The organism is Gluconacetobacter sacchari (assembly GCF_014174255.1).
Classification (GTDB): Bacteria; Pseudomonadota; Alphaproteobacteria; order Acetobacterales; family Acetobacteraceae; genus Gluconacetobacter; species Gluconacetobacter sacchari.
In genome coordinates this window covers 57,672-169,617 of sequence record NZ_JABEQJ010000004.1, presented here as the reverse complement: position 1 = coordinate 169,617, position 111,946 = coordinate 57,672, and the positions used below count along the sequence as shown (strand labels likewise).

Genomic DNA, 111,946 nt, shown 5'->3' with positions numbered 1-111,946 from the left:
CGCGGCGCCGGTGTGCAGGACGACACCCATCTGACCGACCAGGACTGGCAGGACGTGGTGGCGGGCTACAAGGAGATCGTGCAGCGCGAGACCGGCGCGCCGTTCCCCATGGACCCGCACGAGCAGCTCTGGGGCGCGATCGGCGCGGTGTTCGGATCGTGGATGAACCCGCGCGCCAATACCTATCGCCGGCTGCATGACATTCCCGCGAGCTGGGGCACCGCCGTCAACGTGCAGGCGATGGTATTCGGCAACATGGGCCAGGACTGTGCCACCGGCGTCTGCTTTACCCGCGATCCCTCGACCGGCGAGAACGTCTTCTACGGCGAATACCTGATCAACGCGCAGGGCGAGGACGTGGTGGCGGGCATCCGTACGCCGCAGCCGATGTCCCAGCAGCGGGCCCGCGAGGGCGAGCTGTCGATGGAGCGCGCGCTGCCCGAGGCCTATGCCGAGCTGCTGTCGGTGCGCGATATCCTGGAGCGGCACTATCGCGACATGCAGGACATCGAATTCACCGTCCAGAATAACCGCCTGTACATGCTTCAGACCCGTACGGGCAAGCGTACGGCGGCGGCGGCCCTGCGCATCGCCATCGCGATGGCGGAGGAAGGCCTGATCTCGCACGAGGAGGCGATCCGCCGGGTTCCGCCCTCGTCGCTGGACCAGTTGCTGCACCCGACGCTGGACCCGAACGCGCCGCGCACGATGCTCAGCCGTGGCCTGCCGGCCTCGCCGGGGGCGGCGGGTGGCGTGATCGTCTTCAGTGCCGAGGATGTCGAGATTCGCGCGGCGCGGGGCGAGGACGTGATCCTGGTCCGGATCGAGACCTCGCCGGAGGACGTGCATGGCATGCACGCCGCCCGGGGCGTGCTGACTACCCGTGGCGGCATGACCTCGCACGCCGCCGTGGTGGCGCGTGGCATGGGGCGCGTCTGCGTGGCCGGTGCCGGTGGCATCCATGTCGACTATAAGGCCAAGACGCTGTCGGTTGGCGCGACAGTGCTGCGGGAAGGCGACTGGATCACCCTGGATGGCGGTACGGGCGAGGTCTTCGCCGGCCGGGTGGCGACCATCGAGCCGACCCTGTCGGGCGATTTCTCCACCCTGATGGGATGGGCCGACAGCGTGCGCCGGATGAAGGTCCGCGCCAATGCCGAGACGCCCGACGACGCGCAGACCGCGCGCCATTTCGGGGCCGAGGGCATCGGCCTGTGCCGCACCGAGCACATGTTCTTCGCTCCGGACCGGATCGGTTTCGTGCGGCAGATGATCATGGCCGGCGACGCGGCGACGCGCATCCGGGCGATCGACGCGCTGCTGCCGTTCCAGCGCCGGGATTTCCAGGACCTGTTCCGCATCATGGCGGGGCTGCCGGTGACGGTGCGCCTGCTGGACCCGCCGTTGCACGAGTTCCTGCCGCATGGCGAGGCGGAACTGGCCGACGTCGCGGCGGCCATGGGCGAAAGTGTGGAAGCGGTGGCGGCGCGGAAGGCGGCGCTGTCGGAATCCAATCCGATGTTGGGGCATCGCGGGTGCCGGCTGGGCCTGACCTATCCGGAACTCTATGCCATGCAGGCCCGGGCGATCATCGAGGCGGCGGTCGCCGTGTCGGCCGAAACCGGCCAGGCGGTGGTGCCGGAGATCATGATCCCGCTGGTGGGCATGGAAAGCGAGCTGCGCCGGACCCGGACCATCGTCGAACAGGCGGCCACCGAGGCGCTGGCCGCGGCCGGCGTCTCGCTGGAATACAGCATCGGCACCATGATCGAGCTGCCCCGCGCGGCGCTGACGGCCGACCGGATCGCGCAGCAGGCCGATTTCTTCTCGTTCGGGACGAATGACCTGACGCAGACGACCTTCGGCTTTTCGCGCGACGATGTGGGGACGTTCCTGCCGTTCTATCTGGAGCATGACCTGATTCCGCGCGATCCGTTCATTTCGATCGATCAGGAAGGCGTAGGGCAGCTTGTCTCGCTGGGCGCGGAAAAGGGGCGCAGCGTCAAGCCGGGCCTGAAGCTGGGTGTATGCGGCGAGCATGGCGGCGATCCGGCGTCGATCGGGTTCTTTGAATCCGTGGGGCTGGATTACGTGTCCTGCTCGCCGTTCCGGGTGCCGATCGCCCGTCTGGCGGCGGCCCAGGCCGCGCTGGCCGCGCGCGACGCGCTGGCGCCGGCAGCACAGGTGCGCTGACCGGGGTACACCCCCCGCCCGCGTCATGCGCGGGTGGGGGCTGACTTTTCCTGTTCCTGATGACGGAGCCCGGTTGTTCTCATGTCGCCTCACATCGTGTTGCATCTGGTGTCGGATGCGACGGGACAGACGCTGGATTCGGTCGTCCGGGCGTCGATCGCCCAGTTCAGCCATGCCGAAGTCACCTGCCATCGCTGGAACCTGATCCGCACCCGGTCGCAGTTGCGGCGGGTGCTGGAAGCCATCGAGCGCGATCGCGGGCCGGTCCTGTCCTCGGTCGTCGACCAGCGGCTACAGCATGAGCTGACGATCGGCTGCGCGCATATGAAGGTGCGGCTGGTCAATGTCCTGGACCCGGTGACCGCCGTGTTGCAGGACGAACTGGGCGAGAAGGCGATCGGCCGGCCGGGCGGCCAGTACGTGATGGATGACGCCTATTTCCGCCGCATCGACGCCATGCATTTCGTGCTGGCGCATGACGATGGGCAGGAGATCGGCGGCCTGTCGCAGGCGGATGTCGTGCTGGTCGGCATTTCGCGCGCGTCGAAGACGCCGACATCCTTCTATCTGGCCAATTGCGGGGTCAAGGCGGCGAACGTGCCGCTGATTCCCGACCTGCCGCTGGCGGACGAATTGCTGCATGTGACACGCCCCATCGTGGGGCTGACCATCGATCCCGACGTGTTGATCAGCATCCGGCGGCATCGGTTGGACGTCATGGGCGACCGCCGGTCCGAAATGCTGCTGCGGGTGGGCAACCCTTATATCGATCCGGAACAGGTCGAGGAGGAGGTGCGTTGGGCCCGGCGCCTGTGCGCCCGCCACGGCTGGCCCCTGGTCGATGTCAGCCGGCGTTCGATCGAGGAAACTTCGGCCGCGATCATGGGCCTGATGGCCGATTGGGAAGAGCGCCGCGCCGTTTCTCACCCGGCATGATGCTGGGCCCCGCCCTGTGTGAACGCCGTTCTCGCGTCAGGGCGTTACATATGGATACCTGGCCCTCCTGAAAAAAACCGCCCTTCATGCCTATATCGGCCGAAGACGCGGGAGAATTCGGCACATGCGACGATTTCTGATGGTAGGCAGCGCCATGATCCTGATGGGAGTGGCGATGGTGCCGGTCGGGGCCCTCGCCCAGCGTGGGGGCGGCGGCTGGCACGGTGGCGGCGGCTGGCATGGTGGCGGCGGTGGTTGGCACGGCGGTGGCGGCGGCTGGCATGGTGGTGGCGGTGGCTGGCACGGCGGTGGTGGCTGGCATGGTGGAGGCTGGCACGGCGGTGGTTGGCATGGTGGCGGCTATTACCGCGGGGGCGGCTGGGGTGGCTGGGGCTACCCCGGTTGGGGCGGCTACTATGGCGGCTGGGGATGGCCGCTGGCGTTCGGCATGGTCGGCATGGCGGCCGGGGCCGCAGCCTATGGTGCGTATGACGACGGATATGGTGCCGATTACGATGACGGGCCGCCGGTCGCTTACGGTGGGTATCCGCCTCCTGGCTACGGTACCGCCTATCCGGTGCAACCCTACCCGACGCAGGCTTATCCCGCGCAACCCTATGCACCGCAGGCTGGCCCCCAGCAGGCGCCCTCGCCCGTCGCGACCTGCACCGGCGGCCGGTTTTTCAACGTGCTGACCGAAAGCTGCGACAGTCCGTGACGTGCCGGAGGGCCGCGATTTCGTCCCGGGTTTGGCAACGACAATGCTGACGTCATTCTAATGACATAGTATGTCTTAGACTGATGTCGGCGGGGGTGGATGGAGGTGTTTCCATCCATGGCCCGAGATTGGAGCATGGGCAAAATTATGAGGAAGATCCAGACGCGCGGCATGGTGATGCTGTTGAGTGCCGGCCTGCTGTCGGGCGGGCTGGTTGCCGGGGCGCATGCCGAACCGGGCGGATGCCTGAAATATGGCGCGGTCGGCGCGGTGGGCGGCCATCTGGCCAACCATGGCGTGCTGGGAGCGGCCGGCGGCTGCGTCGCCGGCATGTATACCCGCCACGAATATCGCAAAGGCTTGCGGGAGAAGGCGGCCCTGTACGACAAGGAACATCCGGTCGATCCGAATCTGAGCATGCTGGAGCGCTATCGCCAGCGCAAGACGGACGAGCAGAAAGCCACGTTGTGGGATGCGGAACATCCGCAGGCGACCGCCGCCGGGCATTGACCTTCGCGCGGCACGGGACCGTCGGATGACGGTCCCGTGCGATCATGCCGGCAGCCAGCCCGCGAGTTCCTGCCGTGCCAGGGATTCAAGCAGGTCGATGGCGGACGGGGCGGCGTTCAGGCAGGGGATCAGGGCAAAATCCGTCCCGCCGGCGGCCAGGAATTCCGACCGGACCTCGTTGCCGATTTCATCCAGCGTCTCGATACAGTCGGCCAGGAAGCCGGGCATGATCACCGCCACGCGGGTGATGCCCTGTGCCGGCAGGCCGGCGATCAGCGGCGCGGTATAGGGTTCCAGCCAGCGCGCGGGGCCGAAGCGTGACTGGTAGGTGAGCGGCATGGCCGTCTCGTCCATATCCAAGGCGGAGCGGAGCGCCGTCATCGTGCGGGTGCAATCGTCGGGGTAGGTGTCGCCGCGCGTGACATAGGCGCGCGGCAGGCCGTGGAAGGAGGCAATGATCCGCTGGGGTGCGAAGGGCAGGCCGGCCAGCGTCTCGCGCACCGAACGGGCCAGCGCGGCGATGTAGAGCGGATGATCTGGGAAGGGCGGTACGGTGCGCACCGCCGGCTGGTTGCGCAGGCGCATCAGTGCGCGGAAGGCCTGATCGTTGGCGGTCGCGGTGGTGGTGGCGCTGTATTGCGGATAAAGCGGCAACAGCAGCACCCGCTCGCACCCCTGGCGCAGCAGCGCGGCGATGCCGGATGCGATCGAGGGGGTGCCGTAGCGCATCGCCCATTCGACGGCCACGCCATCGGGCGCCAGGCGCGCGGCCAGGGCCTCGCCCTGTGCCCTGGTGTGGGTGCGCAGGGGGCTTTCGTCGTGTTCCTGATTCCAGATACGGCGATAGGCGCTGCCGGTGCGGCGGGGACGCAGGGTCAGGATCGGGCCGCGCAGGATCGGCTGCCAGAACGCCGGATGCGCCTCGATGATGCGGCGGTCCGACAGGAATTCGGCCAGATAACGCCGCACCGCGCCGTAGCCGGTGTCGTCGGGCGTGCCGAGATTGGTCAGCAGCACGCCGATGCGGGATGGGGCGACGGAGTCGGCGGGGCGGATCGTCAGGAAGGTCATCGGCCCGGCATGTTACAGAACGCGCCGGGTCCTGGCAAAACCGGGCACGACGCGACGTCGCGCTCAGCGACGGCGTGCGCGGACGCGAACGGGAACCGGCTGGGGAAGCGGGGTGTTGCGCCATGCGAGCAGCGCGGCGCAGCCTGTCGCGAGGCACAGGCCCAGAACCGGCAGGGATGACGACAGAAACGCGGTAATGACGGTCATCATGCTCTCCATCCCGTCGGCAAACGGCGTGCCGCCGGGGAATCCTGGCGGTTTTCGCTTGTCGGACGGCATTCGCGGCGGGATCGGACCATGGAAGCAGGCCGTCCGGACCACGCGGCCAGTCAAGCTTGCCGCTTCATGGATCGTCAAGAAAAAATGACGGTCGGATGACGGAAGAGTGGCGACCCAACCCTGCGCTGGCGTCAGGCCTCGGTCGCGGGCCAGCCGGCCGCCACGCATTTGCGCATCAATGATGGCAGGGCCGACATGTCCAGATCGGCATGGGCCACGGCCATGCCGCCGGTCCGGGCCATGGTATTGGGGAAATGCCCGACCCGGGCGGCGTAGATATCCACATGCAGGGTGAAGTGGGTGAAGACGTGGCTGACGCGCCCCGCCGCGCGCCAGTCCGCATCGGCCGGGGCGAAGGCCAGGGCCTCGGACCCGGTCCACGGGGTGTCGCGCCAGTCGGTGCCCGGCAGTTCCAGCATGCCGCCCAGCAGGCCTTTTTCCGGCCGGCGGCGCAGCAGGACGTGGCCGCTCGCGTCGGTCAGCAGGAAATGGACGCCATGGCGCACCGGCCGGGCGGCGCGCGGCGCCTTGGCCGGCAGGCTGGCGGCGATGCCCTGGCGAAGGCCGGCGCACGAATCCCGCCACGGGCAGAGCGCGCAGGCCGGCTGGCGCGGCGTGCAGAGGCCCGCGCCGAGGTCGAACAGCGCCTGGGCGAAATCGGAGGCGCGCGCGCGGGCGGCGGCGGAGGCGTTGAGGGTGGCGGCATGCCGGGCGATGGTCTTGCGCGATCCCGGCAGTGGGTCGGCCAGGGCGAACAGGCGGCTGGTCACGCGCTCTACATTGCCATCGACCGGCACCACCGGCTGGCCGAAGGCGATGGCGGCGATGGCGGCGGCGGTATAGGCCCCGACCCCCGGCAACGCCAGCAGGCCCGCCATGTCGCGCGGAAAGCCGCCTGCCGCCGCCACCGCCCGCGAGCAGGCATGCAGGTTGCGGGCCCGCGCGTAATAGCCGAGGCCGGCCCAGGCGGCCATCACGGTGTCGGGTTCGGCCCGTGCCAGGTCCTCGACGGTCGGGAACAGGTCGAGAAAGCGGCGATAATAGGGGATGACCGCCGCCACCGTCGTCTGTTGCAGCATGATTTCGCTGAGCCAGACATGATAGGGATCGGCGGTCCGGCCGGGCAGGGCCCGCCAGGGCAGGGTCCGGCGGTGACGGTCGTACCAGCGTAGCAGGGCGGCGGAAGAGGGGAGCACGGAGCGCTTATGACGAAGGACCGGACCGATCGCAAGCGCACGGGCGTGGCCGCCCCCCCGCCCGAGCCGCGGCGCGCGCTGACGATGCGCAGCCTGGGGGCGCTGATCCCGGCGGTCTCCCGCCCGGCCTTTCGCCGGTATCCGGCCGCGCTGGCGCAGGTGATGGCCGACTGGGCGGAGATTGTCGGGCCCGACCTGGCACGCTGCACCGTGCCGCGCCGCCTGTCGGCGGGGGTGCTGACGCTGGGCTGCGCCGGGCCGGTGGCGATGGAATTGCAGCATCTGGCGCCGGAACTGATCGCCCGGGTCAATCGCTCCTGCGGGGCGGGCACGGTGCGGTCGCTGAAACTGGTGCAGGACATGGTTGCGGGCATGGCCCCACCGCCCCGCCCCGTGCCGCGCGAGCCGCCGGCGCCGGTGCCGATTCCCGACATGGAGGATGGTCCGCTGAAGGACGCGCTGGCGGCACTGGGCGCGCGGATCCGCCAGCGTGCGGGCCGGGACTGACGGCTGGTCAGCCGATCGGTCGATCAGCCGGGCAGAAACCGTTCGGCATGCAGGGCGACGCGATGCTGGATGACGGGGTGGCGACCCGTCTTCGAGAAACCAGAGTGCCGACAGGCCGCACCAGGCATGAACCCATCTGGCCAGCCGGATGCGATCGATGCCCGCCGTTTCCGCAACCAGATCGACCCGCCGGGCGAAGACGTCCGGCAGGTCCGCGTGGCGGCGGGGCCGCCCGGCGAGATCGGGGTTGAGGAACAGCGCGGCGAAATCGAAGCCGCGCTCGCCGAACAGGCCCTTGGGATCGATGGCGAGCCAGCCTTTCGCGCGGAAGTCCAGCACGTTTCCATAATGGAGGTCGCCATGGAGCGTGACCTGTTCGCGGGGCCGGGCCAACAGCGCGCGCGCCGAGGCGGCACAGCGGCCCAGCCAGTCGCCGCGTTCGGGGAGGACGGCCAGAAGGTCGCGAAACCAGTCATCCAGCGGACGAAGGGCCAGGCGGCGTGGTGCCTGCTGGCCATGCAGGCGGCCCGCGACGCGGCAGAGCTGGCGTGTGGCTGCGATGTCGTCTCCGTCATCGACAAGATCGGCCAGCGAGCGGCCACCGGGGGCGCGGGATAGTTTCAGCATGGTCGGGATCCCGTCGCGCAGAACCGGCAGCAGGATGGATGTCGCGGTCTGGACGGGTTCGCCCGCCTGGGTCAGATGCCATCGTGCCATGCGGGTCGCCAGGCCGGGCGGCAGGATGGTCGTCTCGCGGTCGTCCGTCATGCGACTGTCCGTTCGGATGGCCGGCTGTGGCGCCGCCACAAAAAGGCCGGGATCGGGGCGCCTGATATCCTGCGTAAAGAGCAGGAAGGCGGACCGCGATCCCGTGATCGTGCTTGGCGCATGGGTTTAACATGCCGCCTGTCCCGCCAACATGGTGGCGTGGCGAGAATCCTGCTGGAAGGGAGAATTTCAATGCGCAAGATCGCTTTCCTGCTGGTGGCGCTGCTGGCCGCGGCAGGGCCGCTGTCCTCGACGTCGGCGATGGCATGGGGCCATGGCGGCTGGGGCTGGCATGGCGGCGGTGGCTGGGGACGCGGGCCCGGCTGGGGCGGCGGCTGGCACAGGGGGGGCTGGGGGCCGCGCTGGGGCTGGGGCCTGGGTGGCTTCGGCGTCGGCGTGCTGGCTGGCTCGGCGCTGGCTTCGCCCTATTACGGGTACGGTTACCGGTACCGTTATTATCCGCCGGCCTATCCGGCGTATGCCTACCCCGCCTATCCGGTGTATCCGGCCTATCCGCCTTATCCTTACCCCGTCTATGGCTATCCGTACGGCTATGGACGCTGGTGAGCGTCCTGTCGGGCGTTCTGGATGAAGCGGGCGATCAGGCGTGCGTCCTTGCGGCCGGGGGCGCTTTCCACGCCTGATGAGACGTCGACCGCCGGGGCGCCGCTCAGTGCGATCGCGCGGGCGACGGTTTCCGGCGTCAGGCCCCCCGCCAGCATCCACGGGACCGGCGCCGTCCAGCCTCGCGTGACGGCCCAGTCGATCGGTCGGGCGTTGCCGCCGGGGCGATCGGCCCCGGGCGGCGGGCGGGATTCGATGACCAGCCCGTCCAGCTTGCTGGCGGCCGGCAGGTCCTCGGCCGCGCTGACGCCGTGGGCGTGCCAGACCGGCAGGTGGAAGGTCTCGCGGATGGCCAGGGCGCGCGCCTGCGGCGCGTAGATCTGCAATCCGTCCAGCGCGACCATGTCCAGGGTTGCCGCGATCGCGTCGTCATCGGGGGCGACGAACAGGCCGATGCGACGCGGGCCGCCGGGCGGCACGCGCGCCGCCAGCGGCGCGGCCTGGGCCGGCGTGACGGCCCGCGGCGACCGCGCGAAAAAGACGAACCCCACCCAATCGGCGCCATGGGCGATCGCGGCGTCCAGCCCTTCGGGCTCGGTCAGGCCGCAGATCTTGACGCGGACCGGCTGGGTCATCGGTTCAGCCGGCCAGTTCCGCCGCCACAGCGGCGGCGGCGGCGGCGGGGTCGGCGGCGGTGGTGATCGGGCGGCCGACCACGATCCAGTCGGCGCCGGCCTGCCGGGCCTGGGCCGGGGTCATGACCCGCTTCTGGTCGCCGGTGGCGGTGCCGGTGGGGCGGATGCCCGGCACCACCAGCACCGGCGTGTCGCCGAGCCGGTCGCGCAGGGGGGTGATCTCGTGCGGCGAGCAGATCAGCCCGTCGGCGCCGGCCATCATGGCCAGGGCGCCCAGGCGCAGCACCTGTTGGCACGGGTCATCATGGACGCCGATTTCGTGCAGTGCGGCGGCATCCATGCTGGTCAGCACCGTCACCGCCAGCAGCAGGGGGCGCGCATCGGTCGGAAAGGCGCGGTCCACGGCGGCGCGGGCGGCCGCGATCATGGCGCTGCCGCCATGGGCGTGGATCGTCAGCATCGCGGGCCGGGTCCCGGCCAGGCTGCCGATGGCCGCGCCGACGGTATTGGGGATGTCGTGCAGCTTCAGGTCCAGGAACAGGGGGCGATTGTCCGCCACGCGGCGCACCGCGTCCAGCCCCCGCGCATAGGTGAATTCCAGCCCCAGCTTGATTGCGTCGGCGCTGCCGGCGGTCTGGTCGCGCCAGCGCGCGGCCTGGGCTTCGTCCCGCGTGTCCAGCGCCACGATCAGGCGCGTGCGGCGGGTGGTCATGGCAGCGGCGTCTCGTGCGGTGCCGGCAGGGTGGCGGGGGCCATGACGGACGGGTTGTAGGTTTCCGCCTGCTGGCGGCGCAGTTCGGCCACCTGCTCCTCCAGCGCGCGGACCTGCTGTTCCGCCCGGCGGGCGCGGCCGCGCTGGCGCAGTTCGGCGAACCAGACCGCGATCGCGCCGAGGATGAAGAAGGCGGCGGCGACGATCAGCGTCAGCACGCCGACCGAGGATTTCCAGCCCCAGTCGAGGAACCACAATTGGATCGGGTCCTGGTTGCAGGCGCTGAAGACGATCAGCCCCAGCAGGAAGGGCAGGGTGACGAGTAGACGCAGCATGGGCAGCCTCCTACCGTTTCGCGCGGTGTCCGGCAAGGATGCGGGACAGGGCCGTGCGGTGCGCCGATGCCCGCAGATCGGCCTTGATTTCCACCGCGCGGGCGTGATGTCGTTGCCGGGTCGGGGCGGAGCAGGCTCTTGAGTGAAATCATCGCGTTTCAGCGCGGCGGACGCAAGGATGACATGGTGTGGGCCGTCGTGGCGACCGTCGGGCGGGCCCTGCGTATCGCGGAGATCTATCCCGCCCGCCCGGCCGCGATGGCCGACCGCGACTGGCGGGAACAGCAGGTGCGGGCCTATGCGGCCTTCCTGCGCCAGACCCGCCAGCCGGTGCCGCGCTACAGCGTGCAGCCGATCCGCCGGGCCGACCTGCCGCGCGCCTGGCGGCCGCTGCCGGCGCTGGGCTTTCTGCGCGGGCAGTTCGTCTAGAAATCACAGCGGGATAAACGCCTCGTTCACCTTGCCTGCCGCACAGTCGTGATGTCACGATCCGGAGTACCCGACCAAGATGCATGATGGAGATGCCACCGCCACGATCGCCGGGGCGGCGGAGGCCATGGGCGCGCCGCGCGCCGAGATCGTCAGCCAGTATGTCAAGTCGGTGCGCCTCGTGGTTCCCGGTGCGCCGGGGATTCACGCCGCGCCGAAGGATCTGCCGCGCCTGAACCTGGACCTGGATGTCGATGCCCGGCAGGTCGCCGATGGGTCGGCGCTGTTCGAGGTCGCGCTGGTGCTGCGTTGCCAGGGGAGGGCGCCGGGCGGACAGGCGCTGTTCGAGGCCGACCTGGCCTATGCCGGGCTGGTCAGCGTGCGCGTGGCGGGCGGGGTCGCGGCGCCGGACGTGCTGGAGCCGATGCTGCTGATCGATATCCCGGCCCTCCTGTTTCCGGGGGCGCGGAATCTGCTGGCCGACCTGACCCGGGATGCGGGGTTTCCGCCGGTGCTGATGCAGGCGGTGGATTTCGCGGCGCTCCAGAGGGCCCGGCGGGCGGCCTGATGGTCTTTTTATTTATGAAAAGAGGAACCACAGGACTTCGCCGGATCGGGAGCGGAACGAATTAAAGCCTTAGAATAAAAGAGGATCCTGTTCCATCCGGCCCCTGTGCATTGCATTTCCGCCGTCCTGTTCGCACATTCCCGACTGACGCGCGGCGCCTGCCGCGTCCCGGATCGAGGATGGATGACGATGACGAACGGACGTGACCTGGCACCGGTGCTGGACGAGGTGGACCGCACGCTGGACGCCAGCCTGGAGCGGCTGTTCGCATTCCTGCGCATACCCAGCATTTCCGCCCAGCCCGCCCATGTGGACGATTGCCGCCGCGCGGCGGCGTGGCTGCGTGACGAGCTGGCGGCGATCGGGCTGGAGGCCTCGTTGCGCGAGACGCCGGGCCACCCCATGGTGGTGGCGCATGACCGGACGGCGGATGAATCGTCCGGGCGGCTGCCGCATGTGCTGTTCTATGGCCATTACGACGTGCAGCCGGTCGATCCGCTGGAATTGTGGGAGAGCGCGCCGTTCGATCCGCGCCTGGTGCGTGACGAGGCGGGCGCGCGGATCGTGGCGCGCGGGGCGTCGGACGACAAGGGACAGGTGATGACCTTCGTCGAGGCCCTGCGCGCGCTGAAGGCCGAGCATGGGTCGCTGCCGCTGCGCGTGTCGTTGGTGATCGAGGGCGAGGAGGAAAGCGGCGGGGCCAATCTGCTGCCGTTCCTGCAAGCCAATCGCGAGGAGTTGCGCGCCGATGTCGCCCTGATCTGCGACACCGGCATGCTGGATGGCGGGGTGCCGGCCATCACCACCGCGCTGCGCGGCATGGTGGGCGAGGAGATCACCATCCAGTGCGCCAACCGCGACCTGCACTCCGGTATCTACGGCAATGCCGCGCGCAACCCGCTGGAACTGCTGAGCTGGATCCTGGCCTCGGTGCGCGACCATGACAGCGGGCGGGTGCTGCTGCCCGCGTTCTATGACGGCGTGCAGGACCCGCCGGCCGAGGTGCGCGCCCAGTGGCGCGCCATCGGGCCCTCCGATGCCGAATGCCTGGGGCCGGTCGGGCTGTCGGTGTCGGCGGGCGAGCGGGGCTATACCGCCGTCGAGCAGACCTGGTGCCGGCCGACATTCGAGATCAACGGCATCAGCGGCGGCTATGCCGGCGACGGATTCAAGACCGTGCTGCCGGCCCTGGCATCGGCCAAGGTGTCGTTCCGCCTGGTGTCGGGCCAGGACCCAGCGCGGATTCGCGAGGCGTTTCGTGCCCATGTGCGCGCCATGCTGCCGGCCGATTGCACCGCGACCTTCGTGGGGCATGGCGGGTCGTCGGCCAGCGTGGTGCCGGCGGACGGGCCGGGACTGGGCGCCACGCTCGCGGCCCTGGGCGAGGAATGGGGACGCCCGGCGGTGACGATCGGCAGTGGCGGCTCGATCCCCGTGGTGTCGGAGGTCGGGCAGGCGCTGGGCATGGATTCGCTGCTGGTCGGCTTCGCGCGTGATGACGACCGTATCCATTCGCCCAACGAGAAATATGACCTGGTGTCGTTCCACAAGGGGATCCGCTCCTGGGTGCGGGTGCTGGATGCCCTGTCGCGCGACCGGGCGTTAGTCGCCTGATATGGTGGAGATCCTGGCCCTGACGATGGGCGATCCGGCCGGGATCGGGCCGGAACTGACGGTGGCCGCGTGGCGCGCCCTGCGCGCGGAGGGGCCGGCGTTCGTGGTGCTGGGCGACCCGGCGCTGTATCGCGACGTGCCTGTGCGCGTGGTCGGGGAGGCCGGGCAGGCGGCGGCGGTCTTTGCCGAGGCGTTGCCGGTTCTGCCGGTCGGGCTGGCATGCGCCGCGCGGGCCGGGGAGCCGGATGGGACCAATGCGCCGGCGGTGATCGGCAGTATCGCGCGGGCGGTCGAACTGGCGCTCGGCGGGCAGGCGGGGGCGGTGGTGACCAACCCGATCAGCAAGCTGGTGCTGAAGCGGGCGGGCTTCGCCCATCCCGGGCATACCGAATATCTGGCCGGGTTGTGCGGCGTGCCGGGGCGGGAAGTGATGATGCTGGCCTGCCCGGAACTGCGCGTGGTGCCGGTGACGATCCATGTTTCGCTGCGCCGGGCGCTGGACGGCCTGACGACGGATGAGATCGTGCGCTGCGGACGCACGACCGTGGCCGCCCTTCGGCGCGATTTCGGGATTGCCGCCCCCCGGCTGGCCGTTGCCGGGTTGAATCCGCATGCGGGCGAGGGCGGGGTGATGGGGGGGGAGGAGGGAGAGATCATCGCCCCCGCCATCGCGGTGCTGAGGGGTGAAGGGATCGCGGTGACGGGGCCGTGGCCGCCGGATACGATGTTCACGCCGCCGGCGCGTGCCCGGTATGACGCGGCGCTGTGCATGTATCATGACCAGGCGCTGATTCCGTTGAAGACGATCGACATGGCGGGTGGCGTGAATGTGACGCTGGGCCTGCCGATCGTGCGGACCTCGCCGGACCACGGCACCGCTTTCGATATCGCCGGGCGGGGCGTGGCCGATCCGTCCAGCCTGATCGCCGCCCTGAAACTGGCCCGCGAGATGGCCCGCAACCGGAGTGCCGCATGACCCTTTCCCCCGTTTTTTCCGCGCCGCCCCTGCGCCTTGGGGTGAATATCGACCATGTCGCCACCGTGCGGAATGCGCGCGGCGGCGGCCATCCGGACCCGGTCGCCGCCGCCATGGCCGCTGTGGCGGCGGGGGCCGACGGGATTACCGCCCATCTGCGCGAGGACCGGCGCCATATCCGCGATGCCGACCTGGCGCGGCTGCGGGCCGGGATCGCGGTGCCGCTGAACATGGAAATGGCCGCGACGGACGAGATGGTGGCCATTGCGCTGGACCTGCGCCCGCATGCCTGCTGCATCGTGCCGGAGCGGCGGGCCGAGGTCACGACCGAGGGGGGGCTGGATGTCGCCGGGCAGGTGGCGGCGCTGGCCCCGAAGGTGCGGGCGCTGCGCGAGGCGGGGATTCGGGTCTCGCTGTTCGTCAATCCCGATCCGGCGCAGATCGCGGCCTCGGCGGCCATCGGGGCGGCGGTGGTGGAGTTGCATACCGGCGCCTATGCCGAAGGGCGGGGCGGTGAATATGAGCGGCTGCGGCTGGCGGCCGCGTCGGCCGATGAGGCGGGGCTGGAGGTTCATGCCGGGCATGGGCTGACCTATGGCAATGTCGGGCCGATCGCGGCGCTGCCGCAGGTGGTGGAGCTGAATATCGGCCATTTCCTGATCGGGCAGGCGATTTTCGACGGGCTGGCCGAGACCGTGACGCGGATGCGCCAGTGCATGGATGAGGCCAGGGGCATGGATGACGCCAGGGCGAACGGGTGACGGCGCGTCAGTCGATCGCGGGCAGGGGGGCGCTTTCGGGTTCGCCCGATCGGGTGCTGGTTCTTTTCCTTGGGAGGAAGAGCGCGGGACAGACGGCCAGGAGAATGATCGCGAACGACCACAGGAACGTGTGATCGAATGCCTGGTTGAGCGCGGGTGCCAGCCCACCGTGCGCGGAGGCGCCGGCGCGGGAAATCTCGTGGCCCAGCACCACCGCGAGCAGGGCGGTGCCGATCGAGCCGCCGACGCGCTGCACGACGTTCAGCCCGCTGGTGGTGCGGGCGATCTGGTGGCGCGGCACCGTGCTCATGGCGGCGCTCATCGACGGCATCATGGTTGCGCCCATCCCCAGGCCGATCATGAACAGCATCGGTTCGATGACCCAGAACGGCGTCGTGCTCGCGATCCGGCTGAGGGCCAGCATGCCGGCGGCCACGCAGCCGAGGCCGGTCAGCACCACCCTGCCCGCCCCGATCCTGTCGGTCATGCGGGCCGCGAGCGGCATGGAGACCATCGCGCCGATGCCCTGGGCGGCCAGGAGCAGGCCCGCGTCGAACGCGGGCTCGCCCCTGACGATCTGGAAATAGAGCGGCAGGATGAGAGACATGCCGAAGAACGCGGTGCCGAACAGGAAGGTCGTCAAGGCCGAGGCGCCGACCGTCCGGCGGCCGAACATCCGGACGTCGATCAGCGGGTCCCGATGGCGCAGCGCATGCATGACGAAGGCGACGACCAGCGCCAGCCCGGCGCCGGCCGCGCTGTCTCCGGCGCGGGTGCCGAAATTGCCGGCCGCCGCGATCCGGGCGAGGCCGAAGACGAAAATCGCCAGCCCCGGGGACAGCAGCAGCAGGCCCCGCCAGTCCAGGGCGTGATGCGGCCCGGGCCGGTCCGGGTCCAGCACCCGCCCGGCGGCATAGAGCGCGATGGCGCCGATCGGCAGGTTCACGAAGAAGATCCAGCGCCACGACACGTCGTCGACCAGCCAGCCGCCGAGGACGGGGCCGCAGATCGGCCCCAGCAGCATCGGCACGCCGATGATGCCCATCAGCCGGGCCATGCGCCGGGGGCCGGCGGCGTGGCTGAGGATCGTCATCCCGGTGGGCATGATCATCCCGCCGCCCAGCCCTTGCAGCACCCGGAACAGGATCAGCGTGGGCATCGACCATGCCGCCCCCGACAGGACCGAGCCGCCGAGGAACAGCAGGATCGCCGTCATGTACAGCCGCTTGGTGCCGTAGCGGTCGGCCGCCCATCCCGTCAGGGGGATGACGGTCGCCAGTGCGAGCATGTAGCCGGTCGCGATCCATTGCGTCGTGGCCAGCGGGGTATGGAAATCCCGCGACAGGCCCCGGACCGCCACGTTGATGATCGTCGTGTCGAGGATCGACATGAAGGTGCCCAGGACGACCACCGCGGCGACCCGCAGCAGGCGCGGGTCGAGCCTGTCTTCATCCGGAGTGGGAGCGCTCATGGGGGCGATCATATCGCCTGGAAGAAGATTGCATAGACGCGATCGAATCCGGCGCGCGCCGGATTCAGGACGGTGCGAACCCCTGGGTTTCCACTTGCAGGACATAGAGCGACTGGGCGCAGCACATGAACAGGTGGTCGCGCTTCGGGCCGCCGAACGTCAGGTTGGAGCAGCCCTGCGGCAGGCGCAGCCGCCCGATCAGCCTGCCCGCCGGATTGAACACGAACACCCCGCACAGGCCGAGCGCGCCGGAGGCGCCGCACCAGAGATTGCCGTAGATGTCGACCCTGATGCCGTCCGGATTGAGCTGCTGGCCCTCCAGCCGCATGTCGGCGAAGACACGGCCGTTGGCGAGCCCCGTGCCCCGCACGTCATAGACATGGATGGCCTGGTCGCCGCCCACGGCCTGGCCGGGCGCCCTGGGCGTGGAGACGACATAGAGCCGCTTGTAGTCCGGCGCGAAACACAGGCCGTTCGGGTCGCGCAGGTCGGATTCGCTCAGGACCGCCTCGATGCCGCCGCCGGGGGCGACGCGGAACAGATGGTCGGGCTGGCGGCGGGTGCCGCCGATCTGCCCGGTCAGTTCGCTGCCGATGTTCCAGCGGATCAGACCCTTCGGGTTGGCGGGGCCGCCCGGCGCGTCGGCATGGCCTTCGGTGATGTTGTCGCCATAGCCGGGGTCGGAGAACCAGATGCTGCCGTCCGGATGCGGCACCACGTCGTTGGGCGAATTCAGGCCCTGCCCCATGAAGCGGTCGGCGAGCACCGTGACGGTGCCGTCATGCTCCCAGCGCACGACGCGGCGGAGGAAATCCTCGCACACGATCAGCCGGCCGTCGAAATCGAAGCAATTGCCGTTGGCCGCGTAGCTGTCGGGCCGGAACCGCGTGATCTCGCCCGTCTCCCAGATATAGCGCAGGGCCTGGGAGCGGATGACGTCGCTGAGGACGAGGAAGCGCCCTTCCGTGCTCCAGGCCGGCCCTTCGAGCCAGCCATGGCCGGTCGAAACCCGGCGGATGGGGGCGGCGAAATAGGTCAGGTCGCGGAAGGAGGGATCGAGCGCGATGACGTCCGGGTCGGGCAGGTAGCCCGGCGGCGCGCCCGGACCCCATTGGCGCGGCGGCTGGGTGACGACGCTGGCCGGCGCGACCGTGCCCGTTCCGCCGGGCGCGTCGGCGCGGGCCCCGCGCCCCAGAAGCGCCACCGACGCGCCGAGCCCGGCGGTGAGGAGGCGGCGCCTGGTGCTGCCGGGGCGATGGGGCGGTGTGGTGCTGGACGACGTCATGATGGTCTTGTGGCCCTGTATGGTGGTCTGTGCCTCTCTGGCAGGGAACAGCGCGGCGATCTCGTGCCGTTGGCGTGATGGCCGATCACGCTTTCGTTGGGAGGACGCCGTGCATCAGAAGACCGTCCGGACCGTGCCGAGGACCTGACGCCTCTGGCCGTAATAGCAGCTCGTCAGGCCCGTGCAGCTTGCGACGTAGCGTTTATCGAACAGGTTGTTGATGTTCACGCCCAGCCGCCATCTCTCGCCCTTGCCGAAATCATAGTGGACCGCCGCGTCGAACAGCGTGACGGCTGGGGTGGCGAAGCTGTCGCTGTTATCGGCTTCGATATTCCCGATATAGCGCAGCCCCATGCCGACGCCGAGCCCTTGGAGGGAGCGGATGGCGTGGGGCGGAACCTGGTAGTCGGACCACAGGGACAGCGTGTTGCGTGGAATCAGCGTCGGGCGCTTGCCCGTCTGCCCGGTCGTGGAGCGCGTGATGACCGGATCGAGATAGGTATAGGCGAACACGATATCGAGCCCGTCGCCCAGGCTGACATTGGCGGAACTTTCGAAGCCGCGAACCCTGATCGCGCCCGTCTGGATCGTATTCAGCGGATTGGTGGGGTCGGTCTGGCTGACATTGGTCTGCTTCAGGTCGAACAGCGAGGCGCTCATGAAACTGCGAAAGCCTTCGGGCTGGTATTTCGCGCCGAGTTCGACCTGCTTGCCGAATGTGGGCTTGTAGGGCCGGCCGTAGAAATTGGTGCCCGATGTCGGCTGGAACGAGCGCGCATACGACGCGTAGGTCATCAGGCCGAAGGGAAAGAGATATCCCAGCCCGCCGCGATAGGTGAACACGCCGTTATTCTGGCCCGTATCCGTGACGCTGGAGCGGATGATCGAATGGGTCCGGGTATCGGTCCAGTCGTACCGGCCGCCCAGTGTGACGATCACGCGGCGGAACAGCTTCATCTGGTCCTGCCAGTAGATCCCTTTCTGCTCCATCGTCTGCGTGATGTCCTGGAACATCGGGATTTTCGCCTGCGGCGTGTAGACCGGGTGGAACAGGTCCAGCGGCGTTCCGAGCGCGTAGCCGGCATGATTGGTGAAATCGCTGCGCAGGTAATCGAATCCCAGCAGGAGCGTCTGCGCGACCGGGCCGCGGTCGATATGGCCGACGAGCCGGCTGTCCGCCGTGTAGATGGCCCCCGACGCGATCTGCGCGTAGGCCAGGCGATTGAGGTGGATGTCGTCGGCCGAGAGGCCGGTGCCGTAAACCTGGCCCCAGTTCAGCGCTTCGTGCAGGAACCTGAAATTCTGCTGGAATTTCCAGTTTCTTCCGAAACGGTGCTCGTAGAGGATCCCGACGGAATACTGGTTGCGATCCCATTTGTTCAGGTCGGGCGATCCGGCGAACAGATCGGTCGGTATCGTGCCGTGCGGGTTGGGGAGCGCGGTCCCAAGCGCCGGGAGGAATTGCAGGCCGGAGGTGTGATCATGCTGGTACGAGGAAAGAAAGGTCAGGTCGTCCGCCGCCGACGCGTGCCAGGTGAAGGATGGCGCGACATAGATGCGGTTATCCTTCACCAGCCGGACCTGGGTATCGGAATCCCTGACAAGGGCGACCAGTCGCCCGTCCACGGCGCCGCCCGTCCCGGGAACCGGGCCGGTCAGGTCGAACTGTCCCTGGTAGCGGCCGTAGGACCCCGCCATGAACTGTATTTCGTGGCGCGGCGTCGCGGACGGCATCTTGCTGACCATGTTCACCAGGCCGCCCGGTGCCGCCTGGCCGTACAGGACCGAGGCGGGGCCGTTCAGGACCTCGACCCGTTCCAGGCCATATTGCTCCTGGACCGGGCCCGTGGTGCCCGGGGTGAAGCGCATTCCGTCGAGATACATGCCGTAGGTGGTCGCGTCGAACCCACGGATGCGCAACCAGTCGAAACGGGAATCCTGGCCGTACGTGTCGGCATTGACGCCCGGGGTGTAGCGAAGCGTCTCGTTGATCGTCTGGACCATCCGCTCGTCCATGGAGGCGCGGGTGACGACCGAGACGCTCTGCGTCGTTTCGATCAGGGGGGTATCGGTCTTCGTGCCCGCGCTGGCGACGCGGGCCACGGTCTGCCGGCGGCCGGTCACGTCGATTTCCTCGCCGACGGGCGTGGCGGGGGTGGGCTTGCGGTGCTTCGGGGGGGATGCGGCGTCCGGGTGCTGTCCGGTGGCGGCGCCGGCGGCGGAGGCCAGGCAGGCCATGCCGCCCGCCAGGGCGAGGTGACGGAAGGATGGGAAAAACCGGGATGGCATGGGGGTTTTCTCTCGTTGCGCCGGGAACGGTCGCGCATGGATGGCGGGCTCTGCTCTTATTGACATTGCAAGTGATTCGCAATATTAATTTCTCCTGTCGCATCGATTGGAGAGACGTCCTGCATGACCAGCCGGGCCCTGAGACGCTGGCGATGGCTCCATAAATGGAGCAGCGTCGTCTGCACCCTGTTCCTGCTTGTGCTGTGCCTGACGGGCCTGCCGTTGATCTTTTCAGCGGAAATCGACGATCTTCTCGATCCGCCGCCCGCCGCGCCGGTCGCCGCGCGGGCGATGGCGGCCCATGTGGACGAGACGGTGCGCCAGGCGTACCATGCGTGGCCCGGACAGCGGGTGCGGCTGGCCGTGTTCGATGCCGACAGCGCCCGGGTCGTGCTGCATCTGTCGCCGCATGCCGACGATGATTTCGACAGGATGCATGAACTGGCATTCGATGCCCGGACCGGCGCCCTGCTCCGCGATGGCGCGCCGGCCGGCGATGCCGTGATGGATACGATCCTGCAATTGCATGTGCGGCTGTTCGCCGGCTTGCCCGGGGAACTGTTCCTGGGGGTGATGGGGCTGGTCTTCGTCGCCGCGATCGTATCGGGCGTCGCGCTTTACGCGCCCTTCATGCGGCGATTGCGTTTCGGCGACATCCGCTGGCGGCGGTCGGGGCGCCTGCGCTGGCTCGACCTGCATAATTTTCTTGGAATCGTCACGGCCTGCTGGGTACTGATCGTCGCGCTGACCGGATTCATGAACACGCTGGCCACGCCCCTGTTCGGCCTGTGGCAGATCCGTGACGTCGCGCCGGTTCTCAGGCCGTTCGCCCATGACGCGCCCGTCATCCCCGCCACGCCGCTTTCCGCCGCGATGCGCGCCGCCGAGGAGGCGGTGCCGGGCATGACGACGCGGTTCGTCACCTTTCCGTCCCATCGCAACGGCAGTCCGGACCATTACGTGGTCTGGACGCAGGGGCGCTCCAAGCTTCTGTCCCGCTTCATGACGCCGGTTCTGGTCGATGCGACCAGCGGGCGGATCATGTTTGTTGGAAAGATGCCGTGGTATCTGCGCTTTCTGGAAATCTGCCGGCCCCTGCATTTCGGCGATTATGGTGGATTGGGGCTGAAATGCCTGTGGGGTGTGCTCGACCTGGCGACCATGGTCGTCCTGGGGTCGGGCCTGTATCTGCTGCTGTCGCGGCCCCGCCATCCGGCCCGCCTGCCCGATGCCGGCGCGCATGGCCTGTTGGAAGAGGAGGCCGCGTGATGCGCTTTTCCCGCGCCGTCTGGTACGTGCCGCTGGTGCTTGCGCTCGTGACCGGCCTGGGGCTTGTCCTGGCGCTGCTGCTCGATGGGCCGGTCGGCGACATATGCGGTATCGTCGGGCTGGGCGTCCCGTGCGGGGTCATCTGCCGGTGTCTGCTGCGCGCGACGCGCTGAGGCCTGCCGGGACGCATTTCCGTCAACCGCGCTGGACGGGAACATCCATGTTGTACCAGGCGAGTTTCGCGAAAATGTCCTCGCACGCCAGTAGTCTGGCGCGTTCTTCCGCCGTCAGGGCGTGGGCCATGGCGTCGAGCAGCCATTCCCGTCGCCTTTCCATGTCGGCGGACAGGGCCTGCAATCCGGGCGAGGTCAGCGACAGGATGATTTCCCGCCGGTCGGCGGGATTGGGCTGGCGTGCGATGTAGCGGCGCCGCTCCAGCGCGGCGATGGTGCGGGTCAGGGACTGGGGTTGCAGGAGTTCGTGCGCCGCCAGCGTCGCGGCCGGCATCGGGCCGAGCCGGTAGAGCGTGCCCATGATGCCGATCATCGTAAGGGGAATGGACGCGTCGCGCCGCTCGCGGCGCAGGCGGCGGCCGAGCCAGAGGATGCCGCTCATCAGCCGGGCGATGTCGCGTGTGTGTATCTCTGTCATTCAGGACGTACTGCGTATCTTTTGCGCGGTCATATGCTACGCATAGCGTATGGATTGGCGTGTGCCTATGACGGGAAGGAGTCCGGTCACGTGGGTTTGAGGCGCCATATGGCCGACGTGCTGCGCCTGGAGAGGCAGGCCGGAGTGGGGTGGCTGGCGGCCGTGGTGCCCGCCGCCCTGATCGTGCTGCCCATCGGGCTCGGCCTGATGGCGGGGCAGGCGCGCGCGGGGGCGGCGATCGCCGTGGGGGCGATGCTCGCCAGCAACGTCACGCGCTACGACACGGCCCGGGCGCAGATGGAGGAGAGCGCGCTGATCGTGCTGTCGCTGCTGCTGGCGTGCCTGGCCGGCGTCGGCATCGCGCCCCTTGGCGGCGGCGCGGCCGACATGGCGCTGTGGGGGATCATGACGCTGGCCGCCCTGTGCGGGAATTTCGGCCGGATGGCCGCGATCGTGACCGGGCGGTTCATCGTGTTCGCCGTGATCCTGACCGAGATGGCGCGGCACGCGCACCATCCGCGCGCCATGGTCGGGCTGGTGATGGCCGGCGGGGTCGCGGCGGCCATCCTGGTCCCGGTGCTGTCGCGGGGTACGTCCTCCTCCGCCGCGCCGCCGTCGCCGCGCGTTGGCCTGGCGGCGCGGGTGAGGCGATGGGGGCGGTCGCTGCGCCGCCTGTCGGGCTGCCAGTTCGCGCTCCGGATCGCCATCGTGATGGCGCTGACCCTGTCGATGGATGCGCTCTGGCCGGACCGGCATGGCCTGTGGGCGGGCCTGACCGCCGCGCTGCTGTGCAGGCGCCAGTTGGAGCGAGTGCCGGTCCGGGCGTCGCAGCGCGCGCTCGGGGCCATGCTGGGCGTGCTGCTGTCGTGCCTGTTCCTGTTCCATGCGCCGTCGCGGGGCGAATTCATCCTGTTCCTGTCCGGGCTCGGGGTTGCGAGCATGATGGCCCGGGCGCGAAACTACATGCTCTACAGCATGGTCGCGACGCCGCTGATCATGATCCTGGTCGGCGGGGGAAAGGTCGTCGATGGGGCCGTGCTGATCGATCGCCTGGTCTTTACGCTGGCAGGTGCGATCGTGCTGGTATCGGTAAACGGCATCGTGGCCGGATTGATAAGGATTTATGAAACAAAACGAGATCCGGTGTCCGGAATTCCGCCACATGGAGGCGCGATGCTGTAGGGAAATCGCACGCGGGCGGGTGGTGCCGGCCTGCCGTGTCGGGAGAACGCCATGCAGCTTGCCGGTGTCATCAACAGGTTCGGGTGGGGAGAACGCGGCGGCGACCTGCCGCGCGAGGCGTCGCGCGACTGGCTGGCCGGACAGGTGCATGCACCGGATGCCGCGCGCTTCGTCGGCGTGGGCGACACGGCCGACGGGCTGATCGCCCTGCGCGCGCAACGCCAGCAGAAGATGCAGGGCGACCCGCTGGTCAAGCCGATCCTACAGGCCGAGATCGCGACCCAAATGGATACCCTGCTGCTGACGGAACAGCCGTTTCGCGAACGGCTGGCGTGGTTCTGGTTCAACCATTTCACCGTCAGCGTGCGACAGGGCGGCACGCGCAGCGTGGTGGGGGCCTATATGCGCGAGGCGATCCGGCCGAACGTGACCGGGCGTTTCGTCGACATGCTGCTGGCCGTCATGCGCCATCCGGCCATGCTGATGTATCTGGACAATAGCTCGTCCATCGGGCCGGACAGTCCTGTCGGCCGGAAAAGCCACAAGGGCCTGAACGAGAACCTGGCCCGCGAGTGCCTGGAACTGCATACGGTGTCGCCCGCCGCGGGCTACAGTCAGGCCGACGTGACGGCGTTTGCCGCCGTGCTGACCGGCTGGGGCATCGACATGCGCGCCGACAGGCCGGGCTTCGCCTTTCGTGACAGGGCGCACGAGCCCGGCACGAAGACCGTGATGGGGCAGGTGTTCCCCGAGGGCGAGGACGGGGGCGTGCAGGCGTTGCGGTTCCTGGGCACGCATCCTGCGACCTATCGCCATATCGCCACGCAACTGGTCGGGCATTTTATCTCCGACACGCCGGCGCCGCGCGACGTCGCCCGGATCGTCGCCGTCCTGCAGGCCAGCGGGGGCGATCTGGGGGCGGCCTCGCTGGCGTTGGTCGATCTGCCCGATGCCGGACGCCCCGGCGGCAAGTTCCGCTCGCCCATGGATTATGCCACCGCCGTGATGCGTGCCCTGTCGCTGGGGGGCGTGCCGAGCCAGCCGGATGACCCGCGTTCTCCCGCGCATACGCTGCATGGGGCCTTTGCCGCGCTGGGCCAGCCGCTGTGGACGGCGCCGCTACCGAACGGATGGAGCGACCGCGCGGCGGACTGGTCGGCGCCGGCCGACCTGCTGGCGCGGACCGACTGGGCGTGGCGGATGGCCGCGCATGTCCGCTCGGGCGATCCGCTGGAGATCGCCCATGCCGCGCTGGGGCCGGCCCTGCGCCATCCGACCATCCTGGCGATGCGCCAGGCGGGGTCGCGGCAGGATGCGCTGGCCCTGCTGTTTTCATCCCCTGAATTCCAGAGGCGCTGACCCATGATGATCCGTCGCCGTTCCGCCCTGCTGGGGCTTGCCGCAAGCTGGACACTGGGGCGGTCGTCGCTGGCCCTCGCCGGATCGGGGGGCGGGCCGGACGATCCGCGCTTCGTCGTGATCATCCTGCGCGGGGCGCTCGATGGTCTTGCCGCCGTCACGCCCTATGGCGACCCGGACATCGCGGGGTATCGGCGCGGGCTTTTGCTGCCGCAGCCGGGGCAGGAGGGGGGATTGCTGGATCTGGGCGGTTTCTATGGCCTGCATCCGGCGCTGGCGGGAATGCACGCGCTGTACGGCGCGGGGCAGATGCTGCCGATCCATGCCGTGGCCGGGCATTATCGCAGCCGGTCGCATTTCGAGGCCCAGGATTACCTGGAAAGCGGCGCGGACCAGCGGCTGGACAGCGGCTGGCTGAACCGCGCCGTCGCCGCCCTGCCGGGGCGGGGCCACCGGCCGGACGGCTATGGGCTGGCCATGGGCCTGTCGGTGCCGCTGCTGCTGCGCGGCTCCGCGCGTATCGGCACCTTCGCGCCCGCCGCCAGCCAGCATCCGGACGCGGCCCTGTACCACCAGATCGCCGCGCTGAACGCGGGCGATCCGCTGACCGGGCCGGGATTTCGCGACGGGTTGAAGGCGCGCGGCTTCTCCGATGCCGTCGCGGGGGAAGCCGGAGACGGTGCCGCGTCCGCTCCGGGACAGGGGGGCAGGCCGGACCCGTTTTCCGTCCTGGCCGGCGCTGCCGGGCGGATGCTGGCGGCGCCGGACGGGCCGCGCGTCGCGGCGCTGGAAATCGGCGGCTGGGACACCCATGCCGGCCAGGTGGGGCGGCTGAAGGGGCCGCTGGGCCAGCTCGACCGGGGGGTGCGGGCGTTGCGCGGGGCGCTGGGGGACGGCTGGACGCGGACGGTGGTGCTGGCGATGACCGAGTTCGGCCGGACGGTGCGCATGAACGGCACCGGCGGGACGGACCATGGCACGGCGACCGTCGCCTTCCTGCTGGGGGGGGGGCGTGGCCGGGGGGCGGGTCGGCGGCACATGGCCCGGGCTGCGGCAGGAGCAATTGTTCGAAAACCGCGACCTGGCGCCGACCACCGACCTGCGCGCGGTCGCGGCCGGCGTGCTGCGCGACCATCTGGGCGTGCCCCATGGCGCGCTGGCGCGGATCTTTCCCGGGACGACGGGCGAGACGATGCGCGGGCTGGTCCGCGTCGCCTAGACATCGGGAGCGGACCCCGCCTGAACGTGGCGGCGCGCGCCCGGGTGCGGCCGTGGAACCCGAAAGACGCATGCATGTGGCGCAATGGTATTCTGCCGATAATCGTCTTGCGTGCCGAATATCCGATTGCGGTCGGCGAGATTCGAGGGGGAATTGTTTGAGGAAACGTTAAGATAACGGGACTGATTACCATTTCGAAATATGATGGTAATCAACGATTTCTTTTGTATTTCTTGACATGTGGCCCCTGATGTGACGTGATATCCGGTCTGGGATAGGGTTGTCAGAGGCTTTTTTGATGCGCGTACGCTTCCGGCAGCCGGTCGAGATCGTGGAGCATGTGTCCGACACGGTGCTGGAACCGGCCCATGCGGCGTATTATTCCGGGCCACCGGGGAAATTCCTGCCCCTGCTGCTGCGGGCGCGGCGGGATTTCCTCTCGATCTGGCGGGTCGGCGACTATCGGGAGAAAGTGTCGCAGGTCCGGCTTTTCGGCCGCCAGATCGTCCTGGTGAACGCGCCGGAGGTGATCCGCGACATCCTGGTGAAGCGGCGCGACAATTACGAGCGCAAGAGCCCGCAGATGCGCCGCGCGCTGGAATATCTTCTGGGCGACGGGCTGTTCATTTCCGACGGTCCGACCTGGCGGCAGCGGCGGGCCCTGGTCTCCGACATCGTGCATAAGGACCGGGTGCCGGCCTTCAGTCCGATCATCGAGCGGACCGCCCTGGAAATGGCGCGACGCTGGAAGCAGATCCCCGACCGTACCACCATCGACATCCTGCCCGAGATGGCGGCGCTGACGGCGGAGATCATCTCGCGCAGCGTGTTCGGCCAGGAACTGGGCGATGCGGACACCGCCGAGGTGTCGGCCAGCTTCACGCAGTACCAGGCGTTGGTGGATTCGACCAATCCCGGATATTTCCTGGGGCTGGACGAGGGGTTGCCGATGGTGCGCACGCCCGCCCTGCGACGCGCCGTGCGGCGCATGCATACCGTGATCGACCGGATCGTCGAGGATCATCTGGCCGGCCGGGGCAGCCATCATTCGATGATGGAGCTGCTGGTCCGGCGCCAGGCGCGCAACCCCGAACTGGGGCTGAACGCGGTGGCGCTGCGCAACGAGGCCGCCACCATCTTCATGGCCGGGCACGAGACCACGGCGGCGACGCTGACCTGGGCGTGGTACCTGCTGGCCCGCGCGCCGTGGGTGGAACGCGCCGTCCATGACGAGATCGCCGCCGTGTGCGGCGACCGCGCGCCGACGCTGGACGACCTGCCGCGCCTGCACTGGTGCCAGGCGGTGATCGATGAAACGCTGCGGCTGTATCCGCCGGTGCCGATCCTGGCCCGGCAGAACGCCGAGGCGGACCGAATCGGCGATATCGATGTCCGCCCCGGATCGCTGATCCTGATCGTGCCGTGGCTGCTGCATCGTACCGAAAGCCTGTTCGAGGCGCCGCACGAATTCCGGCCCGAACGCTTCATGGACGGGCGCCGGCCCGCGCCCTACAGCTACATCCCGTTCGCCAGCGGCCCGCGCGTGTGCCCGGGCCAGCATTTCGGACTGACCGAGGCCGTTCTGTGCCTGGCGATCCTGGCCCAGCGATTCCGCTTCGTCCTGCCGCCGGGGCAGAAAGTCGTGCCGCAATGCCGGCTGACGCTGCGGCCGCGCGACGGACTGCCGGGGATGCTGGTCCATCGGCGGCGGAGGCCCGCTGGCGATGCCGTGACGTGCCCGCCCGCACGGGAGCGGGAGCATGAATCCGCCGGCTGTCCTTACTCCGCCTGACCGGTGCGCGTGACAGGATCGGGGTCAGCGACGCCGGGCCTGCCGGCATCCGGTCGATCGTCATCGACGGCGCATGGCCCAGCCGCGCGGCAGGGGAGCGTTCAAGGCGGCCTCTTAACCTGAAGTTATGACAGACGGTTGTTTTTGATCGTTGACGGACAACATTATTTGTCCGTAACGTTACGAAAATAAAATAAATAATATTCTGACAAATCGTCGACACGACGGGGCTTGTCCGGTTCCGGGCGGTCTGATCGGGCCGGAGGCGTGCCGTGTCGGTATGGATGCATGCGGCAGGAGAAAACGAAATGACTGTTCGGCGGTGGTCGACGCGGGGTCCGCGTATCAGGGCCGGGTTGCTGCGCACGACGGCGATCGCGGGCCTTGCGGTGGTGGCTTCGGCCGTTTCCTCGGCGGAAGCCGCCGAGATCGCGACGCCCGCGCATGAGCACACGAGGAAACCGCATCCGGGCGCGGCGGCACGGCCTGTCGCCGGGCAGCATCCCCGCCCTGCCGCGCCCGCCCATGAGGACCCGGAAGCGATCCGGGTCGAGGCGTCGCGTGTCCGCAGCCATGGGGCCGAGGTTGCCGTCACGCGCGTGGTGATGGATCGATTCGTTTCCGGCACGAATCCGATGCAGGTCCTCTCGATGACCACGCCGGGGGCCAATTTCGCCTCGACCGATGCCTTCGGCCTCGATACGTACGGCAATACGTTCTATGTGCGTGGCTTTACCCAGATGCAGATCGGCGCGACGCTGGACGGCATACCGCTCGGCACCCAGGGATTCGCCAATTACAATGGCGTGTCGATCACCCAGGCGATGATCCAGGACGATCTGGCGGGCATGACGATGTCGCAGGGGGCCGGCGCGCTGGATTCGTTCTCGGCGCAGAATCTCGGCGGCGCGATGACCTATACGAGTTCCGACCCCAAGGACAGGCCCGGCGGCAAGATCAGCCAGACATTCGGCAGCTACAATGCCTATCGCACCTATGGGCGGGTGGACAGCGGCCTGTTGAACCCCACCGGCACCAAATTCTATGCTTCCTTCGCCCGCACCGATACGAATATGTGGAAAGGCCAGGGCTACCAGAGCGAATTGCAGGCCGATGCCAAGGTCGTGCAGCCGGTCGGCGACCGGGGCAGGATAACCGCCTTCTTCGGCTACGGCAATTTCACGCAGGGAAATTACCTGACCCTGACGAAGAACATGTGGGAAAGGATGGGCCGCTACACGACCTATCTGAAGCCGGATTACGAAAAGGCCAAGCTGTGGGCCTATTATGCGCAATATACCAGCGACGTTCCGCCGGGGTACCAGGGTATCCTGTCCAATGACGAGATCGGCGATTATGCCTGAGACGCGTCACAGGTGCAGCGCACCTATCTCTCGGCGGTCACGGGCCATTTCGATCTGTTCAGGAATGTCGCCTCGGATATCGTCGCCTATGGCGATATCAGCAGCGCCATCCATGGCGGGACCAATAATTTCGTGACCTCGCCCAGCTATGGCGTGCCGGCGCTGCTGGCCGACGGTATGGTCTCGGGCGTGCCGATGGCCTTGCAGATGGCGCACGCCGCCATGCGCCGGAGCACCGGATCATGATCCAGATCCAGTCGATCTGGTTCCCGCTCTACGACCGCAATCCGCAGACCTATGTGGACAATATTTTCTTCGCCCCGAAGGATGCCTATCGTCCGGCCACGGTCAGCGTGGAGATCGCCCGGCGCTGGCCGGAAGTTCATGGCGGCCCTCTGAAGGGTCCCTGAGCGGTCCTTGCCCCCCGGGGCAAGGGGACGGCGCGGCGGGTTTGCCCGGTTTGCGCATCGTATCATGGATTGTATCGTCCAAGAAATGTCGAAATATATCGTGTTGCAGACGGTATGCATGGAACGTGCGCGCGCGGCCCGTCGTGACGCCGCCGATCGTGGGAGGCCTGGGCCGCAGCGCGATCATATATGGTCACGGCCACGACGCGCCGGGGTCGGGAAAACCATGTGCATCCAGCTTTCAACCGGCCAAAACGATGCAATTTTGCAACAGATTCCGGTGAAGGTCATCAGTTATGATGGTGAAGGCTATCGGTTATGACAATGGCGGTTGCCTGTGAAAGCTGGTTGCTGATACGAACTTGTCCGAGTGGTCGGTTTCCCCGAAATGATTGTGCGATGTCGATGCATTCGGGGCGTGTTGATGTTTTCTGCCCCTCTGACAAGAAAAAGGCCGTCTATACATGGTCATACGCCTTCGCCTGAGTGTTCTTCTTGCCAGCACCGCCATTGCCGGCCTGACCGGTACGGCAGCGCGCGCCCAGACGGCCAGCGTCGCCCCCGGCGCCACGGCCACGGCGCCGACGCCTACTGCCAAGGCCGCCCCGGCCCAGGAGGAACCGAAGCCGGAAGTCGTGAACGTGACCGGTCGCACCGCGCTGACCCGGTCGCCCGGCGCGGGCCTGATGCGGGTCGAGACGGCCCCCAAGGCGATTCAGACCATCACGCGCGACTTCATCTCGAAGCAGTCGCCGACCACGAACATCCAGCAGATCCTGAAGATGCTGCCCAGCGCCAACGTGATGGATCAGGATTCCTTCGGCCTGTACTCCGGATCGACGATGATCCGCGGCCTGGACCAGACGAATATCGGCTGGACGCTGGACGGCATGCCGCTGAACGATATCGGCGGCGGGCAGTTCTATTCGAACGAGGTGCTGGAGGCCGAGGATCTGGAGACGGTTTCGCTGCTGCCCGGTTCGGTCAATCTCGACAGCCCGATCGTCAGCGGTGCCGGCGGCCTGGTCGCGGCGACGATGAGCAATCCTTCGCACAAGATGGGTGGCCTGCTCGATATCTCGTTCGGTTCGTTCGACATGACGCGCCAGTTCCTGAAGCTGAATTCAGGCGATATCGGCAATAGCGGCGTGCGGTTCATGTTCGCCTTCAGCCATACCAAGGCCAACAATTATCGCGGCCCCGGCCTGTCGGAGAAATTCCATTACGACTTCAAGCTCGTGAAGGATTTCGAGAATGGAAGCCATACCGGGCTGACCGTTTCCTACAACGACCAGGTCAATGATTCGTTCCTGAACCCCAGCCTGTCGCAATATCGCACCACCGGCTACAGCACGAACTACGATGCCAATTACGGCGGCATCAAGGATACCAACTACTACCGGCTGCACGTCAATCCGTTCCGCAATGTCGTGGCCATCCTGCCGACCCATATCGTCATCAACTCGCGTCTTTCGATCGACGATTCGGCCTATTTCTGGCATGGTATCGGCAACGGCACGGGGGCCAGCACCCTGACCGAAGGCAAGACCTATTACGGTGGCCAGTATGTGCCGGTTGACCTGACCGGGGACGGGCGGGTGACGAACGGCGCCAGCTATCTGGCGCTGACGCCGTCGAACCAGGAGCAGTTCCGCCCCGGCAATACGATCAAGGTCAATTACCAGCTCGGCAGCCATCATCACCTGACGGCCGGCTGGTGGTACGAATATGCCAACCTGCTGCAATATTCGCCCGTCGGCAGGGTCGATCAGGCAACCGGCGAGCCGTACAATATCTGGGGTACCAATGCCCTGGTCAAAATGCCGAACGGCCAGCCCTATAATTATCGCGACTTCCTGAGCCTGTCGCAGGTCAACATGCTGTTCATCGGCGACAGCATGGATTATTTTGACCGCAAGCTGCATATCGACCTGGGCTTCAAGGAAGCCATGATGACGCGGCGGGTCTATAATTACGTGGCCGGTCCCGGCGGCACCTATAACCGCAACCTGCATGTGGCCGAGCCGCTGCCGCAGATCGGCATTGCGTGGAACTTCAACCGCCACCATCAGATTTTCGTGGATGGCGCGACCAACTTCAAGGTGCCTTCGAACACCTCGCTGGTCGATTATTACTCCAATACCTCGGCGGCGCGTACTCAGCGCGGCGGGGCTTCGGTGCCGCAATATTCGATCTCCGAGGAAATCGGCTATCGCTATAATGGCGATACGGTCATCGGCAGCGTGTCCTTCTTCAACTACAACATGACCAACCGCCTGCTGACGCTGACCCAGTATGATTCGGCGGGTGGGGCCAGCTACAGCCAGACCGTCAATGCCGGTGGCCAGACCTCGCGCGGCGTCGACGTGCAGGTGTCGACGCGTCCGATCCTGTATCATCTGCGCCCCTATGCCTCGTTCGAGTATCTGAGCGCGCGGATCGACAACAATATCGGGACGACGGGCGTTCGCAATGGCGTCACCATCGCCGATTACCTGCCGACCAAGGGCAAGAACCAGATCAACAGCCCGAAAGTGATGGCGGCCCTCGGCCTGGATTATGACGACGGGCGCCTGTTCATCGGCGCGCAGATCAAATATGTCGGCAAGCAGTACGCCACGCTGATGAACGACAGTTCGATCCCGAACTACATCACCGATGCCGTCAATATCGGCTATCGTTTCGGCAGCCTCGGGTTCCTGAAGTCGCCGCAGATCCAGCTCAACATGACCAACCTGACCAATGCGAAGTTCCGCAGCGGTGTCTACACGTTCCAGAACACGCTCAATGGGGTGACGGGCGTGAGAGGCAGTACCATTGCCGGTGCGCAGCCTGTCTATTACCTCCAGACGCCCTTCACGGCCGTCGTGACGGTCTCGACCGGCTTCTGATCCATGCGGCGCCCTTCGGGGCGCCGTTCAGGGAAATCGGAACTCTGCAAAAAGCCTTTCAGCGAATGGATTCGCTGAAAGGCTTTTTCATGTCGGCGAGGCGCGGAAAAGCATCGTCGGGCCGGTGATCGTGCCAGGACAGGACGATGACGGGCATCATGAAGGCCAGACATTCCGTGAAGAACAGGCCCATGATGATCCGCCGGGCGAGGTCGAGCCCGTCGACAGGGGCGGGGGCCATCGCCACATGGAACGCGGTCAGCGCCAGGCCGATGGAGGCGAGTAGCGCGATGGTGACGGCCATGGCCATCCAGCATTGCCCGACGATGCGGCGTTCGGCTTCCGTGCGTTCCTCGGCCGGTTTGCGCAGGATCGGATGGCGCGACCGGACATCGCTGAGCGATAAAAGCGAGATGAGGAAGGGAAACCAGATCGTGGCCATCGCCCAGCCGTGGTAGCGGCCCAGCACCTGCCATGCGGCCATGCCGGTCGTGAGCGTGCAGAGCGTCAGCGGTATCCACAGTTTCGGTGCCAGACGCGGCGGCCGGGGCTGGGGATCGACGGTGAAATCCACCCCGAGCCGACGCAGTGGCGCGGTCAGGACCATGGCGCCGCGATCGAGCGCGGCGGTCAGCCGGGCGTTGGTCCGGGCGAAGGACGAGGGATAGGGCATCGCGTCATCCTGCTCGTCCTGCGCCATGATGATATCGCCCTTTATTTTCCCGTGCCGCCGACCGTCAGGCCGGTCATCTTCAGGGTCGGCTGGCCGACGCCGACCGGCACGCCCTGTCCGCTTTTACCGCAGGTGCCGATGCCGGGGTCAAGCGCCATGTCGCCGCCGATCATCGACACTTTCGTCATCGCGTCGGCGCCGTTGCCGATGAGGGTGGCGCCGCGCACCGGGGTGGTCACGCGGCCGTCCTCGATCAGATAGGCTTCCGAGGCCGCGAAGACGAACTTGCCGGAGGTGATGTCCACCTGGCCGCCGCCGAAATTGACGGCGTAGAGGCCGCGCCGGGTGGAGCGGATCATCTCCTCGGTGGTGGCGGTGCCGCCCAGCATGATGGTGTTGGTCATGCGCGGCAGCGGCGCATGGGCGTAGGACTGGCGCCGCCCGTTGCCGGTGGGGCGCGCGCCCATCAGCCGCGCGTTCATCCGGTCTTGCAGGTAGCCGGTCAGGATGCCGTCCTCGATCAGCACGGTGCGGCCGGAGGGCGTGCCCTCGTCATCGACCGTCAGGCTGCCGCGCCGCTCGGGCAGGGTGCCGTCATCGACCACCGTCACGCCGGGGGCGGCGACACGCCGGCCCATCAGCCCGGCGAAGGCGGAGGTGCCCTTGCGGTTGAAATCGCCCTCCAGCCCATGGCCCACGGCCTCGTGCAGCAGGATGCCCGGCCAGCCGGCGCCCAATACCACTTCCATCTCGCCGGCTGGGGCGGGGGCGGCGTCGAGATTGACCAGGGCCATCCGCAGGGCCTCGTCCACCGCGCCCTTCCAGACAGCCTCGTCCAGCAGGCGGGTATAGGCGTAGCGGCCGCCCAGCCCGTGGCCGCCGCTTTCGCGCCGGCCGTCGCGTTCCACCACCACCGACACGTTCAGCCGCACCAGCGGGCGCAGGTCGGCGACGCGGGTGCCGTCGCCGCGCACGATCTGCACCGCCTGCCATTCCGCCGCCAGCGAGGCCGAGACCTGCACCACGCGGGCATCGCGGCCCCGGGCGTAGCTGTCCAGCGCCGACAGCAGGGCGGCGCGGGAGGCGAAATCGGTATCGCCCAGGGGATTGGCGTCGCCATACAGGCGCTGGTTGGTGGCCTGCGGGGCCGCCGCCATGGTGCCGGAGCGGCCGGCGCGCACCTGGGTCACCGTGTCGGCGGCGCGTTTGAGGGCCGATTCGCTGAGTTCGTCGGAATGGGCGAAGCCGGTTTCCTCGCCCAGGATCGCGCGCAGGCCGAAGCCGGAGGAGGTGTCGAAGGTCGCGGAGCGGATCACGCCGTCATCCAGCGAGATGAATTCGCTCTCGCGATATTCCAGGAACAGCTCGCCGTCGTCCATGCCCTCCAGCGTGCGGCGGATCAGCGCCTCGGTCCCCGAGCGGTCGAGCGTGGCGCCCGGGCGGTCGAAGAACAGCCGGTCGGTCGCCGTCAGCGGATTCAGGATCGGGTCGGTGAGGGTCATGAAAGGCGGACTCCGGACGGTGCGCGGGCGGGCAGGATGCGGGATGCTCTGCCGGGATTCGTAATCGTAATCCGATGTGGGACGAAAGCGCACGCTTGACCAGTGGCGCCGTCGCCCGTCCGGGGGATGAACTTCAGGCCATGCGGGTCGTTTTTTCATGCACCTTTGGCCTCGACGGGGCATTCTGCCCTGCCAAGGTCCTGATCGAACGAGGATTTCCCGTCTGGTGATGGTTTGTTCCCCGGTGCGCCGCGCCGCCGTGCCCCGTCCGCCTCGCCGCATGATGTCGCGCGGGACCATGCTGCTGGCCGCGTGGCTGGCGCTGCCCGGCATGCCGCCGGCGGTGGCGGAGACCGTGCCGGTCGCCGCATCGGTACCCGCACCCGCACCCGCACCCGCACCCGCACCCGCGCCCGCGCCCGCACGTGCGCCCGTCGTTGCATCGACGCCGGCCCCCGCCGCCGATCCGCTGCCGCCTTCGGTCGCGCTGGACGGGCTGTTTGCCGCCATCTCGGCCGCCCACATCTTCGCCGATGCCAAGACGGCGGCCGATGCCGTGCCCGACCGGGCGCCCGGCGACCTGCTGGCGGCGTATGAACGGGAGAGGGGGCAGCCGGGGTTCGACCTGACCAGCTTCGTGGCGCAGCATTTCTCGGTGCCGCAGCAGCGGATGGTGTCCTATCGCCGGCATCAGGACGAAGGGGTGCGCGATTATATCGACGGCATGTGGGACGTGCTGGGCCGGCCGCCGGACCGGCCGCCGCCCTTCTCGTCGCTGCTGCCGCTGCCCGAGCCCTATGTCGTGCCCGGCGGGCGGTTTCGCGAGCTTTATTACTGGGATTCCTACTTCACCCTGATCGGGCTGGCGGAAAGCGGCCGGTTCGACATGCTGCGCGGCACGGTCCGGGACATCGCGTCGCTGATCGACGGCTATGGGCACATGCCCAACGGCAGCCGGACCTATTATCTCAGCCGGTCGGAGCCGCCGTTCTTCGCGCTGATGGTCGACCTGCTGGCGCGGCATGACGGGCCGCAGACCTATGTGACCTATCTGCCGGAATTGCAGCGCGAATACGCTTACTGGATGGAGGGGGCCGAGGGCGTGGCCCCCGGCGCGGCGCATCGCCATGTCGTGCGCCTGGCGGACGGGACGGTGATGAACCGGTACTGGGACGACCGGGACACGCCGCGCGACGAGAGCTATCCGCAGGATATCGCCACCGCCGCCGCGTCGGACCGACCGGCGGCCGAGATCTATCGCAACCTGCGCGCCGGGGCGGAGAGCGGGTGGGATTATTCATCGCGCTGGCTGGCGGACGGGCATACGCTGACCACGATCCATACCACCGACCTGCTGCCGGTCGACCTGAACAGCCTGATCGCGCATCTGCTCCAGACGCTGGCCCATGCCTGCGCGGTGCGGGGCGACGCGGACCAGGCGCGGCATTACGCGCAACTGGCGACGGAGCGGATCGCCGCCATCCGCCGGGTGCTGTGGGACCCGGCGCAGGGCGCGTTCCTCGACTATGACTGGACGAAGCGGGCGCCCTCGCCGGTGCTGTCGACGGCGACGCTGGTGCCGCTGTTCCTGGAGGCCGCGACGCCCGACCAGGCGCGCATGGTGGCCGCCACCGTCCGCGCCCGGCTGTTGCGGGCGGGCGGGCTGGTCACGACCGAGCAGGCGACGGGGCAGCAATGGGACGCGCCGAACGGCTGGGCCCCGGAGGAATGGATGGCGGTCATGGGGCTGGCCCGCTACGGCCAGGACGATCTGGCGCGCGAGATCGCGGCGCGATGGATGACGCGGGTGGTCACGACCTATCGGAAATCGGGCGTGCTGCTGGAGAAATACGACGTGGTGAACCCGGCGATCAGTCCGCTGGGTGGGGCCGGCGGGGGCGAATATCCGATGCAGATCGGGTTTGGCTGGACCAACGGCACGCTGCTGGACCTGATGAACCGCTACCCGGCCGCCGTGCCGCCCTCGGTTCCGGTGCCCAATGCGCCGCCGCCCAATGTCGTGTCGTCCGACACCGCGCCAGCCGCGCCCGCCGCGCGTGACTGAAGTGGACCGGGGCGTGGGAGAGGCTGGGCGGCGAGAGTGGCGCGCGGCGGCGTGCCACCAGCGCGCGTTTCCGCCCGGCCTCTCAGGTGCGGCCGACGCCGCGTAGACGGTGCAATGCCACGATGGCGACGGTCAGCAGGATGGCGGCCCAGGTCTGATGCACGGTGCCGGCCCAGGCGGGCACGACCAGCAGCAGGGTGGTGACGCCCAGGGCGTACTGGATCAGCACCGCCCAGCCCAGCAGCATCAGCACGTCCTGCACCGGCTTGCCCAGTTGGGGCGTGCGCAGGCCGGACAGGAGCGTGGCGCCGATCACCAGCGCGGTCACGGTGGCCAGCAGCCGGTGATCGAACTGGACGGCGGGGATGTTGGCGACCCAGTTGAGCCAGAAGGGCGAGAGTTTGGCATAGCCCTGCGGGACCAGATGCCCTTCCATCAGCGGGAAGGTGTTGTAGGCGAAGCCCGCGTGCGTGCCGGCGGTGAAGCCGCCGGCGATGATGGTGAGGCCGATCAGGAGGGTGGACGCCCAGACCAGCCGCCTGGTCCGCACCACCGCGACCGTCGCGGGAATGAAGGGGGCGGCGGGCGCGCGGACCGACAGCGCCGTCCACAGGATGGCGACGTAGAGCGCGAGGGCGCAGGCCAGGTGCAGCACCAGGCGTACCGGCTCGACCGCCGTGCTGTTGGCGTCGAAGCCCGAGGCGACCATGAACCAGCCGATCGCGCCTTGCAGGCCGCCCGCCACGAAGAGCAGCAGCAGCCGCGCGGTCAGGCCGCGTGTGAGGGCGCCCGTCATGGCGAACCAGATCAGCGGCACCAGGAGCACCAGTCCGATCAGGCGGCCCCAGAACCGGTGCGTCCATTCCGCCCAGAAGATCTGCTGGAAGCCGGCGAGCCCGAACCCGTCATGCAGGATCCTGTATTGCGGGATGGTGCGGTAGAGCGCGAACTGGCGCTCCCATTCCGCGTGGGACAGCGGCGGGATGATGCCCGTCACCGGACGCCAGTCCATGATCGACAGGCCGGAGCCCGTCAGGCGGGTATAGCCGCCCAGCGCGATCATGCCGAGCAGCATGAAGCAGAGGACGAACAGCCAGGTCGAGACGCGCCGCCGGTCGCGGAGGGCAATGGACGAGGCCGTGTCGCGGCGGGCGGCGAATTGCGGGAGGGTGCGTGCGGACATGCGCTCGATTTAGACCCGCCTTGCCGCCGGTCGCAAGCCGATGCTAGTGCAGGGCCCATGTGGTGCCCCTGGGACCTGACGCCGTGCCTCCTTTCCCGCGCGGAGCCGCGCCCGGCATGACGGACCGCGAGGCCGTCCTGCCCGCCCGTGCCGGCGGGCCGGCGGCGCTGGCGCGGCCGGCGCTGATGGTGGCGGCGTGTGTGGCGGTGGGGCTGGCCCTGCGCCATGCGCCCGGCCTGCGCGGCGTGCTGGGCGATACCGCGCTGCTGCGCGGCGGCGTGGGGGGGCGGGTGGTCTTTCTGCTGGCCGGCTCGGCGATGTGCGCCGTGGGGCTGCCGCGCCAACTGGTCTGTTTCGCCGCCGGGGTGGCCTATGGCGCGGGGGAGGGCACCGTCCTTGCCAGCCTGGCGACGCTGACGGGGGCGGCCTGCGGATTCGGCTGGGCGCGGAGCGTGGGGCGGGCGGGCGTCCGGCGGCGCCTGGCCGGGCGGCTGGCCCGGCTGGACGGCGTCGTGACCGCGCATCCTTTCACCGCGATCCTGACCATGCGCCTGCTGCCCGTGGGCTCGGCCCTGATGCTGAACCTGCTGGCCGGGGTGTCGGGGGCGGGATTCGCGCCGTTCATGCTGGCGACGCTGCTGGGCAGCCTGCCGCAGACGGTCGTGTTCGTCCTGCTGGGGGGCGGGGCGCGGATCGGCCATGGTTGGCAGGTGGCGCTGGCGGCGCTGCTGTTCGCGGGGTCGGGCGCGCTGGGCCTGTGGCTGGCGCGGCGCATGGCGCGGCGGGGCGATGGAACCGGTGATGTCACTGGCCATGCCTCCGATACGCCGTGAGCGCGCCATCTTGCGGCCCTGTTCCGCCGCTCTGATCGGTCGCGGCGGGTTGCGCCGCCGGGTGTTGTTGCGCGTATGCACCGCGTCCGACGAAATGCAGCCTTACAGTATTTATATGATGAAAATCGGGGACGCGCTGAGATACTAGGTCCCGACGATCTCTAATGGAGTGCCGCCGATGGCGCCATCCGCGATAGCCGTGAGATCCGACGATGCCCCTGCCACCGCCTTCGCCTCCCGGTCCATGAACTGGATCGCTATCCTGCTGGGGTTTCTGACCGCGGTGGGGCCGGTATCGACGGATATCTATCTTCCCGCCTTTCCGGCGCTGGAAGCGTCCCTGCGCGCGCCCGCGGGCTCGGCGGAAATGACCCTGGCGATCTGGTTCGTCGGCCTCGCGGTCGGGCAGATCACGATGGGGCCGCTGTCCGACCGGTTCGGGCGGCGCATGCCCATGCTGCTGGGCACGCTGGTCTATACGCTGGCCTCGGTCGGCTGCGCCATGGCGGCCGATATCTGGACCTTTTCCAGCTTTCGCCTGCTGGCGTCGCTGGGGGCGTCGGCCAGCCTGGTGATCCCCAGCGCCTGCGTGCGCGATATCTCCTACGGCAACGAGGCGGCGCGCATGATGTCGCGGCTGGTGCTGGTCATGGGGGTGGTGCCGGTGCTGGCGCCGACGTTGGGCGGCTTCGTGCTGTCCTTTACCAGCTGGCGGTCGATCTTCTGGGCCTCGGCGGCCTATGGGCTGATCTGTACCGTCCTGGTGGCGCGGGTGCTGCCCGAGACCCTGCCGGAGCGCGAGCGCAGCATCATGCCGCCCCTCGCGCTGGCCAGCCGCTATGGGATGCTGGCGCGGGACCGGGGGTTCATCACCAATGCCATGATCGCCGGATTCGGCGCGTTCATGTCGTTTACCTATCTGTCGGCCGCGCCGTCGGTCTTCATCCATCTGTTCGGCTTCACGCCGGCGGGATTCGGCATGCTGTTCGGCGTCTTCGCCGCCTGCATGATCGGGGCGTCGCAGTTGAACGGCGTGCTGGTGGGGCGGATCGATGCCGGGCGCATTCTCGGCCTGTCGGTGAGCACCGCCGTGCTGGGCACGGTGGGGATGCTGGTGGTGTCGGTCGTCATGGCGTTCGCCATCCATGGCGGCAAGATGCCGCACGGGCTGGAATTGGTGCCGCTGGTCCTGGCGATGATGGTCGCCCTGGGCACGACCGGCATCATCGGGCCGAACGCCACCGTGGGGGCGATGGCCGACCATCCGCGCCTGGCCGGCAGCGCCTCGGCCTTCATCGGCACGCTGCAATATGTGCTGGGGGCGATCGCCGGGGCCCTGGTCGGCATGCTGCCGCGGACCACGCCCGTGCCGATGGCCGGCGTGATGCTGCTGGGCGCCGTCATCATGCTGCTGATGGTCCTGCTGCGGCCCGCGCGCCCGGCGGGGGAGGCGGACGACGCGGCGCCGGCCGCCCCGCCGGCCATCCATTGAGGTCGCCCGCCGGGCTTGCGGGCGACGGTGGCGGCGGCTAGCTACAGGCGCGACGGTTCCGACCCGGCCCGGACGGAAGGTCCGGGCCGGGTTCCGCCATGGGATCAGCTTATTACGGGATGGGTTTGGGCACCGATATGACGACCGCCACGATGGATCTGAAACAGCATATTCGCGGCATTCCGGATTTTCCGAAGCCCGGCATCCTGTTCTACGATATCTCCACCCTGATGCGGAACGCCGATGCGTGGCAGGTGGCGATGGGCCGGGTGACGCATGCGGTGGCCCCCTGGGCGCCGGACATGCTGGCCGCGATCGAGTCGCGCGGCTTCCTGACCGCTGCCCCGCTGGCCAGCCGGCTGGGCTGCGGCTTGGTGATGCTGCGCAAGCCGGGCAAGCTGCCGGGCGAGACGGTGGCCCATTCCTATGAGCTGGAATATGGCAGCGACACGCTGCACATCCAGGCCGATGCCATCGTGCCGGGCCAACGCGTGGTGGTGATGGACGACCTGCTGGCGACCGGCGGCACGCTGGCGGCGTCGATCGCGCTGCTGCGCAAGGTCGGCGCCAACGTCGTGGGCGCGTCGGTGCTGGTGGAACTGACGGCGCTGGGCGGCCGCGCGCGGCTGGACGTGCCGGTCAGGGCGCTGGTTTCCTACGACGACTGACAGCCGGCTTCCGCCCGCGCGGGCGGGCGGAGGGATACGGTTTCATGACCCCTGTTATTCGGTTCGGTGCTCTGTCGGCGGATGGCGCGGTGATTTAATAAGGGAAACGAAGCCATCGTCCGGCGCCGGGCGCGGTGCAGGAGCTTGGATGCCGGGATGAAGAGCCGCGAGCCGTCGCTGACCCCTGACCTGGCGCGGCTGCGCGATCTGTGGTCCCGGCTCTGGTCGGGATTTCCCGTCCGGCAGGACCATCTGCGCTGGCTCTATGCTCCCGACCTGATGACGTTCGGCTATGCGCTGCGGACCACGATCACCTCGCTGATCGCGCTGGGCATCGCGCTGTGGTGGGAACTGGGCAGCCCGCAATGGGCGGCCCTGACGGTGTGGATGGTCGCGCAGGGCTCGCGCGGCAAGAGCGTCGCCAAGGCGCGCTGGCATCTGTTCGGCATGGTCGTCGGCACGATCTTCGCCGTGGGGCTGGTGGCGGCCTGTCCGCAATCGCCGCTGCTGTTCATCCTGCTGCTGGCGGTCGGGATCGGGCTGTTCTGTTTCGTGGGCACGCTGCTGCCGGGCCCCGCGACCATGACCAACTATCGCATCCACGGGATGCGGGCCAGCGGCTTTACCTATGCCATCATCGCGCTGGACGGCATTGCCGACCCGCAGCATATCTTCCAGATCGCCATGGCGCGCGCCACCTATATCGTGCTGGGCATCGTGCTGGAATCGACGGTGTCGTCGCTGTTCCAGTTCCGGCTGGGCGAGCGGGCGCGCGACCGGCTGGCGCATAATTTCCTGACCGCGATTGATGGGGCCGCGCGCGCGCTGGCGGACCTGCTGGGCGGCGACGGGCAGGCGCTGACCCGGGCGCGGGGCGTGTTTTCGACCATTACCTCGCTGAGCGACCAGATCGAGTTCGCCGAGGTCGAGCTGGGCCGGCATCACGGCCATGAGGGCGACCATGCCCGCGCCGCGTTGGCACAGGTGGCGGTGCTGCTGTCACGCGGGCTGGACCTGTCGGCGCTGCTGCACATGCCCGGTCACACGGCGGGCGATCTGTTCGACCGGACGGCCGGGTCGGTGCGCGGGTTTCTGCTGGCGTTGCCCGCGCGGCTGGAAGCGGGGGACATCCAGCCCAGCCTGCTGCAACTGGCGGGCCTGCGCGCGACCTGCCGCCAGGAGATCGCGGATTCGCTGAGCGCGGAGATGGGCAGCGACGGCGTCGCCCCGGCGCCGGAGGAGCAGGCGCGCGGCCTGCAATGGCAGCGCATGCTGCATCATGCGCTGGATGCGATGCTGGAGGACCTGGAAGGGGCGATTACCCAGTTCGAGGCCAGCCTGCACCCCCTGCCGCACGATCATTTTCATTATCGTATCAAGACGTTCCGCGACTGGCGCCTGGCGGGCGCCAACAGCCTGCGGGCCTCGATCACCATTTTCGGCGCCGGGGTGATCTGGATCGCCACCGGCTGGTCGGTCGGGCTGCTGTTCCTGATGTTCGTCTCGATCGTGTGCAGCCTGTTCTCGACGCTGGAAAAGCCGGCCCTGGCGACGCAGGCCTTCCTGACCGGGGCGCTGTGGGCGGTGGGCGTGTCGGCGGTGCTGGTGCTGTGGGCGCTGGCGACGCCGTCGACCTTCGAAATCCTGGCCCTGTGCCTCAGCCTGCCGATGCTGGCGGGCGGGCTGGCCTTCGCCTATCCGACCATCATCCTCGCCGCCGTGTCCTATAATCTGTTCCTGCCCATCCTGCTGGGGCCGGACAATCAGGGGCGGCTGGATGAAATCACGTTCTTCAACACCGCCATGCCCCTGATCCTGGCGCTGTGGTATGCGATGTGGACGTTCCGGCTGGTGCTGCCCAACGATATCGGTGCCATGCGCTGGCAGATGCGCGCCGAGATCCTGAAAGGGCTGCGGCATCTGGCCCGCTCGCCCAGCCTGCCGACCACGCTTTTCGTGGTCGAACGGAATGTGGACCGCTTCGTGCGCCTGCTGACCAATGCCGGGGATACGCCCGAGCCGGTGATCGACGCCTATCTGCAAGGCACGCTGTCGGCGATGACGATCGGGCTGAACGTGATCCGCCTGCGCCGGCTTCTGGCGCGCAACCTGCTGCCGGCCTCGGCCAGCCAGGTGATCGCGGCGATGATGGGGCGCATGGAACAGTTCAGCGGCCGCTATGGCGGCCATTACGGCCGGACCGCCCGCGCGGCCGAGCTGGCCAGCCACCGGATCGCGGCCGAGGCCGGGCACGAGGCCAATCTGGGCGTGCGGATGGAAATGGACCGCGCCCTGGCCAGCCTGAACGTGATTTCCTACGAATTGCAGGCCAACCGGATGTTCTTCGACGCGTCGAGCCCGTATCTGGACGCGGCGTTTGGCTGAGAGGGATGGCAGGGGCAAAGCCCCCTGCCGTCAGCGCTGGGAGGCGACGAAGCGCTCCAGCCAGTGGATGGTGTAGTCGCCCTTCTGGAATTCGGGGTCGTCGAGGATCTTGCGGTGCAGGGGGATCACCGTCTTGACGCCGTCGATCACGAATTCGTCCAGCGCGCGGCGCATCCGGGCGATCGCCTCGGCCCGGGTGGGGGCGTGGACGATCAGCTTGCCGATCATGCTGTCGTAATAAGGCGGCACGCGATAGCCCGCATAGAGCGCGCTGTCGATGCGCACGCCCAGGCCGCCGGGGGGGTGAAAGACCGTGACCGTGCCCGGCGTGGGCAGGAAGGTCGACGGGTCCTCGGCATTGATGCGGCATTCGATGGCGTGGCCGCTGAAGGTGATGGCCGACTGGTCGTAGCCCAGGGGCTCGCCGGCGGCGATGCGGATCTGCTCGCGCACCAGGTCGACGTCGCAGAGCATTTCCGTCACCGGATGTTCCACCTGCAAGCGGGTGTTCATCTCGATAAAGCAGAACTGGCCGTCCTGGTAGAGAAATTCCAGCGTGCCGGCGTTGCGGTAGCCCAGCTTGCGCAGCGCCGCCGTGGCGGTGGCGCCGATCGCGTCGCGCTGCTCGGCCGTCAGGGCCGGGGAGCCGGCTTCTTCCAGCAGCTTCTGGTGGCGGCGCTGGAGCGAGCAGTCGCGCTCGCCGAAATGCACGACGTTGCCATGGGTGTCGGCCAGGATCTGCAATTCGATATGCCGGGGCCGGTCCATGTATTTTTCGAGATAGACCTCGTCATTGCCGAACGCGGCGCGGGCCTCGGTCCGGGCGACGCTCCAGGCCTCGTCCAGGTCGTCGGCGGTCTGCGCGACCTTCATGCCGCGCCCGCCGCCGCCGGCGGCGGCCTTGATCAGCACCGGATAGCCGACCTGCGCCGCGACGGCGCGGGCCTCGTCCAGGTTGGCCAGCGCGCCGTCGGAGCCGGGGACCAGCGGCACGCCGAGCGCCCGCATGGTCGTCTTGGCGGTGATCTTGTCGCCCATCATCCGGATGTGCTGGCCGGTCGGCCCGATGAAGGCCAGGCCATGGGCCTCGACCGTCTCGGCGAAATCGGCGTTCTCGGACAGGAAGCCGTATCCGGGATGGATCGCGTCGGCCCCGGTGATGGTCGCGGCCGACAGGATGGCGGCGACGTTCAGGTAGGAGTCGCGCGAGGAAGGCGGCCCGATGCACACGGCCTCGTCCGCCAGGCGCACATGCATGGCATCGGCGTCGGCCGTGGAGTGGACCGCGACCGTGCGGATCCCCATTTCGCGGCACGCGCGCAGGACCCGCAGGGCGATTTCGCCGCGATTGGCGATGAGGATCTTGGAGAACATTACTCTATGATGGCCAGGGCTTCGCCGAACTCGACCGGATCGCCCGAGGCGACCAGCAGCTTCCTGAGCGTGCCGGCGCGGGGGGCCTTGATCTGGTTGAAGGTTTTCATCGCCTCGATCAGCATCAGGGTCTGGCCGGCGGTGACGCTCTGCCCCTCGGTGACGAAGGGGGGCGAGCTGGGGTCGGGCGTCAGGTAGGCGACGCCGACCATCGGGCTGGTCACGGCGCCCGGGTGCTTGGCCGGATCGGCCGGCGCGGCGGCGACGGGCACCGCCGGGGCCGGGGCGGCCGCCGGCACGGCGTGGATCACGCCGGGGGCGGCGCGGGCCACGCGGATGCGGTTGTCCTTCTCCGCGATCTCGATCTCGGTCAGGCCGGTTTCGGTCAGAATTTCAGCCAATGCCCGAATGGCATCCGCGTCCACGAGCAGTCGGCTCATCGATCGTTCTCGTCCAGAATCATGTCGGTCATCGCCTGAAGCGCCATTGCATAGCCACGCACTCCCAGACCGCAGATCACGCCTGCGGCGGCACGGGAGCAATAGGTATGATGGCGGAAATCCTCGCGGCGGTGAATGTTGGAGATATGGACCTCGATCACCGGCAGCTCGACGGCCAGCAGCGCGTCGAGCAGGGCGATGGAGGTGTGGCCGTAGGCGGCCGGATTGATAACGATCCCCTGCGCGCGGTTGCGGCATTCCTGGACCCACGACACCAGCTCGCCCTCGCCGTTGGTCTGGCGGAAATCGATCGCGACATCCAGCCGTTCGGCGGCCTGGATGCAGATCTGTTCCACGTCGTCCAGGGTCGCGCGGCCATAGACTTCCGGCTGGCGCATTCCGAGCATGTTCAGGTTGGGTCCGTTCAGGACCGCGATCAGAGGGCGCTTTATCATCACAGGCGCCGTAGCACGCCCTTCGGCCGGTTCCAAGAGAATGATCGCGGCGGGTGCGGCCGGATGCCGGGCGCCAGGGAACGGCGCGCCGCGGGCCGGCAGTAATGAAAGGCTGAAAATTGCCATAATTCATCGTGGAAATGGAATCCGGCGTGGGAAAACAGGGCGGTTGGGCCGTCTTGGGGCCTTTCGCGCCGGTCATCGTGACGGAAAAGACTGGACTCTGTGGCGTCGGGACTGCTCTATGATCACACGATACTGGTTGGCTCATCCCAAGAGGACTGAAAGCGCATTGAAATTGAACCGGACACGACGAGGAATGCGGACCGGAGCGCGGACGATGCTGTCGCTGCTGTGCCTGGTTTTCTTCATGTCCGCCGCCCATGCGCGGGGCGGGGCCGGGGATGCCGATACCGCGCCGGCGGCCGGTCACCCGGTGACGGCATGGGCGGCGTCGGTTCACGCGGCGCTGGCGCGCCGGTCGCACGACCTGGCGATGGCCAGCCGATCCGCCCTGGCCTGGTCCGAGCGTGGGGTGGCCAGTTGGTACGGCCGCGCGCGCCATGCCCGCCAGTCCCTGCGCCGGACGTCGTCGGGCCGCTCGTTCGATCCCGGGGCGCTGACGGCCGCGCATCCGACCCTGCCGATGGGAACGCGGGTTTTGGTGCGCTCGCAGGATACCGGTCGCTCGGTGGTGGTGACGGTGAATGACCGTGGTCCGTTCCATGGCAGCCGGATCATCGACCTGTCGCCCGCCGCGGCGGCGGAGCTGGGCATGCTGAACGCCGGCACCGCGCATGTCGTGCTACGGCCGATGCCGGCCACCGAGGTCGCGCAGGCCGAGGCGTCGGACACCAGCGCCGATGCCGTGGCCGCCGCCGGGCCGCGTGCCTCGCGCCGCGTGGCGGCCGGCCGCCGCTGATCGCCGGGGGCCGCGTCTTTACGGTGTCTTGACGGCGGCGGCCTGTTCGATCTCGGCTTCCAGGCCCGCGTTCAGTTCCGCGCCCAGCATGACGACATAGGCGGTCACGAAGAACCACATCATCGTCGCCGCCACCGCGCCCAGCGGCCCGTATGTGGCGTTGTAGGTGGCGATGCTGCCGATATAGTACGAGACGCCGACCGAGGTGATGATCCAGACCAGGGTTGCCGCGCAGGAACCGGGCAGGATGCAGCGCCACGGCGCGGCCGGGCGGCTGGGCCCGAGCCGGTAGAGCAGCGTGCAGGCCACCAGGACGAACAGCAGCAGCAGCAGCGGGCCGCCCGTCTGCACCAGTAGCTCGACCGACCAGGGCGGGGGCGCCAGGCCGAGGCGCGCGGGGATGAAGTTGATCAGGACCGGCAGCGCCACCATGACCGCCAGCGTCAGCACCGCCCCGCAGATCGCGCACAGCGTCATGCCCAGCGCCACTACCTGGAACCGGATGAAGCCCCTGGTCTCGGTCGCGCCATAGGCGATGTTGACGGCGGAGATGATCGAGCGCGTGGCCGCCGAGGCCGACCAGAGCGCGATGGTGGTCGAGATGATCAGGTTGAGCGTCAGCGACGAATGGGGTTCGGCGGCCAGCGTCTGGATGCGATCGCTGATCAGCGCGAAGGCCGCGGGCGGCAGCAGGTGCCGCAGCAGGTCGAGCTGCGGTTCCATCGTGTCGGGGGCCAGCACCAGGCCGTAGATCGAGATCAGCGTGCTGATGGCGGGGAACAGCGAGAGCGTCGCATAGAAGGCGCAGCCCGCCGCGGCCAGCGTGATCTGGTCCGATCCCAGATTATGCACCATGCGGCGCAGGACCGGGCGCCAGAGCCGCCATGGATCGAGGGGAGGCGCGGCGAGATGCTGGGTTTTGTCGGGATGCAGGGCGATCACGCGGGCTCCGTCGGTCGGGTGTGGGGCGTGCGCGCCCCGGGAAGGGCGGCCATCGCCCGGCGGGTTCGCACTACCTAACGAAAAAACATGCCTGGCGGACGATTTTTCTGTTGCGCCCCGGGTGCTTTGCCCTCATATGCGCTCTCCACGCAACAACGCACGTGCCACTGGCCCTCTGAGGTTACGCAACGACGTCAAGCGTTCTGGCAATTGGGGGTTCCCTGGGGACCCGGTTCTGGTCGCTGGTCCGTTAGACCGTTTCGCAACACCTGTCCGGCACAAGTCCCGGATGGATTTCACAGAAGGGATTTGGGTGCGATGACTCCCAAGATCGCCCATTTTCTGGCGGAGCGCGCGCCCGCCACGCCCTGCCTCGTCGTCGATGTCGATCGGGTCGAGGCCCGCTATCGCGCGCTGCATCATGTGCTGCCGCTGGCGCGCATCTATTATGCCGTGAAAGCCAATCCGGCGGAAGCGATCCTGCGCCGGCTGGTGTCGCTGGGCTCGGCCTTCGACGCCGCGTCGTGGGAAGAGATCAGCCTGTGCCTCGACGCGGGTGCCGATGCGCGGGACATCTCGTTCGGCAACACGGTCAAGAAGGTGTCGGCGATTGCCAGCGCCCATGCGGCCGGCGTGACGATGTATGCCTTCGACTGCATCGAGGAGCTGGAGAAGCTGGCCCGCCACGCGCCGGGATCGCGGGTCTATTGCCGGCTGATCGTCGAGAACGAGGGCGCGGAATGGCCGCTGTCGCGCAAGTTCGGCACCACGCTGGACAGCGCGCGCGACCTGATGCTGCGTGCCCGCCAGATGGGGCTGGACCCGTATGGCCTGTCGTTCCATGTCGGCAGCCAGCAGACGACGACCGACGCGTATGAAGCCGCGATCGCGCGGGTGGGCATGTTGTTCACCGACCTGGCCGCGGCGGGGCTGAACCTGCGCATGGTCAACCTGGGCGGCGGCTTTCCGATCCGCTACCGCGAGGACGTGCCGGAGATCGACCGGTTCGCGCTGGCGATCAGCCATGCGATGACCGAGCATTTCGGCAACGACCTGCCGGACATGATCGTCGAGCCGGGCCGCTTCATCGTCGGCGATGCCGGGGTGGTGTCGTCGGAAGTCGTGCTGGTGACCCGGCGCGGGCTGGAGGACGATACGCGCTGGGTCTATCTGGATATCGGCCGTTTCGGCGGCCTGGCCGAAACCGAGGGCGAGTCGATCCGCTATGGCATCCGTACGCCGCATGACGGGGGCGCCACCGGCGGGGTGGCGATCGCCGGGCCGACCTGCGACGGCGCGGACATCATGTACGAAAAGGCGCCCTATGCCCTGCCGCTGGCGCTGGCGTCGGGCGACCGGATCGAACTTCTGTCGACCGGGGCCTATGTCTCGACCTACTGCTCCACCCGGTTCAACGGTTTCGCGCCGCTGGCCGAGTATTATATCTGACGCGTCTATTATGGACGGCGTGCTGCTGGAACCCGTCGCCTCGCGCGACGGGTTTTCGGTTTTTCCGGCGGCCCGACTGATACAATTCGTCTGGCGCGGGCCACAATAAAACCATTGTCATGGGTCTGTCTGGATAAGGATGGCCGGGTTGGCCCGGAGAGACCGGACGAGCCGAAGCGGCCCGCGTCGGGTGCGCGACGGAACGGCTGCACGACCCTCAACATTCGAGGCAGACATGCTGGAAGGATCCGATGAGGAGGAGGAGGAGAAGAGGGTCAGTGCCCGGGCAACGGCGCATTCCCTCGTCGCCGTCTATGGCGCCGGGGCGCGCGACATGACCATGCGTCATATCGCGCGCTCCCTCGACCAGAACCTGATCGAGGACGTGCTGTTCTGGCTGAAGGTCCGGAACCAGATCGACTGGCTGATGCGGACCAGTCCGCGCGAGGGTGACAGCATCCAGTAGGCAGGGGTTTTCTTCCGCTATTCGACGGCCGCGCGGAGGCCGGCGCCGGCCGCCAGCGGGCAGAGCGGCAGGGCGGCGGCGAGGAAGGCGCCCAGCAGTTCCAGGTCCGGCCGCCAGGACAGGCCGGTCTGCGCGGCGTCGAGCGCCGCCGCGCCGAAGATCAGGGCGGGGGTGGCCAGCGGCAGTACCAGCAGCGGCAGCAGCACGCCGCCCCGGCGCGCGCCCAGCACGATCGAGGCCGCCATGCCGCCGATCAGCGACAGCACGGCGGTGCCCAGCGCCAGGCCGGCCAGCAGGATCGGCAGCACCGGCACCGGCAGGCCCAGCATGATGGCCAGCGGGGCGGCGGCCAGCAGCAGCGGCAGGCCGGTGGTCAGCCAGTGGGCGATCATCTTGGCCAGCGCCACCAGCGACGGCGGCAGGCCGGACAGCATCAACTGGTCCAGCGAGCCGTCCTCCAGCTCCGACCCGAACAGGCGGTCCAGCGGCAGCAGGGCGGCGAGCAGGGCGCAGACCCAGACGATGCCGGGGGCCATGCGGCGCAGCAGGTCCGGCGACGGGCCGAGGGCCAGGGGAAACAGCGCGCCGGCGAGAATGAAGAACAGGACCGCGCCCAGCGTGTCGGCGCCGTGGCGCAGCGCCAGCCGCAGGTCGCGCCCGATGACGGCCGCCAGCAGGGCGGGGAGGGAGGCGTTCATGGCCATGGCTCCCCGTCGGGGCGGGGGCCGGTCGCGCCGGCGCCCGGCAGGGCGAGGGTGCGGGCCCCGGGCAGGGGCAGGGGTACATGGGTGGTTGCGATCACGATTCCGCCAGCCTTGCGATGGGCGTGAAACAGGGCTTCCAGCAGGCCGATCGCGCGCGTGTCCAGCCCCAGGCTGGGCTCGTCGAGCAGCCAGAGCGGCGCGCGGGCCAGCACCACGCGCGCCAGGGCGGCGCGGCGTTTCTGCCCGGCCGAGAGCATGCGGGCCGGCAGGTCGGCCAGGGGCAGGAGATCGACCGCGCGCATGGCCTGTTCCGCGTCCGACCCCGCCGCGCGGGCGGGGAGCGCCAGGTTCTCGCGCAGGGTCAGCCCGGGCTTGAGCGCGTCCTGGTGGCCGAGATAGGCGACCCGCGCGGCGTGGGCCGTCCGGTCCGCCAGCGCATCGATCCCCGACCACAGCACATGGCCGCCTTCCGGTTTTCGCAATCCTGCGAGAACGCGCAGCAGGGTCGACTTTCCCGCGCCGTTCGGGCCGGTCAGCAGCAGCGCCTCGCCGGCGTCCAGGCGCAGCCCGACGGCATCGAGAACCAGTCTTTCCCCACGGAAAACAGAGATATTCTCGACATTCAGCAGCGGATTGGCGGGAGGGAGGGCGGCAGGGATGGCGATCGTCCTCGGCTTGTGAACGGTGGGCGGCGGCGGCGCGGCGCAGGCGTGTTCCCGCGTTCTTGTTACCGGGGCCAGCTTGTGTCGTCACCGCGTCCGGGTATGTTCTACGACCGTTGGGAGATCAAGCCGGTTGTCCAGAGGAACACACCGCCTTTATATGCGGAGCACGTGCCTCAATTGGATAATCCGTTGCTGACGCCGCGGAGGAAAAACCAATGAAGTCGGTTGGGCACGATTCAATCAAGACAGGCCGTACGCTGCATGTGGACGGCAAAGAGTACCATTATTTCTCGATTCCGGAAGCCGAGAAGACGATCGGCGATGTGAAGCGCCTGCCGGTCAGCCTGAAAGTGCTGCTGGAGAACATCCTGCGTTTCGAGGACGGCCGGTCGTACAGCGTCGATGACGCCCGGTCGATCGCCGGCTGGCTGCCGCAGGGCAGCAGCACGAAGGAAGTTCCCTTCAAGCCCGCGCGCATCCTGATGCAGGACTTCACCGGCGTCCCCGCCGTGGTCGATCTGGCCGCGATGCGCGACGGTATCCTGAAGCTGAAGGGCGACCCGCAGAAGGTGAACCCGCTGGTGCCCGTCAACCTCGTCATCGATCACTCGGTGATGGTCGACGTGGCGGGCACGCCCGAAGCGTTGCAGGACAACGTGACCATCGAGTTCGAGCGCAATGGCGAGCGGTATGCCTTCCTGCGCTGGGGCCAGGAAGCGTTCGAGAATTTCTCGGTGGTGCCGCCGGGCACGGGCATCTGCCACCAGGTGAACCTGGAATATATCGCCCAGGTCGCCTGGACCGCCGAGGTGGGCGGCAAGAGCTACGTCTATCCCGACACGCTGTACGGCACCGACAGCCATACGACGATGGTCAACGGGCTGGGCGTGCTGGGCTGGGGCGTGGGCGGCATCGAGGCCGAGGCCGCGATGCTGGGCCAGCCGATCGCGATGCTCATCCCCGACGTCATCGGCTTCCGGCTGACGGGCAAGCTGCCCGAGGGCGCGACGGCGACCGACCTGGTGCTGACCGTCACCCAGATGCTGCGCAAGAAGGGCGTGGTCGGCAAGTTCGTCGAGTTCTTCGGCCCGGCGCTGGACCATCTGCCGGTCGCCGACCGTGCGACGATCGCCAACATGGCCCCGGAATATGGCGCGACCTGCGGCTTCTTCCCGGTCGATCACCTGACGCTGGACTATCTGCGCCAGACCGGCCGCGACGAGCACCGCATCAAGCTGACGGAAGAATATCTGAAGGCCCAGGAAATGTTCCGCACCGCGGAAACGCCCGAGCCGGTGTTCACCGACACGCTGGAACTCGACCTGTCGACCGTCGTGCCGTCGCTGGCCGGCCCGAAGCGCCCGCAGGACCGCGTGACCCTGAAGGACGCGACCAGCGCGTTCGAAGGTGAGCTGACCGGCGGCCTGGGCGTGCCCGCCGCCGACGCGCACAAGAAGGCCAAGGTGGCCGGCACGAACTACGAGATCGGCCATGGCGACGTGGTGATCGCGGCCATCACCTCCTGCACCAACACCTCCAACCCGGCGGTGCTGATCGCGGCGGGCCTGGTGGCGAAAAAGGCGCGGGCGCTGGGCCTGAAGCCGAAGCCGTGGGTGAAGACGTCGCTGGCGCCCGGATCGCAGGTGGTGACCGACTATCTGGACCGCGCCGGCCTGACGGAAGAGCTGGACGCGATGGGCTTCAACACCGTCGGCTATGGCTGCACGACCTGCATCGGCAATTCCGGCCCGCTGGAGCCGCATATCGTCGATGCGATCGAAGGCAACAAGCTGGTCGCCGTGTCGGTGCTGTCGGGCAACCGCAATTTCGAAGGCCGCATCTCGCCCAACGTGCGCGCCAACTACCTGGCCAGCCCGCCGCTGGTGGTCGCGTATTCGCTGCTTGGCACCATGCGCGAGGACATCACCACCGCGCCGCTCGGCACCTCCAAGGACGGCAAGCCGGTCTATCTGAAGGACATCTGGCCGACCAACAAGGAGATCGCGGACCTGATCGGTTCCTCGATCACCCGCGAGGAGTTCATCAAGCGCTACAGCCAGATCAGCAAGGGCACCAAGGAGTGGCAGGCGCTGAAGGTCGCGACCGGGTCCGAGACCTACAAGTGGGATCCGACCTCGACCTATGTGCAGGACCCGCCGTATTTCCAGGACATCACGCCGGAACCCAAGCCGAAGGGTGACATCGTGGGCGCCCGCGTGCTGGCGCTGCTGGGCGACAACATCACGACCGACCATATCTCGCCCGCCGGTTCGATCAAGGAGAGTTCGCCGGCCGGCGTCTATCTGAAAGAGCATCAGGTCTCGGCGAAGGATTTCAATTCCTACGGCTCGCGTCGCGGCAACGACCGCATCATGGTCCGCGGCACCTTCGCGAACATCCGCATCAAGAACGAGATGCTGCCGGGCACCGAAGGGGGGCTGTCCAAGCACTTCCCCGACGGCAAGGAAGGCTCGATCTATGATGTCGCGATGGAATACAAGGCCGAGGGCGTGCCCCTGGTCGTGTTCGGCGGCAAGGAATACGGCATGGGGTCGTCGCGCGACTGGGCGGCGAAGGGCACCCTGCTGCTGGGCGTTCGCGCCGTGATCGCCGAAAGCTTCGAGCGCATCCATCGCTCCAACCTGGTCGGCATGGGCGTGCTGCCCCTGCTGTTCAAGGACGGCACGACGCGCAAGTCGCTGAACCTGAAGGGGGATGAGGTCATCGACATCAAGGGGCTGGATGCGATCACCCCGCGGATGACGCTGACCATGGAGATCACCCGTGCCGACGGCACCAGGGAAGAAGTGCCGCTGCTCTGCCGCGTCGATACGCTGGACGAGGTCGAATATTACCGGCATGGTGGCATCCTTCAGTATGTGCTGCGCGGGATGACCAAAGCTGCCTGAACGGTCTCTTCTTCCGTTTGACGAGTCTGGCGCCGGCCCGGGGGAACCTGGGCCGGCTTTTTTTGCCGGAGCCATCGTACGGGCCGGGCAGGTCCGCAAGGTCTTCGACGGGCAGGCGGTGCTGCGCGGCATTTCGCTGGAGGTGGCGCGCGGCGAGCTGATCTCGATCATCGGGCCGTCGGGCTGCGGCAAGTCGACGTTCCTGCGCTGTCTCAATTTTCTTGAAATTCCCGATTCCGGGACGGTGGAGATCGCCGGGGTGACGATCACGCGGGTCGGCGGGCGGTGGAGCCGCCAGGAGGAGGACGCCGCCCATCGCCTGCGGGCGCATGTCGGCATGGTGTTCCAGTCCTTCAATCTGTTTCCTCACCGCACCGTGCTGGACAATGTGATGCTGGCCCCCGTCCGCGTGAAGCGCGTGCCGGCCGAGGACGCGCGGGCCGAGGCGGAGGCCCTGCTGGACAAGGTGGGCCTGTCCGCCATGGCCGCGCGCTATCCCGACACGCTGTCGGGCGGCCAGCAGCAGCGCGCGGCCATCGCGCGCGCGCTGGCGATGCGCCCCGACGTGATGCTGTACGACGAACCGACCTCGGCGCTCGATCCCGAACTGGCCGAGGAGGTGCTGTCGGTGATGCGTACCCTGGACAATGAGGGGATGACCCAGCTTGTGGTGACGCATGACATGCGCTTCGCCCGCGCGGCGTCCGACCGCGTGGTGTTCATGGACGGGGGGGAGATCGTCGAGGCCGACGATCCGGACCGGCTGTTCGTGGACCCGCAGGACCCGCGCACGCGGAAATTCCTGAGATCCGTGCTGTGAAAGGCCTGTTGCTGGCACTGGTGGCGATGGCGGCGATGGTGTGGTCCGTCGCCGGCCATGCCGCTCCGCTGCGCTGGGCGTCGGATGCCGAGGCGAATGTGCCGTTCGTCTTTCACGATCCGGCCGACCAGTCGCGCCTGACCGGCTATGAATACGAGATCGCCCAGGCGATCGGCCGGCGCCTCGGGCGGCCGACCCGGTTCGTCCAGAACGACTGGGACGGGTTGATTCCCGGCCTGCAACGCGGCCTGTACGACATGGTGATCGACGGGATCGAGATCACCCCCGAGCATGAACAGGGCGTGTTGTTCAGCCGCCCCTATTACATGACGACCGAGCGCATCACCGTGCGGCGCGGCCAGCGGGGGCTGGAGACGCTTGCGGCGCTGCACGGGCACGTGGTGGGCACGCTGAAGGACACGACGGCCGAGCGCATGTTGCAGGCCGATCCGTCGATCCGTATCCGCGCGTACGAGGAAGAGACCAACGCCTATACCGACCTGAAGAACGGGCGGCTGGACGCGGTGCTGCTGGACGGCACCATCGCGCTTTATTACGGGTCGCCGGACCCGGACCTGAAGCTGGTGGGCGCGCCGATCGGGCAGGTGGCGTATGGCATCGCCTTCGCCCGGGGCGATACCGCGTTGCGCGACCAGGTGAATGCCGCGCTGGACGGCATGATGCGGGATGGCGAGCTGCACCGGATCCTGGCGCGCTGGAACCTGTGGACCCCGGCGATGGCGGCGCTGACCGGCGATGCCTCGACGCCCGCCATCGTGCCCGAGGCCTGGGACCATTATCGGGCGGCCACCGCGCCCACGGCGGGCTGGCGGGCGCGGTTCGACCGCTATGTCGGCTTTCTGCCGCTGCTGCTGCATGGCGCGTTGCTGACCTTCGCGGTGTCGGCCTGCGCCATGGTGCTGGCGGTGGGGCTGGGGCTGGGGCTGGCGCTGATGCGGCGCTATGGCCCGCGCTGGCTGGGCGCGCTGGCGACGCTGTATGTCGAGATCGTGCGCGGCACGCCGCTGCTGATCCAGATCCTGTTCATCTTCTATGCCCTGCCGGGGATCGGCCTGCGCCTGTCTCCCTTCGTGGCCGGCGTGCTGGCGCTGGGGATGAACTATGCGGCCTATGAGGCGGAGAATTACCGCGCCGGCCTGCAATCGGTGGCGCGCGGGCAGATCGAGGCCGCGATCGCGCTGAACATGACGCATGTCCAGGCGCTGCGCTTCGTCGTGGTGCCGCAGGCGGTGCGGATGGTCATTCCGGTCATGACCAACGATTTCATCTCGCTGCTCAAGGATTCGTCGCTGGTCAGCGTGATTACGCTGACCGAGCTGAGCCAGACCTATGTCCGCCTGTCCTCGACCTATTACGATTATTTCGGCACCGGCCTGCTGATCGGCGTCGCCTATCTGCTGCTGGGCCTGCCTTTTGTGCGGCTGGCGCGCATGGCGGAGGCGCGGTTTCATACCGGGCGCCAGCGGAGCGGGCATATCTGAGGGCCCGGGCTTGGCGGGGGGTGGGACCCGGCATCCCAATTGCCTGATAACGACCGGGTTTCCAAGGCCGGCTTGATGCGTCTGGCACATGTCGGTGCTGTTTCATGTCACGTTGTGCATAAATAGGCGGAGGCCTAAAGAAAACCGGTCGAAGACAATCCGAACGTCATATGGTCATGGATCTGCTATCCGCTCTGCACAGCTTTGTTCGTGTCGCGGCCACCGGCTCGTTTTCCGCCGTCTCGCGGGAAACCGGCGCCAGTCAGCCGACGATTTCGCGCCATATCGCGCTGCTGGAGGCGCATTACGGCGCCACCCTGTTCGCGCGGACCACGCGCAGCCTGATGATGACCGAGGATGGGCGCAACCTGCTGCCCCATGCCTATGAGGTGCTGGAGATCCTGGAAACCGCCGAGACCGCGCTGGGGCGCCGCCGGGCGTCGGTGTCCGGCCTGGTCAGGCTGGGGGTGACCACGGCGTTCGGCCTGTACATGACCGCGCGGCTGGGGGAATTGCTGGACAAGCATCCCGACCTGTCGGTCGAACTGATCATGCGCGACGGGTTCGGCGACCTGGTCGAGGAGGGGCTGGACCTGGCGGTACGGGTGGGGGAGATCGCGGAAGGATCGCTGATCGCCCGGCGCCTGGGCACCGTCAAGCGGATCGCGGTCGCCAGCGGCGATTATCTGGCGCGGCGCGGCGCGCCCGCCCATCCGCGCGATCTGCTGAACCATCCCTGCATCGCCTATACCTATGGCGGCACGCGTCATGACTGGCAATTCGAGGGCAATGGCGAGGAAAGCGTGGTTGCCGCCAGCGGGCCCTTCCGCGCCAACAGTAGCGAGGCGGTGTTGCAGGCCACGCTCGCGGGGCTGGGGATCGGGCTGCTGCCGTCGTTCCAGGTGACGGAAGATATCGCGGCGGGCCGGTTGATCCGCCTGTTTCCGGAATGGGTGGTGCCGGAACTGCCGTTCTATGCCGTGCATACCGGGCCGCGGACATTGCCGCTGCGGACGCGCACGGTGCTGGATTTCCTGATCGATATCGCGGACGTGCTGCGGTAGGGACGGGTCTTTCCCGGGGGCTCGGCGCGGGCGGGCAACGCCCGGTCATTCACCCGGCAGGAAGGATGCCGGATCGCGGCTGGCGCGCACCAGGTCCGGGCTGCCGTTCGTCAGGTCGCCATGGAAGCCGCGGCGCAGCATGGTCGTCCATCCGTCCATCCAGCCATTGGCGGCGTTGACGAAACGCTGGGCGCCCGGGTTCTGCGGCAGTTCCTGCTTCAGCCATCGGTCCGGCGGCGCCGGCAGCGTCATGGTGCCCTTGCGGGCCGGGCTGAGCAGGGTGGTCACGTTTTCGATGTTCGCGCCGTGATCGGCGGCGGCCTCGGCGTAGTTCCAGGTGGTGACCAGCATGACGTAGGGAATGGGGAAGCCTAGCACATGCAGGCGGTTGAAGGCGGTCTGGATGTCCACGCTGTCGCTCAGCGGCTGGCCCTCGATCTGGACATGGCTGGTGAACCAGCATTCCAGCACCTTGGAGTCCGAGGGGACGATCTTCGACAGGTAGTTCCGGTCGTCGTGGCAGCCGTTGTTCATCGCGTCGACGGTGGAGAGCGGCAGGGATTGCGTGCTGGCCCGCGCGATGATCACCCCGGTCACGATGCCGCCTTCGGCGCGTACCAGCACGTTGCTGAGCAGTTCGCCATGCGGGCCGCTCTGCGTCGTCAGCACCGGGTGCCAGGTGCCGGCCGGCAGGGGCAGGATGCGGCCGGCGAAGGGGATCGCCCCCGACAGGTCGGACGTGATGGGCGGCGCCGCCAGTTGCGGGCCGCCGGCCGTCTGCTGGCCATTGTCCGGCGCGCCGCCGGCGGGCGGGGCGGGCGGCGTGGCGTCGGGCGACGCGTCGGACGGGGATGCGGGCGCGGGCGGGGCCGGGGTGCGGCCCAGGGTCCGGTTGACGCGGTCGAACACCGGCCGCAGGGCCGCGATGCGCGTGAGGTACGCCGGCGGATAGAGCAGCGTCAGCGCCGCGAAGAGGGGGATGCAATAGAGCATCGCGCGCCAGATCGGCGCGCGATGCCAGAGACGGGAAGCTGCGGACATTCAGGTCGCCGTAAGGGAAAAGCGGGTCAGCGCAGGACGCGTGCCCGCTGGGCCTCGGTATCGTTGGCGATCTCGGCGGTGACGCCGTTCTCGCCGGAAATGACGCGCACCATCTTCGCCCCCTGCTGGCGGGCGGAAATCAGCGAGTCGCTCATCATGTCCTCGATCGACCGCACCAGGTCGCGGGCGCTGGCGGCGGCGCCCATCTTGTTCTGCCGCCGCATGACCTCGAACAGCAGCGAGGCGTCGATGCCGCCGGTTTCCACCCGCAGGCCGTAGCTTTCGATCATCGCCTCGATCTCCAGCGCCGCGACCCGGGCCACGTCCAGGCCGGTCAGCGCGCGGAAGACGAAGATGCGGTCCAGGCGGTTCAGCACCTCGGGCGCGAAGCCGGCCTGGCGCAGGGCCTCGACTGACTCGGCGCGCATGCGGTCGGGCTCGTCGGCCAGGCGGTCGGCGATCTCGGACAGGGCTTCGGTCGCGATGTTGGAGGTCAGCACGAAGATGGCGCGGACGGTCGAGACCTGCTGGCCGGTCGAGGCCTCGGTGACGTGCCCGTCATTCCAGGCCGTGAGGAATTTCTTGAAGACGTCGGGATGCGCCTTTTCGATTTCGTCGAGCAGGACGACGGCATCGGGCTTTTCCTTCAGGCCGCCGGTCAGCTTGCCGAACGTGTCGGAGCCGACATAGCCCTTGGGCGAGCCGAACAATTGCGTCGCGGCGTGCGGCGAACTCATCTGCGTCATGTCGAAATGCAGCAGGGGGCGGTCGAGCTGCCGGGCCATCTGCTTGGCCAGGTAGGTCTTGCCGGTGCCCGGCGGCCCGGCCAGCAGGAAGATGCCGACCGGCTTGCCGCGCACCTGCAAGGCCATGCGGCGGCGGAGCTGGGCGGCGATGTCCTCGCAGACCTGGTCCTGGCCGATGACCCGCGCGCGCAGGCCGGCCGCCAGTTCCTCGGCGTCGATCACCGTTTCCTTCTGCTCGCGCGCCAGCATTTCCTCCAGCGCGGTGCGATTGGTCAGCCTGGCCAGTACATCCATCATCCACCCCCGTCGGCGCCGCAGCCCCTTGCGCGCCAGTCGCTCGGCGCGGGTCTCGAACATCAATCCCGCCAGGACCAGCAGGCTGCTGCCGCCCATCAGCATCGGAAAGGCCGGCGCACACCATTCCATGAAATGCGTCAGGCTGGCGAGTGAAAGATGCAGCGAGGCCGCGGCCTGCAAGCTGGCGAGGATCAGGAAGATGACCATCATGACCGGCATCAGCCGGTTCAGGGCGGGCAGGAGCGCCTTCATTGGACGATCACATCGAGAACGAGCATCTGGTCGCGGTGGATGACCGGCAGCGGTGTCGGCCCCAGGACCGTGATGGCCCCCGGCGCCACGCCGGCGGGGCCGGGGTCGGACACCGGCGCGATATCGACCTCGCCGGAAATGCGGATGGGCAGCAGCACGGTGCGCGGCCGGGGGGTCAGCGGCACCGTCTGGGTGATGCCGCCCGAACTGACGGTCACGACGCCGCCGGTCCCGGCCTCGTCATAGATCGGCATCTGGACCAGCCGGTATTCGCGCTTGTGGATGCCGGCCAGGATGCGGGCCTGCTGGTCGGGCGTCAGCCCCGATTGTTGCAGGGCGCGCGGGGCGTTGTCGGGCGCGATCATGGCGAATTGCTGCGTGCTGCCGAGGGTGTTGGCGGCGCTGACCGCGCCGTGCGGGGCATCGCCGGAGATGGCGGCGGGCAGGGGGGCGGGATGCTGGCTCTGGGTGGCCATGCGGGCGCTGAACCCGGCCACCACGATCATCCCCGCCGCCAGGCCGTACCAGAGCGGCCGACCTTTGCCGGGTCCGGCTTCGTCGGGAGTGGCGCGTGCTTCGGGTTCGGGCGTCTGCCTCATGCCCGCATCATGCGTGTGCCCCATGCGGTGGGCAAGCATTCAAACGCCGACGTGATTGTAATGTAATGTATGCGCGGAAGCGGCCGAAGCCGGCATCTTGCGGCGGGGGGCGTTATCGCCTATATGGGCTGCATTCCTTCATCTTCCGCTTTTTTTGGGGGGTGGCCTTGCCGGCCGCCTTTTTTGTTTTGGACGCAGACCTTCCCTACCTCACCGGCCTGGACGCCAAGGTGGCCGCCCTTGTGGCGCCCGTCCTGGCCGACATGGGATTCGAACTGGTCCGGGTGGCGATCCTGGGCCGGGAGAGCCCGACGGTGCAGATCATGGCCGACCGCGCCGACGGCAGCCTGATCGCGATTGAGGATTGCGAGCAGATCAGCCACGCGGTGGGCGCGGTGCTGGATATCGAGGACCCGCTGCCCGGCGCCTGGACGCTCGAGGTCTCGTCCGCCGGGATCGACCGCCCGCTGACGCGGGCGAAGGACTGGAACCGCTTCGCCGGCCACCTGGCCAAGGCCGAGGTGAATATCCCGATCGATGGCCGCAAGCGCTTCTCGGGCATTCTGCTGGGCGCCGCGGACGGTGTCGGGCGGCTGCGGCTGGAAGACGGCACCGAGGCGGCGCTGCCGCTGTCGGACATGCGCCGCGCGCGGCTGGTGCTGACCGATGAACTGATCGCGGCCAGCGCCCATATGATGGGGGTCTCCGACGACGGAGCCCCGGAAACCCCTGTCACGCCCGGCGAGACGCCGGCGCGCAAGACTCACTGAGACGTCCTGGAGGTTCTGATGGACACGTCCGTTTCCCGTCCCGAACTGCTGCTGGTGGCGGATGCCGTCGCGCGCGAGAAGTCGATCGACCGCGAGGAAGTGCTGGAGGCGATGGAGCAGGCCATCCAGAAGGCCGGGCGCGCCAAATACGGCCATGAGAAGGACATCCGCGCGACCATCGACCGCAGGACCGGCGATGTCCGCCTGTCGCGCTGGACCGAGGCCGTGGAGGTGGTGGAGAACGAGGAGACGCAGATCCCGCTCCATATCGCCCGCAAGTTCAAGCCCGAGATCCAGTTGGGCGAGCATCTGGTCGACCCGCTGCCGCCGATCGATTTCGGCCGGATCGCGGCGCAGACCGCCAAGCAGGTGATCGTGCAGCGCGTGCGCGAATATGAGCGCAAGCGCCAGTTCGAAGAATTCAAGGACCGTGTGGGCGAGATCGTGAACGGCACGGTCAAGCGCACCGAATACGGCAACCTGATGGTCGAGATCGGCAGTTCCGAGGCGCTGCTGCGTCGCGACGAGCTGATTCCGCGCGAGAGTTTCCGCAATTCCGACCGCGTGCGGGCCTATATCTATGACGTGCGCGACGAGCCGCGCGGGCCGCAGATCTTCCTGTCGCGCACCCATCCGGCCTTTCTGGCCAAGCTGTTCGCGCAGGAAGTGCCCGAGATCTATGACGGGATCATCGAGATCAAGGCCGTGGCCCGCGATCCGGGGTCGCGCGCCAAGATGGCGGTGATTTCACGCGATGCCTCGATCGATCCGGTCGGCGCCTGCGTGGGCATGCGCGGATCGCGCGTGCAGGCCGTGGTGCAGGAATTGCAGGGCGAGAAGATCGACATCATTCCCTGGAGCCCGCAGGCGGCGACCTTCGTCGTCAACGCGCTGGCGCCGGCTGAAGTCAGCAAGGTGGTGATGGACGAGGAGGCCGGGCGCGTCGAAGTCGTGGTGCCGGACGAGCAGTTGAGCCTGGCGATCGGCCGGCGCGGGCAGAATGTCCGCCTGGCCAGCCAGTTGACGCGCTGGGATATCGACATCCTGACCGAGGCCGAGGAATCGGAGCGCCGGCAGGAGGAATTCCGCCGCCGCAGCAGCCTGTTCGTCGAGGCGCTGGACGTGGACGACGTGATCGCCGGCCTGCTGGTGACGGAAGGCTTCCATTCGATCGAGGAACTGGCCTATGCCGACCCCGACGAACTGGCCGGGATCGAAGGATTCGACGAGGACGTGGCCGGCGAGCTGGTCCGCCGTGCCGAGGGCTTCCTGGCCCGGCGCGAGGACGAGCTGGACGAGACGCGGCGCGGCCTCGGCGTGTCGGACGAGATCGCGGTGCTGGGCGTGTTTTCCAACCAGATGCTGGTGACGCTGGGTGAAAAGGGTGTGAAGACCCTGGACGACCTGGCCGACCTGGCGGGCGACGAACTGGTCGAGATCCTGGGGGCCGAGGTGATCGACGAGGAAGCGGCGAACGAGATCATCATGGCGGCGCGTGCCCACTGGTTCGAGGGTGATGAACCGGCCGGGGCGCAGGGCGCGCCGGAGGCGCCGGAGGCCTGAGCGCGCGGCGTGTCGGAACGGGCGGGACAGGATAATATGACGACGGACGCCGACCACGATTCCGCGGACGACGAGCGGGGGCCCCTGCGCCGCTGTATCGTCACGCGGGAGCGCGCGGCGCCCGAGACGATGCTGCGTTTCGTGGTCTCGCCCGACCGTGTCGTGACGCCCGATCTTTCCGCGCGTCTGCCCGGACGGGGAATCTGGTTGAGCGCGCGCCGGGATGTGCTAGAAACGGCGCGGACACGGGGGGCGTTCTCACGCGCCGCCCGGGGTCAGGTCGTCGTTCCGCCCGACCTGGATGGAATTCTACAGGCCGGCCTCGTGCGCCGGATCATGGAGACGGTGGGACTCGCACGGCGGGCCGGTCAGGTGACATACGGTTTCGTCAAGGTGCGGGAATGGATCGAGGGCGGTCGCGCCGGTCTGATCATACAGGCCGGGGACGGCAGTCCTGATGAGAGGACGAGGTTATTGTCCGGCGCACGGGACCTGCCGATAGCGGTTGTTCCTACGGCGGCGGGTCTGGGGGCGGCATTCGGCCGTGACCATGTCGTGCATGCGGCGATGTCGCGTGGCGAACTGGCACGGCGCGTCCATATCGATAGTGAACGTTTTGCGGGGCTGTCCGGCAGGGCGGTTCCGGGTTCGTCGGACCAATCCGGCGAACTTGGGTGAACAGGCGGGTACATGAGCGAAGGCAACGATCAGGATCAGGGTAAGGGACGCTTGTCCCTGCGGCCGGCGGGCCGGAGGGAGGTCGGACGGACGGTTGACGCCGGTTCCGTGCGGCAGAGTTTCAGCCATGGTCGTTCGAAGGTGGTGCAGGTCGAGGTGCGCAAGAAGCGCGGCCCCGGTCCCGCCCCCGCGGGCAGCGGCTCCGGTTCGTCCGGCGGCGGCCGGGCGGGCGGGCGCGGGGGCAATGGCGGTCGCGCGCTGACCGCCGGGGAACTGGCCACCCGCCAGCGCGTACTCGAGGAGCAGCGGGCCGAAGCCGTCCGTCGCGAGCAGGAGCGGCGCGAGCAGGAGAAGATCATGATCCTCTCCGCCGCCGAGGAAGCGCGGCGGCGCGAGGAAGATGCCCGGCGCGCAGCCGAGGACGCGGCCCGCGAGCAGGAAGAGGCCGCGGCGCGCGCCCGTGCCGATGCGGCCGAGCAGCGCAGCCGGCCCCAGGCCCAGGACCATGCCCCGGACCAGGATCAGTCCGAGCCGGGCGGCCCGGTGGTTTCGGCCGTGCCGATCCCCGGCGAGGTCACGCTGGCCCCGCCGATGGAGCGGCTGCGCCCGCTGGCCGAGCGCGCCATCATGCCGGCCCGTCCGGTCACGACCACTCGGCCGGCGGCGCCGCAGGCCGCGACGACGGCCCAGCCGCAGGGCGAGACCCTGCGCCTGCGCACCGGCCGTGGCCCCGACACGGAAGAGGAACGCCGCGCGCCGCGCCGCCCCGGAGTCGTGCCCAGCCGCAAGCCGAACGGCGCGCCGGCGAAGAAGGGTGGCGACAACCGCCGGTCCGGCCGCATCGACGTTCAGGCGGCGATCGAGGGTGACGACGACAAGACGCGTTCGCTGGCCTCGGTCCGGCGCCAGCGCGAGCGCGAGCGCCGGCAGGCGGAACTGGAGCGCCTGCGCGCCGACCAGGTCCGCGTGGTGCGTGACGTGGTGCTGCCCGAGACGATCACGGTGCAGGAACTGGCGAACCGCATGGCGGCCCGCCAGGGCGAAGTCATCAAGGCCCTGATGAAGATGGGCGTGATGGCGACCGTGACCCAGTCGCTCGACGCGGATACGGCCGAACTGGTCATTCAGGAATTCGGCCATCGCGTCCGCCGCGTGGCGGACAGCGATGTGGAGATCGGCATCGAGGGGATCGACGATACGCCGGAAGACCTGCTGCCGCGCCCGCCCGTCGTGACGGTCATGGGGCATGTCGACCACGGCAAGACCTCGCTGCTGGACGCGCTGCGCACCACCGACGTGGCGGCGGCCGAAGCCGGCGGGATCACCCAGCATATCGGCGCCTACCAGGTGACGCTGCCTTCTGGCGCCAAGATCACCTTCATCGACACGCCGGGCCACGAGGCGTTCACCGCCATGCGGGCCCGTGGCGCCTCGGTGACCGACGTGGTGGTGCTGGTGGTCGCGGCGGATGACGGCGTGATGCCGCAGACGGTCGAGGCGATCCGCCATGCGAAGGCGGCGAATGCGCCGATCGTGGTGGCGATCAACAAGTGCGACAAGCCGGGCGCGAACCCCGAGCGCGTGCGCCAGGAGCTGCTCCAGCACGAGATCGTGGTCGAGTCGATGGGCGGCGACACCCAGGATGTCGAGGTCTCGGCGCTGAAGCGCACCGGGCTGGACAAGCTGGAGGAAGCCATCCTGCTCCAGGCGGAAGTGCTGGACCTGCGCGCCAACCCCGACCGGGTGGCCGAAGGCTCGGTGATCGAAAGCCGGCTGGATCGCGGTCGCGGCCCGGTGGCGACGATCCTGGTGCAGAAGGGCACGCTGCGGCGTGGCGACATCGTGGTGGCCGGCGCCGAATGGGGCCGTGTCCGCGCGATGCTGGACGACCGCAACCGCCAGATCCAGGAAGCGCTGCCGTCGACGCCGGTCGAGATCCTGGGCGTGACCGGCGTGCCGGGGGCCGGCGAGCCGTTCGTGGTGGTGGAGAACGAGAACCGCGCCCGCGAGATCTCGGAATTCCGCCAGCGCGTGATCAAGGACCGCATGGCCGCCGGCCAGACGGCCGCGCGCGGCACGCTGGACCAGATGCTGGCGCGCATCCAGGCCGGCGCCCAGAAGGAAGTCGCCGTGCTGATCAAGGCCGACGTCCAGGGTTCGGCGGAAGCGTTGCAGACCACGGTGCTCAAGCTGGAGCATGAAGAGGTCAAGGTTCGGGTGCTGACGGCCAGTGTCGGGCAGATCACCGAGAGCGACGTGCAACTGGCCAAGGCGTCGGACGCGGTGATCATCGCGTTCAACGTCCGCGCCACGACGCAGGCGCGGGAACTGGCGCAGCGCGAAGGGGTGGATATCCGCTACTATTCGATCATCTACCAAGTCGCGGATGACGTGGAGCAACTGGTCAAGGGCAAGGTCGCGCCCAAGCACCGCGAGAAGTTCCTGGGTTATGCCGAGATCCGCAAGGTGTTCGACATCACCAAGGTCGGCAAGGTGGCCGGTTGCTACGTCACCGAGGGCGTGGTCAAGCGCGGGTGCGGCGTGCGCCTGCTGCGCGACAACGTCGTGGTCCACGAGGGCGAACTCAGCCAGCTCAAGCGCTTCAAGGACGATGTCAAGGAAGTGGCGCGCGGCTATGAGTGCGGCCTGTCCTTCGCCGGCTACAACGACCTGCGCGAAGGCGATATGGTCGAGTGCTATGAGATGGAACTGGTTCCCGCATGAGTCGCAACCCCTCTCGTGGGAAGGTGAATATGGCGGGGCCGGCGGGGAAACTCGCCGGTCTTGCCGCTTCCGGCCCCAGCCAGCGCCAGTTGCGCGTGGGCGAGGAAGTGCGCCGCGTGCTGGCCGACCTGTTCGCGCGCACCGAGTTCCGCGACCCGGACCTGGCCGATGCCCGCATCACCGTGACGGAAGTGCGGCTTTCCCCCGACCTGAAGCACGCGACGGCCTTCGTCGCGCGGCTGGGGCGCAGCGATGTCGAGGCGCTGCTGCCGGCTCTCAATCGGGTTTCGCCGTTTCTGCGCTCGCGCATGTCGGGCAGCCTGCGCCTGCGGGTGGTGCCGGAAATCCATTTCCAGCCCGATACGGCGCTGGATTATGCGATGGAGGTCGATGCGCTGCTGCGCCGGCCGGACGTGGCGCGGGATCTGGACGAGTAGCGCGCTGCCGAGGGCTTGGTGCTAGAGCATCATCCAACCGGATGGACTCATTCGGTCGGATAAAGATGCTCTATAAAACAATGATCTAGAGCCATATCCGTGAACCAGTGTGAACGGATATGGCTCTAGCCGAGCAGCAGGGTGGCCATGAACGCGTCCGGATCGCGATGGAATTCGCTCAGGATGGCGAAATGATCCGTCAGCCGGAAGGGTCGTTCGACGAGGCCGTGCCGTGTCAGGTGCAGCACCGTGGCGCCGGGGTAGGCCATGATGAGCGGCGAATGGGTGGCGATGAGGAATTGTGCGTCGCCGCGCTGTACGGCCGCGTGGATGATCTTGAGAAATTCCATCTGACGGATGGGTGAGAGCGCGGCTTCCGGTTCGTCGAGGATGTAAATCCCGCGTCCTGCGATCCTGCGGCTGAACAGGTGGAAATAGCCCTCGCCATGCGAGCGTTCAGTGCCCGAACGGCCGCCGAATTCCGCCAGGAAATCGGCTGCATAGCCGGGGTCTTCGGCAGCCAGCCGGTCGATTTCGGCGATGAGGGCGGCGAATCCTTCGGCGCGGACGAAGAATCCGCTGGTGAACTTGGGGAACCAGCTTGGGCGCAGGGCCTCGGCCAGGGCGTTGCGTCCCTGCGGGCCGATCGCGAAATTGCGGTTGCCGCCATGGAGCGGAAAGCCGCAGAGCGCCGCCAATGCTTCGATGAGGGTGGATTTGCCGCTGGCATTGGGGCCGGCGAAAATCGTGACCGGGGCGGTAAAATCGATCTCGAAGCTGGGCCAGGTCAGGACCGGCAATGAGAAGGGAAAGGCATCCGGCTCCGCCACGCGTTCGGGCAGAAGGCTGACGCGCTTGAGAAACGGCGCCCGATAGAGCGTGTGGCCAGCTTTCCGTGCCATGACGCGTGCATAGCACGGGCCCACGACATCCCAAAAATGGGGTGCAGGGCCTCGGGCCCTGCCGGGTCCAGGGCAGCGCCCTGGCTCTTAGAGCCATATCCGTTCACACTGGTTCACGGATATGGCTCTAGATCATTGTTTTATAGAGCATCTTTATCCGACCGAATGAGTCCATCCGGTTGGATGATGCTCTAACGCCCGGATCCGGTCAGCAGCATGGTCGGCGTATGGCGGATGGTTCGTGCCGCGCCACGTAGCGCGACCCCGCCCGCCGCCAGGTCGCGCCCCGCTGCCGCGAGATCCGTCTCCAGGGCGTCGTCGGGCGTGCGCAGATCGGAGCGGACCTGTCGGGCGGTGGACAGGGCGGCTTTGGTATCGCGGGTGACGGTGCGGATTTCGGCGCCGCGATCCTGCGTCTGCCGGCGCGCGGTGGTCATCAGTCGGGAGAGCACGCCCCGCGTGCGGCGGCTGTCTTGCGCGGTTTGCCGCCGAGCCGTGGCCATGGAGGTCGCGGCGGTGCGGGTCGCGGCGGCCAGACCCGCCAGGCTGGCGCGGAGGGCGGGCAGGGCGGCCTGGATCCGCGCGGCGGTCTTCTGCCCGTCCTGCGCGGCCTGTTGCCATTCGGCGGCCATCTTGTGGATCGGCAGGGTTGCCAGGGTATGGCGCAGAATTTCCAGCCTGGATTCGTGGGCGGGGATTTCCACCAGGTTCGACAGGCCGGGATGAGGGCGTGGGACGGGGCCGGGCACGATGTCCAGGTCGATGCCGATGTGGCCGGTGACGAGGCTGGCGGTATGAAGTTCGGCCTGCAATCCGTCCCGCACCAGGCCGGGCAGCGTGGGGTGGCGCGAACTGCCCGCAAGATGGATATGGTCGGGCTGGACGCGGATCGTGACGGGGATCAGCGCGCGGGCGTGGAGCGGGTCGGCGTACAGGCCGATATGTTCGACCCGGCCCAGCGCCACGCCGCGAAAGGTGACGAGCGCGCCGGCGCGCAGGCCGCCGACCGGGTGGTCGAACACGATCACCGCCCGCTCGGTATGCGCCCGCAGGCCGAACCGGCCGAACCCGCCGAGAAACGCGCAGCCCAGCGCGATCCCGCCCGCGATGAAGAGCAGGGTGGCCATCAGTCCGGCGGCCCGGCCGGGATGGGTGCGAGGAGGGGACGGGACGCGGGGGATGGTCATCCGCCCCTGTTTCGGGCGTTCGCGGCCCCCGGGGAAAGCAGGCATGGCACAATCCGGCATTGCTCCCCTTTCAGGGCTCGTCTACACGCACGCCTCTTCCAGGGATTCTGCATCAAGAAGGTTTTGCCCCATGCGACGCAAGCGCGGACGTCCGATCGATGGCTGGCTGGTCATCGACAAGCCGGGAGGGATGACGTCGACCGATGTCGTCAACCGGGTGAAGCGCGCGTTCGACGCCGCGAAGGCGGGGCATGGCGGCACGCTGGATCCGCTGGCGACCGGGCTGCTGCCGATCGCCTTCGGCGCGGCCACCAAGACCGTGCCCTACATCATGGACGGGACCAAGCGCTATCACTTCACCCTGCGGCTGGGCGAGGCGCGGGACACGGACGATGCCGACGGCGTAGTGACCGAGACCTCGGCCGTGCGGCCGTCGGACGAGGATTTCCGCCGCGCGCTGCCGGCCTTTCGCGGCGACATCATGCAGGTGCCGCCCGTCTATTCCGCGATCAAGGTCGCGGGCGAGCGGGCCTATGACATGGCGCGCGACGGCAGGGCACCCGACCTGCCGCCCCGGCCCGCGCGGATCGACCGGTTCGAGCTGGTGGCGCGGCCGGATGCGGATACCGCGATTTTCGAGGTGGAATCCGGCAAGGGGGTCTATATGCGCTCGCTGGCCCGCGACATCGCGCGGGCGTGCGGCACGGTCGGGCATGTGGCCGCCCTGCGCCGGCTGCGGGTGGGGCCTTTTGCCGAGGAAGACGCGATTCCACTGGACAAACTGGCGCCGAACGACGACAACGCGCCTGCCTCACCGGATCTGCTTCTTCCGGTCGCGACCGCGCTGGCCGACATCCCGGCGCTGGCCTTGACCCACGAGGAAGCGGAGTCCCTCTCGCACGGGCAGGCGATCAGCCTGCTCGGCCTGATGGGACGGATTCCGGACGCCGCCGATCCCGACCAGGGCATCGTGCGGGGGATGGACGGGGGGCGCGTGATCGGGCTGTGCCGGCTGGACGATGGCTGGCTGCGCCCGGACCGCATGCTTTAACCGGATTGGAATGTGGAGAACACGATGTCGATTACTGCTGAGCGCCGCACGGCGCTGATTGGCGAATACCAGACCGCCGCCCAGGATACCGGATCGCCGGAAGTCCAGGTCGCCCTGCTGACCGAGCGGATCACGAACCTGACCGAGCACCTGAAGACCCACGCGAAGGATTTCCATTCGCGTCGCGGCCTGCTGGTGATGGTCGGCAAGCGCCGCGGCCTGCTGGACTATCTGAAGCGCAAGGACGCGGCCCGCTACCAGACCGTGATCGGTCGCCTGGGCCTGCGCCGCTGAGATGATGCGCGCTCCGGCCCGCTGCCCCGCGTCGCGCGGTGGTGGGCCGGATCGCGCCGGTGCGCTCCGCCGGCGGGGTGGCATGGCCGCCCTGTCGTCGCGGGGCCGCCACGATGCCCGATGCCCAATCGTGGGCCGGGCCACACGCTGCCCCCTTGTCGGTGAAGACATCCGGACCGGGTCGCAGCGTTTCAGGCCACATGGTGTTCTGGCGGGTGACCGTCATCGCCCCATGCCGTCCGAGACGCTGTCCTTCATCCCCTTGTCCGGGCCCTTCCCCGCCATCCGGGGCGGCTTTCGGACAGGGAGTGTCTGAATGTTCAACTACTACCGCAAAGAGATCGAGTGGGGCGGCCGCGCGCTGGTGCTGGAAACGGGCAAGATCGCCCGCCAGGCCGATGGCGCCGTGGTCGTGACCTATGGCGACACGGTCGTGCTCTGCACCGCCGTCGGCGCCCGGAGCGTCAAGCCGGGGCAGGATTTCTTCCCGCTGACGGTCAACTACCAGGAAAAGGCCTTCGCGGCCGGCAAGATCCCCGGCGGCTTCTTCAAGCGTGAAGGGCGCCCGTCCGAGATCGAGGTCCTGAATTCGCGCCTGATCGACCGGCCGATCCGTCCGCTGTTCCCGGAGACCTTCCGCAACGAGGTCCAGGTCGTCGCCACCGTGCTGAGCCACGACCTGGAGAACGATCCGGCGATCGCGGCGCTGATCGGCTGCTCGGCGGCGCTGACGCTGTCGGGCATTCCGTTCTTCGGCCCGGTCGCGGCCTGCCGCGTCGGCTACGAGAACGGCGCCTATATCCTGAACCCGACGCTGCCGGAGATGAAGAGCAGCGCGCTGGACCTGGTCGTCGCCGGCACGTCCGAAGGCGTGCTGATGGTCGAATCCGAGGCCGGCGAGCTGAGCGAGGAGGTGATGCTGGGCGCCGTGACCTTCGGTCATGAAGCGTTCCAGCCGGTGATCGACGCCATCATCGCGCTGGCCGAGCAGGCCGCGAAGGCGCCGTGGGACCTGGCCGAGCCGTCGGCCGAGGAGCTGGCGCTGCGCAAGCGGGTCGATGCGCTGGGCCGTGCCGCGATCGCCGAAGCCTATCAGGAGCGCGTCAAGCAGGAGCGCTACAAGAAGGTCGGCGCGGCGAAGGACGCCGTGCTGGCGGCGCTGACCGCCGAGGGGCTGGACGCGGGCGCGGCCAAGCCGATCCTGAAGGACTTGGAAGCCGACGTGGTGCGCAGCGCGGTGCTGGAGACCGGCCTGCGGATCGACGGCCGCGACCTGAAGACGGTTCGCCCGATCGTGTCGGAAGTCGGCATCCTGCCGCGCGCCCATGGCTCGGCCCTGTTCACCCGTGGCGAGACCCAGGCCCTGGTGGTCGCCACCCTGGGCACCGCCCAGGACGAGCAGGTGATCGACGCGCTGGAAGGCGAGTACCGCACCAACTTCATGCTGCACTACAACTTCCCTCCCTATTCGGTGGGTGAGTGCGGCCGCATGGGCTCGCCCGGCCGGCGCGAGATCGGCCATGGCAAGCTGGCCTGGCGCGCGGTGCATCCGCTGCTGCCGGGCAAGGATGCCTTTCCGTACACCATGCGCGTGGTGTCCGAGATCACCGAGAGCAACGGCTCGTCCTCCATGGCGACCGTGTGCGGCACCTCGCTGGCGCTGATGGATGCCGGCGTGCCGCTGAAGCGGCCGGTGGCGGGCATCGCCATGGGCCTGATCAAGGAAGATCGCGGCTTTGCCGTGCTGTCCGACATCCTGGGTGACGAAGACCATCTGGGCGACATGGACTTCAAGGTCGCGGGCACCGAGGACGGCATCACCGCGTTGCAGATGGACATCAAGATCACGTCCATCACGCCCGAGATCATGAAGATCGCCCTGGGCCAGGCGCGCGACGGCCGGCTGCATATCCTGGGCGAGATGTCCAAGGCGCTGACCGAGGGGCGCAGCGACGTGTCCTCGACCGCGCCGAAGATCACCACCATCACGGTGCCCAAGGAGAAGATCCGCGACGTGATCGGCCAGGGCGGTAAAGTGATCCGTGAGATCGTTGAATATTCGGGCGCCAAGATCGACATCAAGGACGACGGTACGATCATGATCGCCGCCTCGGCCGAGGATCAGGCCACCAAGGCGATCGAGCGGATCCGCGGCATCGTGGCCGAGCCCGAGATCGGCGCGATCTATACCGGCAAGGTGGTCAAGACCGCCGATTTCGGAGCGTTCGTCAACTTCCTGGGCGCGCGCGACGGGCTGGTCCATATTTCGGAGCTGTCGCAGGGCCGGGTGGCCAAGACCACGGACATCGTCAACCAGGGCGACGCGGTCAAGGTGAAGGTCCTGGGCTTCGACGATCGCGGCAAGGTCAAGCTGTCGATGCGCGTCGTCGACCAGGAGACGGGGGCCGACATCAGCGAGGCCGTCGGCGCCAAGCCCGCTCGGCCGCCGGCGCGCTGAAGCCGGCCGGTGGTGGGGCAGCCTTCTGCGCCACCACCGCGGCCCCGCCCGTTGGGAGCGGGGCACGTATGGACGAGACGCCGGTCCATCGGGACCGCGCGATGACGATAGGGTAGCGATGAAGGCGATCAATGCGATCCGCATGGGCGGGGTGGATGTCCTGCCGCTGATCGAAGGTGGGAAGGGCGTATCGGTCTCGACCGGCATATCGTCCGGACATTGGGCGGCGGCGGGGGGCGCCGGCACGGTGTCGATCGTCAATGCCGATTCATACGACGCCGAGGGACGGACCGTTCCGCAGATCTATCGCGGCCGGACCCGGCGCGAGCGGCAGCAGGAACTGATCGCCTACGCCGTTGCCGGCGGGATCGCGCAGGTGCGGATCGCGCACGATCTGGCCGGCGGGCGCGGGCGTGTCCACGCCAACATCCTGTGGGAGATGGGCGGTGCCGAGGAGGTGATCCTCGGCGTGCTGGAAGGTGCGCCGGGCCTGATCCACGGCCTGACCTGCGGCGCGGGCATGCCCTATCGCCTGTCGGAGATCGCGGCGCGGTTCGGCATTCATTATTATCCCATCGTCTCGTCCGCCCGGGCGTTCAGCGCCCTGTGGAAACGGTCTTTCCACAAGAATCCCTGCGGGCTGGGTGGGGTGGTGTACGAAGACCCCTGGCGGGCCGGCGGGCATAACGGCCTGTCGAACACCGAAAACCCGCTGGCCCCCGAAGACCCGTTTCCGCGCGTGCTGGCGTTACGCCAGGCGATGCGCGGCTTCGGCCTGCACGAGACGCCGATCATCATGGCGGGTGGCGTGTGGTGCCTGGAGGAATGGGAGGACTGGATCGACAATCCCGAACTCGGGCCTGTCGCCTTCCAGTTCGGCACCCGGCCGCTGCTGACGCGGGAAAGCCCGATCCCGGAGGCGTGGAAGCGGCGGCTGCTGACCCTGAAGAAGGGGGATGTCTTCCTGAACCGCTTCTCGCCGACCGGATTTTATTCCTCGGCGGTGAACAACCCGTTCCTGCGGGAACTCCAGGCGCGTTCGGAGCGGCAGGTCGCCTATTCCACCGAACCGGTGGGCGAGCATGTCGCGGCCTATGGCGTGGGGGCGCGGGCGCGGCAGGTCTTCATGACCGAGGCCGATCGCGAGCATGTCCGGCTGTGGGAGCGCGAAGGTTATACCGAGGCCATGCGCACCCCGGATTCGACGCTGATCTTCGTCACGCCCGACCGGGCGCGGGAGATCCTGGCCGACCAGGTGGCGTGCATGGGCTGCCTGTCGGAATGCCGCTTTTCCAACTGGAGCCAGCGGGGACCGGATTATTCCAACGGTCATCGGGCGGATCCGCGGTCGTTCTGCATCCAGAAGACGCTTCAGGCCATCGCCCATGCGGGGACCGAGGGCGCCGACGAGGTGATGGACAACAACCTGATGTTCGGCGGCACCAATGCGTGGCGCTTTGCTACCGACCCGTTCTACGCCAACGGCTTCGTGCCGACGGTGGGGCAACTGGTCGAGCGGATCCTGACCGGGCGCTAAGGCGGCACGGCCAGGAAGACGGTCCGGTCCGGGCCGTCCCGCACCGGGACGTAGCCGGCCGCGTCCAGCGCGTCGTCGATCGGGTCGTGGCCGCCATGGGCGATCGCGTTGGCGTGGCGATGGGCGGCGCGGCTGAGTTCCACCAGCGCGAAACCATGTCGGCGGACTGTCTCCGCGAAGGGATAGGCTTGGCCGCCGGCCAGCAGGGTCTGGGTCAGATTGAAGAAATCCACCGTCTCGTCCTTGCCGGCCCAGTAGCAGAGCGCCAGCGTTTCGCACGCCGCCGGGCCGGGGGTGGCGCGCAGATGGGCGATCGCGGCCTGCCATTGCGCCGTCCGGGCGGGCAGGGCGCGCAGGTCGCGGGCTTCGTGCGCCAGTTGGATCGGGACCAGCGCCAGCAGCGGCAGGAAGGACAGGCCGGCCGCGAGACCGGGGCGGCCGGGGATGCGCGACAGGGCCAGCCCCACCGCCAGGCAGGCCGCGATCAGGGTTTCGAACTGGGCATTGTAGTTCACCCCGTCGCCTATGCGCTGGAGCAGGCCCGTTGCCAGCGCCAGGACCAGGAACAGGGTAACGAAGGCCCTCATGCGCCGGGCGCGCGCGTCGGGCGCCGGCCCGGCCCACGACAGGCCGGCGGCCAGCAGCAGGCCCAGCAGTTCGGCCAGCTTGCGGATGCCTTCGATCGCGCCCGCCGGCATCATGATGCGCGCGTGGTGCAGCAGGTCGGCCGGGAAGGCCGGGCCGTACAGCGTCGTCGCCAGGCCGAAGCCCGCGAGCAGGGCGAGGGCTCCGGCACCGCACCAGGCGGCCAGGGCGCGCCGATCGTACCAGGCCAGCCAGATGGTCACCGCCAGCGGCAGCGCGACCAGGTTATGTTTGACGAAGCCGCCCGCGGCGATCAGCAGGGCCGCCGAGGCGACGCGCCCGGGACGGAGCCTGCCCGCGCCCGCCGGCAGCAGCAGGGCCAGTCCGGCCAGCATGATCGCGTGCGCCAGCCATTGCGGATCGTCGATCGCGACGTAATCGCGAAACGACGTGCTGGCATAGAGGGCCATCAGCAGCCCGGCCTGCGTCGCGGCGCCGGTCGTGCCGCCCATCCGCCGCACGCAGCCTGCGACCAGGCCGGCGCAGGCGAGCATGGCGAGCAGCGCGACCAGCCGCCCGGTCACGATCATGTCGCCCGTGAGCCGGCCGGCCAGCCCCAGCAGCGGGAAGGACAGGGGCGGATAATTGTTGAAGACCATGGAGCCCGGCGGCGGATAGAGCGGCCGGGTGGGGTCGCCGGCCACGGCGCGCGTGGCCAGATAGGCGTTCCAGCCTTCGTTGGGGTTCAGCGGGATATGGTGCGGCAGGGTCAGGACGGGGCCTGCCAGCAGGATGAACAGGATGAAGGCAGGCAGTCTGCTCTTTTTTGAAAAAAAGGACCAAAAAACGTTCATTCGTTTGGGAAATTTTCCCGTGCGGGGAGAAATGCCAACGAATGAAAATCTTCTTGCTTCTTTTCCTTCAGAAAAAGAAGGCATCAGTCCTGGCCCGTATCCGGCAGGCAGGCGGCGCGGAAGGCGGCAAACGCCCGGGCCCGGTGGCTGATGGCGTTCTTTTCGGCCTCCGGCATTTCGGCGAAGGTGCGTGCCTCGCCCGCCGGGGTGAAGATCGGGTCGTAGCCATGGCCGTGGCCGCCCCGGGGTGGCCAGGTGATCGCGCCGTCGATCCGGCCCTCGAACGTGCGGAGCGTGCCGTCGGGCCAGGCGAGGCACAGCACCGAGACGAACCAGGCCGATCGGTCCGAATCGTCGCCGATGGCTTCGTCGATGCGGGCCATCGCGCCGGGGAAATCCTTGTCCGGGCCGGCCCAGCGGGCGGAATAGATGCCCGGCGCGCCCCCCAGGGCGGCGACGCACAGGCCGGAATCGTCGGCCAGCGCCGGCAGGCCGCCGGCGCGCGCCGCCGCCACCGCCTTCAGCGCCGCGTTGCCGGCGAAGCTGTCGGCGGTTTCCTCGGGTTCCGGCAGGCCGAGCTGGCCGGCCGAGACGACGGTGATGCCGTATCCGTTCAGCAGGGCGGCGAATTCCGCCAGCTTGCCCTGGTTGTGGCTGGCGAGGACCAGCCGGTCGCCACGCGCCAGGCGACGGGCCTGCGCCCCGCTCACGACGCGTCGCTCCGCGCGGCCAGGGCGGCATCGACCGCCGCGCGCTGGGCGGCGAACAGATGGGCGGTGCCGGCCTGGGCCAGGCGCAGCATGGTTTCGAACTGCGCCTGCGAGAAGGGGGAGTGTTCGGCGGTGCCCTGGATCTCGACGATGCCGCCGGTCTCGGTCAGGACGAAATTGGCGTCGGCGGCGGCGGCGCTGTCTTCGTCGTAATCCAGGTCCAGCACCGGGCCGGCGGCGGTCAGGCCGCAGGAGACCGCGGCGACCTGCGCCGTCAGCGGCACGCGGGACAGCACGCGGTTGCGTGCCAGCTTTTCCAGCGTCAGCCGCAGGGCGACCCAGGCGCCGGTGATCGATGCGCAGCGGGTGCCGCCATCGGCGTTCAGCACGTCGCAATCGACGGTGATCGAGATTTCGCCCAGGGCGCCCAGGTCGGTCACGGCGCGCAGCGAGCGGCCGATCAGGCGCTGGATTTCCTGCGTGCGGCCCGACTGCCTGCCCTTCGCGGCCTCACGTGGGCCGCGCGAATGGGTGGCGCGGGGCAGCATGCCGTATTCGGCCGTGACCCAGCCCTTGCCCTGGCCGCGCAGGAAGGGCGGCACGCGGGGTTCGACGCTGGCGGCGCACAGCACTTCGGTCCCGCCCATGCGGATCAGGGCCGAGCCTTCGGCGTGGCGGGCGAAGCCGGTTTCGATGGAGACGGGGCGCAGCGCGTCGGCGGCGCGGCCGGAGGGGCGGGGGGGCATGGGCAAACGATACTCCGCATCGACGGGCAGGGCATTCCGGGGCGGGCCGCCGAAGAGGCGGGCATAGCCCGAGCGGGGGGATCATGGCCAGCCCGATGCTTGCCATGGCCTGCCGGTGTTTCCACTTCTATAGTAATCGATCCGGCCGGCGCCCGCCGGCCTCGAACGCGGAGGCTTCAAGCAGGATGAATCCCGGCACGCTGTCTTCCCGCCCGGCCCTGCCGCCGGGGCTGGATGTCCGTTCGGCGGCGATCCTGCGCGAGATCGTCGAGCAGTATGTCGAGACCGGCGAGCCGGTCGGCTCGCGCACCCTGTCGCGGCGCCTGCCGCTGCCGCTGTCGCCCGCCACCATCCGCAACGTGATGGCGGACCTGACCGAGGCCGGCCTGCTGTTCTCGCCCCACGCCTCGGCCGGCCGGCTGCCGACGGAAAAGGGGGTGCGGCTGTTCGTCGACGGGCTGTTGCAGTTCGGCAGCCTGAGCGACGAGGAACGCGAGACCATCACCAATTCGCTGGAGATGCGGGGGCGGTCGTTGCAGGACACGCTCGCCGAGGCATCGTCGATGCTGTCCGGCCTGTCCTCGGCGGCGGGCCTGGTGCTGGCGCCCAAGGGCGACGGGGCGGTGAAACATATCGAATTCGTCGCCCTGGGCCCCCGGCGCGCGCTGGTGATCCTGGTGGGGGCGGACGGGCAGGTGGAAAACCGGGTGATCGAGACGCCGCTCGGCCTGCCGCCCTCGGCGCTGGTCGAGGCGGGGAACTACCTGAACGCCCAGTTGGCCGGCCGCTCGCTGGAGGACCTGCGCACCCATGTCAGCGCGGACATGAGCGCCAACCGGAGCGAACTGGACCATCTGACGGCCGAGATCGTGGCCAGTGGCCTGGCGACGTGGAGCGACGTGGATCGCGGCGGCACGCTGTTCGTGCGTGGCCAGGCGCGCCTGCTGGCGGATGTGACCGAGATCGAGCGCCTGTCCACCATCCAGATGCTGTTCGAGCGGCTGGAAGCACAGGAGACGATGCTGCGGCTGCTGGAACTGGCGCAGGAATCCGACGGCGTGCGGATCTTCATCGGTGCGGAAAGCGGACTGTTCGGCCTGTCCGGCACGTCGATGGTCGTGGCCCCGGCACGGACCGACAGCAACCGCATCGTCGGCGCGATCGGGGTGATCGGCCCGACGCGGCTCAATTACGGGCGCATCATACCCGTGGTGGATTATACGGCGCGCGTCATCGGCAGGATGCTGGGTTGAAATGGCCGCCTTGGTGCCGCCATCTTCCTGCCCTAGCTGGCTTGCCCCAGGGGGGCGACGCCCCGGCCCGACAATGCTAGGAGAAGCGACCTTGCCCGCGTCCCGTTCCCGCCGGTGCCCGTCGTGACCGACCGCGTTCCCTTGCCCTTCGCCCACTGGACCCTGGATGATTTTTCGTAACGGATCAGGCCGGGACGGCCGGTTGCTTGTCTCCTCGCGCATCGGGGCCGATGCCGCCGGGGACGAAGCCCCGCGCGGGCCCCGGCGCGGCTTCGGCATGACCGGGCCGGGGGGCGGGCCGCGCCGGCCGCGCTTCCGGCTGGTGCGCCGCCTGCTTGGCGGCGGTGCGGCGGTGCTGCTGCTGGTGACCCTGGCCGGCGGGCTGGTGGCGTGGTCGAAATACGAGCAACTGGTGGCCGATCTGCCGACCGTGGACGGGCTGCGCACCTATCAGCCGCCGGTGATGAGCCGCCTGTATTCGGGCGATGACCGGGTGATGGCGGAGCTGGCGGCCGAGCGGCGCATCTTCGTGCCCTATTCGGCCATTCCGGCGCGGGTGAAGAACGCGGTGATCGCCGCCGAGGACCAGAAATTCTATACCCATGGCGGTGTCGATCCGTTCGCGATTCTCCGTGCGGGGCTGAGCGACCTGACCGTGCATCGGGGCCACCGCCCGATCGGGGCCTCCACCATCACCCAGCAGGTGGCGCGCATCATGCTGCTGGGCTCGAAACAGACCCTGTCGCTGGAACGCAAGGCACGCGAGGCGCTGCTGGCGATCCGCATCGAGCAGACGCTGTCCAAGGAAAAGATCCTCGAAATCTATCTGAACGAGATCTATCTGGGGGCGGGCGCGTATGGCGTGGGGGCGGCGGCCCAGACCTATTTCAACAAGCCGCTGGACCAGGTGGACGACGCCGAGGCCGCCTTCCTGGGCGCGCTGCCGAAATCGCCGACCAATTACAATCCCTATCGCTTCCCGGACGCCGCCAAGGGGCGCCGCGACTGGGTGCTGCAACGCATGGCCGAGATCGGCGCCATTTCCGACAGCGAGGCCCGTGCCGCGCAGAACGAGCCCCTGGTGCCGCAATCCTTCACCCGTCCGGGCCCGGTGCCCGGTTCGGAATGGTTCGCCGAGGAGGTGCGCCGCGAACTGATCGACCGGTACGGGCAGGACACCACCATGCAGGGGGGGCTTCTGGTCCATACCAGCATGAACCCGCATCTTCAGCAGATCGCCACCGCGGCGGTGCGGGACGGCCTGATGGCCTATGACCACGATCATGGCGGTTGGCGCGGGCCGGTGGGGCATGTGGACGCGATCGCATCCGGCGCCGATGCGGAGTGGTTCGCGCCCGTGCTGGCGGCGACGGCGCGGCCGGCCGGCATGCTGGATTCCTGGCGCCTGGGGGTTCTGCTGTCGCCCTCGACCGGCGAGATCGGCTGGCTGGAGGGGCCGGCGGCGCGCGCCGAGCCGCGCACCGGCCGGCTGCTGGCCCGCGACATGGCCTGGATGCGCCGGTGGCGCGCCCCGCGCGCGGGCGACCTGCTGATGATCGAACCCCAGGCCGAGGGCGGTGGGGTCGCCCTGCGCCAGATCCCCAAGGTCGAAGGCGCGCTGGTGACGCTGGACGTGCGAACGGGCCGGGTGCTGGCGATGGTCGGCGGCTGGTCGTTCGGCCAGTCGCAGTTCAACCGCGCCACCCAGGCGATGCGCCAGCCCGGATCGTCCTTCAAGCCGTTCGTCTATCTGACGGCGATGGAGCAGGGGATCTCGCCATCGCAGAAATTCGACGATTCCCCGGTATCGTACGGCACGTGGCATCCGAACAATTACGAGAAGGATTTCTGGGGCCCGACCACCCTGCATGACGCGCTGCGGGAATCGCGCAACCTGGTGACCATTCGTCTGGCGGCGCATATCGGCATGAAGTCGGTGGCGAACATGGCCATGTCGCTGCAACTGGTCGACAGCATGCCCCATGTCCTGCCCGCCGCCCTGGGCGCGGTGGAGACGACGGTGCTGCGCGAGGCCGGGGCCTATGCCAGCATCGCGGCGGCCGGACGGCTGGTGACGCCGACCCTGATCGACGACGTGCAGGACCGTGACGGCCATGTGCTGTGGCGGCCGCCCGGCCTGGGGGTGCAGGCGGCACCCGCGCCCGCTGCCCCTCCGCCGGCGCCGGTTTCCACGGTTGGTGCCGCGCCGCAGCATGTGGTGCCGGCCGATGGGCCGGTGCTGGTCGATACGCGGCCGCAGATTGCCTCGCCGGCCAGCGCGTTCCAGATCGTGACGATGATGCGCGACGTGATCCTGCGCGGCACCGGCACCCGCGCGGGCGAAGGGATCGACCGGCCCATCGCCGGCAAGACCGGCACCAGCCAGAATTTCAACGATGCCTGGTTCGCCGGCTTTTCGCCCGATATCGTGACCATCGTCTGGGTCGGCTTCGATACGCCGCAGACCCTGGGCAAGAACGAGACCGGCGGCACCATCGCCGGGCCGATCTGGAACCGGGTGATGAAGGCGGTGCTGGCGGACCGGCCGAAGCTGGATTTCGCCGTGCCGCAGGGGCTGACGCTGGCGCGCTACAATACCGGGATGGGCATGGCGGTGGATGCCTTCAAGCCCGACCAGGTGCCGGGCATCAGCGCCGACCTGAACGCCAACGCGACCGGCGCGCTGACCGCCGAGGATACCGGCGCCGAGACGATGCCGGATTCCGAGAGCGACATGGCGGCGTCGCCCTCCGCCGCGCCCGCCGGCGGCCCCGTGGCCCGTCCGGCCGCCGTGCCGGGCCAGCCCGCGCCGCAGGGGCCGGCCGCGACCGGCGGCGGGGGTGACATCGGCATGGGCGGACTGTATTGACGCCGTCTGTATGTCCTGTCGGGCGGCCGCCGGTCGGCCGCCCTTCCTGATCGATGGAGTTCCTGTTCCATGTCCGCCGAGACCGAGGCTCTCAACGACCAGATCAAGCAGTCGGTGGCACTGCTGAGGAGGCATCTTTGACTGGGATGTCGCACAAGGCCGCCTGGCCGAACTGAACAACCGGGCGGAGGATCCGGACCTGTGGAACGATCCGGAGGCCGCCCAGAAACTGATGCGCGAGCGCACGCTGCTGGCCGGGCAGGTGGAAGGCGTCCTGCGGCTGGAAGCCGATGTCCGCGATACGCTGGACCTGGTCGAGCTGGCCGAGATGGAAGGCGACGAGGCGGTCCTGAAGGACGCCATGCGGATGCTGCGCGACCTGGCCGAGGAGGCCAAGCGCCGCGAGATCGAGAGCCTGCTGTCCGGCGAGGCCGACAGCAATGACTGCTACATGGAAGTCAATGCGGGCGCCGGCGGCACCGAGGCCCAGGACTGGGCCGAGATGCTGCTGCGGATGTACACGCGCTGGGCCGAGCAGCATGGCTACAAGGTCACCCTGATGGAAAGCTCGGAGGGCGAGCAGGCGGGGTTGAAATCGGCGACGATCCAGGTGTCCGGCCCCAATGCCTATGGCTGGCTGAAGACCGAGGCCGGCGTGCATCGCCTGGTGCGGATTTCGCCCTTCGACGCGGCGGCGCGGCGGCAGACATCCTTTGCCTCGGTCTGGGTCTATCCGGTGGTCGATGATTCGATCGAGATCGAGATCAACGAAGCCGACCTGAAGGTCGATACCTTCCGGGCCTCGGGCGCGGGCGGGCAGCACGTCAACAAGACGGAATCCGCGATCCGCATCACCCATATCCCCACCGGGATCGTCGTCGCCTGCCAGACCGACCGGTCGCAGCATCGCAACCGGGCCACGGCGATGACGATGCTGAAGGCCCGCATGTACGAGCAGGAACTGCAACGGCGCGAGGCCGCCGCCGCCCAGACCGAGGCGGCGAAGACCGACATCGGCTGGGGGCACCAGATCCGTTCCTACGTGCTGGCGCCCTACCAGCTCGTGAAGGACCTGCGGACGAATGTCGAGCGCGGCAACCCCGAAGCCGTGCTGGACGGGGACCTGGACGATTTCATGGCGGCCGCTCTGGCCGCCCGGGTGGGGGCGACCCGGTCGGAGGCCAGCGCGACCGCGCAGTGACCGCGCACAGGGTCCGTGCGGGGAAGGGCGGCTTCGGCCGCCCTTTTTTTGATATTTTCGCAGCGTGCGAGGGGGCGCGCGCGACAGAATCGAACCGGGTCGCGGCCTGGTGCGTTGATGCTTCGCCAGGGTGGTGCCGTGGGCCGCATGGGCCCGAAACGCTATCGTGCCGGGCAGGCAACGAAATCGGACCCGACGCGAAAAATGGCAGAAAAACGGGCATCCTCTCAAAAATCGCCGGTTTTGCGCCATTTATGACATGTTGTTAATATGTCCATTTTTTGGGCCACTGATGACAAATTACTCGTTTCAAATTCGATAAATATCTTGCTTGACATCGGATGGGCGCAATAGCCCAATTCGACGGCTTGGCGGCATTTCGATGTCTGTCCGGTCAGGTCGGAACGCAGGGGATGCACGATCCCAATGACGTTCGTGTGCCCTTCCGCCCATGTTCGGCGGGGTGGGGGGCGGACGCTGCGCGGTGGTCCTGATTTGTTGTGGTTTTGAGTGCCGAAACCGGCGTGGACGAGAGGGTTAAGGAGGTTTCGACATGAACTACGCGGAACAACAACGCAGTCCGACGAGACATATCATCGGCATAACTGTCGTTGTTCTCCTGCACGTGGTTCTGATCTGGGCGTTGATGAACGGTCTCGGGGCGAAAATCGTCCAGGAACTGCACCCGCCCATCCAGACCAAGATTATTACGGAGCCAAAGCCGCCGCCGCCGCCGCCACCACCGCCGCCGCCGCCGGTGATGACGCAGCCGCCGCCGCCGTACATTCCGCCGCCGAAGATCCAGATCCAGCCGCCGCCGCAGCAGGTGATCCGGCAGGTGACGCATACGCCGCCGCCGAAGCCGATGCCGCCGTCGCCGCCTGCGCCGCCCACGGTGCAGAATGCGCCGATCGGGCCGCCGGTTCCGGATCATCTGGCGGGTGCGCGTCCGGTCAACAACGTCAAGCTCGACTACCCCGAGGAAATGCTCGAGGAAAATCGGGAAGGCCGCGTGACCGTGGTGTGCGACGTGGAACAGGATGGGACCACCAGCAACTGCGCCGTGACGAGCGTGCAGGGTGGACAGGCTTTCTCCCAGGCCGCGCTGGATTACGTCCGCCGCGCCCGGTATCAGCCTGCGGTCAAGAATGGCGTTCCCATCAAGGAATTCCATCATCCGTATACGATTACCTTCAGGCTCAGCAACGACTGAGGGTCACCTAACGACCGGAGCCGGTCGGGCATGAGCCCGGCGGCTCCGGGGTTCCGGCAAACGGGCCATTTACCACAGAGGATTTGGAGTACATGACCAGACTGCACCGTGTTCCTGTCGTTGCCGCGTCGGCCCTGGCCGCCATTCTGAGCGTCTCCTCGCCCGTGATCGCGGTGGCGCAGGATGCACAGTCCACCGCTCCGGCCGCGGCTCCCGCTCCTGACGCGTCGGCTCCGGCTGCGCCTGCCCCCGACGCCTCGGCCCCCGCCGCCGCGCCGGCCGCCCCCGCCGAAGGCTCGGCCCCTGCCACGCCGCCGGCCGATGGCGCGGCCCCGGCTGCTCCTGCCGCCGACGCCGCCGCTCCGGCGGCTCCGGTCACGCCGCCGGCCGAGGATGCCGCCCCGGCGAAGCCGGCCGGCAATCCGTACGGCCTGGATGCGCTGTGGCGCAATGGTGACATCATCGCCCGCGGCGTCCTGCTGATCATGGTCGTCATGTCGCTGGGCACGTGGTACATCATGATCACGAAGTTCTTCGAGCAGATGCGGATGTTCTCGGCCGCCAAGGAAGCCGCCGCGACCTTCTGGACCAAGTCCTCGATCCAGGAAGGCGCCGCGGCGCTGAAGCCGTCCTCGCCGTTCCGCTACATCGCCGATACCGGCATCGTCGCGGCCGAGCATCACGAGGGCACGATGCAGGAATCGATCGACCTGCATACCTGGACCTCGATGTCGATCCAGCGCGCCGTCGACACCATTCAGGCGCGGATGCAGGGTGGGCTCGCCTTCCTCGGCACCGTCGGCTCGACCTCGCCGTTCGTCGGTCTGTTCGGCACCGTCTGGGGCATCTATCACGCCCTGACCGCCATCGGCATCGCCGGCCAGGCGTCGATCGACAAGGTTGCCGGCCCGGTCGGTGAATCGCTGATCATGACCGCGATCGGCCTGGGCACCGCCGTTCCGGCCGTGCTGGGCTACAACCTGCTGGTCCGCCGCAACAAGGGCGCCATGGACAAGGTGCGCAACTTCGCCGCCGACCTGCAATCGATCCTGCTGGGTGGCTTCCGTCATGGCGTGGCGCCGGAGATCGTGGTGCATCCCGATAACTCGCCGACCACCACCACGACCTCCAACCGGGTTGCCTGAACATGGCGATGCAAGTCGGAGGCGGCGGCGATGAAGACGAGGTGGTGTCCGCCATCAACACCACTCCACTTGTCGACGTCATGCTGGTGCTGCTGATCATCTTCCTGATCACCATCCCAGTCGCAACACACACGATCAAGGTCGTCCTGCCGAAGGACGCCAACCAGCCGACGCAGACCAAGCCCGGCAATGTGGTGCTGGCGGTAACGGAGAACGGGCAGATCTACTGGAACGAGGTTGCGATCAAAAGTCGCGCCGACCTTCTGGACAGGCTTGAGAAGGTGGCGGTGATCAAGCCGCAGCCCCAGATCCAGATCCGTGGCGATGCCAAGGCGCGCTACGAATCCGTGGGGCGGGTGATCGCCACCTGTCAGGAAGCCGGGATCTATCACGTGGACTTCATCACCGAGCAGCCGCACTCGGACTGAATGACGGGGAACAGGGGGCCGGCTTGTGCCGGCCCCTCATTCCAGGGATCTCACATCTAGGGCGCCGTGTCCGTTCGTTCGCGCCGGTTTCGGGGCGGGTGGCCTGAACGGTTCGGCGCCCCGCGTTTTTTAGAGAGTACACCGCCATGAGCATGAATGTCGGCTCCGAAGGCACCACCGAAGACGAAGGTATGGTCGATATCAACACGACGCCGTTGATCGACGTCATGCTGGTGCTGCTGATCATGCTGATCATTACCATCCCGTTGCAGACCCATTCGGTCGCGCTGGATCTGCCCCAGGGCAATCCGCCGCCCTCGACCGAGGTGCCGAAGGTCGTGACGGTCGCGATCGATTTCGACAACAGCATCACATGGAACGGCGAGCCCATCGGGGACGAGGGATCGCTGCTGGCGCACTTCCAGCAGGCCGCGGCCATGCCCGACCAGCCGGAAATGCATATTCATCCGAACCGTCTGGCCGATTACAAGACGGTGGCGCATGTTCTTGCGGACGCCCAGAGGCTTGGCATTACCAAGCTGGGTATCGTAGGTCAGGATCAGTTCATGGAAGGACAATGAGCTGATGTCATCACGTCTGTTCCGCGCCGGCCTGCTTGCCGGCGTGATCGCCGCCGTTCCGTTTTCCGTCTCGCCGGTCGGCTCCGCGCTGGCGGCCGACACTCTGAGCGCCAAGGTCGGCAAACCCCTCCAGCAGGCCCAGGCCGCACTGGCGGCGCATAGCTATGCCAAGGCGATGGCCGCGGTCAACGCGGCCGAGGCCGTGCCCGGCAAATCGGATTACGAGGACTATACCATTACCCAGATGCGGGCCGCGATCGCCGCGCAGTCGGGGGATGTGGCGGCGGCGACGTCTGCCTATGACAAGCTGATCGCGTCCAGCCGCACTCCCAAGGATGCCAAGCTGCAGATGATGATGGCGGAAGCCACGATGGCCTACACCGCCAAGGATTACCCCCGGGCCGTGTCGGGGATCGAGCGGTACCTGAAGGTCGCGGGCAGCAATCCGGCCATGGAGACGCTGCTGATCCAGTCCTATTACCTGCAGCGGGACTACAAGAACGCGGCGCGCGTGCAGCAGGCGCAGATCGACGCCGAACTCAAGGCCGGCAAGGTGCCGACCGAGAGCCAGTTGCAGCTTCTGGCCGCCTGCCAGACGCAGCTCAAGGACGAGTCGGGGCTGAACCATACCTATGTCATGCTGGTGTCGGCCTATCCCAAGCCGGAATACTGGGCGCTGATCCTGCATGGTCTGATCACCAACCCCAAGGTCGCGCCGGGATTGCAGCTTGACGTCTATCGCATTCGCCTGGCGGCGGGTGTGCTGACGGCGCCCTCCGACTTCATGGACATGACCGAACTGGCCATGCAGGCCGGCCTGCCGCAACTGGCGTTGGACCTGATGAATGCCGGTTACGCCAGCGGCGCGCTGGGCAAGGATGCCGGCGCCGCGCGCGAGGCCAAGCTGAAGGCGATGGTCGTGAAGGCGGTGGCCGACAAGAAGGCCACGATCGCGGCGGACGAGACCGCCGGCGCGGCGGCCCCGACGGGCAACCTCCTGCTGACGGCGGGTTACAATTACGTGACCTTCGGCCAGGCGGACAAGGGGCTCGCGGTCATGCGGCAGGGGCTGGCGAAGGGGCCGGTCGATATCAATATCGGCAAGCTGCATTACGGTCTGGCGCAGGCGGCGGCGGGCCATACGGCCGACGCCATCGCGACGCTCAAGACCGTTGCCGGCGACAACGGGGCGCGGGATATCGCGCAGCTCTGGATTCTCAAGTTGAGCCCGGCGGTCGCCGCCCATCACTGACCGGTCGCCGGGCGGGATCGGTCCGGCATCACCGACCCATACTGACGGCGGGGCCGGGCGGATCGATCCGCCCGGCCTTTGCTGACGGAAGGGGTGCTTTTCGCCGATGCCGATCTTGCGGTATCCTTCCGCGATTCCGGCCCGATCCGGCGGCCGGTGCTTTCAGGAATGACGATCCGCATCGTGACGATGTCCCAGACCGCTCCAGATTCCGACCTGCCCGCCCGCATTCTTGTCGTCGAGGACGATCCCGGCATGCGTACCCTGCTGGTCCGGGCCTTGCAGGCCGATGGCTATCGCGTGCGGGGCGTGCAGGACGGACGCGAGATGTGGGGCGCCCTGGCGGCGTCGCCCGCCGACCTGATCGTCCTGGACGTGATGCTGCCGGGGACCAACGGGCTGGATCTGTGCCGCGCGCTGCGGCGGGGCGGCGTGCCGGGCATCGAGGCCGGCCAGTTGGACCGCCATACGCCCGTCATCATGGTTTCGGCCCGGGGCGAGGAACTGGACCGGGTGCTCGGCCTGGAACTGGGAGCCGACGATTACGTGGCCAAGCCCTTCAGCCAGAAGGAATTGCTGGCGCGGGTTCGCGCGGTGCTGCGGCGCGGCGGTGGTGGCGTGACCGAGGTGCAGTCCAGCGCCCCGCGCCGCGAGACATTGAAATTCGCCGGCTGGACGCTGGATCTGCGCCGGCGCGAATTGACCGACCCATCGGGCGCGGTGGTGGATATTTCCGGCGCCGAGTATGATCTGCTCGCCAGTTTTCTGGATAACCCGCAACGGGTGATCGGCCGGGACCGGCTGCTTGAATTGTCGCGCACCCGTCTGGGCGACGTCTCCGATCGCAGTATCGATGTTCTGGTCAGCCGGCTCCGCCGCAAGCTGGGCAACGATTCCGAAGCCTTGATCCGGACCGTCAGGGGGTTGGGGTATATCTTCACCTCCCCCGTAGAGCGCCTCTAGTGCCGGCCCGCAAACGCGCGCTGGTGGCGATCCGACGCGCGTTTCCTGTGCTCCGGTGCTCATGGCCATCAAGGCCGCTCCGCTCCGGTACTCGGAAACGCACGCCGGGCGCGGCCCTTTGGGCTGCTCTCGCTCACCGGCCCACGTTTGCGGGCCGGCACGCCGTGCGGCCTTGTTGGGGCGTGGCGGGGCTGGTGGGGGTCGGATGCGGGGTTGCTGCCTGATATGTCCGGGCTGCCGGTGACTGTGGCGCCGCCTTCTTCGGCGGCGGGGACGCGCCGCATCACGCTCTGGCCGCGCGGGTTGGTAGGGCGGGTGACGTTCGTGCTGCTGGCGGCGGTCGCGCTGGTGTTTCTCGGTAGTTCGGCGTTCTACGAGGAAGCCGAGACCTACACGGTCGACGATGCGCAACTGGATGCGATCGGCGAACGGCTGGCGGTCGATGTCCGGGTGCTGGCGGCCACGCCGCTGGCCCAGCGGCCGATCCTGGCGGCCATGCTCTCGACCGGGGATCTTACGCTCGACTGGCGGCCGCCGGAGGCGGGGCGCCCGATGCGGCCCGAGTCGGCGGCCCTGCGCGACCTGCATGACCGGCTGGTGGCCAGTCGCGAGCCGCTGCGCGGGTCGGTGCTGAACCTGTCGCCGACCCAGATCGGCAGTTCCGACGTGCGCGGGATCGTACGGTTGGCCGATGGCAGCCGGTTGGGCTTCGTGGCGCCGGATATCCTCCAGCCGCATCATATGACCCGGGGGCTGGCCTCGGCCGCCATCCTGGCCGGGGCGGTGCTGCTGGCGGCGGCGATGCTGGTCCATACGCTCAGCATGCCGCTGCGGGCGCTGGCGGAACTGGCGGACGGCGTCGGGTCGGGGCGATGGGTGCCGGTCGAGGAGAAGGGGCCGCGCGAGGTGCGCCACCTGGCACGGGCGATCAACGCGATGCAGGACCGCATCCGGCGGCTGATCGCGGATCGGACCGAAGCGCTGGCCGCCGTGTCGCATGACCTGCGCACGCCGCTGGCGCGGCTGCGGCTGCGCGCGGGATTCCTGAACGACCCGGAGGCGCAGGCGGCGATCGAGAGCGACGTGGCGGAGATGGAGGCGATGGTCGGCGGTGTCCTGGCCTATCTGTCCGGCGAGACCGATCCTGAAACCGTCCGTTCGGTCGATCTGGTCTCGATCCTGACGACATTGGCCGATGACGCGGCCGATCAGGGGCGCGACGTGGCGTATGAGGGCGTGACGCACTGCCTGGCGAAGGTCCGGCCACTGGCGATGAAACGGGTGTTCGGCAACCTGATCGACAATGCCGTGAATTACGGCGGCCGGGCCCGGGTCGGATTGTCGGTCGTGCCGGACGGGTTGCGGATACGGGTCGATGACGACGGGCCGGGGCTGCCGGACGCCGAACTGACGCGCGTGCTGACGCCGTTCTATCGCGTGGAGGGATCACGCTCGCGCTCCACCGGCGGCCTGGGCCTGGGGCTGGCGATCGTGAACCGCGAAGTGACGCGCGAGGGAGGACGCTTTACCCTGGCGAACCGGCCCGAAGGGGGATTGCGGGCCGAGATCCTGCTGCCCCGGGCGCCGGTTCAGGGCCCGGGCAAATCCCCGGGGTCCGGCAAGGCTCAGGGCGTCGGCAGGGCGGGGCGGTCGGCCATCGACAGGTGAAGCAGGGGCTGGTTGGTGTTCAGCCAGATTCCGTGCGGCGAACGACCGGTGCGGATGGTGCCGGTGATGTCGCCGCTCGCCGTGTCGATGATCGCGACATGCTGGCGCCAGCGCAGCGTCGCCCACATCTTGCCGTCGGGGGCGAAGACGATGTCGTCCGGGCCGCCGGCCACATGATAGGACTGCACGACGTTCAGCGTGTCCCAGTCCAGCCGCTCGATGACGCCCGAGGCGCGGCAGGTCACGTACAGGCGCTTCTGGTCGGGGGAGACGAACAGGTTGTGCGGGCCCGGCGCCATTTCGATCTTGCGCGCGACATGCCCGTCCGTGGGGTCGAGCGCCGCGACGTAGTTGGTACCCATCACGCCCACCAGGATCTGCCCGTTGTGCCACAGCACGCCGGCGGGGGTCGAGCCGACATCGGAGGTCCACAGGACGTTGCCGGTCGCGGTCTCGATCGCCGTGACCTTGCCGCTATCCTGGAGGCTGACATAGACCACCGAGGAATCCGGCGCGTAATTCATGTGGCTGGGCATGGCATCGACATGCAGGCGATGCAGCAGGTGATAGTCGGCGGCGTCGTAGATATCGACCTGGTTGCGCGCCAGCCCCGCGATGGTGAAGAAGCGGCCGTCGGGGCTGAACTGGAGCTGGTACGGGTCGGCGATGGGGATCTGCTTCACCCGCTCGCCGGTGACGGCATCGAGAAAGAACACCATGTTGCCGGCCGTGTCGCCGACCAGCAGATATTTGCCGTCCGGCGTCGGGGCGGTGTGGTGCGGTTCGCGCAGGACGGAAACGCGCCGGACTTCCTGGTGGGTGTCGATGTCGAATTCGCTGATCGTCGCATCGGCGGAATTCAGGACGAAGGCCAGGCGCTCGGCCCGGGCGGCCCCGGCGGAGAGGATGGCCGAGGCGCATGCCGCCATCAGCAGGCCGGCGCGGCGGACGGGTCGGGTCGGACGGAACGGGACGGAACGCATGATGGAGTCGGTGCCTCGGCTGTCGGAACAGGCCCCCGCCGCGGGATCTCTCGTCCCTCGCCGGGCCTCGGATCATGCAAGGCCAGAGCCGTTCCTGCGTGTCAACGCATTTCGGACGGCGGGCGCGGCTTTCGCCATGATCTGGCGCAAGGCGGCATTGCGTTTTCGTTATTCGCGCCCCCCTCGACCGCCGGTGCGCGGCACGGGACATGCCGCCATTCCGCCATCGGGGCTTGTTTCGCCGCGCGTCTTGGCACATCTGGACAGTAACCGGACCAATGCGGTCCGCCTTGCGATGCCCCTTGCCCGACGAGGCCTTGACCGATGTTCATCGAAACCGAAGATACCCCCAATCCCGCGACCCTGAAATTCCTGCCGGGCCGCACGGTCATGCCTGGGCGCAGCACCGCGGATTTCGTCAGCCCCGATTCGGTCCTCGGCCGGTCCGCGCTGGCCGAGATCCTGTTCGACCAGCCCGGCGTGGCGCGGGTGTTCCTGGGCGGCGATTTCGTGGCGGTCACCAAGGATGACAGCGTCGAATGGTCGGCGCTGAAGCCGCAGATCCTGTCGGTCCTGGTCGATTTCTTCGTTTCCGGCCGTCCCGCGATCGACGAGGACGCGGCGGTCGAGGAGGAACTGATCGCGCCGGAGGATGAGGAGATCGTCCGTCAGATCAAGGAACTGCTGGACACGCGGGTTCGGCCGGCCGTGGCCGGCGATGGCGGGGATATCGTGTTTCGCGGCTATCGCGACGGCGTGGTGCGCCTGACGATGCAGGGGGCCTGCTCGGGTTGCCCGTCCTCGCGCGCGACGCTGAAGCATGGGGTCGAGAACATGCTGCGGCATTATGTGCCGGAAGTGGTCTCGGTCGAGCAGGTGGACGCCTGACCACCTGCTCACCGGCCCTGCAACGTGGGAGACGACATGGTTCTGGATGAAGCGGGGCTGGACCTGCTGTTCCGTACGGCGCGCACGCCCGAGCGCTGGCGCGACGAGCCGGTGGAGGACGACGTGCTGCGCCGGTTGTACGACCTGGTGCGGCTGGGGCCGACATCGGGCAATTGCTCGCCGGCCCGGTTCGTCTTCCTGCGCACCGCCGACAATCGCGAGAGGCTGCGCCCCGCCCTGTCCGACGGCAATGTCGACAAGGTGCTGTCGGCGCCGGTGACGGTGATCGTGGCGCAAGACCCGCTGTTCTTCGACCGTTTCGCGACCCTGAACCCCGAGCCGGGCCTGCGCGCCTGGTTTGCCGCCGATGTCGGGCTGGCGGAGGAGACGGCGATGCGCAACGGCACGTTGCAGGGCGGCTATCTGATTCTGGCCGCCCGGGCACTGGGGCTGGATGTGCTGCCGATTTCCGGCTTCGATGCCTATGCGGTCGAGGATTCGTTCCTGGCCGGGCAAGGCTGGCGGGTCAATTTCCTGGTCAGCCTCGGCTATGCCGATGGACAGCCCGAACGGCCGCGCGCGCCGCGCCTGTCCTTCGACGATGCCTGCCTGATGCTCTGACCCGCGTGCGGATCCTGGTTGTCAACGGCGCGCCGGCGGGGGCGGAGGCGAAGGCCCTGCTCGGCTGTGTCGAGGGGGAGGCGAGTGCGCTGCGCGCGGTGCGCGTGCGCGACCTGCCGGGGCGCGGCGGGGCCGAGGCGATGCCGGCCCATTGCCGCGCGCTGCTGGCGGAGTGCGGATGGCGGGCGGCGGATCTCGATCTGATCGCGGTGGTGGTCGGCCCCGGTTCGTTCACCGGGCTGCGGGCGTCGCTGGCCCTGGCGCAGGGCCTGGCGCTGGGGACCGGCTGCGGGCTGGCGGGCGTGACCGGCGGGGAGGCGATGGCCGCCGCGCTGCGCGAGGAGGCCGGGCCGGCGCGCGCGGTGCTGTGTCTGTCGCGGGCACGGCGGGGGCGCGTCTTCGTCGAGCAGGATGGCGTGGTCCGGGCCGAGATGTGTGACGATTTCGTCTTTCCGCCCGGCCCGCTGCTGCTGGCCGGCAACGCGGCGGCGGAGATGCTGGCGGCATCCGGCGCGGGGCGGGACGACATCGCGCTGTCATCGTGGATCGTGCCCGATGGGGTGATGATCGCGCAGGCGGCGCTGGATCGGCGGGCGGAGGGTCGGGCGGCGCGGGAGTGCCTGCCGCTGTATGTCGACCCGCCCGAGGCGCGGCTGCCGGCGGCGGGGCTGCGCCCGGCTCCGGCTCCGCCGTGAGCGACGGGGGGGCGCGGCCCGTTATCGTGCCGGGCGGCACGCGGATCGGGCCGGTGCTGGCGACGCTGCATGGCGCGGCTTTTCCGCCGGCCGAATGCTGGGACGAGGCCGCGATGGCGGCCGTGCTGGCCATGCCCGGCGTGATGGTCGGGCTGGGCCGAAGCGGGGACGCGCCGATGCCCGCGGGGTTCGTCATCGGCCGGGTGGCGGCCGACGAGGCCGAGATCCTGACCCTGGCCGTCGCCGGCACGGCGCGGCGCCGGGGGCTGGGGCGCGCATTGCTGGACTGGCTGGCCGGGCAGGTCGCGGCCCGGGGGGCGGCGCGGCTGATCCTGGAGGTTTCGGAGGGCAACGAAGCCGCCCGGGCGCTGTATCGCGGGGCCGGATTTACCGAAATCGGCCGCCGCCGCGCCTATTACCCGGACGGTTCCGACGCGCTGGTGATGGAGCGGGCGTTGTGTGGCGAGATGCCGTCCGCGCCGTAGCGGACAATGATATTTTCATGACGGATCGGTGTCAGCGGGATGATTTGACGATCATGATTTCGTGGATCTCGCAACCGTGATCGATCTGCGCGGTAATGGCGTGGCCCAGTTGCCGGACGCTGCGGCTGACATTGTCGAGCGGTACCGCCCCGCGCAGCCGGACCCGCAGGCGACCGCCGTCGGGCAGTCGATCGAGGGCCAGGCGGGTGCGTACGAAAGTCATCGGACAGCTTTCGCCAGTAATATCGAGAGACGCGCTTTCCAGATCGTTCATCACTATCGTCTTCTGCCGGAGTATGGTTGCGATGGGGTCGGGTTCAATTATATTGAGATGCGTGTTTTTTGACGGGCGGGATCTTGGATATGGCCTCTGAAATGGAAAATAACAGTCTGCGGGACCTGACCGCGCAGATCGCGGCGGCCTATGTTGCGGGCAATGCGGTCGAGGCCGCCGCCCTGCCGGACCTGATCCGGCAGATCTATGGCACCCTGGACGGGTTGGGCCGCGTGGCGCCGGAGCCCGAGCGCCCGGTGCCGGCGGTCTCGCCCAAGCGATCGGTCTTTCCGGACTACATCGTCTGCCTGGAAGACGGCAAGAAGCTGAAAATGTTGAAACGCCATTTGAAAACGGCCTATAACCTGACCCCGGACGAATATCGGACGCGGTGGGGCCTGCCGCATGACTATCCGATGGTGGCGCCGAACTATGCCAGCCATCGGTCGTCCCTCGCGCGGAAAATCGGACTGGGTACGAAGCGCGAGGAGTGAATATGGGGCGCCCGGCGGCGGGTCGGCCCTTCTGGAGGAGGCGGTAGCTTCGTTGGACCACACGTCTGATGTTCGGGCCGGATCGGCGACATGGTAAGCTCGGCGGATGCTCATGAATCGCGCATCGGCCGTATGTGCGTCGAGCGGGGCCTGAAAATGACCGGCCAGCGGCGCGTGATCGCGCGCGTCCTGTCCGAGGCCGAGGATCATCCGGATGTCGAGGAACTGTATCGCCGGGCGATCGGCCTCGATGCGCGGATCTCGGTCGCGACGGTCTATCGGACGGTGCGCCTGCTGGAAGAAAAGGGTATTCTGGAGCGCCGGGATTTCGGCGGTGGCCGCGCGCGCTACGAGGCGACCGAGGACGGCGACCATTATCATCTGATCGACGTCGAGAGTGGCAAGGTCGTCGAATTCGAAGATGCGGAGCATGCCGCCCTGATGCATCGGATCGCCGATCGGCTGGGATTCGACCTGGTGTCCCACCGTCTGGAACTGTTCGCGCGCCGCAGGCCGGTACCTTCGGACGAAAAGCAGGCCAGGGCCGCCCGGGCGGCAAGCAAGGATGGATCACGTCGTTGAGCCTCGAAAAACCGGTCCGGTCGCTGTCGACCCTGGAACTCGAACGGGACGGATTTCCCGAATTGCGCGGCGGCAATCTGGGTGTTCGCATCGCCGCGAACGATGCGGAACGCGACGCCGCCCAGGCGCTGCGCTATCGCGTCTTCTATGAGGAAATGGGCGCGCGCCCCGACGAGCGGACCCTGCGCACGCGCCGCGATGTCGACGAATTCGACGAGCATGCCGACCATCTGCTGGTGATCGACCATGCGATTTCCTCGGGCGCCAAGGGTGTGGTCGGCACCTATCGGCTGTTGCAGGGCGACAATGCGCGCAAGGTCGGACGCTTCTACAGCTCGGGTGAATACGACCTGTCGCCGCTGACCGATTTTCCGGGACGGCTGCTGGAAGTCGGGCGGTCGTGCGTCGATCCGAATTATCGCGGCCGCGCGGCGATGCAGTTGCTGTGGCGCGGCATCGCCTCATACATTTTCCTGCACCGGGTCGACGTGCTGTTCGGCTGTGCCAGCCTGCCGGGTACCGATCCGGTGCCGCTGACCGACGAACTGACCTATCTCTACCACAACCACCTGGCGCCGCCCGCGCTGAGGCTGCGGGCTTTGCCGCACCGGCGGATCGAAATGCTGCGTGGCGATCCGAACCTGCTGGATCATCGCCGCTGCCTTGCCCGCCTGCCGCCCCTGATCAAGGGATATCTGCGGCTGGGCGGCTATATCGGCGATGGCGCCGTGATCGACGAGCAGTTCAACACCACCGACGTGGCCGTGATCGTGAAGAGCGAATTGCTGGCCGACAAATATTACCGTCATTACGAACGGCGGCTGCGTGACGCTCTCGACTAGGGCTCTGCCGGCCGGAACGCCGCCGGTCTTTCCGGCCTGCTTTCGTGCCGGTGGGCTCGGGCGCGTGATCGGGGCCGGGGGATGGCGGGCCGACCTGTTGATGCTGGCGGCCGGCGCGCTGGCCGCGCTGGCCTTTCCGCCCGTCGATCTGTTTCCGATCCTGGTTCCGTGCCTGGCCGTTCTGACGGCGGCGATCGACGCGGCCGGATCGTGGCGGGGCGCCGCGCGGCGCGGCTTTCTGTTCGGGCTCGGACTGCATACCGCCGGGCTGTATTGGCTGACCGACGCGATCCTCGTGCGCGCGGACAGTTTCTGGTGGCTGGTGCCCCTGGCCTCGCCCGGCTGTGCGCTGATCCTGGCGCCCATCACGGCATTGCCGGCCGCGCTATGTCGGCTGGCGCCAGTCGGCTGGCGGCGCCTGCTGGCATTTGCCGGCCTGTGGACGCTGTTCGACATGGGCCGTGTCTTCATCTTCAGTGGATTTCCGTGGAATCCGCTGGGGACGACATGGGAATTGCCGGGCCGGCTGGGTGACGTGATGATCCAGCCGGCGGCGTGGATCGGCGTCGACGGCCTGACATTGGCGACCGTGCTGCTGGCGCTGCTGCCGCAGGGCGGGCGGCGCGGCGTGGTGGCGGCCCTGGCCGGGTTGGCGGTGTGGGGGCTGGCGGGATGGGGGCGGCTGGTCCTGACGCCGACTGCCGCCAGCCGGAATCCGACGGTGGTGCTGGTTCAGGGCAACGTGTCGGAATCGCGGAAGATCGATGGGCACGACAATGTCGCGATCTTTCGCTCATATCTGGCCTTGACGCGATCCGGCATCGCCGACGCGCTGCCGGAGGCCGGCGCGCGGCCGGTGGTGTTCGTCTGGCCCGAGACGGCCTTCCCTGGCCTGTTGCAGGAGGACGATATCGCGCGGCGGATGATCGCCCGTGCCGGCCGGGGGGCGGCGGCGGGGGTGATCGGCACGATCCGAAGCGATGCCGAGGGCCATTGGCGCAACAGCGTGATGGCGGTGACCGGGCCCGACGGGCGGGTGGCCGATGTCTATGACAAATCGCATCTGGTGCCGTTCGGCGAATACCAGCCTCGGCTTCTGCCGTTCCATGTCGTCCCCGGTGATGGCATGGCGGCCGGGAATGGCGTGCGGACCTGGCATCTGCCCGATGTCGCGCCCGTCGGTCCGCTGATCTGCTATGAAGTGATTTTCTCGGGCCAGGTGGTGGATGCGAAGGATCGCCCCGACTGGCTGGTCAATGTCACCAACGATGCCTGGTATGGCGACAGCGCCGGCCCGCGCCAGCATCTGGCCGCGGTGCGCATGCGCGCGGTCGAGGAAGGACTGCCGGTGGCGCGGGCCGCCAATACCGGTATTTCCGCCGTGTTCGATGCCCATGGCCATGAAGTGGCGCGGCTGGGCTGGAACCGGCAGGGGGTTCTGGTCGTTTCCCTCGGTGCGCCCCTGTCCGGGACCCTGTTCGGTCACTGGGGACGCTGGATCCCGATTCTGCTGGCGCTGGCGACGGTGTTGCCCACGCTGGGATCATGGATGCGCCGGGCCGGTAGAAGGGCGGTCGCGCGCCGCTTGTAGCCTGTCGGCCTGCGATGCTCGGGCCGGGGACGAGTTTTGCTATCAACGCATGGGTGCGCTCGCGTGCTGTCGGCGGTCGAGGCCGGTAGCCTTCTTAAAAATTGATTCTCAAAATGTCAGTGAGCGAACTGACAGGATGATGGTAAATCAAATATTAATGTCGCATCATCCTTCTTCTCGTCGAATGCCGAACCACGCCGATGCCATGTGTCAAGAGGATCTGTTGACCGATAAGCCAAGCGCTGGTCCGAAGCCTGTGGATGTTCATGTCGGCGGTCGCATCCGGCTTCGCCGGGCATTGCTGGGCATGTCGCAGGAGCGTCTTGGCGAAGCCTTGGGCCTTACTTTCCAGCAGGTGCAGAAATATGAGCGTGGGACCAACCGGGTCAGCGCATCGCGCCTCTATGAATTGTCGGATGTGCTGGACGTGCCTGTCAGTTTCTTTTTCGACGGGCTGGAGCGGGCCCGCCGTGCGCCCGGCCACGCAGCCCTTGAAGTGTCGGGCTTTGCGCAGGCGCAGGAGGCCTTTCGCGGTGCGTCCGACGGCGGGCCGCTGCCGGTCAGCGAGATGGCCCTGCTGGCGCGGCGCGAGACGATCGAACTGGTGCGGACCTATTATCGGATCGAGGATGCCGCCACGCGGCGGCGGGTGCTGGATCTGATCCGGATGATGATCCCGCCCGAATAGCGCGCGGATGCCTCCCGCCTGTTTCTATTCGCGCCGGAGAACCTGGTCGGTGATGAAGGAGGCCAGACGGCCGGCGATGAAGTCCTGGCGCAGTTGTTTCTCGTCATATTCGTCGCGCACCCAGTCCAGGAAGGGCAGCCGGCCTTCGGCCTGTTGCTGGTAGCGCAGGAAGAACGCGTCGAGAATGCCGGTGCGCGAGCGGTTGAAATGCCCGAACCGCCATGACAACTGGCGCAGGGCCTGGGCGGCGGTGCCGCCTTCGAACAGGATGACCAGCCCGGAGGCCAGCCCCGCCCGGTCGGCGCCGGATTTGCAGTGCATCAGCATCGGAAAGGCGAGTGTCCGGTACAGCGCGGCGAAGCGCAGGATGCGCTCGCGGTGCGGCGCGCCCCGGCTTTCGAAGGCCATGTCCAGATGGGTCAGTCCCAGCCGGGTCGCGGCCTCGCGCGACAGGGCGTCGGACCCGCATTTGCGGTGGCCGCGCAGATTGACCAGCGTCCGCAGCGCGTAGCGGCGCGCCGCCGCCGCCAGCCGGGCGGGGGTGGGATGGTTGCAGCGATAGACCTTGCCGGGGATGACGGCGGCGAAATTCGTCCAGGGGACGCGAAAGATGGCGTGATCGACGAACAGGCTGTCGATCCAGGCCCGTCGCCTGCCGCCGGATGTGGCGAGAGATCCTTCGAACACGGCGGGCGGCTTCCTCGGTCGGCATAAAAAGGGCGCCGGATGTGTGTCATCCGGTGCCCTTTCCGTCAATCTCTTCCCCGCCGGGCGGGGAGGGATAACGGGATCAGACCTTGCGTTCCAGTTGCAGTTCCTTGATCCGGGCGATCGCCTTCGCCGGGTTCAGGCCCTTGGGGCAGGTCTGGGTGCAGTTCATGATCGTGCGGCAGGCATAGAGCTTCAGCGGGTCTTCCAGCGCGTCCAGCCGGTCGCCCGTATGCTCGTCACGGCTGTCGGCGATCCAGCGATAGGCCGCCAGCAGGGTGGCCGGACCCAGATACCGGTCGCCGTTCCACCAGTAGGACGGGCAGGAGGTCGTGCAGCAGAAGCACAGGATGCATTCCCACATCCCGTCCAGCTTCTCGCGTTCCTCGATGCTCTGGCGGCGCTCGGAATCCGGCGGCGGGGCGGTGTCGGACTTCAGCCAGGGCTCGATCGAGCGGAGCTGGGCATAGGCGCCGTTCAGGTCGGGCACCAGGTCCTTGACCACGGGCATGTGCGGCAGCGGGTAGATCGAGACCGCGTTCCGCACGTCCTTGATCGGCTTGAGGCACGCCAGCGTGTTCTCGCCGTCGATATTCATCGCGCACGAGCCGCAGATGCCCTCGCGGCACGAGCGCCGGAAGGTCAGCGTCGTGTCGACGTTGTTCTTGATGTGGATCAGCGCGTCCAGCACCATCGGGCCGATCTTGTCCAGATCGAGCTCGTAGGTGTCGACCACCGGGTTGGCGCCGTCGTCAGGGTTCCAGCGATAGATCCGGAAGGGCTTGACGTTCTTGGCGCCGGGCGCGGCCGGGAAGGTGCGGCCCTTCCCGATCGTGCTGTTCTTTGGCAGGCTGAATTCGACCATCGTCTCGTTCCTTTTCCGCCGCTTCGCTCAGTAGACGCGCTTCTTGGGGGGGAAGACCTGAACGTCGTCGGTCAGTGTCTTCATATGCACCGGGCGGTAGGTCAGGGTGACGCCGCCCTGGTCGTCCAGATGGGCGACCGTGTGCTTCATCCATTCCTTGTCGTCGCGGTCGGGATAATCGTCGTGCGCCTGCGCGCCGCGGCTTTCATGCCGGGCCTCGGCGCCCGCCATCGTCACCGTGGCGTTGGCCAGCAGGTTCTCGAACTCCAACGCTTCCATCAGGTCGGTGTTCCAGATCAGCGAACGGTCCGAGACCGCGATATCGGGCACCTCGGTCCAGATTTCCTTGATCTTCTCGACACCTTCCGCGAGGCTTTTGGAGTTGCGGAACACCGCCGCGTGCTTCTGCATCGTGCGTTGCAGCTTGTCGCGCATGGCCGACACATGGGTGCCGCCCTTGGCGTTGCGCAGCTTGTCCAGACGGTCCAGCGCGGCCTCGCCGGCCTTGGGCGGCAGGGGCGCGATGGTCTCCAGCGGCTTGATCAGCCCGGCGGCGCGCTTGGCGGCGGCGCGGCCGAACACGACCAGATCGAGCAGCGAGTTGGTGCCCAGGCGGTTGGCGCCATGCACCGACACGCACGCGGCCTCGCCCACCGCCATCAGGCCGGGGACGACGGCATCGGGGTTGTCGGCGGTCGGGCGGATGACCTCGCCATGATAGTTCGTCGGAATGCCGCCCATGTTGTAATGCACGGTCGGCAGGACGGGCACCGGCTCCTTGGTCACGTCGACGCCGGCGAAGATGCGCGCGGTCTCCAGGATGCCCGGCAGGCGCTCATGCAGCAGGTCGGCGCCCAGATGCTCCAGGTGCATCATGATGTGGTCCTTGTGCGGACCACAGCCACGGCCTTCGTTGATTTCGATGGTCATGGAGCGCGAGACCACGTCGCGCGACGCAAGGTCCTTGGCGGTCGGGGCGTAGCGCTCCATGAAGCGCTCGCCTTCCGAGTTCGTCAGGTAGCCGCCTTCGCCGCGGCAGCCTTCGGTGAGCAGGCAGCCGGCCGGATAGATGCCGGTGGGGTGGAACTGGACGAATTCCATGTCCTGCGTCGGCACGCCGGCGCGCATCGCCATGCCGCCGCCGTCGCCGGTGCAGGTATGGGCCGAGGTGCAGGACTGGTAGGCGCGGCCGTAGCCGCCCGTCGCCAGCACCACCGTCTGCGCGCGGAAGCGGTGGATCGTGCCGTCTTCCAGGCACCAGGCGACGACGCCGCGGCAGGCGCCCTCGTCGTCCATGATCAGGTCGATGGCAAAATATTCGACGAAGAATTCGACGTTATGCTTCAGGCACTGCTGGTACAGCGTGTGCAGGATGGCATGGCCGGTGCGGTCGGCGGCGGCGCAGGCGCGGGGCACCGGGGCCTCGCCGTAATTGCGCATGTGGCCGCCGAAGGGGCGCTGGTAGATCCTGCCGTCTTCGGTGCGCGAGAAGGGAACGCCCAGATGTTCCAGTTCCTGCACCGCCGGCACGGCCTCGCGGCACATATACTCGATGGCGTCCTGGTCGCCCAGCCAGTCCGACCCCTTGACGGTGTCGTACATGTGCCAGCGCCAATTGTCCTCGGCCATGTTGCCCAGCGACGCGCCGATGCCGCCCTGGGCGGCGACGGTGTGGCTGCGGGTGGGGAAGACCTTGGTGACGCAGGCGGTCTTGAGACCGGCGGCGCCCATGCCCAGCGTCGCGCGCAGGCCCGACCCGCCCGCGCCGACGACCACGACGTCGTACGCGTGGTCGATGATGCGGTAGGCGTTCGATGATGGAAGAGTGATCGCGTTCATTGTTTGGACGTGTCCTGATGCTCGTCCGGTCCGATGGGCGGTCCTTGCGGCCGCTCCGGGGCCGGAACTGTCCCCTGTGTCACTTGCTTCGCGGCCCCCCGGACGCATCCGGGGGCACCCGATCAGGCCGCCGCCCTGGTCGACGGAGCCAGCGCCAGCTTCAGGACGGCGATCACCGCGAACAGCCCGATCAGAAGGGCCGCGCCCTTCAGCAGCAGGCTGGCCGGCAGATGCGCCTTGCCATGCACATAGTCATCGATGATGACCTGCAAGCCGAGCTGCATGTGGTAGAAGGTCAGCACCATCAGCGCGAGCAGCATCGAGGCGTTGGCGGGCTTGCCACCCCATTCCACGACATCCTGCTGCTCGGCGCCGGCCAGGCGCAGGACTTGCAGGACGAACCAGCCCGAGAGCGGGACCAGCGCCACGGCGGACATCCGTTCCAGCCACCAATGGTCGACACCGGCCTTGCCCGCGCCGAGGCCGCGGGCCCGGCCCAGTTGAGAGCGCATGACATCGATGCGCGGCGTGTGGGACGCGTTCATGTCAGGATGCCTTCTTCTTTCTGGAGCGGCAGGCGGCGACGCCGAAGATGCTGGCGAGCAGCACCAGCGTGGCGCCGATCGTCACACCCACGGCCACCGGGCCGTCCTCGTTGATCTCCTTCTTCTCGAAGCGGTAGCCGGCGTCCCATGCGAGATGCCGCAGCCCGGCGACGAAGTGATAGACCAGCGCCAGCGTCCACCCCGCCAGGGCGAGCTTGCCCAGGGGGTTTCGGGTGACTTTCTGAACTTTCTTGAAGGATTCGGGCCCTTTCGATGCGGCGTTCAGCCAGCAGACGCCAAGCGTGGCGCCTGCCGCGGCGGCGACGCCGGCGGCCCGGTTCGCGATCGAAAGAAACATGGAGAGGCGGAAGCGATAGACCTGGAGATGCGGGGACATGGGTCGCCGGGTCAGTGTTCCGTCGCTTCGGTGCCCTATATAGAGCGCATCACGGACATCCTGCATGGTCGTCTCGTCGATTTCCCTGATTATGGCTCCGGTTTGTTCCGTTGCCTTGTGCCTGTTCGGTCCTACGCCGGGGCGGAGGCGCGGTCAACGCAGGGGGGAACACGAGGTCGCGAGACGCGCGGCCGGCGTCTGGTCCGCGGGAACCGAAACGGAGTCGAACCGTTCCGGTTCCCTGGCCGTCATGCGTGACGGGCGTGGGGGTGGATCAGGTCCAGAGCGATCATGGTCTCGGCGATCTGCACCGCGTTCAGCGCCGCCCCCTTGCGCAGATTGTCCGCGACGCACCAGAAGGCCAGCCCGTTGGGAACAGTGGGGTCGATCCGCAATCGCGACACGTAAGTCGCGTCCTCACCAACACATTCGATCGGCGTGACGTAGCCGCCATCCTCCGGCTTGTCGTGCAGGATGACCCCCGGCGCGTCGCGCAGGACGGCGCGCGCGCGCTCGAGATCCACCTTCTCCTCGCATTCCACCACCACGGCTTCGGAATGGCCGATGAAGACCGGAACGCGCACGCAGGTAGCAAAAACGGAGATATCAGGGTCGAGGATTTTGCGGGTCTCGACCGCCATCTTCCATTCCTCCTTGGTCGCGCCGTCATCCATGAAGCGGTCGATATGAGGGATGCAGTTGAAGGCGATCTGCTTGGTGAACTGCTCGGGGCTCGCCGGGTCGCCGACGAAGCTGCCGCGCGACTGGGTGAACAGCTCGTCCATGCCTTCCTTGCCCGCGCCGGCCACCGCCTGGTAGGTGGCGACCACGACGCGGCGGATGGTGAACAGGTCGTGCAGCGGCTTCAGCGCCACCACCATCTGGATGGTCGAGCAGTTGGGGTTGGCGATGATGCCGCGCCGCGCCTTCTTCAGCGCCTCGGGATTGACCTCGGGCACCACCAGCGGCACGTCGGGCTCCATGCGGAAATGCGACGTGTTGTCGATGACGATGCAGCCGGCCTTCGCCGCGCGCGGCGCATGCGCCGCCGAGACCGAGGCGCCGGGCGAGAACAGCGCGATGTCCCAGCCGGTGAAATCGAAGGTCTCCAGGTTCTGGACCTTCAGGACCTTCCTGTCGCCGAACGAGATCTCCTGCCCGGTGGAGCGGGCCGATGCCAGGGCGGCAATCTCGCTAATCGGGAACGCGCGTTCGGCCAGCGTCTTGAGCATTTCGCGCCCCACAGCTCCGGTGGCGCCTACGACCGCGACGCGGTATCCCATCGATTGTCATCCCTGATTGCGGCCCCGGCCGATCCGGGGAACCTGATGCTGGAAACCTGGGAGAGGTAGTGCCTGACCGGGTGCTATGCAAGCGAGAGCCGCTGTCGGGCACGGTTTTTGGCCATTCCGGCCTGTGAAGGCGGCCAGGGGTCTCATGTTTGTGTTGCCCGGTGCCGGCCACCGCGCGTTGCCACGTGGGCGTCGCCGGTGTCACATGCGGCGGGCCTGTCCAGGGAGTATCCGTCATGTCGTTCTCTCGCGATATTTCTTCACCGGCGCGTAGCCGCCATGCCATTCCGCCATCGGGCACGCAGCCGGCACCGCCCTGTACGCTGGTCATTTTCGGCGCGCGGGGCGACCTGACCAAGCGGCTGCTGATCCCGGCGCTGTATAACCTCGCGGGCAGCGGGCTGCTGGACGCGGATTTCCGTGTGCTGGGCGTCGATCGGGTGGCGGGCGCCGCCGCCGACTGGCGCGACGGGCTGGCCGCCACCATGCAGGACTTCACCAAGGATCCTGACGGCGAGTTCTATACCCCCACCATCGACGAGAAGGCCTGGAACTGGGTCGCCGAGCGGCTGGACTATGTTCAGGCCGATTTCGCAGACCCGGGCCAGATGCGCGCGCTGGCGGAGCGGGTACAGGGCAATGCCGTCTTCTATCTGGCGGTACCCTCGCGCTTCTTCGGCCCGCTGGTCGAGATGCTGGGCCAGGCGGGGCTGGTCGCCCAGCGGGAAGGGGCCTTTCGCCGGGTGGTGATCGAGAAGCCTTTCGGTTCCGACCTGGCCACGGCGCAGGCGCTGAACCGGCAGGTCCTGAGCGTGCTGGACGAACGGCAGGTCTATCGGATCGATCATTTCCTGGGCAAGGAGACGGTCCAGAACATCCTGGCCATGCGGTTCGGCAACCTGATCTTCGAGCCGCTGTGGCGCAGCGAGTATATCGACCACGTGCAGATCACGGCGGCCGAGACCATCGGGGTGGAGCAGCGCGGCGCGTTTTACGAGCCGACGGGCGCGCTGCGCGACATGGTGCCGAACCATCTGTTCCAGCTTTTCGCCATGGTGGCGATGGAGCCGCCGGCCTCGTTCTCGGCCGAGACGGTGCGGACGGCGAAGGAGCAATTGTTCGAATCCGTCCGCCCGGTGCGTCCCGAGGACGCGGTGCGCGGCCAGTATCGCGCCGGCATCGTCGACGGAAAGCCGGTAGTGGCCTATCGCGACGCCCCTGGCGTCGCCGCCGACAGCGTTACGGAGACCTATGTCGCGCTGAAGCTGCATGTCGATAACTGGCGCTGGTCGGGCGTGCCCTTTTATCTGCGGACGGGCAAGTCGCTGGGTGGGCGGCGGACGGAAGTCGTGGTGCAGTTCAAGAAGCCGCCGGTGGCGATCTTTCGCGGCACCGCCACCGACAGCCTGCCGCCCAATCGCATGATCCTGAACGTGCAGCCGGCACAGGGGCTGACGATCGAGATGGCGGCCAAACATCCGGGCCCGGCGATGGACCTGGCCGCCGTGCAGGTGCGCTTTCGTTATGAAGACGCGTTCGATCTGCAACCCAATGTGGGGTACGAAACCCTGTTGTACGATTGCCTGAGCGGCGATGCCACGCTGTTTCAGCGGGCCGACAATATCGACGCGGCCTGGACGGCGGTCGATCCGGTGCTGCAATCGTGGGGGCATGCGGCCGAGGGACTGGAATTCTATGACGCCGGGGCGAGCGGCCCGGCGGGCGCCGACGCGCTGCTGGCCCGCGACGGGCGGGCCTGGTACCCGCTGGATGAAAGCTGAGGCGGCCGTGCATCGTTGAATGGTTGCCAGGGGCCGCGGCCTCTGGAGGGGGTCGGGGCGGAGCCCCGACCTTAATCTTTATCTTTCTTCTTTAATCTTTATCTTTCTCTGCCCCTCAGTGCGCGGCCGCCTGCTGCGGGTGGTTTTCCGACTGGCGGAACAGGGTATCGGCGGCTTTCTTCTGCGCGTCGTCCAGCCCGTTATAGAGCGTGCGGAACGCCATGTTCAGCGCTTGCAGGTCCTGCGCGCGCTGGGTGACCAGGTCGGCGTAGGACTGCATGTTGTCCGGCGCGCTCAGGGTCGGCAGCCGGGCGCGGCGCTGTTCGATCGAATCGTGGAAGTGCGCCGCGTTGTCGCGCATCACCTGGGCGAAAATGTTCCACGCGCCTTCCTGCGCGGGGGTGATGCCCAGTTGCTGGTGCAATGTCGCGATATGGGCGGCAAGCTGGTCCGGCGTCGGGTCATGCGGGGTGTGAACCGGAACGGCGGAGGAGGCGGGAGCCGATGTGTCGGGCGCCGCGAGGGCGGGGGTGGCCAGCAGGGCGAGGGCGGCGATGAGGGGAAGCCGGCGGACGGTCATGGACAAGGGTCTCCGGGAAAGCGGGGGGACTGGACGGACCGGATGTCCCGGTCGGGTGTGCGTGGCATGCGCGTCTTCAGTACGGGGGCGCCCCGTAGTACCCCTGCGGATAATAAGCCGGCGGGGGCGGCGGAGGTTCCGGCTGCGGCGGATAATAGGCGGCGGGCGGCGGCGCGGCCTGCGAGGACAGGGCGCCGCCCAGCAGCGCGCCGACCGCCAGGCCGGCGATGCCGGCCCCGATGGCCGCGCCGGCGCCGGAACCGCGATAGCCGCGCCTGTCGTCGCCGCGCCAGCCTGGACCGCCGCGCCAGCCGGGATTGCCGTGCCAGCCGGGGCCGCCATGGCGATAGGGTCCGGGTCCCGGACCGGGGCGCGGTCCCGGTCCAGGCCTGGGGCCGGGTCCAGGTCCGGGACCCGGACCGCGATCCCGGTGCTGGGCCATGGCCGGGGCGGCGATCGAGGTGCTGCCGGCCAGCAGGATGCCGGCGATCAGAAGGGGGAAGGCGCGCGCCCGCATCATGGGACTCCTCTCGATCGTAGGGGGGGCGATCGTCGGGGATCGCATCCCGTTTGACGACGGGAGGATCGGCGTCGATCATGTCAGAATCACGGCTGGGATCAGGCGGCGGGCGACAGGCGCTTCGCCAGGGCGGACAGGCGGTGGCGACGCAGTTCGTTGCGGGCCTTGGCGTCGTTTTCCATATAGTTGAGCTGGATCGTGTAGCGCCGGCCGACATACTGGCGATGGCCGTGCCACGTGGTGGGACCGTTGGGAAAGATCAGCAGCGTGCCGTCGACGGGGGGGATTTCGGCCGCGTAATCCTCGACATCGTCCGGGCCGCGCAGCAGGCGCAGGCAGCCTTCCTGCCGGGCCCAGGCCTCGCTGGCCGGATTGAGATACAGCAGCACCGTCACGCGCTTGGCGACCGAGTCGCAATGGATGCGACCGTCCCTGGCCCGCGTGCGGCCGCGCAGGGTCAGCATGGTCGGCGCGTCGTCCAGGTTCAGGGCGAATTTGCGGGCGATCGCCTGGCGCAGCACCGGCCCTTCAAGCTCCGCGATCAGGCCGCGCGCCAGCGGCGACAGGGCCAGCGCCGAGGGCGGGAACGAGCCGCCGGACGCCAGTTCGGGCAGCGAGGCCACCAGTGCGGCCAGATCGTCCGGCCGGATGAAATTCCGGACCACCGCATGGGCGAATGGCGTGTCGGACACGCGGGCGGCGTCCAGCGCGGCGTAGTCGGGGCGGATCGGCGTGGTGACGGTCATGGAACCTGCACGGGATGATGAAAACCACAGCGCGATTCCTAGAACCGGAGCCGGGGCGAAATCAAGGCGGCGGGACCGGGTCCCGCCGCCCGGCCGTCATGCCGCGCCGGAGGCCTTTTCGGCCGCGTCCAGTGCCCGGGTGGAATAGACCGCCGCCGCGCCGGCGTTCAGCGCCACGGCCACGCCCAGGGCTTCGGCGATCTCCTCCTTCGTCGCGCCGGCATGTACGGCCGCCTTGGAATGGACCGCGATGCAGCCGTCGCAGCGGGTGGTGACCGCGACGGCCAGCGCGATCAGTTCGCGCGTCTTCGCGTCCAGCCGGTTGGTGGTCTTCGCGGCGTTGTCCAGCGTCGTCAGCCCTTCGATCGTGCCCGGTGACAGGGTGGCGAAGGCAGGCACGGCCTGGCCGAGAAAATGGCGGTAGGCGGACCAGTCGATCATCACGAAACATCCTCGATATGTGGTCATTGACCGGGGCGGAGTTCACCAGATGGAGAGCAGCCCTGTCACGACACGGTTTGGCGAGCGCATGCCCTTGATGGGAGGCGTTGCCGGCGCTATCGGCCATAGATCATGGAATCCGCGCTGACAGCCTTCGCATCCGACCTGAACCTGCCCCCTGGCTCGGGGCCCCTGGCAGCGTACGAGGCCCGGGTGGCCGCCGGATTGCTGTCCCGCGACCCCGAGCAGGCCAAGGCGGCCGCGCGGCTGGACCAGTTGTGGCGGGAACTGCCGGGCTACCATCCCGTGGTGCGGCGGCCGAAGCCCAGGGGGCTGCTGGGCGGCCTGAAGACCCGGCTGGGGCTGGATGGCGGCGCGGCGGAGGCGCCGCGCCCGCGCGGGGTCTACATGGTCGGGCAGGTCGGGCGTGGCAAGACCATGCTGATGGACCTGTTCTTCGAACTGGCGCCCGTCGAGCACAAGATGCGGGTGCATTTCCACCGCTTCATGCAGGATGTCCACAAGCGCCTCCATGACATGAAGCGCGCGAATCCCGGACTGACCGATCCGATTCCGCCGCTGGCCCATGCCATCGCGCAGGATGCCTGGCTGCTCTGCTTCGACGAGTTCCAGGTCAACGACATTGCCGATGCGATGGTCCTGGGGCGTTTGTTCGAATATCTGTTCGCCGACGGCGTGGTGGTGGTCGCGACCTCGAACACCGAACCGCAGGACCTGTTCCAGAACCGGCCCGGGGCCGATGCCTTCCGGCCCTTCATCGCGATCATCCAGCGCGAGGTCGATACGGTGGTGCTGGACTCGCCGCGCGATTACCGGCGCGGCGGCATGCGCGGCATGACCACCTGGATCGTGCCGCCCGGCCCCGAAGCGGCGCAGGAGCTGGATTCGATCTTCATGCGGCTGGCCGACGGCGCGCCCATCCGCCCGGTGACGCTGGAGGTGATGGGTCGCGCGCTCGCGGTGACGGTCGCGGCCGGCCCGGTCGCGCGCTTCAGCTTCGGCGACCTGTGCGGGCGGCCGCTGGGGGCGGGCGACTATCTGGCGCTGGCCACGCGTTTCCCGGCCCTGGTGCTGGAGGATATTCCCCGGCTGGGACCGGAGAATTTCGATGTCGCGCGCCGTTTCATCGTTCTGATCGATACGATGTACGAACAGAAGGTCAAGCTGTTCGCCTCGGCCGAGGACCAGCCGGACGCGATCTATCAGAAGGGCGAGGGCGCGCAGGCGTTCGAACGGACCGCGTCGCGCCTGGAGGAGATGCAGAGTGCCGCCTACCTGGACCTGCCGCACCTGTCCTGACCGGCCGGGCGGCCGGCGGATGGCCGGGTGAAATGCGTGTGGGGCCTGCGTTTCCTGGCGTCACGGTATCGTGACACGTATGGCGGTGGTGTGAGCGGCGGGGCGGTAGGCAACGGGTTCGCTCTTTGCTTGGGTATGCACGGCTTGCACCGGCCGGGTACGCGCGCCGGAATGCCGGCTTCGTGACACCCATGCGCGCGCGGGTGGAAACGGAAAGGTGAGTATGCGTGCGGAGCAATCCTGCCCGTGGCGAAACGTGGCGGCGGATGGCCAAAGGTGGCGCTAGGGTTGGGACGATAAACGGCCGGGGCCGATATTCCGCCACGATTGGCGGCGATGGCTCGGGCCCGGATAATGACGTGGCCGGTCAGGTCATGAACGAGGAGATGTCTTCAAGATGGCGGGCGTAGATATCCTGTCGACCGCGTTCAGCGGAGCCAACACGGCCTATCTGGCCGACCTGTATGCGCGCTGGGCGGCGGATCCCGGCAGCGTCGATCCTTCCTTCGCATCGCTGTTCGCGGCAATGGACGAGGAAGGCGCTGCGATCCTGCATGACGCGGAAGGGGCCTCGTGGGCGCCGCGTCCGTCCGCCATCGATGGCGGCGACGGGGTGGCGGCGCCGGCCAGGGGCGCGCCCGTATCGGCGGAAAGCCTGAACGCAGCGGCCGACGACAGCCTGCGCGCGACGCAACTGATCCGCGCCTATCGGGTGCGCGGCCATCTGGAAGCCCGGCTGGACCCGCTGGGCCTCCAGGTGCCCAAGCCCCATACCGATCTCGACCCGGCGACCTATGGGTTCGGCCCCCAGGACCTCGACCGGCCGATCTATCTGGGCAAGATCGTCGCCAACCTGATCGGCAAGCAGTCGGCGACGATCAATGAGGTGCTGGACGCGCTGCGCGCCGTCTATTGCGGGCCGATCGGCACGGAATACATGCATGTGCAGGACCCCGAGCAGCGCAACTGGCTCCAGCAGCGGCTGGAAGGCGACAATTGGCGCGTCGGGGCCTCGCCCCAGGAAAAGAAGCTCATCCTGCACCACCTGACCGAGGCCGAGGGGTTCGAGGCGTTCTGCCAGAAGCGCTATGTCGGCACCAAGCGGTTCGGGCTGGAAGGCGAGGACGTCACCATTCCGGCGCTGCACGCGCTGATCGACCAGGTGGCCAAGGACGGCGTGCGCACGGTGGCGATCGGCATGCCGCATCGCGGCCGGCTGAACACGCTGGTCAACATCGTGCGCAAGCCCTACACGGCCATCTTCAGCGAATTCGCCGGCGCCTCGTTCAAGCCGGACGACGTGCAGGGCTCGGGCGACGTCAAATACCATCTCGGCACCTCGACCGACGTGGATATCGACGGCAACCCGGTCCATATCTCGCTCCAGCCCAACCCGTCGCATCTGGAAGCCGTCGATCCGGTGGTGATCGGCAAGGTGCGCGCCGCCCAGGACGATGACGACCCGCATGTGCGCAGCCGCCACATGGCGGTGCTGATGCATGGCGATGCCGCGTTCGCCGGCCAGGGCCTGGTCTACGAGACCATGGCGATGTCGCAACTGATCGGCTATCGCACCGGCGGCACGATCCATATCGTGGTGAACAACCAGATCGGTTTCACCACCGTGTCGGCCCATGCCTTCTCCGGCCTGTATTGCACCGACGTCGCCAAGGCGGTGCAGGCGCCGATCCTGCACGTCAATGGCGACGAGCCCGAGGCCGTGATCTATTGCGCGCGCCTGGCGGCCGATTTCCGCCAGAAATTCGCCACCGACATCGTGCTGGACATCGTCGGCTATCGCCGTCACGGCCATAACGAATCCGACGAGCCGTCCTTCACCCAGCCGACGATGTACAAGGCCATCGCCGCGCGGCCGACGGTGCGCACGCTGTATGCCGACCGCCTGGTGCGCGAGGGCGTGGTGACCGAGGCCGAGGCGACGGGGCAATGGGATGCGTTCCAGAACAGGCTGGAAGAGGCCTATCAGGCGGCGCAGACCTACAAGCCCAACAAGGCCGACTGGCTGGAAGGGGCCTGGACCGGCCTGAAGCCGCCGCCGGCGGGCAAGGTGGATGCCGAACCCGCCACCGGGATTTCGGTCGAGACGCTGCGCAAGATCGGCGCCGCGATCAGCACGGCGCCGGCCGACTTCAACATCAATCCGAAGATCGCGCGGCAGCTCAAGGCCAAGGCGACGATGTTCCAGAGCGGCGAAGGGATCGACTGGGCGACCGGCGAGGCCCTGGGCTTCGGTTCGCTGTTGCTGGAAAAGCATCGGGTGCGCCTGTCGGGCGAGGATTGCCAGCGTGGCACCTTCAGCCAGCGCCATGCGGTGCTGATCGACCAGGTCAACCAGAACACCTATGCGCCGCTGAACAATATCGACCCGGCGCAGGGCGTGTTCGAGGTCTATAACTCGCTGTTGTCCGAATTCGGCGTGCTGGGCTTCGAATATGGCTATTCGCTGGCCGATCCGAACGCGCTGGTGTTGTGGGAAGGCCAGTTCGGCGATTTCGCCAACGGCGCGCAGGTCATCATCGACCAGTTCATCGCCTCGGGCGAGACCAAGTGGCTGCGCATGTCGGGCCTCGTGCTGCTGCTGCCGCATGGCTATGAGGGCCAGGGGCCGGAACATTCCTCCGCCCGTCTGGAGCGGTACCTCCAGCTCTGCGCCGAGAACAACATGCGGGTGTGCAACATCACCACGCCGGCGAACTATTTCCATGCCCTGCGTCGCCAGCTCAAGCTGGACTACCGCAAGCCGCTGGTGATCATGACGCCGAAATCGCTGCTGCGTCATCGTCTGGCCGTATCCAATCTGGAGGAGTTCGCATCCGGCACCACGTTCCGCCCGGTGATCGGCGAGATCGATCCGATCGCGTCGGGCGACAAGGTGGAGCGGGTCGTGATCTGCTCGGGCAAGGTCTATTACGACCTGCTGGCGGAGCGGCGCGAGCGCGCGCTGGACAAGGTCGCGATCCTGCGGCTGGAGCAGTTCTATCCCTTCCCGGAAAAGCTGCTGGCCGAACAGCTTGCGCTGTATCCCAAGGCCCAGGTGATCTGGTGCCAGGAAGAGCCGGAGAACATGGGGGGATGGACCTTCGTCGATCGCCTGATCGAGGGCGTGATGGGCAAGGCCGGCCGCAAGAGCGGACGCCCGACCTATGTCGGCCGTGTCGCGGCCGCCAGCCCGGCCACGGGTCTGGCCCGCGTTCATGCCAGCGAACAGGCGGCCCTGGTCGCCAGCGCGCTGGGCGTGGCCTGAGGATGCGTCCCGGCCGGCGGGCCGGGATGGTCGAAGGGCGGCCGGCGCGGTCTTTTCGCGCCGGCTCCAGTCTGGTTATGGTGAGAATACACAAGCCGGCAGACGACGGGTGGGGGGCGCGAGGCATCGTGCCTCGATCCCGCACGCGGATCTGACCGGCAGAGGGAATGGAAAGAACGATGTCTGCCGAGATCAAGGTGCCGACGCTGGGTGAGAGCGTGACGACCGCCACGATTGCGAAATGGCTGAAGAATCCGGGTGACAGCGTCGCCGCCGACGAGCCGGTGGTGGAGCTGGAGACCGACAAGGTGAGTGTCGAGGTCGCGGCGCCGGAAGCGGGCGTGCTGGGTCCGCAACTGGTCGGCGAAGGTGCCGAGGTCGAGGTCGGGACCATCCTGGCGTCGGTCGAGGCCGGCAGCGGGACAGCCGCGCCCGCCAAGGCCCCCGAGGCCCCGAAGGCCCCCGCCGGCGTCCAGGCCCAGCCGGTCGCGGCCGGCCCGGTCGCGCGTCCCGCCACCCCGCCCTCCGATGTCGCGGCCCAGGGTGCCGCCCATGCCCCGATGCCGTCGGCGCAGAAGATGATGGCCGAAAAGGGGATCTCGACCGCCGAGATCGGCACCGGCACCGGCAAGGACGGAAGGGTGACGAAGGGCGACGTGCTGTCGTTCCTGGCGCAGCCGCCGGTGGCCAAGGCCGCTGCCGCCCCCGCCACGCCTCGCACCGATGACCCGCGCGAGGAGCGGGTGAAGATGACCCGCCTGCGCCGGACCATCGCCCGCCGCCTGAAGGACGCCCAGAACACCGCCGCCCTGCTGACCACCTTCAACGAGGTGGACATGACGGCGGCGAAGGAATTGCGGGCCGAATATCGCGACATCTTCGAGAAGAAGCATGGCGGCACCAAGCTGGGTTTCATGTCGATCTTCGCCAAGGCGGTGATGGCGGCGCTGAAGGAATTCCCGGCGGTCAATGCCGAGATCGACGGCGAGGACATCATCTATCGCGAATTCGTCAATCTCGGCATCGCGGTCGG

General features: G+C 68.1%; 104 protein-coding genes and 3 pseudogenes (2 of these 107 only partly in view). 67 read left to right on the top strand and 40 right to left on the bottom strand.

Annotated elements, in window-relative coordinates; genetic code table 11:
- The 4 genes from ppdK to HLH48_RS05005 all read left to right on the top strand — a co-directional run.
- On the top strand, positions 1-2,193 hold the 3' portion of the coding sequence (ppdK, locus tag HLH48_RS05020) for a pyruvate, phosphate dikinase (protein ID WP_182996395.1). Its footprint begins 492 nt before the window's first position; the window shows 2,193 of its 2,685 coding nt (coding positions 493-2,685); its start codon lies beyond the left edge, outside the window; it ends in the stop codon at positions 2,191-2,193.
- Between the two features lie 81 nt (positions 2,194-2,274).
- Positions 2,275-3,129, top strand: coding sequence for a pyruvate, water dikinase regulatory protein (locus tag HLH48_RS05015; RefSeq protein ID WP_182996394.1), 855 nt, complete (start codon positions 2,275-2,277; stop codon positions 3,127-3,129).
- Between the two features lie 124 nt (positions 3,130-3,253).
- A complete protein-coding gene (locus HLH48_RS23515; RefSeq protein ID WP_182996393.1) occupies positions 3,254-3,847 on the top strand; it encodes a hypothetical protein in 594 nt (197 codons plus the stop codon).
- A 135-nt stretch (positions 3,848-3,982) separates the two neighbouring features.
- A complete protein-coding gene (locus HLH48_RS05005) occupies positions 3,983-4,357 on the top strand; it encodes a hypothetical protein (protein ID WP_373320168.1) in 375 nt (124 codons plus the stop codon).
- Positions 4,358-4,399: 42 nt separating this feature from the next.
- Here HLH48_RS05005 and hemH read toward each other — a convergent pair whose 3' ends face one another.
- Positions 4,400-5,428 carry a ferrochelatase gene (hemH, locus tag HLH48_RS05000; protein ID WP_182996392.1) on the bottom strand — a complete coding sequence of 343 codons (1,029 nt, stop codon included), beginning with the start codon at positions 5,426-5,428 and terminating at the stop codon, positions 4,400-4,402.
- 63 nt (positions 5,429-5,491) lie between these two features.
- Positions 5,492-5,638, bottom strand: coding sequence for a hypothetical protein (locus tag HLH48_RS04995; protein ID WP_182996436.1), 147 nt, complete (start codon positions 5,636-5,638; stop codon positions 5,492-5,494).
- Here HLH48_RS04995 and HLH48_RS04990 point away from each other — a divergent pair.
- Positions 5,625-5,795, top strand: a complete 171-nt coding sequence (locus tag HLH48_RS04990; RefSeq protein ID WP_182996434.1) for a hypothetical protein — start codon at positions 5,625-5,627, stop codon at positions 5,793-5,795. The two genes, HLH48_RS04995 and HLH48_RS04990, sit on opposite strands and share 14 nt — an antisense overlap.
- Before the next feature lie 43 nt (positions 5,796-5,838).
- On the opposite strand, the gene mutY is transcribed toward HLH48_RS04990, so the two are convergent.
- Positions 5,839-6,903, bottom strand: coding sequence for an A/G-specific adenine glycosylase (mutY, locus tag HLH48_RS23140; RefSeq protein WP_306309927.1), 1,065 nt, complete (start codon positions 6,901-6,903; stop codon positions 5,839-5,841).
- 9 nt (positions 6,904-6,912) lie between these two features.
- Here mutY and HLH48_RS23135 point away from each other — a divergent pair, with 9 nt between their 5' ends.
- Positions 6,913-7,410 carry a DUF721 domain-containing protein gene (locus HLH48_RS23135; protein ID WP_373320170.1) on the top strand — a complete coding sequence of 166 codons (498 nt, stop codon included), beginning with the start codon at positions 6,913-6,915 and terminating at the stop codon, positions 7,408-7,410.
- 144 nt (positions 7,411-7,554) lie between these two features.
- Here HLH48_RS23135 and HLH48_RS23745 read toward each other — a convergent pair.
- A pseudogene (locus tag HLH48_RS23745) lies at positions 7,555-8,037 on the bottom strand (aminoglycoside phosphotransferase family protein); the annotation flags it as partial.
- Between the two features lie 333 nt (positions 8,038-8,370).
- Here HLH48_RS23745 and HLH48_RS04980 point away from each other — a divergent pair.
- A complete protein-coding gene (locus tag HLH48_RS04980; protein WP_182996390.1) occupies positions 8,371-8,745 on the top strand; it encodes a hypothetical protein in 375 nt (124 codons plus the stop codon).
- Here the strand turns inward: HLH48_RS04980 and HLH48_RS04975 are convergent.
- From HLH48_RS04975 to HLH48_RS04965, 3 genes are read right to left on the bottom strand one after another with little or no spacing between them, the layout of a single operon-like run.
- Positions 8,730-9,377: a phosphoribosylanthranilate isomerase gene (locus HLH48_RS04975; RefSeq protein WP_182996389.1), complete on the bottom strand. Its 648-nt coding sequence runs from the start codon at positions 9,375-9,377 to the stop codon at positions 8,730-8,732. The two genes, HLH48_RS04980 and HLH48_RS04975, sit on opposite strands and share 16 nt — an antisense overlap.
- Before the next feature lie 4 nt (positions 9,378-9,381).
- Positions 9,382-10,089, bottom strand: a complete 708-nt coding sequence (pyrF, locus tag HLH48_RS04970; RefSeq protein WP_182996388.1) for an orotidine-5'-phosphate decarboxylase — start codon at positions 10,087-10,089, stop codon at positions 9,382-9,384.
- Positions 10,086-10,424 (bottom strand): LapA family protein, encoded by a 339-nt coding sequence (locus HLH48_RS04965; protein WP_182996387.1) that lies wholly within the window; start codon positions 10,422-10,424, stop codon positions 10,086-10,088. The genes pyrF and HLH48_RS04965 overlap by 4 nt, the downstream gene beginning before the upstream one ends.
- Before the next feature lie 138 nt (positions 10,425-10,562).
- Here HLH48_RS04965 and HLH48_RS04960 point away from each other — a divergent pair, with 138 nt between their 5' ends.
- The 5 genes from HLH48_RS04960 (at position 10,563) to HLH48_RS04940 (ending at position 14,772) form a co-directional block, all read left to right on the top strand.
- Entirely contained in the window at positions 10,563-10,853 is a 291-nt protein-coding gene (locus HLH48_RS04960; RefSeq protein ID WP_182996386.1) for a hypothetical protein, read from the top strand.
- Positions 10,854-10,932: 79 nt separating this feature from the next.
- Entirely contained in the window at positions 10,933-11,421 is a 489-nt protein-coding gene (locus tag HLH48_RS04955; protein WP_182996385.1) for a protein-export chaperone SecB, read from the top strand.
- Positions 11,422-11,604: 183 nt separating this feature from the next.
- Positions 11,605-13,035 carry a M20/M25/M40 family metallo-hydrolase gene (locus HLH48_RS04950; RefSeq protein WP_182996384.1) on the top strand — a complete coding sequence of 477 codons (1,431 nt, stop codon included), beginning with the start codon at positions 11,605-11,607 and terminating at the stop codon, positions 13,033-13,035.
- 1 nt (position 13,036) lies between these two features.
- Positions 13,037-14,011 (top strand): 4-hydroxythreonine-4-phosphate dehydrogenase PdxA, encoded by a 975-nt coding sequence (pdxA, locus tag HLH48_RS04945; protein ID WP_182996383.1) that lies wholly within the window; start codon positions 13,037-13,039, stop codon positions 14,009-14,011.
- The gene (locus HLH48_RS04940) at positions 14,008-14,772 is read left to right on the top strand and encodes a pyridoxine 5'-phosphate synthase (RefSeq protein WP_182996382.1); all 765 of its coding nucleotides are present in this window, start codon (positions 14,008-14,010) and stop codon (positions 14,770-14,772) included. Before pdxA ends, HLH48_RS04940 begins: the two co-directional genes overlap by 4 nt.
- Positions 14,773-14,779: 7 nt before the next feature.
- Here the strand turns inward: HLH48_RS04940 and HLH48_RS04935 are convergent, their stop codons facing one another.
- The 3 genes from HLH48_RS04935 to HLH48_RS04925 form a co-directional block, all read right to left on the bottom strand.
- Entirely contained in the window at positions 14,780-16,243 is a 1,464-nt protein-coding gene (locus HLH48_RS04935) for a DHA2 family efflux MFS transporter permease subunit (protein WP_220794997.1), read from the bottom strand.
- 64 nt (positions 16,244-16,307) lie between these two features.
- Positions 16,308-17,528, bottom strand: coding sequence for an SMP-30/gluconolactonase/LRE family protein (locus tag HLH48_RS04930; RefSeq protein WP_182996380.1), 1,221 nt, complete (start codon positions 17,526-17,528; stop codon positions 16,308-16,310).
- 114 nt (positions 17,529-17,642) lie between these two features.
- Positions 17,643-19,817 (bottom strand): TonB-dependent siderophore receptor, encoded by a 2,175-nt coding sequence (locus tag HLH48_RS04925; RefSeq protein WP_182996379.1) that lies wholly within the window; start codon positions 19,815-19,817, stop codon positions 17,643-17,645.
- Between the two features lie 123 nt (positions 19,818-19,940).
- Between HLH48_RS04925 and HLH48_RS04920 the strand changes: the two genes are divergently transcribed.
- Together HLH48_RS04920 and HLH48_RS04915 are read left to right on the top strand one after the other, a co-directional pair.
- A complete protein-coding gene (locus HLH48_RS04920) occupies positions 19,941-21,086 on the top strand; it encodes a PepSY-associated TM helix domain-containing protein (RefSeq protein ID WP_182996378.1) in 1,146 nt (381 codons plus the stop codon).
- Positions 21,086-21,259 (top strand): hypothetical protein, encoded by a 174-nt coding sequence (locus HLH48_RS04915; RefSeq protein WP_182996377.1) that lies wholly within the window; start codon positions 21,086-21,088, stop codon positions 21,257-21,259. Before HLH48_RS04920 ends, HLH48_RS04915 begins: the two co-directional genes overlap by 1 nt.
- Positions 21,260-21,281: 22 nt before the next feature.
- On the opposite strand, the gene HLH48_RS04910 is transcribed toward HLH48_RS04915, so the two are convergent.
- Complete coding sequence (locus tag HLH48_RS04910; protein ID WP_182996376.1) at positions 21,282-21,737, bottom strand: MarR family winged helix-turn-helix transcriptional regulator; 456 nt, start codon at positions 21,735-21,737, stop codon at positions 21,282-21,284.
- 90 nt (positions 21,738-21,827) lie between these two features.
- Here HLH48_RS04910 and HLH48_RS04905 point away from each other — a divergent pair, with 90 nt between their 5' ends.
- From HLH48_RS04905 to HLH48_RS04875, 8 genes and pseudogenes are all read left to right on the top strand, one after another.
- The gene (locus HLH48_RS04905) at positions 21,828-22,919 is read left to right on the top strand and encodes an FUSC family protein (protein WP_182996375.1); all 1,092 of its coding nucleotides are present in this window, start codon (positions 21,828-21,830) and stop codon (positions 22,917-22,919) included.
- A gap of 51 nt (positions 22,920-22,970) precedes the next feature.
- Positions 22,971-24,278, top strand: coding sequence for a DUF1800 domain-containing protein (locus HLH48_RS04900; protein ID WP_182996374.1), 1,308 nt, complete (start codon positions 22,971-22,973; stop codon positions 24,276-24,278).
- Positions 24,279-24,281: 3 nt separating this feature from the next.
- Positions 24,282-25,497, top strand: a pseudogene (locus tag HLH48_RS04895) (DUF1501 domain-containing protein).
- Positions 25,498-25,795: 298 nt separating this feature from the next.
- On the top strand, positions 25,796-27,289 hold the full coding sequence (locus HLH48_RS04890; RefSeq protein WP_182996373.1) for a cytochrome P450: 1,494 nt from the start codon (positions 25,796-25,798) through the stop codon (positions 27,287-27,289).
- Positions 27,290-27,597: 308 nt separating this feature from the next.
- On the top strand, positions 27,598-28,653 hold the full coding sequence (locus HLH48_RS04885) for a TonB-dependent receptor plug domain-containing protein (protein WP_373320311.1): 1,056 nt from the start codon (positions 27,598-27,600) through the stop codon (positions 28,651-28,653).
- 12 nt (positions 28,654-28,665) lie between these two features.
- Positions 28,666-28,899, top strand: a complete 234-nt coding sequence (locus HLH48_RS23740; RefSeq protein ID WP_373320310.1) for a hypothetical protein — start codon at positions 28,666-28,668, stop codon at positions 28,897-28,899.
- A pseudogene (locus HLH48_RS04880) lies at positions 28,881-29,063 on the top strand (hypothetical protein); the annotation flags it as partial. The gene HLH48_RS23740 and the pseudogene HLH48_RS04880, both read left to right, overlap by 19 nt.
- 464 nt (positions 29,064-29,527) lie before the next feature.
- Positions 29,528-31,954: a TonB-dependent receptor gene (locus tag HLH48_RS04875; protein WP_182996372.1), complete on the top strand. Its 2,427-nt coding sequence runs from the start codon at positions 29,528-29,530 to the stop codon at positions 31,952-31,954.
- A 58-nt stretch (positions 31,955-32,012) separates the two neighbouring features.
- Here the strand turns inward: HLH48_RS04875 and HLH48_RS04870 are convergent, their stop codons facing one another.
- Together HLH48_RS04870 and tldD are read right to left on the bottom strand one after the other, a co-directional pair.
- Positions 32,013-32,654 carry a hypothetical protein gene (locus HLH48_RS04870; protein WP_182996371.1) on the bottom strand — a complete coding sequence of 214 codons (642 nt, stop codon included), beginning with the start codon at positions 32,652-32,654 and terminating at the stop codon, positions 32,013-32,015.
- Between the two features lie 14 nt (positions 32,655-32,668).
- Positions 32,669-34,129 (bottom strand): metalloprotease TldD, encoded by a 1,461-nt coding sequence (gene tldD, locus HLH48_RS04865; RefSeq protein WP_182996370.1) that lies wholly within the window; start codon positions 34,127-34,129, stop codon positions 32,669-32,671.
- 229 nt (positions 34,130-34,358) lie between these two features.
- Between tldD and treF the strand changes: the two genes are divergently transcribed.
- Positions 34,359-36,194 carry an alpha,alpha-trehalase TreF gene (gene treF, locus HLH48_RS04860; RefSeq protein ID WP_182996429.1) on the top strand — a complete coding sequence of 612 codons (1,836 nt, stop codon included), beginning with the start codon at positions 34,359-34,361 and terminating at the stop codon, positions 36,192-36,194.
- A gap of 82 nt (positions 36,195-36,276) precedes the next feature.
- Here the strand turns inward: treF and HLH48_RS04855 are convergent, their stop codons facing one another.
- Entirely contained in the window at positions 36,277-37,377 is a 1,101-nt protein-coding gene (locus HLH48_RS04855; protein ID WP_182996369.1) for a COX15/CtaA family protein, read from the bottom strand.
- A 116-nt stretch (positions 37,378-37,493) separates the two neighbouring features.
- Here HLH48_RS04855 and HLH48_RS04850 point away from each other — a divergent pair, with 116 nt between their 5' ends.
- The 4 genes from HLH48_RS04850 (at position 37,494) to HLH48_RS04835 (ending at position 42,755) form a co-directional block, all read left to right on the top strand.
- Positions 37,494-38,210, top strand: a complete 717-nt coding sequence (locus HLH48_RS04850; protein ID WP_182996368.1) for a TVP38/TMEM64 family protein — start codon at positions 37,494-37,496, stop codon at positions 38,208-38,210.
- Between the two features lie 178 nt (positions 38,211-38,388).
- Positions 38,389-39,702 (top strand): multidrug effflux MFS transporter, encoded by a 1,314-nt coding sequence (locus tag HLH48_RS04845; RefSeq protein WP_182996367.1) that lies wholly within the window; start codon positions 38,389-38,391, stop codon positions 39,700-39,702.
- 137 nt (positions 39,703-39,839) lie between these two features.
- Entirely contained in the window at positions 39,840-40,370 is a 531-nt protein-coding gene (locus tag HLH48_RS04840) for an adenine phosphoribosyltransferase (protein WP_182996366.1), read from the top strand.
- 156 nt (positions 40,371-40,526) lie between these two features.
- A complete protein-coding gene (locus HLH48_RS04835; RefSeq protein WP_182996365.1) occupies positions 40,527-42,755 on the top strand; it encodes an FUSC family protein in 2,229 nt (742 codons plus the stop codon).
- Positions 42,756-42,785: 30 nt separating this feature from the next.
- Here HLH48_RS04835 and accC read toward each other — a convergent pair whose 3' ends face one another.
- The 3 genes from accC to aroQ are packed head-to-tail and all read right to left on the bottom strand — an operon-like array spanning position 42,786 to position 45,024.
- Positions 42,786-44,129 (bottom strand): acetyl-CoA carboxylase biotin carboxylase subunit, encoded by a 1,344-nt coding sequence (gene accC / locus HLH48_RS04830; protein ID WP_182996364.1) that lies wholly within the window; start codon positions 44,127-44,129, stop codon positions 42,786-42,788.
- Entirely contained in the window at positions 44,129-44,569 is a 441-nt protein-coding gene (locus HLH48_RS04825; RefSeq protein ID WP_182996363.1) for an acetyl-CoA carboxylase biotin carboxyl carrier protein, read from the bottom strand. The genes accC and HLH48_RS04825 overlap by 1 nt, the downstream gene beginning before the upstream one ends.
- A complete protein-coding gene (gene aroQ, locus HLH48_RS04820; protein WP_182996362.1) occupies positions 44,566-45,024 on the bottom strand; it encodes a type II 3-dehydroquinate dehydratase in 459 nt (152 codons plus the stop codon). The genes HLH48_RS04825 and aroQ overlap by 4 nt, the downstream gene beginning before the upstream one ends.
- Before the next feature lie 319 nt (positions 45,025-45,343).
- Here aroQ and HLH48_RS04815 point away from each other — a divergent pair, with 319 nt between their 5' ends.
- Entirely contained in the window at positions 45,344-45,946 is a 603-nt protein-coding gene (locus HLH48_RS04815; RefSeq protein WP_246386894.1) for a septal ring lytic transglycosylase RlpA family protein, read from the top strand.
- Positions 45,947-45,964: 18 nt separating this feature from the next.
- On the opposite strand, the gene HLH48_RS04810 is transcribed toward HLH48_RS04815, so the two are convergent.
- Positions 45,965-46,888 carry a YihY/virulence factor BrkB family protein gene (locus HLH48_RS04810; RefSeq protein WP_373320230.1) on the bottom strand — a complete coding sequence of 308 codons (924 nt, stop codon included), beginning with the start codon at positions 46,886-46,888 and terminating at the stop codon, positions 45,965-45,967.
- Positions 46,889-47,206: 318 nt separating this feature from the next.
- Here HLH48_RS04810 and HLH48_RS04805 point away from each other — a divergent pair, with 318 nt between their 5' ends.
- Positions 47,207-48,337 (top strand): type III PLP-dependent enzyme, encoded by a 1,131-nt coding sequence (locus tag HLH48_RS04805; protein ID WP_182996361.1) that lies wholly within the window; start codon positions 47,207-47,209, stop codon positions 48,335-48,337.
- Positions 48,338-48,572: 235 nt separating this feature from the next.
- Positions 48,573-48,803 carry a hypothetical protein gene (locus HLH48_RS04800; RefSeq protein ID WP_182996360.1) on the top strand — a complete coding sequence of 77 codons (231 nt, stop codon included), beginning with the start codon at positions 48,573-48,575 and terminating at the stop codon, positions 48,801-48,803.
- A 17-nt stretch (positions 48,804-48,820) separates the two neighbouring features.
- On the opposite strand, the gene ccmB is transcribed toward HLH48_RS04800, so the two are convergent.
- Together ccmB and ccmA are read right to left on the bottom strand one after the other, a co-directional pair.
- A complete protein-coding gene (ccmB, locus tag HLH48_RS04795; protein WP_182996359.1) occupies positions 48,821-49,501 on the bottom strand; it encodes a heme exporter protein CcmB in 681 nt (226 codons plus the stop codon).
- Positions 49,498-50,073: a heme ABC exporter ATP-binding protein CcmA gene (gene ccmA, locus HLH48_RS04790; protein ID WP_246386924.1), complete on the bottom strand. Its 576-nt coding sequence runs from the start codon at positions 50,071-50,073 to the stop codon at positions 49,498-49,500. The genes ccmB and ccmA overlap by 4 nt, the downstream gene beginning before the upstream one ends.
- On the opposite strand from ccmA, the gene HLH48_RS23125 reads away from it, so the two are divergent.
- The 5 genes from HLH48_RS23125 (at position 49,966) to HLH48_RS04770 (ending at position 56,467) form a co-directional block, all read left to right on the top strand.
- Positions 49,966-50,391 (top strand): hypothetical protein, encoded by a 426-nt coding sequence (locus HLH48_RS23125; RefSeq protein ID WP_246386893.1) that lies wholly within the window; start codon positions 49,966-49,968, stop codon positions 50,389-50,391. The genes ccmA and HLH48_RS23125 overlap by 108 nt on opposite strands.
- Positions 50,388-53,081, top strand: coding sequence for an aconitate hydratase AcnA (gene acnA / locus HLH48_RS04785; RefSeq protein ID WP_182996358.1), 2,694 nt, complete (start codon positions 50,388-50,390; stop codon positions 53,079-53,081). Before HLH48_RS23125 ends, acnA begins: the two co-directional genes overlap by 4 nt.
- 73 nt (positions 53,082-53,154) lie before the next feature.
- Positions 53,155-53,901 carry an amino acid ABC transporter ATP-binding protein gene (locus HLH48_RS04780; protein WP_182996425.1) on the top strand — a complete coding sequence of 249 codons (747 nt, stop codon included), beginning with the start codon at positions 53,155-53,157 and terminating at the stop codon, positions 53,899-53,901.
- A 26-nt stretch (positions 53,902-53,927) separates the two neighbouring features.
- Complete coding sequence (locus HLH48_RS04775; protein WP_182996424.1) at positions 53,928-55,403, top strand: ABC transporter substrate-binding protein/permease; 1,476 nt, start codon at positions 53,928-53,930, stop codon at positions 55,401-55,403.
- A 176-nt stretch (positions 55,404-55,579) separates the two neighbouring features.
- A complete protein-coding gene (locus HLH48_RS04770; protein ID WP_182996357.1) occupies positions 55,580-56,467 on the top strand; it encodes a LysR family transcriptional regulator in 888 nt (295 codons plus the stop codon).
- Positions 56,468-56,512: 45 nt separating this feature from the next.
- Here the strand turns inward: HLH48_RS04770 and HLH48_RS04765 are convergent, their stop codons facing one another.
- Genes HLH48_RS04765 through HLH48_RS04755 form a run of 3 tightly spaced genes read right to left on the bottom strand, consistent with a single transcriptional unit; the run spans position 56,513 to position 59,402 of the window.
- Positions 56,513-57,508: a hypothetical protein gene (locus HLH48_RS04765; protein ID WP_182996356.1), complete on the bottom strand. Its 996-nt coding sequence runs from the start codon at positions 57,506-57,508 to the stop codon at positions 56,513-56,515.
- Positions 57,509-57,534: 26 nt separating this feature from the next.
- Positions 57,535-58,803, bottom strand: coding sequence for an AAA family ATPase (locus HLH48_RS04760; RefSeq protein ID WP_182996355.1), 1,269 nt, complete (start codon positions 58,801-58,803; stop codon positions 57,535-57,537).
- The gene (locus HLH48_RS04755; RefSeq protein WP_182996354.1) at positions 58,800-59,402 is read right to left on the bottom strand and encodes a hypothetical protein; all 603 of its coding nucleotides are present in this window, start codon (positions 59,400-59,402) and stop codon (positions 58,800-58,802) included. Before HLH48_RS04755 ends, HLH48_RS04760 begins: the two co-directional genes overlap by 4 nt.
- Positions 59,403-59,590: 188 nt before the next feature.
- On the opposite strand from HLH48_RS04755, the gene rimP reads away from it, so the two are divergent.
- Genes rimP through rbfA form a run of 5 tightly spaced genes read left to right on the top strand, consistent with a single transcriptional unit; the run spans position 59,591 to position 65,574 of the window.
- On the top strand, positions 59,591-60,172 hold the full coding sequence (rimP, locus tag HLH48_RS04750) for a ribosome maturation factor RimP (protein ID WP_220794996.1): 582 nt from the start codon (positions 59,591-59,593) through the stop codon (positions 60,170-60,172).
- Positions 60,173-60,190: 18 nt separating this feature from the next.
- Positions 60,191-61,735: a transcription termination factor NusA gene (nusA, locus tag HLH48_RS04745; protein WP_182996352.1), complete on the top strand. Its 1,545-nt coding sequence runs from the start codon at positions 60,191-60,193 to the stop codon at positions 61,733-61,735.
- Between the two features lie 36 nt (positions 61,736-61,771).
- Positions 61,772-62,413 carry an RNA-binding protein gene (locus tag HLH48_RS04740; protein WP_182996351.1) on the top strand — a complete coding sequence of 214 codons (642 nt, stop codon included), beginning with the start codon at positions 61,772-61,774 and terminating at the stop codon, positions 62,411-62,413.
- A 12-nt stretch (positions 62,414-62,425) separates the two neighbouring features.
- Entirely contained in the window at positions 62,426-65,137 is a 2,712-nt protein-coding gene (gene infB / locus HLH48_RS04735) for a translation initiation factor IF-2 (RefSeq protein ID WP_182996350.1), read from the top strand.
- Positions 65,134-65,574, top strand: a complete 441-nt coding sequence (rbfA, locus tag HLH48_RS04730) for a 30S ribosome-binding factor RbfA (protein WP_182996349.1) — start codon at positions 65,134-65,136, stop codon at positions 65,572-65,574. The genes infB and rbfA overlap by 4 nt, the downstream gene beginning before the upstream one ends.
- 125 nt (positions 65,575-65,699) lie before the next feature.
- Here the strand turns inward: rbfA and HLH48_RS04725 are convergent, their stop codons facing one another.
- Together HLH48_RS04725 and HLH48_RS04720 are read right to left on the bottom strand one after the other, a co-directional pair.
- Positions 65,700-66,476 (bottom strand): AAA family ATPase, encoded by a 777-nt coding sequence (locus HLH48_RS04725; protein WP_182996348.1) that lies wholly within the window; start codon positions 66,474-66,476, stop codon positions 65,700-65,702.
- Positions 66,477-66,667: 191 nt separating this feature from the next.
- Entirely contained in the window at positions 66,668-67,708 is a 1,041-nt protein-coding gene (locus HLH48_RS04720) for an MlaD family protein (protein WP_246386892.1), read from the bottom strand.
- Positions 67,709-67,793: 85 nt separating this feature from the next.
- Between HLH48_RS04720 and truB the strand changes: the two genes are divergently transcribed.
- The 4 genes from truB to HLH48_RS04700 all read left to right on the top strand — a co-directional run bounded on the left by truB (position 67,794) and on the right by HLH48_RS04700 (position 73,003).
- Positions 67,794-68,714 carry a tRNA pseudouridine(55) synthase TruB gene (gene truB / locus HLH48_RS04715; RefSeq protein ID WP_182996347.1) on the top strand — a complete coding sequence of 307 codons (921 nt, stop codon included), beginning with the start codon at positions 67,794-67,796 and terminating at the stop codon, positions 68,712-68,714.
- A gap of 24 nt (positions 68,715-68,738) precedes the next feature.
- Complete coding sequence (rpsO, locus tag HLH48_RS04710; protein WP_182996346.1) at positions 68,739-69,008, top strand: 30S ribosomal protein S15; 270 nt, start codon at positions 68,739-68,741, stop codon at positions 69,006-69,008.
- Positions 69,009-69,324: 316 nt separating this feature from the next.
- Positions 69,325-71,466 carry a polyribonucleotide nucleotidyltransferase gene (gene pnp / locus HLH48_RS04705; RefSeq protein WP_182996345.1) on the top strand — a complete coding sequence of 714 codons (2,142 nt, stop codon included), beginning with the start codon at positions 69,325-69,327 and terminating at the stop codon, positions 71,464-71,466.
- Positions 71,467-71,584: 118 nt separating this feature from the next.
- Entirely contained in the window at positions 71,585-73,003 is a 1,419-nt protein-coding gene (locus HLH48_RS04700) for an NAD(P)H-dependent flavin oxidoreductase (protein ID WP_182996344.1), read from the top strand.
- Here HLH48_RS04700 and HLH48_RS04695 read toward each other — a convergent pair.
- The 3 genes from HLH48_RS04695 to rph all read right to left on the bottom strand — a co-directional run bounded on the left by HLH48_RS04695 (position 73,000) and on the right by rph (position 75,898).
- Positions 73,000-74,442 (bottom strand): hypothetical protein, encoded by a 1,443-nt coding sequence (locus tag HLH48_RS04695; RefSeq protein ID WP_182996343.1) that lies wholly within the window; start codon positions 74,440-74,442, stop codon positions 73,000-73,002. The two genes, HLH48_RS04700 and HLH48_RS04695, sit on opposite strands and share 4 nt — an antisense overlap.
- 83 nt (positions 74,443-74,525) lie before the next feature.
- A complete protein-coding gene (rdgB, locus tag HLH48_RS04690) occupies positions 74,526-75,152 on the bottom strand; it encodes an RdgB/HAM1 family non-canonical purine NTP pyrophosphatase (protein ID WP_182996342.1) in 627 nt (208 codons plus the stop codon).
- On the bottom strand, positions 75,149-75,898 hold the full coding sequence (rph, locus tag HLH48_RS04685; RefSeq protein ID WP_182996341.1) for a ribonuclease PH: 750 nt from the start codon (positions 75,896-75,898) through the stop codon (positions 75,149-75,151). The genes rdgB and rph overlap by 4 nt, the downstream gene beginning before the upstream one ends.
- A gap of 185 nt (positions 75,899-76,083) precedes the next feature.
- On the opposite strand from rph, the gene hrcA reads away from it, so the two are divergent.
- The 10 genes from hrcA to HLH48_RS04635 all read left to right on the top strand — a co-directional run bounded on the left by hrcA (position 76,084) and on the right by HLH48_RS04635 (position 88,471).
- Positions 76,084-77,151 (top strand): heat-inducible transcriptional repressor HrcA, encoded by a 1,068-nt coding sequence (hrcA, locus tag HLH48_RS04680; RefSeq protein WP_182996340.1) that lies wholly within the window; start codon positions 76,084-76,086, stop codon positions 77,149-77,151.
- Between the two features lie 166 nt (positions 77,152-77,317).
- Positions 77,318-80,020 (top strand): penicillin-binding protein 1A, encoded by a 2,703-nt coding sequence (locus HLH48_RS04675; protein WP_182996339.1) that lies wholly within the window; start codon positions 77,318-77,320, stop codon positions 80,018-80,020.
- 69 nt (positions 80,021-80,089) lie between these two features.
- Positions 80,090-81,221, top strand: a protein-coding gene (gene prfB, locus HLH48_RS04670; protein ID WP_182996338.1) for a peptide chain release factor 2 whose coding sequence is annotated in 2 segments (ribosomal slippage) — positions 80,090-80,158 and positions 80,160-81,221 — 1,131 coding nt in all. Because the reading frame shifts where the segments join, the coding sequence is not laid out codon by codon here.
- 553 nt (positions 81,222-81,774) lie between these two features.
- On the top strand, positions 81,775-82,434 hold the full coding sequence (locus HLH48_RS04665) for an energy transducer TonB (protein WP_182996337.1): 660 nt from the start codon (positions 81,775-81,777) through the stop codon (positions 82,432-82,434).
- A 92-nt stretch (positions 82,435-82,526) separates the two neighbouring features.
- A complete protein-coding gene (locus HLH48_RS04660; protein WP_182996336.1) occupies positions 82,527-83,579 on the top strand; it encodes a MotA/TolQ/ExbB proton channel family protein in 1,053 nt (350 codons plus the stop codon).
- Positions 83,580-83,581: 2 nt separating this feature from the next.
- Positions 83,582-84,007 carry an ExbD/TolR family protein gene (locus HLH48_RS04655; RefSeq protein WP_182996335.1) on the top strand — a complete coding sequence of 142 codons (426 nt, stop codon included), beginning with the start codon at positions 83,582-83,584 and terminating at the stop codon, positions 84,005-84,007.
- 146 nt (positions 84,008-84,153) lie between these two features.
- Positions 84,154-84,588, top strand: coding sequence for an ExbD/TolR family protein (locus tag HLH48_RS04650; protein ID WP_182996334.1), 435 nt, complete (start codon positions 84,154-84,156; stop codon positions 84,586-84,588).
- Between the two features lie 4 nt (positions 84,589-84,592).
- Positions 84,593-85,840: a tetratricopeptide repeat protein gene (locus tag HLH48_RS04645; RefSeq protein ID WP_246386890.1), complete on the top strand. Its 1,248-nt coding sequence runs from the start codon at positions 84,593-84,595 to the stop codon at positions 85,838-85,840.
- Between the two features lie 168 nt (positions 85,841-86,008).
- Positions 86,009-86,803, top strand: coding sequence for a response regulator transcription factor (locus tag HLH48_RS04640; RefSeq protein WP_246386888.1), 795 nt, complete (start codon positions 86,009-86,011; stop codon positions 86,801-86,803).
- A gap of 225 nt (positions 86,804-87,028) precedes the next feature.
- The gene (locus HLH48_RS04635; protein WP_182996420.1) at positions 87,029-88,471 is read left to right on the top strand and encodes an ATP-binding protein; all 1,443 of its coding nucleotides are present in this window, start codon (positions 87,029-87,031) and stop codon (positions 88,469-88,471) included.
- On the opposite strand, the gene HLH48_RS04630 is transcribed toward HLH48_RS04635, so the two are convergent.
- Positions 88,429-89,454 carry a YncE family protein gene (locus HLH48_RS04630; RefSeq protein ID WP_182996333.1) on the bottom strand — a complete coding sequence of 342 codons (1,026 nt, stop codon included), beginning with the start codon at positions 89,452-89,454 and terminating at the stop codon, positions 88,429-88,431. The genes HLH48_RS04635 and HLH48_RS04630 overlap by 43 nt on opposite strands.
- A gap of 324 nt (positions 89,455-89,778) precedes the next feature.
- Here HLH48_RS04630 and HLH48_RS04625 point away from each other — a divergent pair, with 324 nt between their 5' ends.
- From HLH48_RS04625 to rimI, 4 genes are read left to right on the top strand one after another with little or no spacing between them, the layout of a single operon-like run.
- Positions 89,779-90,342, top strand: a complete 564-nt coding sequence (locus HLH48_RS04625; protein ID WP_182996332.1) for a NifU family protein — start codon at positions 89,779-89,781, stop codon at positions 90,340-90,342.
- A 36-nt stretch (positions 90,343-90,378) separates the two neighbouring features.
- Positions 90,379-90,963, top strand: coding sequence for a malonic semialdehyde reductase (locus HLH48_RS04620; RefSeq protein WP_182996331.1), 585 nt, complete (start codon positions 90,379-90,381; stop codon positions 90,961-90,963).
- 5 nt (positions 90,964-90,968) lie between these two features.
- Positions 90,969-91,658 (top strand): tRNA (adenosine(37)-N6)-threonylcarbamoyltransferase complex dimerization subunit type 1 TsaB, encoded by a 690-nt coding sequence (gene tsaB / locus HLH48_RS04615; RefSeq protein WP_182996330.1) that lies wholly within the window; start codon positions 90,969-90,971, stop codon positions 91,656-91,658.
- A complete protein-coding gene (rimI, locus tag HLH48_RS04610) occupies positions 91,655-92,143 on the top strand; it encodes a ribosomal protein S18-alanine N-acetyltransferase (protein ID WP_264812587.1) in 489 nt (162 codons plus the stop codon). Before tsaB ends, rimI begins: the two co-directional genes overlap by 4 nt.
- A gap of 31 nt (positions 92,144-92,174) precedes the next feature.
- Here rimI and HLH48_RS04605 read toward each other — a convergent pair whose 3' ends face one another.
- A complete protein-coding gene (locus HLH48_RS04605) occupies positions 92,175-92,417 on the bottom strand; it encodes a sulfurtransferase TusA family protein (RefSeq protein ID WP_182996329.1) in 243 nt (80 codons plus the stop codon).
- An 89-nt stretch (positions 92,418-92,506) separates the two neighbouring features.
- On the opposite strand from HLH48_RS04605, the gene HLH48_RS04600 reads away from it, so the two are divergent.
- The 5 genes from HLH48_RS04600 (at position 92,507) to HLH48_RS04580 (ending at position 96,614) form a co-directional block, all read left to right on the top strand.
- The gene (locus HLH48_RS04600; RefSeq protein ID WP_182996328.1) at positions 92,507-92,911 is read left to right on the top strand and encodes a MucR family transcriptional regulator; all 405 of its coding nucleotides are present in this window, start codon (positions 92,507-92,509) and stop codon (positions 92,909-92,911) included.
- Between the two features lie 90 nt (positions 92,912-93,001).
- On the top strand, positions 93,002-93,493 hold the full coding sequence (locus HLH48_RS04595) for a Fur family transcriptional regulator (protein ID WP_182996327.1): 492 nt from the start codon (positions 93,002-93,004) through the stop codon (positions 93,491-93,493).
- Positions 93,490-94,335: a GNAT family N-acetyltransferase gene (locus HLH48_RS04590; protein ID WP_182996326.1), complete on the top strand. Its 846-nt coding sequence runs from the start codon at positions 93,490-93,492 to the stop codon at positions 94,333-94,335. The genes HLH48_RS04595 and HLH48_RS04590 overlap by 4 nt, the downstream gene beginning before the upstream one ends.
- Positions 94,336-94,435: 100 nt before the next feature.
- The gene (gene lnt / locus HLH48_RS04585) at positions 94,436-95,926 is read left to right on the top strand and encodes an apolipoprotein N-acyltransferase (RefSeq protein ID WP_182996418.1); all 1,491 of its coding nucleotides are present in this window, start codon (positions 94,436-94,438) and stop codon (positions 95,924-95,926) included.
- Between the two features lie 205 nt (positions 95,927-96,131).
- Positions 96,132-96,614: a helix-turn-helix domain-containing protein gene (locus HLH48_RS04580; RefSeq protein ID WP_182996417.1), complete on the top strand. Its 483-nt coding sequence runs from the start codon at positions 96,132-96,134 to the stop codon at positions 96,612-96,614.
- Between the two features lie 24 nt (positions 96,615-96,638).
- Here the strand turns inward: HLH48_RS04580 and HLH48_RS04575 are convergent, their stop codons facing one another.
- The 6 genes from HLH48_RS04575 to HLH48_RS04550 form a co-directional block, all read right to left on the bottom strand.
- The gene (locus tag HLH48_RS04575; protein WP_182996325.1) at positions 96,639-97,301 is read right to left on the bottom strand and encodes a protein-tyrosine phosphatase family protein; all 663 of its coding nucleotides are present in this window, start codon (positions 97,299-97,301) and stop codon (positions 96,639-96,641) included.
- Between the two features lie 103 nt (positions 97,302-97,404).
- Entirely contained in the window at positions 97,405-98,187 is a 783-nt protein-coding gene (locus HLH48_RS04570; RefSeq protein WP_182996324.1) for a succinate dehydrogenase iron-sulfur subunit, read from the bottom strand.
- A 27-nt stretch (positions 98,188-98,214) separates the two neighbouring features.
- The gene (gene sdhA / locus HLH48_RS04565) at positions 98,215-100,026 is read right to left on the bottom strand and encodes a succinate dehydrogenase flavoprotein subunit (protein ID WP_182996323.1); all 1,812 of its coding nucleotides are present in this window, start codon (positions 100,024-100,026) and stop codon (positions 98,215-98,217) included.
- A gap of 122 nt (positions 100,027-100,148) precedes the next feature.
- Positions 100,149-100,571 (bottom strand): succinate dehydrogenase, hydrophobic membrane anchor protein, encoded by a 423-nt coding sequence (gene sdhD / locus HLH48_RS04560; protein ID WP_182996322.1) that lies wholly within the window; start codon positions 100,569-100,571, stop codon positions 100,149-100,151.
- A gap of 1 nt (position 100,572) precedes the next feature.
- On the bottom strand, positions 100,573-101,034 hold the full coding sequence (gene sdhC / locus HLH48_RS04555; protein WP_182996321.1) for a succinate dehydrogenase, cytochrome b556 subunit: 462 nt from the start codon (positions 101,032-101,034) through the stop codon (positions 100,573-100,575).
- 182 nt (positions 101,035-101,216) lie between these two features.
- Positions 101,217-102,251 (bottom strand): aspartate-semialdehyde dehydrogenase, encoded by a 1,035-nt coding sequence (locus HLH48_RS04550; RefSeq protein WP_182996320.1) that lies wholly within the window; start codon positions 102,249-102,251, stop codon positions 101,217-101,219.
- A 245-nt stretch (positions 102,252-102,496) separates the two neighbouring features.
- Here HLH48_RS04550 and zwf point away from each other — a divergent pair, with 245 nt between their 5' ends.
- Positions 102,497-104,041, top strand: a complete 1,545-nt coding sequence (gene zwf, locus HLH48_RS04545; RefSeq protein ID WP_182996319.1) for a glucose-6-phosphate dehydrogenase — start codon at positions 102,497-102,499, stop codon at positions 104,039-104,041.
- Between the two features lie 115 nt (positions 104,042-104,156).
- On the opposite strand, the gene HLH48_RS04540 is transcribed toward zwf, so the two are convergent.
- The 4 genes from HLH48_RS04540 to HLH48_RS04525 form a co-directional block, all read right to left on the bottom strand.
- The gene (locus tag HLH48_RS04540) at positions 104,157-104,621 is read right to left on the bottom strand and encodes a Spy/CpxP family protein refolding chaperone (RefSeq protein ID WP_182996318.1); all 465 of its coding nucleotides are present in this window, start codon (positions 104,619-104,621) and stop codon (positions 104,157-104,159) included.
- A 76-nt stretch (positions 104,622-104,697) separates the two neighbouring features.
- The gene (locus tag HLH48_RS04535) at positions 104,698-105,141 is read right to left on the bottom strand and encodes a hypothetical protein (protein ID WP_246386884.1); all 444 of its coding nucleotides are present in this window, start codon (positions 105,139-105,141) and stop codon (positions 104,698-104,700) included.
- A 98-nt stretch (positions 105,142-105,239) separates the two neighbouring features.
- The gene (locus tag HLH48_RS04530; RefSeq protein WP_182996317.1) at positions 105,240-105,887 is read right to left on the bottom strand and encodes a 2OG-Fe(II) oxygenase family protein; all 648 of its coding nucleotides are present in this window, start codon (positions 105,885-105,887) and stop codon (positions 105,240-105,242) included.
- 96 nt (positions 105,888-105,983) lie between these two features.
- On the bottom strand, positions 105,984-106,328 hold the full coding sequence (locus HLH48_RS04525; protein ID WP_182996316.1) for a carboxymuconolactone decarboxylase family protein: 345 nt from the start codon (positions 106,326-106,328) through the stop codon (positions 105,984-105,986).
- 132 nt (positions 106,329-106,460) lie between these two features.
- Here HLH48_RS04525 and zapE point away from each other — a divergent pair, with 132 nt between their 5' ends.
- The 3 genes from zapE to odhB form a co-directional block, all read left to right on the top strand.
- Positions 106,461-107,648: a cell division protein ZapE gene (gene zapE / locus HLH48_RS04520; RefSeq protein WP_182996315.1), complete on the top strand. Its 1,188-nt coding sequence runs from the start codon at positions 106,461-106,463 to the stop codon at positions 107,646-107,648.
- Positions 107,649-108,045: 397 nt separating this feature from the next.
- On the top strand, positions 108,046-110,913 hold the full coding sequence (locus tag HLH48_RS04515) for a 2-oxoglutarate dehydrogenase E1 component (protein ID WP_182996314.1): 2,868 nt from the start codon (positions 108,046-108,048) through the stop codon (positions 110,911-110,913).
- Positions 110,914-111,092: 179 nt separating this feature from the next.
- Positions 111,093-111,946 carry the 5' portion of a 2-oxoglutarate dehydrogenase complex dihydrolipoyllysine-residue succinyltransferase gene (odhB, locus tag HLH48_RS04510; RefSeq protein WP_182996313.1) on the top strand. The gene runs 397 nt beyond the window's last position, so only the first 854 of its 1,251 coding nucleotides appear in the window; the start codon lies at positions 111,093-111,095; its stop codon lies off the right edge, out of view.

What these genes read in the sequence shown, in the direction of transcription:
- treF (WP_182996429.1), top strand. Translation starts at nt 34,359, where the DNA reads ATGGTTTGTTCCCCGGTGCGCCGCGCCGCCGTGCCCCGTCCGCCTCGC.
- HLH48_RS04740 (WP_182996351.1), top strand. Translation starts at nt 61,772, where the DNA reads ATGACGACGGACGCCGACCACGATTCCGCGGACGACGAGCGGGGGCCC.
- HLH48_RS04755 (WP_182996354.1), bottom strand. Translation starts at nt 59,402, where the DNA reads ATGAGGCAGACGCCCGAACCCGAAGCACGCGCCACTCCCGACGAAGCC.
- HLH48_RS04760 (WP_182996355.1), bottom strand. Translation starts at nt 58,803, where the DNA reads ATGAAGGCGCTCCTGCCCGCCCTGAACCGGCTGATGCCGGTCATGATG.
- HLH48_RS05015 (WP_182996394.1), top strand. Translation starts at nt 2,275, where the DNA reads ATGTCGCCTCACATCGTGTTGCATCTGGTGTCGGATGCGACGGGACAG.
- HLH48_RS04875 (WP_182996372.1), top strand. Translation starts at nt 29,528, where the DNA reads ATGGTCATACGCCTTCGCCTGAGTGTTCTTCTTGCCAGCACCGCCATT.
- HLH48_RS04995 (WP_182996436.1), bottom strand. Translation starts at nt 5,638, where the DNA reads ATGATGACCGTCATTACCGCGTTTCTGTCGTCATCCCTGCCGGTTCTG.
- HLH48_RS04955 (WP_182996385.1), top strand. Translation starts at nt 10,933, where the DNA reads ATGCATGATGGAGATGCCACCGCCACGATCGCCGGGGCGGCGGAGGCC.
- HLH48_RS04540 (WP_182996318.1), bottom strand. Translation starts at nt 104,621, where the DNA reads ATGACCGTCCGCCGGCTTCCCCTCATCGCCGCCCTCGCCCTGCTGGCC.
- HLH48_RS04850 (WP_182996368.1), top strand. Translation starts at nt 37,494, where the DNA reads ATGACGGACCGCGAGGCCGTCCTGCCCGCCCGTGCCGGCGGGCCGGCG.
- HLH48_RS04535 (WP_246386884.1), bottom strand. Translation starts at nt 105,141, where the DNA reads ATGATGCGGGCGCGCGCCTTCCCCCTTCTGATCGCCGGCATCCTGCTG.
- HLH48_RS04570 (WP_182996324.1), bottom strand. Translation starts at nt 98,187, where the DNA reads ATGGTCGAATTCAGCCTGCCAAAGAACAGCACGATCGGGAAGGGCCGC.
- HLH48_RS04845 (WP_182996367.1), top strand. Translation starts at nt 38,389, where the DNA reads ATGGCGCCATCCGCGATAGCCGTGAGATCCGACGATGCCCCTGCCACC.
- HLH48_RS23135 (WP_373320170.1), top strand. Translation starts at nt 6,913, where the DNA reads ATGACGAAGGACCGGACCGATCGCAAGCGCACGGGCGTGGCCGCCCCC.
- HLH48_RS04550 (WP_182996320.1), bottom strand. Translation starts at nt 102,251, where the DNA reads ATGGGATACCGCGTCGCGGTCGTAGGCGCCACCGGAGCTGTGGGGCGC.
- HLH48_RS04890 (WP_182996373.1), top strand. Translation starts at nt 25,796, where the DNA reads ATGCGCGTACGCTTCCGGCAGCCGGTCGAGATCGTGGAGCATGTGTCC.
- HLH48_RS04600 (WP_182996328.1), top strand. Translation starts at nt 92,507, where the DNA reads ATGGCCTCTGAAATGGAAAATAACAGTCTGCGGGACCTGACCGCGCAG.
- HLH48_RS04765 (WP_182996356.1), bottom strand. Translation starts at nt 57,508, where the DNA reads ATGTCCGCAGCTTCCCGTCTCTGGCATCGCGCGCCGATCTGGCGCGCG.
- HLH48_RS04885 (WP_373320311.1), top strand. Translation starts at nt 27,598, where the DNA reads ATGACTGTTCGGCGGTGGTCGACGCGGGGTCCGCGTATCAGGGCCGGG.
- HLH48_RS04725 (WP_182996348.1), bottom strand. Translation starts at nt 66,476, where the DNA reads ATGGCACGGAAAGCTGGCCACACGCTCTATCGGGCGCCGTTTCTCAAG.
- rph (WP_182996341.1), bottom strand. Translation starts at nt 75,898, where the DNA reads ATGCCCCCCCGCCCCTCCGGCCGCGCCGCCGACGCGCTGCGCCCCGTC.
- HLH48_RS04965 (WP_182996387.1), bottom strand. Translation starts at nt 10,424, where the DNA reads ATGCTGCGTCTACTCGTCACCCTGCCCTTCCTGCTGGGGCTGATCGTC.
- HLH48_RS04650 (WP_182996334.1), top strand. Translation starts at nt 84,154, where the DNA reads ATGAGCATGAATGTCGGCTCCGAAGGCACCACCGAAGACGAAGGTATG.
- HLH48_RS04635 (WP_182996420.1), top strand. Translation starts at nt 87,029, where the DNA reads ATGTCCGGGCTGCCGGTGACTGTGGCGCCGCCTTCTTCGGCGGCGGGG.
- HLH48_RS04720 (WP_246386892.1), bottom strand. Translation starts at nt 67,708, where the DNA reads ATGCCTGCTTTCCCCGGGGGCCGCGAACGCCCGAAACAGGGGCGGATG.
- HLH48_RS04700 (WP_182996344.1), top strand. Translation starts at nt 71,585, where the DNA reads ATGAAGGCGATCAATGCGATCCGCATGGGCGGGGTGGATGTCCTGCCG.
- HLH48_RS05005 (WP_373320168.1), top strand. Translation starts at nt 3,983, where the DNA reads ATGGGCAAAATTATGAGGAAGATCCAGACGCGCGGCATGGTGATGCTG.
- HLH48_RS04800 (WP_182996360.1), top strand. Translation starts at nt 48,573, where the DNA reads ATGCTGGAAGGATCCGATGAGGAGGAGGAGGAGAAGAGGGTCAGTGCC.
- HLH48_RS04525 (WP_182996316.1), bottom strand. Translation starts at nt 106,328, where the DNA reads ATGATCGACTGGTCCGCCTACCGCCATTTTCTCGGCCAGGCCGTGCCT.
- sdhA (WP_182996323.1), bottom strand. Translation starts at nt 100,026, where the DNA reads ATGAACGCGATCACTCTTCCATCATCGAACGCCTACCGCATCATCGAC.
- ccmB (WP_182996359.1), bottom strand. Translation starts at nt 49,501, where the DNA reads ATGAACGCCTCCCTCCCCGCCCTGCTGGCGGCCGTCATCGGGCGCGAC.
- HLH48_RS04920 (WP_182996378.1), top strand. Translation starts at nt 19,941, where the DNA reads ATGACCAGCCGGGCCCTGAGACGCTGGCGATGGCTCCATAAATGGAGC.
- HLH48_RS04915 (WP_182996377.1), top strand. Translation starts at nt 21,086, where the DNA reads ATGCGCTTTTCCCGCGCCGTCTGGTACGTGCCGCTGGTGCTTGCGCTC.
- HLH48_RS04950 (WP_182996384.1), top strand. Translation starts at nt 11,605, where the DNA reads ATGACGATGACGAACGGACGTGACCTGGCACCGGTGCTGGACGAGGTG.
- HLH48_RS04840 (WP_182996366.1), top strand. Translation starts at nt 39,840, where the DNA reads ATGACGACCGCCACGATGGATCTGAAACAGCATATTCGCGGCATTCCG.
- zapE (WP_182996315.1), top strand. Translation starts at nt 106,461, where the DNA reads ATGGAATCCGCGCTGACAGCCTTCGCATCCGACCTGAACCTGCCCCCT.
- HLH48_RS04645 (WP_246386890.1), top strand. Translation starts at nt 84,593, where the DNA reads ATGTCATCACGTCTGTTCCGCGCCGGCCTGCTTGCCGGCGTGATCGCC.
- HLH48_RS04675 (WP_182996339.1), top strand. Translation starts at nt 77,318, where the DNA reads ATGATTTTTCGTAACGGATCAGGCCGGGACGGCCGGTTGCTTGTCTCC.
- HLH48_RS04925 (WP_182996379.1), bottom strand. Translation starts at nt 19,817, where the DNA reads ATGCCATCCCGGTTTTTCCCATCCTTCCGTCACCTCGCCCTGGCGGGC.
- HLH48_RS04930 (WP_182996380.1), bottom strand. Translation starts at nt 17,528, where the DNA reads ATGACGTCGTCCAGCACCACACCGCCCCATCGCCCCGGCAGCACCAGG.
- HLH48_RS04835 (WP_182996365.1), top strand. Translation starts at nt 40,527, where the DNA reads ATGAAGAGCCGCGAGCCGTCGCTGACCCCTGACCTGGCGCGGCTGCGC.
- HLH48_RS04655 (WP_182996335.1), top strand. Translation starts at nt 83,582, where the DNA reads ATGGCGATGCAAGTCGGAGGCGGCGGCGATGAAGACGAGGTGGTGTCC.
- pdxA (WP_182996383.1), top strand. Translation starts at nt 13,037, where the DNA reads ATGGTGGAGATCCTGGCCCTGACGATGGGCGATCCGGCCGGGATCGGG.
- HLH48_RS04980 (WP_182996390.1), top strand. Translation starts at nt 8,371, where the DNA reads ATGCGCAAGATCGCTTTCCTGCTGGTGGCGCTGCTGGCCGCGGCAGGG.
- zwf (WP_182996319.1), top strand. Translation starts at nt 102,497, where the DNA reads ATGTCGTTCTCTCGCGATATTTCTTCACCGGCGCGTAGCCGCCATGCC.
- pnp (WP_182996345.1), top strand. Translation starts at nt 69,325, where the DNA reads ATGTTCAACTACTACCGCAAAGAGATCGAGTGGGGCGGCCGCGCGCTG.
- HLH48_RS04815 (WP_246386894.1), top strand. Translation starts at nt 45,344, where the DNA reads ATGCGGACCGGAGCGCGGACGATGCTGTCGCTGCTGTGCCTGGTTTTC.
- HLH48_RS04910 (WP_182996376.1), bottom strand. Translation starts at nt 21,737, where the DNA reads ATGACAGAGATACACACACGCGACATCGCCCGGCTGATGAGCGGCATC.
- aroQ (WP_182996362.1), bottom strand. Translation starts at nt 45,024, where the DNA reads ATGATAAAGCGCCCTCTGATCGCGGTCCTGAACGGACCCAACCTGAAC.
- HLH48_RS04775 (WP_182996424.1), top strand. Translation starts at nt 53,928, where the DNA reads ATGGCGGCGATGGTGTGGTCCGTCGCCGGCCATGCCGCTCCGCTGCGC.
- HLH48_RS04805 (WP_182996361.1), top strand. Translation starts at nt 47,207, where the DNA reads ATGACTCCCAAGATCGCCCATTTTCTGGCGGAGCGCGCGCCCGCCACG.
- tldD (WP_182996370.1), bottom strand. Translation starts at nt 34,129, where the DNA reads ATGACCCTCACCGACCCGATCCTGAATCCGCTGACGGCGACCGACCGG.
- sdhD (WP_182996322.1), bottom strand. Translation starts at nt 100,571, where the DNA reads ATGAACGCGTCCCACACGCCGCGCATCGATGTCATGCGCTCTCAACTG.
- sdhC (WP_182996321.1), bottom strand. Translation starts at nt 101,034, where the DNA reads ATGCAGGATGTCCGTGATGCGCTCTATATAGGGCACCGAAGCGACGGA.
- HLH48_RS04825 (WP_182996363.1), bottom strand. Translation starts at nt 44,569, where the DNA reads ATGAGCCGACTGCTCGTGGACGCGGATGCCATTCGGGCATTGGCTGAA.
- HLH48_RS04900 (WP_182996374.1), top strand. Translation starts at nt 22,971, where the DNA reads ATGCAGCTTGCCGGTGTCATCAACAGGTTCGGGTGGGGAGAACGCGGC.
- HLH48_RS04940 (WP_182996382.1), top strand. Translation starts at nt 14,008, where the DNA reads ATGACCCTTTCCCCCGTTTTTTCCGCGCCGCCCCTGCGCCTTGGGGTG.
- HLH48_RS04975 (WP_182996389.1), bottom strand. Translation starts at nt 9,377, where the DNA reads ATGACCCAGCCGGTCCGCGTCAAGATCTGCGGCCTGACCGAGCCCGAA.
- hrcA (WP_182996340.1), top strand. Translation starts at nt 76,084, where the DNA reads ATGAATCCCGGCACGCTGTCTTCCCGCCCGGCCCTGCCGCCGGGGCTG.
- HLH48_RS04990 (WP_182996434.1), top strand. Translation starts at nt 5,625, where the DNA reads ATGACGGTCATCATGCTCTCCATCCCGTCGGCAAACGGCGTGCCGCCG.
- nusA (WP_182996352.1), top strand. Translation starts at nt 60,191, where the DNA reads ATGGACACGTCCGTTTCCCGTCCCGAACTGCTGCTGGTGGCGGATGCC.
- infB (WP_182996350.1), top strand. Translation starts at nt 62,426, where the DNA reads ATGAGCGAAGGCAACGATCAGGATCAGGGTAAGGGACGCTTGTCCCTG.
- HLH48_RS04855 (WP_182996369.1), bottom strand. Translation starts at nt 37,377, where the DNA reads ATGTCCGCACGCACCCTCCCGCAATTCGCCGCCCGCCGCGACACGGCC.
- HLH48_RS04870 (WP_182996371.1), bottom strand. Translation starts at nt 32,654, where the DNA reads ATGGCGCAGGACGAGCAGGATGACGCGATGCCCTATCCCTCGTCCTTC.
- accC (WP_182996364.1), bottom strand. Translation starts at nt 44,129, where the DNA reads ATGTTCTCCAAGATCCTCATCGCCAATCGCGGCGAAATCGCCCTGCGG.
- HLH48_RS04770 (WP_182996357.1), top strand. Translation starts at nt 55,580, where the DNA reads ATGGATCTGCTATCCGCTCTGCACAGCTTTGTTCGTGTCGCGGCCACC.
- hemH (WP_182996392.1), bottom strand. Translation starts at nt 5,428, where the DNA reads ATGACCTTCCTGACGATCCGCCCCGCCGACTCCGTCGCCCCATCCCGC.
- HLH48_RS04935 (WP_220794997.1), bottom strand. Translation starts at nt 16,243, where the DNA reads ATGAGCGCTCCCACTCCGGATGAAGACAGGCTCGACCCGCGCCTGCTG.
- HLH48_RS04665 (WP_182996337.1), top strand. Translation starts at nt 81,775, where the DNA reads ATGAACTACGCGGAACAACAACGCAGTCCGACGAGACATATCATCGGC.
- HLH48_RS04580 (WP_182996417.1), top strand. Translation starts at nt 96,132, where the DNA reads ATGTGTCAAGAGGATCTGTTGACCGATAAGCCAAGCGCTGGTCCGAAG.
- truB (WP_182996347.1), top strand. Translation starts at nt 67,794, where the DNA reads ATGCGACGCAAGCGCGGACGTCCGATCGATGGCTGGCTGGTCATCGAC.
- HLH48_RS23515 (WP_182996393.1), top strand. Translation starts at nt 3,254, where the DNA reads ATGCGACGATTTCTGATGGTAGGCAGCGCCATGATCCTGATGGGAGTG.
- HLH48_RS04595 (WP_182996327.1), top strand. Translation starts at nt 93,002, where the DNA reads ATGGTAAGCTCGGCGGATGCTCATGAATCGCGCATCGGCCGTATGTGC.
- rbfA (WP_182996349.1), top strand. Translation starts at nt 65,134, where the DNA reads ATGAGTCGCAACCCCTCTCGTGGGAAGGTGAATATGGCGGGGCCGGCG.
- rpsO (WP_182996346.1), top strand. Translation starts at nt 68,739, where the DNA reads ATGTCGATTACTGCTGAGCGCCGCACGGCGCTGATTGGCGAATACCAG.
- lnt (WP_182996418.1), top strand. Translation starts at nt 94,436, where the DNA reads ATGCTGGCGGCCGGCGCGCTGGCCGCGCTGGCCTTTCCGCCCGTCGAT.
- HLH48_RS04695 (WP_182996343.1), bottom strand. Translation starts at nt 74,442, where the DNA reads ATGAACGTTTTTTGGTCCTTTTTTTCAAAAAAGAGCAGACTGCCTGCC.
- HLH48_RS23125 (WP_246386893.1), top strand. Translation starts at nt 49,966, where the DNA reads ATGGCCGCCTTCCGGTTTTCGCAATCCTGCGAGAACGCGCAGCAGGGT.
- HLH48_RS04640 (WP_246386888.1), top strand. Translation starts at nt 86,009, where the DNA reads ATGACGATCCGCATCGTGACGATGTCCCAGACCGCTCCAGATTCCGAC.
- pyrF (WP_182996388.1), bottom strand. Translation starts at nt 10,089, where the DNA reads ATGACCACCCGCCGCACGCGCCTGATCGTGGCGCTGGACACGCGGGAC.
- HLH48_RS04605 (WP_182996329.1), bottom strand. Translation starts at nt 92,417, where the DNA reads ATGAACGATCTGGAAAGCGCGTCTCTCGATATTACTGGCGAAAGCTGT.
- HLH48_RS04660 (WP_182996336.1), top strand. Translation starts at nt 82,527, where the DNA reads ATGACCAGACTGCACCGTGTTCCTGTCGTTGCCGCGTCGGCCCTGGCC.
- acnA (WP_182996358.1), top strand. Translation starts at nt 50,388, where the DNA reads ATGAAGTCGGTTGGGCACGATTCAATCAAGACAGGCCGTACGCTGCAT.
- HLH48_RS04630 (WP_182996333.1), bottom strand. Translation starts at nt 89,454, where the DNA reads ATGCGTTCCGTCCCGTTCCGTCCGACCCGACCCGTCCGCCGCGCCGGC.
- HLH48_RS04530 (WP_182996317.1), bottom strand. Translation starts at nt 105,887, where the DNA reads ATGACCGTCACCACGCCGATCCGCCCCGACTACGCCGCGCTGGACGCC.
- HLH48_RS04620 (WP_182996331.1), top strand. Translation starts at nt 90,379, where the DNA reads ATGGTTCTGGATGAAGCGGGGCTGGACCTGCTGTTCCGTACGGCGCGC.
- HLH48_RS04515 (WP_182996314.1), top strand. Translation starts at nt 108,046, where the DNA reads ATGGCGGGCGTAGATATCCTGTCGACCGCGTTCAGCGGAGCCAACACG.
- HLH48_RS04625 (WP_182996332.1), top strand. Translation starts at nt 89,779, where the DNA reads ATGTTCATCGAAACCGAAGATACCCCCAATCCCGCGACCCTGAAATTC.